Origin of the sequence: Stenotrophomonas rhizophila, from assembly GCF_003751305.1 — a bacterium.
GTDB lineage: Bacteria > Pseudomonadota > Gammaproteobacteria > Xanthomonadales > Xanthomonadaceae > Stenotrophomonas > Stenotrophomonas rhizophila_B.
Window position 1 is genome coordinate 171,194 of the sequence record NZ_RJKV01000002.1, and the last position, 113,517, is coordinate 284,710.

Consider the following 113,517-nt stretch of genomic DNA (forward strand, 5'->3'; position numbering starts at 1 on the left):
TTTACCGTCGGCGATCAGGTCCTCAATGTCGCCGTCATCGCCGGCCCCTTCGCGCAGTCCATGCAGGTGAGCGGGCTGGACAGCACGGAAGAAGCCCACCGGCTGTATAGGGAGATCACAGGCAAGGCACCCTGAGCCCTGCGTCGGGCTGCGGACCGTTCAGCGGAAATTCGCCTCGATCTGCTCCAGCGATTTGCCCTTGGTCTCCGGCAGCCAGAACGCGGCGATCAGGAAGTACAGCAACGTACAGCCGGCCCAGAAGAAGAACATGCTGGCGTAGCCATGATGGCCGACCGTGGGCAGGAAGATCGCGGCGATCACGGTGGAGACGAACTGGTTGATCAGCAGCGCGATGCTCATGCCGTTGGAGCGGATGCGGGTGGGCATCAGCTCGGACAGCGCCAGCCACACGCACACGCCCGGGCCCACCGCGAAGAACGCGACGAACAGCAGAATGCAGCCGGCGACCAGCCAGCCGTGGGTGGGCGAGGGCACCGGGCCGATCACCGCACGCTCGATCACCAGCGGCGCGTTGGCGGCCTGCGCCGGGTCCGGGAACGGGTTGAGGTGGAGCGTGCGGAAGAAGCGGCCGATCACGCTGTCGGCCGAGACCGCGTCCTCGCGGCGGATCTGCAGCGTGGCATCGATCGGGTTGTCGCTGCGCAGTGAGCGCACGTTGCTGAAGCCGCCGTAGGCATACGACACGGTCAGCTGCTGCGGTGCGGTGCCGGCGTTGCCATCCAGCCGCTGCCATTGCGCGGCATCCAGCGGCAGCGACAGGGTGGTGCCGCTCACCTGCTGCTGCAGCGCGGCCTGCACGTCCAGCCGCCCGCGTTCGCTCTGCACGAACAACAGTGCAGCGGCCAGCAGCGACAGCGTGATGCCACCACTGCCCAACATGAGCAGGAACTTGCGCCCCTTGCGGTCCACCAGCACCAGCGCGACCACGGTCATCACCGCGTTGAGCAGCTTGATCGCCACATCGGCGCCGTTGGCCACCGAGCCGGGCAGGCCGGCCTGGTTGAGGATGTTGACTGCGTAGGCCAGCACCGAGTTGATGCCGGTGGCCTGGGTGAAGGCCAGCACCAGGCAGGCCAGCACGAAGGGCCACACATAGCGGCGGCTGAGCAGCGGGTCGCGCTTGCCGTTGCGGCCGATCTGCATCTCTTCGGGGGCCTGCATGCGCTGCAGCGTCGGCTCGACCTCGTCCGCGGCGACGGTACGCTGCAGGGCGTGGCGGGCTTTGTCGATGCGGCCACGGCGCACCAGCCAGCGCGGGGATTCACTGATCAGCAGCACGCCCCCGGTAAACACCAGGCCTGGCAGCAGACAGCTCCAGAAAATGGTGCGCCAGGCATGGTCCTTGACGTCGAACAGCAGGCGCTGCTGCTCCGCACCGGGCAGATGGCGCACCGCGGCGGTCGCGGCATCCACGGCGTGGGCGTGGTACAGCCCGATCACCGCAGCCAGCACCAGACCAATGGTCAGCAGCAGCTGGAACATCGCCGCGCCACGCCCACGTCGTTCCGGGCTGAGCACTTCGGCCAGATACAGCGGCACCACCACGCCGATCAGCCCGCCGCTGATGCCCTGCAGCAGGCGCCCCATCAACAGCGCGCCATAGCCATCGGACAGGGCCATCACCGGAATGCTCGCGGTAAACAGCACGCCGGCCAGCAGCATCGCGCCACGGCGGCCGATCAGGTCGGCGACCATCCCGGCAAACAGCGAAGACAGCACACTGCCCAGCAGCACCGCGGCCACCACGAAGCCCAGCTGCTGGCTGGTCAGGTGCCAACTCGCGGTGGCGGTGGCCTCCAGATAGGGCAGGGCGCCGGCGATGATGCCGATGTCGATGCCGTAGAGCAGCCCCCCCATGCCGCCGATGAACAACAGATAGCGTACCGGCCAGCGTGGCGCGGAGGCGCCTGCGTGCACGGGCATGGCTGCGGAAACGTCGTTCATCGTGCCGGTCCTGTCTGCAAGTGCGTGCGCCATGGCGGCGCGGGGGTCAACGCTCAGTCGAGCGCGATGTCATCGCCTTCCACCACCGCGCCACGCACGCGCAGGTCGTGGTCGAGTACCACCAGGTCCGCCCAGGCACCGGTCGCGATGCGGCCGCGGTCGTCGATGCCGAGGTAGTCGGCCGGATAGCGCGACAGCCGGTGGGAGGCATCGGCGATGTCCAGGCCGAGCGAGACCAGATTGCGCAGCGCCTGGTCCATGGTCAGCGCACTGCCGGCCAGCGAGCCGCTCGACAAGCGCACGCAGCCCAGGCATTTGTGCACGCGCTGTACGCCAAGCGCGTACTCGCCATCGGGCATGCCGGTGGCGGCAGTCGCATCGGTGACGCAGTACAAACGCGGGATCGCGCGCAGGGCGGTGCGGATCGCGCCGGGATGCACGTGCTGCAGATCGGGAATGAGTTCGGCGTACTGCGCATGCGCCAGTGCAGCGGTCGCGATGCCCGGGTGATAGTGATCCACGCCGGTCATGCCATTGAACAGATGGGTGAACCCGGCCGCACCGGCGTTCAATGCGGCCACGCCGTCTTCGTAGCTGCCGGCACTGTGGCCGAGCTGCACGCGGATGCCGAGCGCACTCAGCGCGGGAATCAGCGCCAGGTGATGGCCGATCTCCGGCGCAAGGGTAAGCACCTTGATCGGTGCGATCGCATGCAGGCGCTGCACGTCGGCCAGCGTGGCCTCGACCACCAGCGGTGGCTGCGCGCCCAAGCGCTGCGCACTGATGAAGGGGCCTTCCAGGTGCACGCCCAGCACGCGGGCCATGCCGGGTTCGCGCGTGGCGATCGCAGCGGAAAGGCCCCGGAGCGCGCACGTGATGTCGTCCTCCTGCGCGGTCATGGTGGTGCCCAGCAGCGCGGTGGTGCCGTGCCGGGCATGCGCACGTGCCACCGTCTGCGCGGTCGTGCCGCCCTGCATGATGTCCACCCCGGCGCCGCCATGCACATGCAGGTCGATGAAGCCGGGCAGGATCAGCGGCACCTCATCGTCGACGCGCGGATCGGCGTGCGCGGTATCGATCGCGGTGATGCGTTGATCGAAATGGAGATCGCCGCGGACCCAACCGGTGTCGGTGAGCAGGCGGCCGTGCAGGGAGCGGGACTCGGTCAAGGCGGGGACTCGGCGATGATCACTTCGACGCCCAGCCGCTGGAGCCCTTCCAGGTACTCGGGCTCGATGCTGCCGTCGGTGATGATGGTATGGACCTGGTCCAGCCGTGCGATGCGGTGCAGGCTGACCCGGCCGAACTTGGAGGCGTCGGTCAGCACCACGATGCGGCGCGCGCGCTCGACCATGCGGTGGTTGAGGCTGGCTTCGGCCTCATGGTGGGTGGTCAGGCCGAACTGCAGGTCCAGGCCATCCACGCCCAGGAACAGGGTGTCGAAGCTGTAGGTGTTGAGGCTCGCCTCAGCCTGGCTGCCATGCAGCGAGAGCGACTGCTTGCGCAGCAGCCCGCCGGTGAGCAGCAGCTCCACGCCGGGCGCGTTGGCCAGCTCCCAGGCGATGTTGAGCCCGTTGGTCATCACCGTGACGTCGCGATGCCCGCGCAGGTGCCGCGCCAGGGTCATCGTGGTCGAGCCGGAGTCGATGATGATGTTGTCGCCGGCCTTGACCAGCTTGGCCGCCTCGATGCCGATGCGGTCCTTCATCGGCAGGTTCAGGGCGTCCTTTTCATGGATGTCCTGTTCCTGCGGCGGCGTGCGCACCAGCGTCGCGCCCCCGTGGGTGCGCGTGGCCAGCCCCTGCGATTCGATGTGGGTCAGGTCGGCGCGGATGGTGACCGCCGAGACCGCAAAGCGCGCCACCAGCTCACTGACCTGCACGTTGCCGTGCTCGACCAGGGTCTGGAGGATCTGTTGGCGGCGCTGCCGGGTGTTTCGCATGGGGGCGATTCCGTTCGAAAGGGAAAGCCGAAGCTTACCGTTCCGAAAGCTCCTTGGCCTGCCGGGTTTCGTTATCCGCCCCTGAGCGGTTGCGATTGCAGGCCCGGGCATACTCGGCCAGGCGCAGCGCCACCTTGTGCTGGATCAGCGCCAACGGCGCCGGCCGCAGCTCACCGGCCTCGATCGCCTTGAGCTGTTCGGGCATGAACTGGCTGAGCAGCATCTGCGGCGGCGCGTGCGCGGTGAGATTGGCGACCAGCGTGTCCAGTGCCGCCTGTACCGCCGGCTCGCCCCAGTAATAGCGGCTGCGGTCGCTGAGCGAATACGCGCGCAGCAGGCGCAGTTCGTGCTCGTCACCCTGGTAGTAGCTGCGCCAGCTGCCCGGTGCGTCGACCATGCAGCGGTCCAGTACCTCGATCAGATGCGAGCATTGCGCGGCGGGCAGCAGTTCGCGCTCGATCATCGCCAGCGCGAACACCGCCTCGCGGAAGGCGTAGGTCGCCGCCGGGCCGACTTTCAGGATCGCGAAGTGATCGCGGACCAGCGCGTGCAGACCGGCTTCGGTCTGGTAATCGGTGGAGTGCGCTTCGAACACGATGCCCGGCTGCCGTTCGACGAAGGCCGAGAGGTCGGCGGCGGCGGCCGGATCGTAGTAGTGCACGCTGCTGTGGTCGAAATCCACGCCAGGCTGCACCACCATCGCGATCACGCGCTCCCAGGCCGGCAACAGGTCCGGGGCGGAGAACGCCTCGCGGTGAATTGCCAACGTGGTCGCTGCGGCCGCCGGCGTCGTGACCTGCAGGCCGCCGGCCAGCGAGGCTTCACCGCCGGGAATCGGTACCTCGGTGCCGATCACGTAGACCGGTGGCGGCAGCCCGTGCTCGGCGGCCGTGCGCTCGGCGATGCGCGCCAGCTCGGCCGAGCGCGCCGCGACGATGGCATCCGGCAACGGGGTCGGGTCATCGGCGCAGGACATGCTGCAGTCCAGGTGGATCTTGTGGAAACCGGCGGCGACATAGGCGGCGATCAGTTCGCGCGCGTTTGCCATTGCGGCGTCTGCCGGGCCCTTCTGCCAGGCGTTGGGACCGAGGTGGTCGCCACCGAGCACCAGCCGCTCGGCCGGGAAACCGGCATCGCGCGCCAGCTGCAGCACGTAGTCGCGGTACTGCGGCGGGGTCATGCCGGTGTAACCGCCGAACTGATCGACCTGGTTGGAGGTCGCCTCGATCAGCAGCAGGGTGTCGTAGCGCTGCGCGACCTGCATCGCCGCCAGCAACACCTGCGCGTTGCTGCAGCAGACGCTGTACAGCCCGACGGGGTGGCCCTGGCGGTGGGCGGCGATCAACGATTGGACGGCGGACATGGCAACTCCAGTAACAGCGGTGTTCAGGGGGAAGGGTGGTGCTGGCGCGCGAGCAGGGCGGCGCCCCGCGCACCGCCGGCGTCGCCGAAGGTGGGCGGCAGGATCGGGGGCACCCGCACACCGGCGAACAGGTAGGGCGCGATCGCGGCCGGCAGATCGCGGTACAGCTGCTCCAGCTTGGAGAGCCCACCGCCGAGCACGATCACGTGTGGGTCCAGCGCAAGGATCAGGCTGGCGAAGCTGTAGCCGAGCAGGTCGCGGTGGATGATCAGGGCCTGCTGCGCGATGGCATCACTGGCCTGGGCGCGTGCGACCACCTCGGCGGCATCGAGCGCGTCGCCGCCACGGCGTTCATGGATCATCGCCAGGCCGCTGCCGGACACGTAACGCTCCAGGCAGCCGCGCAGGCCGCAGCCGCAGTCCAGCACGGGCAGATCGTGGCGCTGCTGCAGCGTGGCCGGCAGGCTCCAGTGGCCCCACTCGCCGGCGATGCCGTTGTGACCGGCGATCAGCCGGCCGCCGACACAGAAGCCACCGCCCGCCCCCGTGCCGAGGATCGCTCCGAACATGCTGGGGTAGCCGGCGGCGGCGCCGTCATGGGCTTCGGACAAAGCAAAACACTGCAGGTCATTGCCCAGCTCCAGCGGGCGCTGCAGGCGTGCCTGCAGGTCCGCACCGACCGTCTGCCCGGTCAGGCTGGGCACGTTGGCACTGAGCTGGCGGCCGCTGACGCGATCACGCACGCCGGGCAGGCCGATGCCGACCCCCAGGCCGCGCTGGCCGAGTGCGGCATCGGCCGCGTCGACCAGATCGACGATCGCCTGCAGGAACGCGGCGTAGTCGCGGGTCGGCGTCGCCACGCGTTGGCGGTGGTGCACGCTCAACGTGGCGTCGCACGCGACCAGTTCGATCTTGGTGCCGCCGATGTCGATCCCGTACCAGGTCTGCATGCGTGCTCAGCCGTGGGGGTGGATGGTCACGCCCTGCACCACACGGTTGACCGTGCCGTCGGGGAAGGGATTGTCCGGGGTCATGCCGAGCGCGGCCGAACGCTGCAGCGCATAGCACTGCGGCACCAGCAGCCACAGCGGGGCCAGCCACGGATCGGGCAGCGCGGGCGCATCGAGCACGAAATCGCCGTCGGCGCGGTCCGCGTCGTCCGACCCGATCGACAGCACCCGCCCGGCGATGCCATCGCGGCGCAGTTCGTTCAACAGGTCCTGCTCGTAGCGGCGGGCCAGCGGCTGTGCGCTGCGCAGCATCACCACCAGGGTCTCGCCGTTGAGGGTGGACTTGGGCCCATGGCGGAACCCCAGCGGCGTATTGGCCAGCGCCAGCACGCGGCCGGCGGTGAGTTCGAGCACCTTCAGCGCGGCCTCGCGGGCGACCGCTTCGAGTGGGCCGCTGCCGAGATAGATGACGCGCGAATACGGCGCCTGGGCGAGGGTGACCACCGCGGCATCCCAGGCATCCAGCGCACGCTCGCCATGGCTGGCCAACGTGCGAAGACGCTCCAGCCGCGCTTCCCACGGGGCGCTGTCGAACGCACTCAGCGCGGCCAGCAGCATGCAGCTCAGGCTGCTGGTCATGGCGAAGGCGCGATCACAGCTGGCCGGTGGCATCAGCAGCGACAACGTATCGCTGCGGCCGTGGCCACGCGTGGCGAGTTCGCCCTCGGCATTGCAGGTGATATCCACGAAGCGCGCGTGCTCCACCTGGTCGCGGACCAGATCGACCGCGGCCACGCTCTCCGGGCTGGAGCCGCTGCGCCCGAACGACACCAGCAGGGTCGGGCGGTCGCGGCGCAGGTACAGCGCCGGATGGGTCAGCAGGCTGGTGGTATGCACGGCACGGACCTCGGCAGGCCACTGCGCATTGATCTGGTCGGCCACCATCTCGGCGATGAAGCCCGAGCTGCCGGCGCCGGTGAAGATCACCAACTGGTTGGGATCGTGCAGGGCCTGCCCGAGGAAGCCATCGACGCGCGCCTGCGCGGCCTCCAGCAGGCTGGCCAGCGCAGCCCACACGCGGGGCTGCTGGGCGATTTCTTCGGCGGTATTGGCGCCACCGAGGCGCTGCCACGTGGGCAAATCAGGGAGCAGAGAAGCGTCCATTCGCAATTCCTGTTGGGCGACCGCACCTTGTGCGTTTTCTTTCGAAATGTCAAATAGCGAAAGATAAAGAAAAGGTCGGTGGGTCACAGTTTTTGTCTTTCACCCGAAGGCCGATGCCGGCTCCTCGTTATGAATTCCGCGCTGCACCAAGGTTTCAGACGATCACAAACGCGCATTCAGGTGGCATTTGGAAAGTGCCACGCTGCCGCATCTTTCGTTTATAGCAAAATATCCTTCCTTTTTCTTTGCAATTTGTTGACATCTTTCGAGACCCTGCCCTAGAGTCGGCCGCACTGGTTTCAGTTTCCCGCTGACCGCGGGCTTGGGGGCAAGGTGGACTTCCGGTTTCGACGCACTGGTCTGACGATCGCACTGCTCACCGCAGTGGCTCTGGCTGCCACTGCCAACGCGGCGCCGGTGGGCAACCTGCGTGCGATCACCGCTGCCCCCGCCAAAGACGGCACCGCCGGCTGGACACTCAGCACCGATACCGGCGCCACGCTGCGCGTGGAGTTGCTGCGCGATGACGTGCTGCGTGTGCGCGCCGGCCGCAACGGCACGCTGACCGATGCCGGTGACAAGGCTGCCCCGATCGTGCTGCCGCAGCCGCCCGCGAAGGTCGCCTTCGAGGTGGAAGAAGATGGCAACGAGGTGCGTATCCGTACCGACGCCCTGGTGCTGCGCATCCAGCGCCAGCCACTGCGTCTGTCGCTGGATCGCCGCGAGGGCGAACGTGATGTCGCGTTGTGGCACGAACTGCAGCCGCTGGATCTGGACAAGGACCAGAGCGTGCAGGTGCTCTCCAGCGAAGGCGATGAGCACTTCTACGGCGGCGGCCAGCAGAACGGTCGCTTCGAGTTCAAGGGCCGCGAACTGGAGGTGTCGTACTCCGGTGGCTGGGAAGAAGGCGATCGCCCCAACCCGGCGCCGATGCTGCTGAGCTCGCGGGGCTGGGGCATGCTGCGCAACACGTGGAGCGACGGCACCTATGATCTGCGCCAGGCCGACCAGGCTACGCTGCTTCACCGCGAAGACCGCTTCGATGCGTACTACTTCGTCGGGCCCAGCCTGCACACCCTGCTGGACCGCTACACCACGCTGACCGGCCGCGCCGGACTGCTGCCGCGCTGGGCGTTCTCCTATGGCGACGCTGACTGCTACAACGACGGCGACAACATCAAGAAGCCCGGCAGCGTGCCCGAAGGCTGGAGCGACGGCCCGACCGGCACCACGCCGGATGTCGTCGACAGCGTGGCCCGGCAGTACCGCGACCACGACATGCCCGGCGGCTGGATCCTGCCCAACGATGGCTACGGCTGCGGCTACAAGAACTTGCCCGAGACCGTGCAGGGCCTGGCCAAGTACGGCTTCAAGACCGGCCTGTGGACCGAGAACGGCGTCGACAAGATCGCCTGGGAAGTCGGTACTGCGGGCAGCCGCGTGCAGAAGCTGGACGTGGCCTGGACCGGCAAGGGCTACCAGTTCGCGATGGACGCCAACCAATCCGCCTTCAACGGCATCCTGAACAACTCCGACTCGCGCCCGTTCCTGTGGACGGTGATGGGCTGGGGTGGCATCCAGCGTTACGCGGTGGCCTGGACCGGCGACCAGAGCAGCAGCTGGGATTACATCCGCTGGCACATCCCGACCCTGATCGGCTCGGGCCTGTCCGGCATGGCCTACGCCAGTGGCGATGTGGACGCGATCTTCGGCGGCAGCGCCGAGACCTTCACCCGTGACCTGCAGTGGAAGAGCTTCACCCCTGTGCTGATGGGCATGTCCGGCTGGTCCGGCAATGCGCGCAAGCACCCGTGGTGGTTCGATGAGCCGTACCGCAGCGTCAACCGCGATTACCTCAAGCTGAAAATGCGCATGACCCCGTACATGTACGGGCTGGCGCATGACGCGGCGACCAGCGGTGCCCCGCTGCTGCGCGCGCTGATGTGGGATTACCCGCAGGATCCGCAGGCGTACACCGAAGCACACAAGTACCAGTTCCTGCTCGGCCGCGAGCTGCTGATCGCGCCGGTGTACCGCAGCCAGGCCGCGAGCCGTGGCTGGCGTCGCGACATCCACCTGCCGCAGGGCCGCTGGATCGACTACTGGGATGGCCGCCAGCTGCAGGCCGGCGCCGAGGGGCGTTCGCTGGATCGTCCGGTCGATCTGGCCACGATCCCGGTGTTCGTGCGCGCCGGGGCGATCATCCCGATGTACCCGGCGATGCTCTACGACGGTGAGAAGCCGCTGGATGAAGTGACCTTCGATCTGTACCCGCAGGGCACCTCGCAGTACACGCTGTACGAAGATGATGGCGCCACCCGCCGCTATGAGAAGGGCGAATCCAGCACGCAGGCGATCACGGTGCAGGCCCCGGCACAGGGGACTGGCGCGGTGCAGGTGCGCATCGAGGCGGTGCAGGGCCAGTACGCCGGCCAGCTGCCGCAGCGCCGTTATGCGCTGCGCGTGCTCAGCCGCCAGCGTCCCGCCGCAGTGATGCTGGACGGCCGTGCGCTGCCGATGCTGGCCGACCAGGCAGACTGGAAGGGCGCCAACGAAGGCTGGTACTTCGACGCGACCGAGCGCCGAGGCACCCTGCACGTGCGCACCGCACCGACCGACATCCGCCAGCCGCTCGCACTGCAGCTGGAGCTGCCGATCGCCGCCGCACCGGCCGACGATGCTTTCCCGGCCGCACCGGAACTGGGCCGCGCGCTGCCCTCCGACAGCCTGCTGGTGGTCAACCGCCCGGCCGAGGAGCAGGGCTACGAGATGGAGAAGGCCTTCGACGATGATCCGGCCACGTGGTTCCGCACCGTGCGCAACCAGGCGGTCAAGACCGGTGCGCACGAGTGGGTGCTGGGCTTCGGCGAACGCAAGCTGATCGACGGCATCGAACTGGCGCCGCGCAACGACCAGCACTGGAAGAGTGGGCAGATCCGCGATTACGAAATCTACATGGCCGACAGCAACGGCGAATGGGGTGAGCCGATCAAGCGCGGCCGCCTGACCCTGCAGCAAGGCGTGCAGCAGATCGATTTCCCCGCCCATGCCGGCCGCCTGCTGCGCTTCCGCGTGCTCAGCACGCAGAACCCGGAAGGCGACGGTGCCAGCGGTGCCGACCCGATGGTGACCGCTGCGCAGGGCAGCGTGGCGCGTGCGGTGGATGCGCTGCAGCCGCGCGATGTCGGCCCGATCGTGCTGTCCACCTTCCACGTGCTGGAGCATCCGCAGCCGGAAGGCCCGGCGCAGCAGTTGTATCTCTCCACGCTGCCCATGCCGGCCCCGCTGAAGGCCAGCGTCGCTGCCGACCACGCCTTCGGTGGCCAGACGGAGATGCGCATGAACGGGCTGCATTTCCGCCGCGGCCTGGGCGTCAACGCCAGCAGCCGGATCGATCTGCAGCTGGGCGGCGGCTGGCGCCTGCTGCGCGCCGATCTGGGGATCGATGATCAGTGCCGCACCGCGGGCGGTATGCAGTTCCAGGTGTGGGGTGACGGTCGGCTGCTGTACGACAGCGGCCTGGTCAATGCACCCGGCGTGGTCAAACCGGAGCTGGACGTGCGCGGCCTGCAGCGGCTGAGCCTGCGCACGCTCGGGGCGCAGGGCGATCACCCCGCGCAGGTCTGTGGCAACTGGGCCAATGCCGCCCTGATCGGACAGGAGGGCGATACCGCCAGCATCGTGTCGCCGTAACCGAACCGCCTTTCGAAACACCGCTCTCTCCCGTTTCCCGTCTGCGGCCGTCTGGCCGCGGCACGGGGGACGTTTGCCCGAAAACACCCATCCACCGCCAGCCCCACGCTGCGGATCGAACAAGGAGCCAAAGATGTTGACCGAACGCCATCGCCATCGCCGCATCACCGCCACCCCCTTGTCCATCGCACTCGGCCTGGCCGTCGCGGTGGTCGGCAGTGCCAGCGCCCAGGACGCAACGCCGGATACCAAAGCCACCGAGCTGTCGCGCATCGAGGTGACCGGCTCCAACATCCGCCGCAGTGATGTGGAAACCGCCTCGCCGGTGCAGGTGATCAGCAAGCAGGACATCGAGAACATGGGCGCGCGCACCCTGCTGCAGGTGCTCGACAACCTGCCGGCCGCACGCCCGGGCCAGCAGGACTCGCGCTCACTGTTCACCGGCTCGGACGGCGCCTCGCAGGCCAACCTGCGTGGCCTCGGCGCGCAGGGCACGCTGGTGCTGCTCAATGGCCGCCGCCTGTCCTACTACGGCGCGCCGGCCGGCTTCCAGACCCAGTTCGTCAACATCGATGCGATCCCCGCCGCAGCGATCGAACGCATGGAAGTGCTGACCGACGGCGCCTCGGCGGTGTACGGTACCGATGCGGTGGCCGGCGTGATCAACGTGATCACCAAACGCTCCTACCAGGGCGCGGAGATCAACCTCACCACGGACAAGTCTTCGCGGATCAGCTCCTACGGTGAACACCAGGGCAGCATCACCGCCGGCTTCGGCGATCTGGATGAAGACCGCTACAACGTCTACGCCTCGGTCAATCTGTACCGGCGCGATGCGATCCCGCTGAGCGACTTCTACGACAAGCGGCCCGACCAGTACTACGTCAACAACCCCAACTACCTTCCCAACCTGCGCCTGGGCACCGGCAGCAAGCCGGGCGAGTTCAACCCGGGCAGCTACTTCGCCTTCGATCCGGTCACCGGCCGCCGCGTGCAGGAAGCCGCGCCAGGCTGCAACAACGTGCTCACCAGCGAAGCGGCCGGCCCGCGCTGTATCTGGGAGACGTGGATGAACAACGAGATCGACGCCGGCGCCAAGTCCGAGCGCAACACGGCGTACGTCAACGCCCACTTCCTGATCGGTGACAGCACCGAAGCCTTCGCCGAGGCGACCTACACCGACATCGACCTGACCGCCAACGGCGGTACGCCGCGCGCCTACGGCACCACCACCGGCAACCCGACCAGCTGGTTCTCGCGCAACACCGGCACCACGGTCAACCAGTTCCTGTATCCGTACCTGGGCCCGAACAACGAATACAACAATGCCTCGCCCGAACTGAAGGCACTGATGGGCGGCGTGGTTGGCCTGCAGTACCTGCTGCAGGACGTGGGTGCCAACCACTTCGGCCAGCGCAACACCGATCAGAGCTACCGCGTGGTGGCCGGAATGCGCGGTGACATCGGCGACTGGAACTGGGAAACCGCGTTCGCCACCGCCGGCAGCCACTCGGTCACCTACCAGACCACCAACGTCAACCTGGCCGGCTTCGAGAAGGCCTTCGGCCCGTATTCTGTCGATCCGGGCACCGGCCGCGTGATCATTTCCGATCACCCGGCGTACAAATTCGGTGAGATCAGCGAGGCCAACGCCGCCCTGATCCGTGAAGCATTCCCGACCTTCGACATCCAGTCCTGGACGCGCCTGCATACCCTGGACGGCAAGATCGAAGGTCCGCTGTTCCAGATGCCGGCCGGCGAAGTGCGTGCGGCCTTCGGCTTCAACGCCAGCCGCGAGACCTTCTACACGCCCGGCAACCCGGACGCGGCCAACGGCCTGATCACCCAGCAGGGTGGCTCGTGGTTCGACGGCAAGCGCAATACCTATGCGCTGTTCGCCGAGACGGTGGCGCCGCTCAACGAGAAGCTGGAACTGGACGCCGCACTGCGCGTGGACAAATATCCGGACTTCAGCGCCAACCTGGCCCCGAAGATCGGCCTGAAGTACCAGATGTTCGATCAGCTGATGCTGCGCGGCACTTACTCCACCGGCTTCCGCGCCCCCAGCCTGGCCGAGTCCGGCAACGGCGGCGTGTTCGCCCAGCTGGGCGGCTACCGCGATGAAGTGCGTTGCAACGAGACCAACGCCATCGCCAACCTGCTGTTGCAGTCGCAGCGCGGGGGGGATGTCGACCTCGGCAGTACGCTGCTCAATACCGACTGCAGCCGCACCGTGGCGCGCATGACCCAGCCCAACCCGGATCTGAAGCCGGAGAAGGCCAAGATCACCACGCTCGGCTTCGTCTACGAGCCGACGCAGTGGTTGTCGGTGTCGGCCGATTACTGGTTCATCTACCGCAGCAATGAAATCGTCGCCCCGGATTTCACCCGCGACGAAGACATCATCTCTTCCACCCGTTCGCCGATCACCGAAAGCGACCGCGCCAACCTGGCCGCGCTGGCGGCGATGTGCGCCGACCCGGCCAGCGGCGTCGCCTGTCCCGGCACGCTGCCCGGCTACAGCGTGGGCAACGTGGCCAGCGTGGTGGGCCAGTACAAGAACCGTGGCAAGACCCTGATCGACGGCTTCGACATCGATGCACGCAGCCGCTTCTCGCTGGGCGAGTGGGGCAACCTCAACATCGGCGTGGCCGCCACCATCGCCAACCGCAACCGTTCCTACCTGGATGATGAAAGCGGCTGGTACTACGGCGACCTGGTCGGCTACTACAACAACCCGCGCCTGCGCGCTACGTTGAACGCGGACTGGAGCTACAAGCAGGTCACCACCAGCGTCTTCGTCAATTACGTGGGCGGCACCAAATGGGCGCTGCAGCAGATCGACGAGGAAGACAACAACCCGCAGACCTGCACCGCCGGCTACCTGCCGGTGGAGCAGAGCAAGTGCGATGGCGCCCCGTCGTGGTGGACCGCCAACCTGAGCGTGGCCTGGCGTCCGGATGCCCACTGGAACGTCGGATTCACCATCAAGAACCTGTTCGACCGCCTGCCGTTCTATGACCCGAACAGCTTCCTCGGCGATTCCAGCGATTACGCCACCATCTTCGGTCGCGGCTACAGTCTGACCGTCGGCTACAAATTCTGATGCATCCCTCGCGCCGGTCCTGGCCGGCGCGATCTTCACACGAGGTACTGTCCATGAAACGCAGAGAATTCATCGCCGCCAGCGCGGCCGTCGCCGCCACCAGCCTGCTGCCGAACACGCCTGCCTGGGCGCGCGGTCGCAAGGTACGGCTGGGCCTGATCGGCACTGGCATGCGCGGCCAGGTGTTGCTGAAGGAACTGGTCCGCCGCGATGACGTGGAGGTGGTCGCGCTGTGCGACATCGAGCCGATCATGCTCAAGCGCGGCATGGACATGGTCGCCAAGGCCGGCAAGCCGGCGCCCAAGGCGTACGGCCAGGACGGCGACGTCAACGCCTGGAAGCGGCTGATCGAGCAGCGCGGCCTGGACGGCGTGATCATCGCCACGCCCTGGGAGTACCACGCACCGATGGCGATCGCGGCCATGCAGGCCAAGGTCGCGGTGGGCTGCGAAGTGGTCGCCGGCATCACCCTGCAGGACCATTGGGACGTGCTCAAGACCCAGCTGTCCACCGGCACGCCCTACATGCTGCTGGAGAACGTCTGCTATCGCCGCGATGTGATGGCGGCGCTGCAGATGGTGCGCCAGGGCCTGTTCGGTGAACTGGTGCACCTGCAGGGCGGCTACCAGCACGACCTGCGCGGGGTGAAGTTCAACTCCGGCGACCCCAGCCAGCCGTATGACAGCGGCGTGGAGTTCGGTGCCAAGGGCTGGTCCGAAGCACGCTGGCGCACCGAGCATTCGGTGCAGCGCAACGGTGAGCTGTACCCCAGCCACGGCATCGGCCCGTGTGCGATGTACACCGGCATCAACCGTGGGAACCGCTTCACCCATATCAACGCGTTCGCCAGCAAGGCGCGTGGCCTGCACGAGTACACCGTGGCCAAGAGCGGTGGCACCACCCACCCGAGTACCAAGGTGGCCTTCAAGCTCGGCGACATCGTCACCACCACCCTGGCCTGCGAAAACGGCGAGACCATCCTGCTGCAGCACGATACCTCGCTGCCGCGCCCGTACTCGATGGGGTTCCGCGTGCAGGGCACCAAGGGCCTGTGGATGGATGTGAACCAGTCCATCCACATCGAAGGGCGCAGCCCGCCGCACAAGTGGGAACCGTTCCAGGCCTATCAGGACCAGTACGAGCACCCGCTGTGGAAGCAGCACGCCGCGACCGCCGCCAGCGCTGGCCACGGCGGCATGGACTGGTTCGTCATCCATGCCTTCGTGGAGGCTCTCAAGGCCAAGGCACCGATGCCGATCGACATCTACGATGCAGTCACCTGGAGCGCGATCACGCCGCTGTCGGAGCAGTCCATCGCCAACAGTTTTCAGACGCTGGAATTCCCGGATTTCACCGCCGGCCTGTGGAACCAGCGCAAGCCGATCTTTGCGTTTGATGGGACGTACTGAGCGATATCGCCCGCCATCGTCCTGTTACGCGTGGACTGCACAGTAATCCCCCACCGGACGATCCTTTGTCGCATCGCCTGTGCGGCACCCGAGCCGGTGCCGCGCAGGGGCGCGGCCTTGCAATGGACGGCGAGCAGACTATCGCGTCGACTTGATCGGACTGATTCGACCGCTCGACGCTCGCAAATGCGGAATCTTGAACAGCGAGCCGGCACTGGTGAGCTCCGCGAGCTGCATCATCTTGGGCCACCACTCCAGCAGCCTCGCCGCAAAATCGTAAGGCCCCAGCGTCTGCCAGCCTTTGGCCAGTACGAATACGGTCAGGCCCAGCCGCGCTATCGCTTCCCGTTCTGCAGGACGACGGTGATGATGATCCTGAGTGACGTGTACGGAGATGCCCCGGCGAATGGCTTCGTCGAAAAGCGCCAGGTCCTTTGTTCCTTTGGACACAAACTCGCGAACGTGTACGACTTCATGGCCTTCAACGCGGGCAATGGAATCGATGGATCTGGCCAGAGCCGGCGGAAGGTTCTCGTCAATCTGCGCCTTCAAGGCGCTACCTGCCTTTCGAAGGCAATGGCTTTGCGCACTTCTGCCAGCGAAACATCGTAAAGGCGAGCAACGCGATGTTCATCGCCATCTGCGGCACGCAGCGCTTCGACGATGGCGATGGTCGGCACGCCAGACTGCTCCAAGATGGGTTGGCCGAAACTACGCTCCGGGTCGAAGACCACGACGCGCGAGCCCTTCATCGGGAACCAACGGGCTGCCTTGTCATCGACATTGAGTTCGATGCCCTCACGCAACGAAGGCGCGATGATCTTCTTCATCACGTCTTGGCGCTTGACGACGTCAACCAGTGCAGCATCACCGCTCTCATCGAGCAGCTCCATGAAGATACGGCGCCCGTCAGTTTTGAACGTGGTGCTGGTGAACGGGTACTGTTTGCCGAGCCGCTCGTGCAGTTCGTCTATCGTGCGCCGGACAAGATTCAACGGCACGCCGCATGCGACGAAGGTCCGGACAAAGCGAAGTTCGATCAGATCGCGGAACCCGATCCCGTCAATTCCGCTACCTGCCCATTGTGGTGGCCAGAGTGGGGCGTGCACCGCGCTGTACTCGCCCTGACGACTTGAATAGCCCTTGAGCCAACGGCGCAACTCGCTTGGTTTGCCACCAATGAACCGTGCGGCATCGGCGTACGAGTACAGACCGAGGCCGAACGTCTCCTGCGCTGGCAGAGCGGTTCCCATGGGATGAGTCTACTCAATGTCCGACAGCACGGAGGTGCCTGATTCCCAACGTGGGACGTGCGCATCACAACCGATGCGACGGAATGCTGGCTATGGTGGCCTCGGGAGTGGCAGGTCTGTGACAGGCACGCACAGCCAAAAGCATGGCAAGGATGGTGCGCCCGGAGGGATTCGAACCCCCGACCAATGGCTTCGGAAGCCACTACTCTATCCGGCTGAGCTACGAGCGCGTTGTGTCCTGCGTCCCGCCGGGCCGCCTGATGGGGCCACGGACCGCCAAAGCGGCGCGGGAGGAGCATTCTATCCGTAAACGCCGCGCAGGTCTGCCCCCTGTACCGACGTGCCCGGCGACGGCGCGCCCGACCAGCCCAGGCGGTATCCTTTACCGATGGCTTACGAACGTTTTGAAGCGCCCGAGGCGGCGCCCCCGTCGCGCTGGCGGCACTACTGGAAACTGATGCGCGCCGACCGCCCGATCGGCACCCTGCTGCTGCTCTGGCCCACCTGGTGGGCGCTGTGGCTGGCCTCCGGCGGGCCGCCGCCGCTGTGGACGCTGTTCGTGTTCACCGCCGGCGTCTGGCTGACCCGCTCGGCCGGCTGTGTGATCAACGATTACGCCGACCGCTGGCTGGACCCGCACGTCAAGCGCACCAAGGACCGCCCGCTGGCCAGCGGCGCTGTCTCCGGCCGCGAGGCGCTGGCCCTGTTCGCCGGGCTGATGATCGTCGCCTTCGCCCTGGTGCTGACCCTGAACTGGCTCACCATCGGCATGAGCTTCATCGGCGTGTTCCTGGCCGCCAGCTACCCCTACCTCAAGCGCTACACCCACCTGCCGCAGGTCTATCTCGGCATGGCCTTCGGCTGGGGCATCCCCATGGCCTTCGCCGCGGTGCAGGGCGAGGTGCCGGTCATTGGCTGGCTGCTGTACGGCGCCAACATCCTGTGGTCCACCGCGTATGACACCTGGTATGCCATGGTCGACCGCGATGACGACCTGAAGATGGGCTCGCATTCCACCGCGATCCTCTTCGGGGATCTGGACCTGGTCATCCAAGGCATTCTCTACGCGCTGTTCCTGGCCACGATGGCGCTGGTCGGCCTGCGCGCCGGCCTGGGCGTCTATTACGGCCTCGGCGTGGGCGTGGCCGCCGGCCTGATCGCCTACGAGTTCTGGATCGCCCGCAAGCGCGAGCGCGACCCGTGCTTCAAGGCGTTCCTGCACAACAACTGGGTAGGTGCGGCGCTGTTCGCCGGCATCGCGGTATCGCTGGCGCTGCGCTGAGGTGGCCACCCGACCAACGGTCGGGTGCTACCCGTAACGCGCGCAGTGGTAGTGCCGGCCGTTGGCCGGCTCCCGATCACCTCGCAGAGCCGGGCAGCGCCCGGCACTACGACCATTAGGCGACTGACAGCGCTGTTCCCAACGCCCAGAATCGCTCCCATTGAATGATCGGGGAGGGCGGGGCCATGAATACGTCGACGGTGGTGCAGGACGGCTGGATGGCGCGCGCGGCACTGCGCTCGGCGGCCTGGGCGGAAAAATGGTTCCCTGACGCCTACGTGTTCGCGGTACTCGGCGTGGTCATCGTCGCGGCCGCCGCGATGGGCTTCGGTGCGACCCCGCAGGCCACCGCCACGGCATTCGGTGAAGGCTTCTGGAGCCTGATCCCCTTCACCATGCAGATGGCCTTCGTGGTCATCGGCGGCTATGCGGTGGCGACCGCACCGATCGTGGCGCGCTTCATCGAGCTGCTGGCCCGTGTGCCCAAGACCGGCCGTGGCGCGGTGGTCTATGTCGGCCTGATCAGCATGCTCGCCTCGCTGCTCAGCTGGGGCTTCTCGCTGGTGTTCGGCGGGCTGCTGGTGCGCGCGCTGGCCCGTCGTGAATCACTCAACATGGACTACCGCGCCGCCGGTGCCTCGGCCTACCTCGGCCTCGGCGCGGTCTGGGCGATGGGCCTGAGCTCCTCGGCCGCCCAGCTGCAGGCCAACCCGGCCAGCATGCCGCCCGGCCTGGTGGAAATCACCGGCGTGCTGCCCTTCACCGAGACGATCTTCCTGTGGCAGTCGATCGCGCTGACATCCGCACTGATCCTGGTGTCGCTGCTGATTGCCTGGCTGACCGCACCCGGCGCCGCCACCGCGCGCACCGCCAAGGACTTCGAAGGCGCCGCCCGCGCCGAGGCCGAGCCGCTGCAGCCGCGCACCCGCCCCGGCGAGTGGCTGGAGTACAGCCCGCTGCTGACCGTGCTGCTCTCGCTGCTCGCGTTCGGCTGGCTGTTCGGCGAGTTCGCGAGCAAGCCGGTGGTCACCGCCATCGCCAACCTCAACACCTACAACTTCCTGTTCATCTCGCTCGGCCTGCTGCTGCACTGGCGCCCGCGCAGCTTCCTCAACGCGGTGGCCAAGGCCGTCCCCAGCACCACCGGCGTGCTGATCCAGTTCCCGCTGTACGGCGGCATCGCGATGATCCTCACCCACGCCACCGGCAGTGGCGATGAGACCCTCGCCCATCGCCTCTCCACGTTGTTCGTGCACATCGCCACCACCGACACCTTCGCGCTGGTGATGGGCGTCTACTCGGCGGTGCTCGGCTTCTTCGTGCCCTCCGGCGGCGGCAAGTGGATCATTGAGGCGCCGTACGTGATGCAGGCGGCCAACGAACTCAAGGCCCACCTGGGCTGGGCGGTGCAGGTCTACAACGCGGCCGAGGCGCTGCCGAACCTGATCAACCCGTTCTGGATGCTGCCGCTGCTGGGCGTACTCGGCCTGAAGGCCCGCGACATCGTCGGCTTCACCTTCATACAGCTGCTGGTGCACATCCCGCTGGTGCTTGGCCTGTTGTGGCTGCTCGGCATGACGCTGACCTACGTGCCGCCGGTGATGCCGTGATCGTCATCTGCGCGTCATCTGCACTCTCAGGCTCAACCATGCCCTGTTCAGTGGCGCGTCGAGGGGGTTTGCAAGGCAGTGGAATAAGGGAATTCGAACCGTTCATAAGCAGGGAAACCCCTACTGCTGCATGGGCCCTGACAGTGCGGAAGACGTCGGCGCGGATGCGTTGACGTGTTCGTATGCAAACCCGCACACGTCGTTAACCTGCCGCTGCAGAGGATGGCCCCGACCGCGACATTCCGTTTGCGGCAACCGGAGAATCGAGATGGCTCAGCAGAACCAGCAGAACCCGAATCAGCGCGGTGAACAGCAGGAACGCGGTCGCGACCAGCAGCAGCAACAGCAGCAGGAACAGCAGCAGCGCAACCAGAACCAGCAGCAGGGCGGCCAGCAGGACGAGGAAGAGTGAGCCCAGCCGGCTGTTGTGTGAACTGAAGCCCCGCTACGGCGGGGCTTCGTTCGTTCGGGCCTGCTCAGGCCGAGCGCAGGTGCCAGCCCAGTGCTGCGTCTTCCACAGCCGCCCCAGGCACCACGTCATGCAGCACAACGCGGAGGCGGCGCGCATTCGGCAGCACTTTCTGCTCCGGGAACCAGCGGCGCGTCGCATCGACCACGATCAACAGGCCTTCGTCATCGCCGAGTGGTGCGAAGTGCGGCGTGGGCTGTGACAACGGATTCAACCCGAAGGCCGCCTCGGCCTTCGCCTGCACTTCGCCCACGTGTTCAGCGGGCAGGCCGACCTCGCTGATGCAGGTCATCTCGCTGCCATGGAACTCGCCCTGACGCTCGCCGGCAGGCAAGCGCCGCCGCGCGATCAACTCCAGGATCAGACCGTCCGGGCCGGTGAAATAGATCGACTCCGAATCCCAGCGACCATCGAACGTAAAGTGGTCATGGCCTTTCAGATCGCGCTGCAGGGTGGCGCGCGCTTTGAGCCAGTCGGTAGCCGCCTCGAATCGATTGGCCGGTACGTTGAACGCCAGGTGCACACCGCCGACCGGGTTCGATCCTGCGGGTTGCAGCTGCAGGGTGCTCCAGCCGATGCGCACGGCCGAGCCCTCGACCGGCAGCTGAAGTTCATCGCGGAAGTACGCCACGGTGGCGGCGACATCGGACACGGGAAGATCGATATGGTGGATGCGCATGGTGGTGCAATTCTCCACATGGATACGTCGACATTCTGCCGCAGATGCGTGTGTCTCAGTGATGAACCCGATGCACCACAAGCCGATCGCGGTCACCCATCACCGGGCATTGCTGCCGCATTTGCTACAACGATGTATCGATGCCGGGACGCACCACCGGCGCACCACACACCACTATCAGAGGAGTCGTCCCGCGATGGGCATGCTGGTCGAGGGAACATGGCAGGAAGGCACCGCGGGTGCCGCTGACAAGGACGGTCATTTCAAGCGCGAGGAATCCACCTTCCGCGATTGGTTGAGCGCCGACGGCAGTGCTGGCCCGAATGGCGAGCCTGGTGTCAAAGCGGCGCCTGGGCGGTTCCGCCTGTATGTAAGTCTCGCCTGCCCGTGGGCACATCGCACGTTGATCGTGCGCGCGCTGAAGGGCTTGGAAGATCTGGTGCCGGTGTCGGTGGTCAACTGGCACATGGCCGAGCAGGGTTGGAACTTTGAGCCCGGCCCGCAGGTGACGCCGGAGCCCGAACGCGGTGCACGCTATCTGCATGAACTGTATGCCGCCGCCAAGCCGGGAATGACCGGCAAGGTGACCGTGCCGGTGCTCTGGGATCGCGAGCGCGGGAGGATCGTCAGCAATGAATCGGCGGACATCATCCGGATGTTCAACACTGCCTATGACGGGTTGGGTGCGAAAGCCGGTGACTTCTATCCGGCAGCGCTGCGTGCTGAGATCGACGCGATCAACGAACGCGTCTATGCCACCGTCAACAACGGCGTGTACCAAGCGGGTTTTGCGTCAACGCAGGAGGCGTACGAAGAGGCCATCGGGCCTTTGTTCGATTCACTCAGCTGGTTGGGCGAGCGCCTTCAGCGACGCGAGTGGCTGGTGGGCGATGCCATGACCGAAGCCGATATCCGTCTGTTCACCACCTTGATCCGCTTCGATTCGGTCTACTACGTGCACTTCAAGTGCAACGTGCGGCGCATTGCGGACTTCGCTGGCCTGCATGCGTTCGTGGCGCGGATGATGGCGATTCCCGAGGTGGCGGATACGGTGAACTTCCAGCACATCAAGCATCACTATTACGAGAGCCATGGGCATCTCAATCCGTCGGGGATCGTGCCGGTGGGGCCGGAGCGGGCTTACTGAGGCGGCTGCCAATCCATCACCGAGCGGGCCCTGGGGTCACCACCGGCACGGACGCCAACAGCCGCTCAAACCGTCGGCGCTGCGCTGCGTCCATCTCCCGGAACGGTACCGGCATCGCGCCGCCCTCTACCAGTTCGATGAGATAAGCCGCCTGCAACCGCTGCACGTGCTTCACCTGGTGCCATGTTCGGAAGGCAGTCCTGCCTTTGCTTGTGCGCGATATGCCTGCCGCACTGAAGACGAACGCACAGCGACCGACGCGGAGCATCTTCCAGGCAAAGATCGGCGGCACCACAACGGCCAGGACGGCTCTCTGCACGCTCGGCCAGCTCCAAGGGCTGGCGCGATTCAGATGCTCGTTCCGGGCCACCATGTCCATCGCAATGACTTCAAGCAGCAGCTGCCGATACTCCGCAAGCTGGTACGACACGTCGATCTCGATGCGCGGACCTGTGTGCTCCACATAGCCTCCTTGGATGTGTTTGGACGTCATCGCCATTGCAGCAAGGTGCCACGTTCCGTGTGTCGCTGAGCGCTGCTGAAGACAGTGTTTCACTTCTGGGAACGGTGCTGGGCAATGTGTGCGAAGAGGGTCTTCGTGCCGATGTTCTGGAACGCCTGCGTCGTGGTATAGGCGCTGATGGCATTGTTTCGGGGCCCGGACGCCACTATTCCTCGAGACTCCGCTTCGACGAATGCCGCGCGACGCTCGTCCTCAGTGAAGACCGCATTGGTATTGGCTATCACTCCCATGAGGAGCGTTCCCTCAAGCGGCTTGAACGGGTTGATCCTGGAATTCCCTGATAGGTAGTCGGAGGCCAGCTTCGCGAGCGCTGTGCGCATCTCATCGGTAGGGCTGTTGGCTGCAGAGCGTATGGCGGCATCGGGTGTCTGTGTAAGCGCCGCGCTGAGGTGGGTTCTGGCATCCCCTGCTCGTGGTGGCGGATTGGTCGCAGCCGAATGCCGCGGTGCCGTAGCGCTGGCAGAGGGGCGGGCAGCAACGGCAGACGAAGCGATGCGTCCAAGGCCTGCGGTATTTTTCATGCGTAGCGTCTCTCCATGTGTTTCGTGCTCCCGGCAGGCAACGTTTGTGCTGGAGCGCGAGGGCCTACGTGGATGGCAGATCTGTTGCGTGGCGTGGGATGTGGCGGTCGCTGATGCACTGCTATTGGACCCCCATCCCCCGATCCAACTGCCGATATCCGATCGCCTCCGCCACATGCGCGGTCTTGATCTCCTCCGCGTGCCCCAGATCCGCCAGCGTCCGCGCCACCCGAAGGATGCGATGCATCGAGCGCGCCGACAGCTGCAGGCGCTCCACCGCATCCTCCAGCAGCTGCTGATCCTCTGGCGACAACCGGCAATGCTCGCTCAGCTCGAACGGCAGCAGCTGTGCATTTGCCTTCCCACTGCGTAACAGCTGCACCTCCCGCGCGGCGACAACACGGGCGCGAACACTCGCACTATCCTCGCCAAGCGGCGCGTCATCGCGCAGCTCACGCGGGTCCAGCCGAGGCACTTCGACATGCAGATCGATGCGGTCCATCAACGGCCCGGAGACACGCCCGCGGTAGCGACGGATGACCTCCTCGGTGCAGAGACAGCGCCCGCTCCGGTCGCCTGCCCAGCCACACGGGCACGGATTCATCGCCGCAACAAGCTGAAACCGGGCAGGAAACCGTTCGGTACGTGCAGCGCGGCTGACCACGGCAACACCGGATTCAATCGGCTCGCGCATGACCTCCAGCGCGTGCCGGCTCCACTCGGGCAGCTCGTCCAGAAACAGCACGCCGTTATGCGCCAGCGAAATCTCGCCAGGGCGCGGATGCGACCCACCGCCAATCAGCGCGACGGCGCTGGCCGTATGGTGTGGCGCTCGGTAGGGCCGCTCTCTCCAGCGCCCCGCATCGATGCCCTGGCCGCTGCACGAGGCGATGGTGGCCGCTTCCAGCGCCTCCAGCTCGCTGGCAGCGGGCAGGATGCCGGGCAGGCGCGAGGCCAAGAGGGTCTTGCCGCAGCCGGGCGTGCCGAGCAGCAGCAGGTGATGCCCACCGGCCGCCGCGACCTCCAGCGCCCGCCGGGCCTGCAGCTGGCCGCGCACGTCGCGCAGGTCGGGGATGCTGACCGGCAGTGGGTCAGCCGCCACGGCCGGAGGCAGTGTGCCGCTCTCAAGGGCGCTGCAGACCTCCAGCAGGGTGCGGGCAACGCGAACGTCAGCGTGCTGGGCCAGTGCGGCTTCTTCGCTGTTGGCGGCGGCCACGATGAGGCTGCGGCCGTCCCGCGCGGCAGCGATCGCCGCTGGAAGGACGCCGTCGACACCGCGCAGCTCGCCGGTCAGGGCCAGTTCGCCGAGGAACTCGTACCTGTCCAGGGACTGCGCATCGGTCTGACCACTGGCGGCGAGGATGCCAAGCGCGATGGCCAGATCAAACCGCCCACCCTCCTTGGGCAGATCGGCCGGGGCCAGGTTGATGGTGATGCGCCGCTGCGGAAACTCGAACCGCGCGCAGATCAGGGCGGCTCGCACGCGGTCGCGCGATTCCCGTACGGCGGCGGCCGGCAGCCCCACGATCTGGGTATGCGGCAACCCGCCGGACAGGAATACCTCGATCCTCACGGCCGGCGCTTTGACGCCGGCGCGGGCACGGCTGTGCACCAGCGCAAGGCTCATGCAGTTGTTTCCGGGGTCTGCGGCATGCCGTGCACAGTGGCAGCACACGGAGCACCCGATCCATCAGCACTTGCCGCGCCGTGGGGTAGGCAATCGCCGCCACCGTATCCAGCACTCCCGCTAGACTGGATGCCCCCACGCTCCACGCCGTCGAACACCATGGATATGCACCACCGCTCCGGCGCCATCGAACTGGTCGCCATCGATATGGACGGGACCCTGCTCGATCCGTCCCACACGCTCACGCCCCGGGTGATGCAGGCCATCGCCCGCGCCCGCGCGCAGGGCGTGCAGGTGGTGCTGGCCAGTGGCCGCCCGGTGTCGGGGATGGCACCGTTCCTGCAGCAGTTGGGGATCGCGAGCGAGCAGGACTATTGCATCGCCTGCAATGGCGCGGTGGTGCAGAACATCGGCAGCGGCCAGCGCGTCATCGAGTTTCCGCTGAGCTTCGAGGACTTCGTGTTCTGCGAGCGGATCTCACGCGAACTCGGTATCCACTTCCAGGCGCTCGATGGTCGGCGCATGTACACGCCCAACCAGGACATCAGCCACTACACCGTGGCCGATTCGCACCTGTCGAACGTGCCACTGTCGTATCGCCGGGTGGCGGACATGGACCCGGCGATGCAGTTCATCAAGCTGATGATGATCGATGAGCCGGAGGTGCTGGATGCCGCCATCCAGCGCCTGCCGTCGGAACTGACAGATCGCTTCGCGGTGCTCAAGAGCGCGCCGTTCTTCCTGGAAGTATTCGATCACCGCGCCGGCAAGGGCCCGAGCCTGGAGAAGCTGGCCGCGCACCTCGGCGTGGACCGCGCCAACGTGATGGCGGTGGGCGATCAGGAGAACGACCTGACCATGCTGCAGTTCGCCGGCACCAGTGTCGCCATGGGCAACGCGATTCCGGCAGTGAAGCAGACGGCGCGCTTCGAGACCGCGACCAACGCCGAGGACGGCGTGGCGCTGGCGATCGAGCGGTTCGTGCTGCAGGACGTGTAACGCGCGTTATCCCCTCGCGCGGCTGCGGCGACGCTTCGCGCGCGACCAGGGCAACGCCATCATCAGTGCAAACACCAGCAGGGTCGGCAGGGTGAAGACCCACATTTCGCCACCACCGATCCCCGTACCGATGGCGAGCAGGCCGTACCCGGCCAGCTCCAGCGCGGCAATGGACGTGGTGTTGTGCGCGAGCAATGGGAGGCAGGCGATGAACGGGGCAGGCAGCGCGCCGTGGCCACCGACGACCAGCGTCGGTGCGAGTAGTCCAGCCAGCACGGAGAAGACGACGCGGTAGGCGCTGCGGCCAAACGCGCCGTCGATCCGGATGAAGCGCATCAGGTACATGGCGGCGATCACCGCCGCGAGGCTGGCACCGGCGATAGCCAGCATCTGGGCATCATGTTGACTCATTCAGACGTCCTTATCGCATCGTGGATGGAGGGCAGCCGCTGCCGCCTCCGCAGATCCTGGCGTAGCCTCACTCGCGGGGCGCAGCCGCCCCTCGCGTTTCCAGCTCGGCCACCACTTTCTCCAGCGACTCCAGCTTCTCGCGGGTGCGCAGCAGCACGGCACGCTGCACGTCGAACTCCTCGCGGGTCACCAGGTCCAGCTTGCCCAGCCCGGCCTGCAGCGCGGTCTTGAAGGTGGCCTGCAGTTCTTCGCGCGACTGGCGCAGGCCCGGTGGGACCATGTCGCTCAGGCGGCGGGCGAGGTCATCGAGGTGGTTGAGGTCGATCATGCTGCGGCTCCGCGGGGTATACGCCAAGGATAAGCCGCCACGCTGCCGGCGGCACTAGACCGCGCGCATCGCGTTCACCGGCGGACAGGCGTTATCCTCGCAGCCTGGAACACAGGAGTGCAGACGGATGAAGATGGTCATGGCGGTGGTCAAGCCGTTCAAGCTCGACGACGTGCGCGAAGCGCTGGCCGAGCGCGGCGTCACCGGGATCACGGTCACCGAGGTCAAGGGCTTCGGGCGGCAGAAAGGCCACACCGAGCTCTACCGCGGGGCGGAGTATGTGGTCGATTTCCTGCCCAAGGTGAAGATCGAAGTGGCCGTCGTCGACAATCAGGTCGAAGAGGTGGTGGAGGCCATCGTCAAAGCCGCCGGCACCGGCAAGATCGGTGACGGCAAGGTCTTCGTGTACGACCTGGGCACCGTGGTGCGCATCCGCACCGGTGAGCTGGACGCCGACGCGCTGTAACGCGCGCGGCTTCCCGAGGGCACCCGCGATCAGGCGTGGCCCTTGAACCAGCGGTAGAAGCGCTTCCAGGCCACGCGCACCCCGGCCACCCAGCGCGGGTCGGCCACCCGGGCCGCCTCGGAGGGGCTGGGGCGCTCGCCGGTCAGGCGCTGGCGCATCTTCAGCAGGTTCTTCATGTCGCTGCGGCGCAGCTGGCGTGAGACCGGGTGTACCGGCAGCCAGCGCGGGCTGCGCCAGGCCGAGGTGAAGTCCACCAGCACCGGCACCCCGCCGCTGACCATCACGTTGGTGCCGTGCAGATCGTTGTGGGTGATGCCGGCGGCGTGCAGGCGGGTCAGGGCGTACTGCAGCTGCTCGAACACCTCGATGCCGACCGACTGGGCCGCGCTCAGGGTCTGGCCGGGAATGAACTCCATGCCCAGCGCGAGGCCGCCGATGGTGCCGAGCAGGGCCGGGGCGTGCTTCCAGCCGCTCAGGCGCTGCAGGATGCGCGCTTCGCGGCGGACCAGCAGGCGGGCGATCGGCGACAGCGGGGTGCCGCGATACCGGGTGTAATCCTTGACCACCGCGGGCTGGCCATTGAGGCAGGTGCGGTAGACATCGGGCTCCAGGAGGCGTTCACCGCGCTTGAGCAGCTCGGCGGGGGTGGTGTCATCGACACACGGGGCAACAATTGTGTTCATAGGGGTCTGTGCGACCCGGCGGTCGGCGCAATGCGTCAGGCGTACCGGTGCTGCTTACTGTGGGAACTGAAGATTTCGTTAATTTTAGTACTCGCCAGTACACGAATCCAGACGATGTCGGAGAAATGTCGTCGCCCAGCGTGGAACAGTTCGTCACGCTGAAGCGGACAATCTTGTATCGTTCGGAATAATTTCGTTTTCAATCAGTTGTTTGGGTAGTGGGCGATTGAGCAATGCGGTGAAGGAACGGCAGGAGTGCGTCGCGCAGCTGGTCCAGGCCAGGCGGTTCGATCGGGAAGTGACCGCACGCCTCCAGCAGGACCCGCTGGCGCGGCGCAGCCAGCCGCTCGAAGAAGCGGTCGCTGATCTGCACAGGCGTCCATGCGTCGCACGCGGGATGGACCATGAGCACCGGGCAGCGGGTGAACTGCTCGGGCTCCACGGCCGGCGGGGTGTCGAACAAGGACGCGAGCAGGCCCAGTGGGACCCGGTTGCCACCGCCCAGCGGGTCGCGGCAGACCAGCGCCGACAGCACGGGATCGCGTGACATCCGGTCCATGTGGGTGAACCAGCGCACCGGCACGCGCAGGCCCCGGGTCAGCCGGCTCACCGGGCGCAGGGCAGGCAGCAGCCGCCGCATCCAGGGCTGCCGCACCAGCGCAGCCTGCACGGCGGGATCGCGCGGGTCGGCCAGGGTGGTGGCCACCAGACCACGCACCCAGGGCGATTCGGCGGCGACCAGATAGGCCAGGTAGCCGCCGATGCTGGCACCCAGCAGGACGAAGGGTCGCGCGCGCTGTACGTGCTCGGCCTCGATCAGCGCCAGCAGGCTGCGTTTCCACACTGCGTAATCCACCTGTGACCAGGGCGCAGGGCTGAGCCCGTAGCCCGGCAGATCGGGGGCCAATACTTCATGGCCCGCCACCGCCAGGCGCTGGGCCAGTGGCGCAAACATCCGCCCATAGCCGCCAGCGCCATGCACCAGCACTACACTCAGTGCGGCATCGGCCGGGCCATGGCGGTCCAGCTGCAGCGCGCCGAAGCGACCTTCAATGCGCTCCGCACGTGGCGCCACAGCACCCGCTACCGGCTCAAAAAACCCTTGGTAGGCCTGGCTGAGGACGGGGTAGGGATCGGGGGTGGCAGGACCGTGCATCGGGACAGTCTAGGCGGTCCGTTCAGCCAAGCCGCGCTGAATGCCGCCCAGCCCGTGCTTGACCGCGACGCGGGCGCTGCCGACCATACGCTGTTGCTCGCGACATTGGCGGCCGCCCCACCCCGGCACGTCCCCGCCCATTGCCGCCGTATCGATGCCGGTGCCTGCCGTGCATCGCCCCCACTATTTCGGGTCCGGCCATGCCGGAGGAAGACTGATGATCAAGATCGTGCTGGCAGGGCTGTTCATTGCCTGCGTGCTGTACATCCATTACCGCGGCAAAGTGCGTGCACGCTGGTCGCGCCAGTTGCTGGACCACTCCAGCTTCATGGCCCCGATCAACGTGATCATGTACGCGTTCTCGAAGGTGCCGACCACGCCGTTTCTGGATCCGGGCAAGGAATTTCCGCAGCTGGAGCCGTTGCGCCAGAACTGGCAGATGATCCGCGACGAGGCACTGGCCCTGCGCGATGCCGACAAGATCGCCGCCTCCAGCACCTTCAACGATGCCGGCTTCAACTCGTTCTTCCGCCGCGGCTGGAAGCGCTTCTACCTGAAGTGGTACGGCCCCTCGCACCCGTCGGCCAAGGCGCTGTGCCCGAAGACCACCGCGCTGCTGGAATCGCTGCCGGACGTGCGCGCGGCGATGTTCGCCCAGTTGCCCTCGGGCAGCGAACTGCGCCCGCACCGCGATCCCTTCGCCGGCTCGCTGCGCCTGCACCTGGGCCTGGCCACGCCGAATGATGACGCCTGCTACATCGACGTGGACGGCATCCGGAAGAGCTGGCGCGACGGCGAGTGGATGATGTTCGATGAGACCTACATCCACCACGCGCACAACGAGACGCCGGACGACCGCGTGATCCTGTTCTGCGATATCGCCCGCCCGCTCCGCTTCGGTCTGCCGGGTCTGTTCAACCGTGCGGTTGCCTCCACGCTGCTGGCCGGTGGCGCCTCGCCGAACCTGCCGGGTGACCCGACCGGTGGCGTCAACAAGGCCTTCGGCAGCGTCTACAAGGTGCGCCTGAAGGCCAAGGCCCTGCGCGAGCGCAGCGTGGTCGCCTACCAGGTGATCAAGTGGGGCCTGGTGGTGGCGGTGATCGCCGGCATCTGGGCGATCTGAGCCGGGGGCGTCAGGGTGCCGGCCAGCGGCCGGCACTACCAGACATAAAAAAACCGCGCTGTTGCCAGCGCGGGTTTTTTGTTGCCGCATCCTATACCGGTAGGTGCCGACCGTTGGTCGGCACGCCTTCGATCAGCCCTTCAGGGCTGAAGCCACGAACGGCGGGGTCACCAGCACACCGGTGTGCAGCGCGGCGGTGTAGTACAGCGTATCGAACGACTTGCCAGCCGAATCGGCCTGGCGGAAATCGAAGCTGCTCTCGCCCTTGCGGGCCAGGGTCACGCTCCACCAGCCGGTCGGGTAGCACGGCTGCGGGAACGGCAGGGTCTTGAACGAACCGAAGCCGGCCTTGCCCATCTCGGCGCGCATTTCGTTGATCAGGTCCAGCTGCATCAGCGGCGATTCGGACTGCTGCACCAGGATGCCGTCGTCCTTCAGGGCCTTGAAGCAGCTCTCGTAGAACGCCTTGTTGAACAGGCCTTCGCCCGGACCGACCGGGTCGGTCGAATCCACGATCACCACGTCCACGCTGCCGGCCGGGCAGTTGGCCATGTAGGCCACGCCGTCGTCGAACATCAGCTCGGCGCGCGGGTCATCGTTGGAATCGCACAGTTCCGGGAAGTGCTTGCGGGCCATCACGGTGACCTGCTCATCGATGTCGCACTGGGTCACGCTCTCCACGCCGGCGTGCTTGAGCACTTCGCGCAGGGTGCCGCAGTCGCCGCCGCCGATGATCACCACGCGCTTGGGCGCGGCATGGGTGAACAGCACCGGGTGGCTGATCATCTCGTGATAGAAGAAGTTGTCCTTGCTGGTCAGCATGATGGCGCCATCGATGGTCATCAGGTTGCCCCAATCGGTGGTCGCGAAGATCTCGATCTTCTGGAACGGCGACTGCACTTCATCCAGCTTGCCGGTCAGGCGGTAGCCGATGGCCGAGCCGGTGCGCTCGAAGTGTTCGATGTACCAGTTGTTGTTGTCAGTCATGGAGCAGCAGTCCTGTTCGGAAGGGTGTTGGAGCCGGGCTGGCGGCGGTGCCGCGTGGCGCAAGCCACGTCCGGACGGGTTGGCCCGTTCAGGTTTCAAGCCTGAGCACGGGCGCGGGCGCGCATGATAACGGAGCTGTCGCCACATAGGCGTTATCATGCACCCCCCTTTTTACCAACCAGGCCCACTGAAATGACCGATTGGTCCCTCGACCAAGCCCGCAAGACCTACTCGATTCCGCATTGGGCGGATGGCTACTTCGACGTGGATCAGGCAGGACACATGGTGGTGAGACCGACTGGCCAGGACGGCCCGGTGGTGTCCTTGCCCAGGATCGTGGACGCCGCCCGCGAGGCCGGTGCCAAGCTGCCGCTGCTGGTGCGCTTCCCGGACATTCTGGGCCAGCGCCTGGGCAAGCTTCAGGCCGCGTTCGCGCAGGCGCAGGCCGACTGGGACTATCCGGGCGGCTACACCGCCGTGTACCCGATCAAGGTCAATCAGCACCGTGGCGTGGCCGGCACGCTCGCCAGTCACCACGGCGAGGGCTTCGGCCTGGAAGCGGGCAGCAAGCCCGAGCTGATGGCCGTGCTGGCGCTGTCACGCCCGGGTGGCCTGATCGTCTGCAACGGCTACAAGGACCGCGAGTACATCCGTCTGGCCCTGATCGGCCGCAAGCTGGGCCTGCAGACGTTCATCGTGATCGAGAAGCCCTCCGAGCTGAAGCTGGTGCTGGAGGAATCCAAGGCCCTGGACGTCAAGCCGGGCCTGGGCGTGCGCATGCGCCTGGCCTCGCTGGGCGCGGGCAAGTGGCAGAACAGCGGCGGCGACAAGGCCAAGTTCGGTCTTTCGCCGCGCCAGCTGCTGGACCTGTGGAAGTCGCTGCGCGATACCGAGTACGCCGACTGCCTGAGCCTGCTGCATTTCCACATGGGCTCGCAGATCTCCAACGTGCGCGACATCGCCAACGGCATGCGCGAAGCGACCCGCTACTTCGTGGAGCTCTCGCGCCTGGGCGCGAAGATCACCCACGTGGACGTCGGCGGCGGCTTGGGCGTGGATTACGAAGGCACCCGCTCGCGCAGCTTCTGCTCGATCAATTACGGCCTGAACTCCTACGCCAGCAACATCGTGCAGCCGCTGGCCAATGCCTGCGAAGAGCATGGCCTGACCCCGCCGCGGATCGTCACCGAGTGTGGCCGCGCGATGACCGCGCACCACGCGGTGCTGATCGCCAACGTCTCGGAAGTGGAAGAGGCGCAGGAAGGCCGCGTGCCGGACCAGCATGACGACGAGCCGGCGGCGATCCGCCACCTGCGCGAGATCCACGCCGAGCTCGACGAGCGCCCGGCGGTGGAGCTGTTCCAGGAAGCGCAGCACTTCCATGCCGAAGGCCTGTCCAGCTATGCGCTGGGCCAGATCGACCTGCCGCAGCGCGCCCGCATCGACGACCTGTTCTACGCCATCGCCCATGCCGTGCGTGCACGCCTGAGCTATGACGAAAAGAGCCATCGCCCGGCACTGGACGAGTTGAACGAGCGCCTGGTCGACAAGTACTTCGTCAACTTCAGCGTGTTCGAATCGATTCCGGATGCCTGGGCGATCGACCAGGTGTTCCCGATCGTGCCGATCGAGCGCCTGAACGAGCAGCCCGAGCGCCGCGGCATCATCGCGGACATGACCTGCGATTCGGACGGCATGGTGAAAACCTACGTCGAGAACGAGAGCCTGGACACCTCGCTGCCGTTGCACGCGCTGAAGTCCGGTGAGAGCTACCGCATCGCGTTCTTCATGGTCGGTGCGTACCAGGAAATCCTCGGCGACATCCACAACCTGTTCGGTGATACCGACGCGGTGGAAGTGGTGGCCGACGCCGATGGCTACGCGATCACCCAGCAGCGCCGCGGTGACACCACCGATGTGATGCTGGACTACGTGGGCTACAGCCTGGCCGATCTGCGCGCCAGCTACGCCGAGCGCGTGGCGGCGGCGAAGCTCTCGCCCGAGCGCGCGCAGGAACTGTCCGAGGCACTGGAAGCCGGTCTGACCGGCTACACCTACCTGTCCGACGAGCCCCTCGCGTAAACCGGTGGCGACGGGTGATGGCCTTCGGGCCTCACCCGGCCGTCCGTAGCGTCGGGCACTGCCTGGCCGTCCTTCCACGGCACCTGGAAATCCCATGAGCGCCCGCGCGATCTTTCATCTGTTCCTGCATGCGGCCGTACCGGCTGTGCTGGCGTGGATGTTCTGGCGCAGGCGTTTCATGTCCGCCTGGGTGCTGATGCTGCTGGGCTGGATCATCGATCTGGACCACCTGCTGGCCGACCCGATCTATGCCCCGAACCGCTGCAGCATCGGTTTCCATCCGCTGCACACTGCACCGGCGATCGCGGTGTATGCGGGGCTGTGTATACCGAAGAAGACGCGGCTGTTCGGCATCGGTCTGATCATCCACATCGTGCTGGATGCCATTGACTGCTGGTGGATGCACGCCGGCAGGTGAATCCACGCTACGCGTGGATGTCGTGCAGCCTCCGATCCGCTGCACATGACCGGTAGTGCCGGCCGCTGGCCGGCTCCACGCAGCGTCGGGAGCCGGCCAGCGGCCGGCACTACCCATGGCTCCACGCAGGGTCGGGAGCCGGCCAGCGGCCGGCACTACCAATGGCAAACGCAATGCCGTCTGCGACGGCGCGTTTACCCTGCCGGCAACGTCAACGTCGCCTGCAACCCCGACGCGCCATTGGCCAGCACCAGCGTCCCACCGTAGCTCTCGGCGATGTCCGCCACGATCGACAATCCCAACCCACTCCCGGCCGCGCGCTCATCCAGCCGCACGCCACGTTCCAGCACGCGCTGCAGCTGCTCCACGGGAAGCCCGGGACCGTCATCACTCACCGTGATGTGCAGCTGACTCTCACGTAGTGCCACCTCCACGCGCACCGCGTGACTGGCCCACTTGCCCGCATTGTCGAGCAGGTTGCCCAGCATCTCTTCCAGATCCTCGCGCGCGCCGGCGAACACCGCCGTGGTGTCGCTGTCGCACGTAAAACGTAGCCCGCGCGCGGCATGCACGCGCTGCATCAGCCCGCACAGCGCGCTCACCACCGGCGCCACCGGCGTGCGCTGCTGGCTGTCAGCGCCCAGGCCTGCAGCGAGGTAACGATCAATGCTGGCCTGCATGCGCGCGGTCTCGCTGCGCAGGGTCTGGCGCCAATCGCTGCCATCGCCCTCGGCTTCGGTGGTGAGCACGGTCAGTGGCGTCTTCAGCGCGTGCGCGAGGTCTTCGGCGCTGCGGCGTGCGCGTACCACCATGCGCTGATGATGGTCGAGCAGCGCGTTGAGCTGGACGGCCAGCGGCGCGACTTCCTTGACCAGGCCCTGCTGCGGGAAGCGCACGTTCTCGCCGTTGCGGACCTGCCCGGCAATGCGGCCCAGTTCGGCCAGGGGGCGCAGGCCGTAATGCACCTGGGTCACCAGCACGCCGAACCACACGGCGATCAGTACCGCCAGGGCGAGCGCAGTGCGCTGCCGGAAACTGGCGACCTGGGCATCCAGCTGGCTGCGGTCGGTGGCGACCATGACGATCACCGGCGCGGCGGCGCGGGGCAGGCGGACCTGCTGGGCCAGCACACGCAGGGATTGCTGCAGCGGGCCGGGAGCATCGAAGGCCTTGGCCGGTCCCGGCTGCAGCGCGGTGGGTGCGGCCAGCGCGTCATCCCACAGCGAGCGCGATTGTCCGAGCGCGCGGCCTTGTTGGTCCAGCACCTGCCAGTAGTCGCCGGAGAACACGCGGCGGTAGCGCTCGTCAGCCAGCGTGTCGCGCCACTGCAGCTGGCCGTTGGCATCGCTTTCGGCCAGTGCGAGTACCGCGATCAGATCGTTGCCCAGGCGCTCATCCATCGCGGCCCGCGCTGAACGCTCGAACATCGCGCCCAGCCACCAGGTCGCCAAGGCGGAGACCAGCACCAGGCCCAGGCCACCGGCCACCAGCAGGCGGGTGCGCAGCGAGCCGGTGGTCATGGCGTTGCCGACAGGCGGAAGCCCTGGCCGCGATGCGTGTGGATCAGTTCGCTGCCGAGCTTGCGGCGGATGCGGCCGATCAGTACATCGAGCGTGTTGGAGTCTGGATCGAAGCCGTCCTCGTAGACGTTCTCGCCCAGCCGCGAGCGGCTCAACACGGTATCGGGGTGATGCATGAAGTAGCTGAGGATGCGGTGCTCCTGCGCGCTGAGTGCCAGCGGCGCGCCGTCCAGCTCGAAGCGGCCGGCGTTGACGTCCAGCACCAGTGGGCCGCACTGCAGGCGCGGATGCGCGTGGCCGGCGCTGCGGCGGATCAGCGCGCGCAGGCGCAACAGCAGCTCTTCTGGCTGGAACGGTTTGGTCAGGTAGTCGTCGGCGCCGGCATCGAAGCCGGCCAGTTTGTCGTGCCAGCGGGCGCGGGCGGTCAGCACCAGCACCGGGAAGTCGCGCCCGGCCTGGCGCCAGCGTTCGATCACGCTCAGCCCATCCAGGCCCGGCAGGCCCAGATCGACCACGGCCGCGGCGATGTCCTCGATCTGGCCCTGGTACTCGGCATCCCGCCCCTCCGCACTGTGGATGACCACGTAGCCGGCCTCTTCCAGCAGCGTCTGCAATCGGCTGGCAAGCAGGGCGTCATCTTCGGCGAGCAGCACGCGCATCAGTCTTTTTCCATCTTCAGCAGGCGGCCGGTGGCGGCATCGTAATCCAACTCCATCACCACGCCGTCCGGGCCAAGGATCTCGATCTCGTATTTCCCGTCATCCAGTTCCACCTCGATCAACTTGCCGGGGTAGCGACGCAGCGCGTCGGCGACCACCTGCTCCAGCGGCACGAAGCGACCCTGCCGCACCGCCTGGCGAACGCTGTCCTGCTGACGGCTGCCACCGTCGAGGACCCGCATCGGGTCCTGCGGGGCGAGGGTCAGCAGCAGGGGCAGCATCAGGGACAGGGCAGACATGCGGGCACGCAGGGCAAAGGGCAGGGCACCGGTATACCGGGGCTGTCTAAACAGTATCTAACAGTCGCCCTCATGCTCCGGTTAGGCGCGGTGGCCAGACTGGCGGTGCCGGAATGGACCGGTGCCCCCTCAAGGATTCCCATGAAGACGATGATTGCCGCTACCGCCCTGGCCGCTGCGCTGTTCGCCACCCCGGCCTTTGCCGCCAACCTGTCGGCCGCCCAGGTCCAGGCCAAGCTGAGCGCGGCCGGCTACACCCAGGTGCATGAGCTGGAGCACGACGATGGCGTGTGGGAAGCGGACGTGACCCGCAAGGACGGCACTGTCGATGAAGTGATCATCGATGACACCAAGGGCGAGATCTTCGATCCGCGCGATGGCCGCGCCGTGCTGGACGCCGGGCAGATCCTGGCGCTGGCGGGCAAGGCCGGGTTGACGCAGATCGAGTCGATCGAGCGCGATGGCGCGACCTGGACCCTGGATGCGCGCAACGCCCGCAACCAGCGCGTGGAAGTGCGCATGAGTGGCTACGACGGCCGCGTGCTCGCCAGCAAGCGCGATGGCTGGTGGGATTGATTCCAGCGCGCCACCGCGCGCTGGATGCACGAACGGCCGGGTTTCCCCGGCCGTCCGCATGTCCGCGTGAGGGATGCCGCGCTTACCAGCGCGAGGGGTAATCCCAGTAGCCCGGGCCGCGGCCGTAGCCACCGTAACCGTCGAAGCCGTCATAGCCGTACGCACCATAGGGGCCGTAGAAGCCAGGGCCCTTGCCTTCGCTCACCCGGATGTTGATGTTGACGTTGCGGGTGTTGCCTTCGTCATTGGTGTAGTTCTTGCTCAGGTTGAGTTCGGCGGCGTTGTAGTGGGTATTGCCGAAATTCTCCGAATAGCCGATGCCGGTGGTCAGGCTGCCGTTGACCCGCAACTTGTCGTCGGTCACGTGGGCGATGCCGTTGGCCGCACGATCGGTTGAACGCCGGCCGGTACGATCGCCGTAGAACGTGCCCGGCGGATCGCCGCGCAGGGACTGATCGCTCAAGTACTGCATGGGCGCATCGGGAATGCTCAGATCCAGCCCGGTCGAGGACTGCGGGCCGGTGGCGCCTGCCGCAGACTGGGCCAGCGCCACACCGGGCAGGGACAGGCACAGCAGCAGGGGAAGCAGGCGGATCATGAGAGGCTCCGGAGCAGACAGGCGGGACGGCCGACAGCGCTGACGCTAGCAGGCATAGTTTGAATGATGCCTGTCATGGCGTGGGTTGCAAGGGGAACTCAACGCAACCGGCCGAATCCGAACAGCTCTGTCAGCGGATGCCGGCGCCGCTCGATGCCCGCGCGCAGCAGCCCGGCCCCGATCATGGAGTAGGTGATCCCGTTGCCGCCGTAGGCCATGGCGAACAGCACCCGCGGCCCCCATTGTGGGTGCGGGCCGAAGAACGGCAGGCCATCGTGGGTCTCGGCAAAGGTACCGCCCCAGGAGAAGGCCGGCTGCAGCGGCAGGTGCGGGAACAGTTTGGTGGTCTTCTTGAGCAGCGTGACGGTCTTGCTCTCCACCCGGCGGTCGCGCCGGGCCGGGAGATCGATGGCATCGTCCTCGCCGCCGATCAGCAGCCGGTGGTCACCGGTGCTGCGCAGGTACAGATACGGCCGCGCCGATTCCCAGGCCATGGTCTCGCGCAGGGGGCCGAGCAGGTCCGGATGGATCGGATCGGTGATGAAGGCGTAGCTGCTGCGGTTGCGGGCCACCGAGGGCTTCAACCAGCGCTGCCCGGCATACCCGGTGGCCATCACCACGTGGCGGGCACGGATGCGGGCGCCGCCGAAAGTGGTGGCGGTCACGCCGCGCGGGGTCGGGGTGAGCGTATCGAGCACGGTACGGTCGTAGACCCCGCAGCCGCGCGTGTGCAGCCGCATCAGCAGACGATAGGTGAGCCGGTACGGATCGATGCGTGCGGCCAGCGCGCTGAGGATTGCGCCCGGTGCGCGGATGCCGTACCCGGCCTGGACCGCCTCGCTGTCCAGCCAGCGCACATCGAAGCCGTGCTTGGCACGCAGCGCGCATTCTTCGGCCAGTACGGCCTGGTGCCCGCGCTTGCTCGCGTAGTACAGGCTGGCCATGCGGTGGCAGTCCACATCGCGGAACGACGCGGCCACCTCGCAGATGGCCGGGATCGCCTCGGCACAGGCCTGATAGGCCAGCACCGCCGCGTCCTCGCCGTAGCGTTGGGCCAGGTCGATCAGGTGCGTGTCAATCTCATACTGCAGCAACGCAGTGCTGGCCGCGGTGCTGCCCCAGCCGATGTCGCGCTGTTCGATCAGCGCCACATCATGACCGTGCGCGCACAGCTCGTCCGCAATCAGCGCGCCGCTGATGCCGCCGCCGACCACCAGCACCTCGCAGTTGAGATCCTTCTCCAGCGGTGGGAAGGCATGCATCAGGCCGTTGCGCACGGCCCAGAACGGATACCCGCTCTTCAGATCCATGGCAGCCTCAGGCGGTGGGGTGGCCGGTGTGCGGGGTCTGGATCAGTTCGGTCAGGTCGAAGCCCTGCAGGCGCGCCTGGGCCAGATAGTGCTCCTGCGTGGTGCGGTCCAGCGTGGGCGTGCGCGAGAGCAGCCAGAGGAACTTGCGGTCCGGGCTGCCGACCAGCGAGACGCTGTAATCCGGTGCGATCTGGATCACCCAGTAGTCGCCCTTGGTAAACGGCAGCCAGCGCAGGCCCTTGGGCAGGAAGCTGACCTCCAGCCGCGCGGTGTCGTTGTCCACGGGGCAGGCTTCGCCGTCGGCTTCCTCGATCTCGTTGCCCATGCGGCAGCGGTTGACCACGGCAACGTGGCCGTTGTCCTTGAGGCTGTAATGCGCGGACACATCCGTGCAGCCTTCCGGCTCATGCTTCATCGGCAGGCGGGCGATCTCGTACCAGGTGCCCAGGTAACGCGGCAGCTTGAGGTCGGGAACGGTTTTCAGGTCGGGCTGTGTGGTCATGGGTAAACGCTGGTGGGAGTGCGATCCCACGATGCCGGGGCCGCTGCCACGGCCGGGTGAAGCCGGGGCGAGTGCGGCGTCGAGACAGTCCGTTGTGGTCGCGTCATGTCCCGCTTGCGGTCGCAGCGCTATGCTGGGCCGGAGCGCCATCAGCGCTTCTTTCAACAGCGATGGAGATGCGGATGTACCAGGTGATTCTGCTCAAGAGCGAAACCGGCGTTGCCCGCCAGCAGCGCGAGACCGCCGACGATGTGCTCGACCACGAGGGCGTGACCTACACCCTGCGCGCCGGGCCGCGGCAGCCGTTGCCGACCGATCACGCCTGGGATGAGATCGCGGTCTACGCGCCCGAGGAGATCACCGAGGAAGAGTTCCAGGACTGGTATGCCCGCCTGCAGCCGCAGGTCGAGGAGCTCCGCCTGAAGTACTGAGCGCCCGCATACCTGTTCTGAACGGGGCCCGGTTTATAGTCGCGGGCAGGCGCGGTGGTCCGCGCGAACCGTTGGTGCTGGCGTGTCGCTTCGTCATTCTTCGTTTGTGGTGCGGTCGCTGGGCTGGCTGCTGTTGTTCACCTGTCTCGGCGCCGCGCCGGTCGCCCTCGGGCAGGCCACGGATCCGCCCCCGGACCTGGCCAAACAACTGGTCCAGGCCGAAAAAGCGCTGCGCGCCACCAGTGACGCGCTGGAGGATGCGGGCACCACTGAAACCCTGAAGGCGCTGTCCGACCGCGCCCTGGCCGTCCAGCGCGATGCCGACGGCCTGCAGAGCGCCCTCGACCCGCAGCGTCAGCAGGTGGATGCGCGGCTCGAGCAGCTTGGACAGGTCGCCGAAGGCACCGTCGAGCCGCCGGAAGTGAGCCGGCAGCGCAAGGCGCTGAACCAGCAGAAGGCCGACATCACCGCGCAGATCGCCCGCGCCAAGCTGCTCTCAGTGGATGCCAAACAGCTCGGCGAGCGCATCGAGAAGATGCGGGTCACCCAGTTCAGCGAACAGCTGAGCCGCAAGGTCGCCTCGCCGCTGTCACCTGCGCTGTGGCGCAGCTTCGCCAAGGATGTGCCGGACGATGTGCACCGCCTGGCCATTCTTTACCGCCTTGGCGAAGACGCGGCCCGCAAAGCCATTGCCAAGCATGGCTGGAACGCGCCCTTGATCGGCCTGGCGGTCGCACTGGTGCTGTTCTTCCCGTTGCGTCTGTGGCTGCGTGCGCTGGGGCGCCGCTTTGCCGCCTCCGAGCGTGCACCCGATGGACGTCTGCGCCGCTCTGGCCTGGCGGTGTGGCTGCTGCTGGTCGGCACGCTGTTGCCGGGCCTGGCGGCGGTAGCCCTGGTGGAGTCGCTGGATGCGATCGGCGCGATCCCGCCGCGCCTGCAACAGGTGGCCGAGACGTTCGAGGTGGCCACCTTCGTGGCCGCCTTCATCGCTGCGCTCAGCGCCTGTCTGCTGGTCCCCAAGCGCCCGTCGTGGCGGCTGCTGTCGCTGGATGACAGCGCGGCGTTGCGGCTGCGCAAGTACGCCTGGGGCGCGGCCGGCCTGACCTGGCTGAGCATCATGCTGGTCGCCCTCGACCGTGCAGCCCGCACCAGCGAGGTGACCACGGTGGCCGCCGATGGGTTGATGGCGCTGACCTACCTGGGGCTGATCATCGCGATCCTGACTTCGCTGGCGCGCATGCACAACCGTCAGGCGGCCGAAGCCGCCGAAGCCGAAGCACGGGCCGATCCCCGCGCCGGTGGTGATGGCAAGGTGCGGGGGGCACCTCGCCGCAGTGGCTGGATCGTGCTGGCGCGCCTGATCGGCCACATCGCCGTGGCCGCGGCGGTGATCGCCACACTGCTGGGGTATCTCAACTTCGCGCTGTTCGTGGCCCAGCAGCTGGTCTGGGTCGCGGTGGTGTTCATGGCGGTCTCGCTGCTGCTCAAGTTTGCCGATGACCTGGCCACCTGGGTGCTCGCGCCCAGCAGCCGTGCCGGGCAGACCATCGTGTTGACCACCGGGCTCAGTGAGTCGCGGGTGGAGCAGGCCGGCGTGCTGCTCTCGGCGGTGCTGCGGGTCGGGGTGATAGTGCTGGGCGTGCTGATGCTGGCCGCGCCGTTCGGCAACCTCAACGCTTTCCTGGGCGGGCTGGACTCGTTGTCCGGCGGCCTGAAGATCGGTGAGACCACGCTCCGGCCGAGCAGCGTGCTGTATGCGGTGCTGGTGTTCCTGGTGGTGTGGGCGGTGATGCAGACCTTCCAGCGCTGGCTGAGCGACACCTACCTGCCCAAGACCGAGCTGGATGCCGGTGCGCGCAACTCGATCAGCACCGTCACCCGCTACCTCGGCATCATCGCCGCGGTGCTGTGGGGTGTCACCGCGCTGGGCATCGGCCTGGAAAAGCTGGCACTGGTGGTCAGCGCGCTGTCGGTGGGTATCGGCTTCGGTCTGCAGGCGATCACCCAGAACTTCGTCTCGGGGCTGATCCTGTTGGCCGAGCGGCCGGTCAAGATCGGCGACTGGGTCAAGCTGGGCGACCAGGAAGGCGACATCAAGCGGATCAGCGTGCGCTCGACCGAAATCCAGGTCGGCGACAAATCCACCTTGATCGTGCCCAACTCCGAGCTGATCACCAAGACCATCCGCAACATGACGATGGGCAATGCGCAGGGCCGGATCCAGATCCAGTTCTCGGTGCCGTTGAACACCGACGTGGCCGCGTTGCGGCAGATCCTGCTGGATGCCTACACCGATCACCCGGGCGTGCTGAGCGACCCGGCACCGTCGGTGTTCATCGACTCGATCGCCAATGGGCAGATCGCGATCAACAGCTTCGCCTACGTGTCAGGCCCGCGTGCGGTGTACGGCGCACGCAGCGAGCTGTACTTCACGGTGCTGCAGACGTTTGCCGAGGCCGGGATCGCGCTGTCCTCGCCGACGGATATCCATCTGGTGCGGGATCCGGCGGCGACGCCGGACCCGGACGCGTAAGCGCAACCGATGACGGACGGATGCCGACCGATGGTCGGTACCGTCCCGATGCAGGTAGTGCCGGCCGCTGGCCGGCAGATAGACGATGCAGAGAGAATCGGGAGCCGGCCAGCGGCCGGCACTACCGATATCGACGGCCGACAGCGCCCGGCACCGCCCGGGACGGCCGGATCAGCCGCGGTTGCCGCGGCGCGACGGCACCAGCGCGAAGGTATCCACGGCCAGCTTCTCGGCGTGGTTCAACCAGGCGCGCACTTCCAGGTCATCGACCTCGTGGTCCAGGCCGAAGCTCAGGTTGATGCGCCCCTCGGCATCCGGCTGTACCCACTGCTGGGCGACCACCACCTTGCGCTGAGAGGAGACCGCCTCGATCCAGAAGCCGCGGTCGGGTGACTGCTTGGTCACCAGCTGCACCATGTACTGGCCGGCCCGGGTGCGGCGACCCTTCTGGGTGATCATGTGCGCCTGGCGGATGCTCGGGCGCGGGCCGTTGAACGGATCCAGCGGGCCATCCACCGCCACGCCACCGCGCAGCTGGTCATCGCGGAACAGCTTGATGCCCTTGTCCTGGTTGACCAGCATCGCGCACCAGTCGCCATCGGCCGAGCCGTCCTCGAACGCGGTGCAGCGATCCACGTAGGCCAGCGTATTGGACGGGTCAGCCAGATCGAACTGCTTGGAAGTGTTCTCCAGGTAGACCGATTTCAGGTCCCAGTGCTTGTCGTACTCCAGCAGCACCGGTGGCTGCACATGCTGCAGGCCGATCACCACCTGGTTGTCGTCATCGATGCGCAGCTGGCGGGTCTTGTCGCCCAGCCACAGCGAGCGCGAGAACGCCAGGTAACGCGGGTAGTCCTTGCCGTTGTCGCGGAACACCGCGGCGCTGGCACTGTCCGAACGCTCCGGATGCAGCAGCGAGCGGCCGAAGCCGATCGAATCGATGGCCGGATCGATCAGGCTCAGCAGGGTCGCGCCCGAATCCAGCGTCGAACCGGCCGGTGCGGCCAGCTGGCGCGGGGCGATGTCCTTGCCCAGGAACAGCAGCAGGTTCTCGCGGTCCTGCTTGGCGAGGATATGGCTGAGATCATTCGGCATGGCCAGGTGATCGGAAGCGATCACGATCAACGTGTCCTCGCCGTACGGGCTGGCCTGGATACGGTCGACCAGCTTGGCGATCAGCCCGTCGGTGCACTTGAGCGCATTGAGCATGCCGATGTTGCCGTGCTCGCTCTTGTAGCGGGTGCCTTTGCAGGCCACGGGCAGATGGCCGGCCGGGTGATGGGTGTCCATGGTCAGCGTGGTGAGCATGAACGGCTCGCCCTTGCGCGAGAGCTGCACGAAGCGGTCGTATGCCTTGTCCAGCAGTACATCGTCATGCACGCCCCACGGGGAGAAATGCGCGCGGGTGATCTTCTGCTGCTTGAACCAGGCCAGGTCGTCGACGGTATCGAAGCCATGCGTGGCCAGGAACTGGCCTTTGCCGGCGAACTGGCCGTTGGCCCCGCCCAGGTAGTGATTGGTGTAGCCCTGCTGCTTGAGGTAATCGCCCAGGCAGACCGCTTCGGGCAGGAAGCTGCCCATGCGGCCCATGCTGTTTTCGTCTTCCTTGGCGGTGGTCAGTGGCACACCACACATCGAGGAGACCAGGCCGGCGATGGTCCAGCCACCGCCTTCGGCCGAGACCAGCCCGCGCACGTCCAGCGACTGCGCGGCCAGCCGGTTGATGTTGGGCATCAGGTCCGGGAAGGTTTGTTCATTGAGATAGGTGCGCTCCAGGCTTTCGCCGTAGATCCACACGATGTTGCGCGGCTTGGTCAGCGGCTGGGTCGGCACGCGGTATTCGGCTTTGACCATGCTGTAGTCGACCGGGCGCATCTGCTGGTACAGACGCTGGCCATCGCTGTACAGCGGGCTCACCACGATGGCGACGAACCACATGGCCATGAAGCCGGCAAACACCGCCTTGCCATGCGCGGGGCGGGGCCGACGACGCAGGCGTGCCAGCAGCAAGGGGGTAAGCGAGACCAGGGCCAGCGCGATGAAGCCGGCGATGTAGTGCTTGAAGTCGGCGACACCGGCGCCTTCCATGTCCGCGCCGAGGTGGTACAGCGTGGCTGCATTGAGGCCGTCACCGGACAACTTGTTGATCAACCACCATGCGCTGAGCGTCAGCAGCAGCAATGACATCAGGCTTGCCTTCCACCACACCCACTTGTCAGATGCGAGGAACAGCCAGGTGAGCAGCAACAGTGACAGCAGCAGGATCCAGAGCATAAGCACTTTTGGCAGTGGAGACAGGTGGTGATGGACGTCATGACGACGCAGTTCCCATCCGACCGGCTGTCTCAACCACACATGCATGACAAGCCGATGACTCGATCATGCCTGCACGAACCTGACTGAAATGTTTGTTGAAAACGACATACTTCATCACGCATCGCATTGCTATATGCGACGTAAAACGCGCGTGAAGAAGTGCGCGCGATGCAGCATTGCAACGCACGGTGCGGAAGTGTCTTCGTTGTGTCTGAATGCGTGCCGCGCGTGGAGAACGCGTCAACGGTGCCCGCGTTCTTCCTTCGAACGTGCACGACGATCAAAGATCAACGCACTGAGGATGATGCCCAATCCCAGGAACACACCGATCAACATCAAGGTGAATGCGATCGCCGGATAGCCGAACAGATGCCAGCCGGTATCGACCTTCATCATCATCGCTGCGGCGAGTATCAGGGCGGCGGTGACGATACCGGCGGACACGCGGTTGGCGATCTTCTGCAGGTTTTCCATCAGGCGTGATTCTTCCAGCCCGGTGACTTTCATCTGCAGGCGGTTCTCGGCGAGCAGCGCGAGGATGTCGGTCATCTTGCGCGGCCCATCGCGCAGCAGCTGTTGGATCTCCATCGCTTCGCTGGCCAGATTGGCTTTGGACAGTGATTTCTTCAGGCGTGCGCGCATTACGTGCTGCAGCTGTTTCTCCACGATACGGCGCGTATCCAGGTCGGGCGACAGCAGTCGGCAGACGGTTTCCAGATTGAGCAGTGCTTTGCCGAGCAGGCTCAGCTCCGGCGGCGTGCGCAGGCCACTGGCGGTGGCGATGCGCACCAGGTCCAGCACCACGCGGCCCTCGGAGAAGCTGCTGTTGGCCGCGTAGCGTGCGATGACCTGGCCGGTCTCGCGCAGGTAGCGTTCCTCGTCGAAGTACTCCAGCCGCGTGCTGATGCCGATGATCTCGTCGGCCACTTCCTCGCCACGCCCGTCCACCGCTGCGAACAACAGCTTCAGCAACCGCTCGCGCAGCCGCGGCGGCATGTGCGCGACCATGCCCAGGTCGAAGATCGCCAGACGACCGTCCGGGGTGACGCGCAGGTTGCCCGGGTGCGGATCGGCATGGATCTCGCCGTGCACGAAAATCTGATCGACATAGCCGCGGATCAATGCAGCGGCAAGCGGCGCCATCGGCTGCTCGGTGCGGCGCACGTCGGGGATCATGTCCACGCGCACGCCCTGCGCCAGCTCCATGGTCAACACGCGATGACTGCAGTAGTCCCAGATCGGCTGCGGCATCCACAGCGGTTTGAAGGGCTTGAGGTGCTGACCGAAGCGCTGCAGGTTCTCGGCCTCAGCCTGGTAGTCCAGCTCCTGCATCAACGTCTTGGCGAACTCATTGAGCCAGTCGCGCAGGCGTACGCGACGGCCGACCTGGGTGAGGTGGTCAGCGGCCAACGCGAAGCTGCGCAGCACCTCCAGGTCCGAGCGCAGCTGTGCGGCGACCTCGGGCTTCTGCACCTTGACCGCCACCTGACGCCCGTCATGCAGTTCGGCGCGGTGGACCTGGGCGATCGAGGCGCAGCCCAGCGGGACCGGATCAAAGCTGGCGAACAGCTTGGAGACCGAGGCACCCAGCTCCTGTTCGATGATCGCCGCGACGCGCTCGACCGGGATCGGTGCCACGTTCTCCTGCATGCGCTCCAAGGCCGTGGCGAACTCCACCGGCACCATGTCCGGCCGGGTGGAGAGCATCTGGCCCAGTTTGACGAAGGTCGGCCCCAGCGATTCCAGATCGGTGACGAACTGCTCCGGGTTGCCGTCCGGCGGCACATCATGGACCGCGCGTGCATCCAGGTTCATGCCTGAAAACACGCCGGAATTACGGTAGCGCAACAGCAGGCGCAGGATCTGGCTGCGGCGGTTCATGCCCTTGACCAGCGACGGCGAACCGGGAACGACGGGCGTGGTGTTCAAGCAGGACTCCGGGGCGACGATCACCGGCAGTGTGGCCGGGCGGCAGTGGTGGGCCGGTGAATCCGCGCCTGCTACCGCGACAGGGGGCGGATCGGTCAGAATCGGCGCTTCCGCCTTCTCCTTTGGATCCACCATGGCCGGTGCCAGTCTGTTCGCGTTGCTCGATGATATTGCGTCCCTGCTGGATGACGTGGCGGTGCTGACCAAGGTCGCGGCCAAGAAAACCGCCGGCGTGCTCGGCGACGATCTGGCGCTGAACGCCCAGCAGGTCACCGGGGTCAGCGCGAACCGCGAACTGCCGGTGGTGTGGGCGGTGGCCAAGGGCTCGCTGGTCAACAAGGCGATCCTGGTGCCGGCCGCGCTGGCGATCAGTGCCTGGCTGCCCTGGGCGATCACCCCGCTGATGATGATCGGCGGCGCTTTCCTCTGCTACGAGGGCGTGGAGAAGCTCGCGCACCGCTTCCTGCATTCGCGCGATGAGGACGAGCAGCGCAAGGCCGAGCGGGTCAAGGCATTGGCCGATGAGAAGGTCGACATGGTGGCGTGGGAGAAGGACAAGGTGAAGGGCGCGATCCGCACCGACTTCATTCTGTCGGCGGAGATCATCGTGCTGTCGCTGGGCGTGGTGTCCAGCGCCCCCTTCCTCAACCAGGTCACCGCGCTGGTGGTGATCGCGCTGGCGATGACGGTGTTCGTCTACGGCCTGGTCGCCGGTATCGTCAAACTCGACGATCTGGGCCTGTACCTGTCCAACAAGGGCGCCGCGCTGGCTGCGATCGGCCGGGGCCTGCTGGTGGCTGCGCCGTGGCTGATGAAGTTCCTCTCGGTGGCCGGTACCGCAGCGATGTTCCTGGTCGGTGGCGGGATCCTGGTGCACAGCATCGCGCCGCTGCATCACGCCATTCTGGAGATGGGCGGCGATGGCCGCTGGGGCTGGTTGATCAACGCGCTGGGCAACGTGATCGTCGGCGTGGTGATCGGCGCGGTAGTGCTGGGCGCCGTCAGCGCATTCCAGAAGCTGCGCGGGGCCAAGCCCGCGCACTGAGGCTCGCCCAGCTCAGGCCGATTCCCACCCGCGCAGGGCCTCCAACTCGGCGCGGGCACGGGCCAGGCGGCGCCCGGAGAGCGCGTCGAGCGCGCGCTGCAGCCGCGGCGATGCCGGCGCGCGCTGGGCCCAGCGGCGGGCGAGGACCCATACGGCCAGCATGGCCAGCGTCCCCGCACCCAGCGATACCAGCAGCCACGGTGCGGCGAACGCGCCCAGATCCACCCCCCACGCCTGCCAGGCCACCAGCACCGGCACCGCCAGCCACAGCCAGCACCACGGCAGGCCGAGCAGCAGTTCGGTCAGTGCGGTGTGCCAGCGCAGCGCGGCCAACTGCTGCGATTGCTCCACCACCGTAAGGGTGGGATGCAGCTGTCGTCGGCGCTGCAGGCGGGTGATGCTGACGATGATGGCCGCGATGCAGTACGCGTGCAGGGACAGCGCGCTGAGCATCACCGCCAGCGGCGGTTGCTGCCACCACTGGCTGCCGCAATACACCGCCACGGCCAGCCAGATCGCCAGCTGCAGCCACTGCCACAGGCTGAAGGCCCCCAGCTGATGCTGTACGGCCCGTTGCCGATGGCTGCGCCACGCATCCAGCGCGAAGGCCTCCTGCGCGTCGGTGGGAGCGTTGGCGTGGCTCCACAGCTGCTTGAGCTCATCCGGTTGCATGGCGGTTCCCTCAGTCGGTGGGGTTCAAGCGGGTGCGCAGCTGCTGGCGCACCCGGTGCAGGCGGGTGGAAATATTGGTGATGCTGATGCCCAGCACCTCGGCCATCTGGCGATGGTCGTGATCATCCAGGTGCAGCAGCATCAGCGCGCGGTCCAGTGGGGGCAGCGCGTGGATGGCGACCTCCAGCTGGCGCAGCGCGTGGCGCTGTTCGGGTGGAAGGCCGTCGTCGACCACTGGCAGGTCATCATCCAATGGCGTGTGGTGGTGCCGATGTTGCTGGCGGCGCCATTGCGAGATCGCCACATTGAGCGCCACCCGATACAACCAGGTCGAGAAGCGCGCCCGCGCCGGGTCGAAATCCTCGAATGCCGCCCACGCCTGCACGCTGATCTCCTGGACCAGATCCAGCCGATCCTCGTGCTGATGGCAGTAACCGCGCGCCACCTTGAGCACGATGCCGCGGTGCTGCTCCAGCAACGCGGCGAAGCGCGCGCGTGGATCGTGGGCGGTGCGGGGCAGAGTCATGTGCATACCCGGGTGATTCGCGCCGGGGCGCGGAATATCACAGCCACCGGATCAGCGCGCCGGCTCGGCAGCCTGCACGCGGTTCTTGCCAACCCGCTTGGCCGCATACAGCGCCGTATCGGCGCGCCGCAACAGCGCGTCTGCCGCTTCGCCCGGCTGCCATTGCGCCAGGCCAGCGCTGAAATGCACCGGCACACGCTGCTCGTCCAACGGCAGCGGCCGCTGCGCCAGCGAGCGCTGCAACCGCAGCAGGGTGGACATGCTGTCCGCCGCCGGTGTTTCCGGCAGCAGCAGGACGAACTCATCCCCGCCCAGGCGCGCGATCGCATCGCTGCTGCGCAGATGCAGCTGGCAGACCTCGACCAGATGGCGCAGTACCGCATCGCCGCCGGCATGGCCGTGCAGGGTGTTGGTCTGATGGAAATCGTCGAGGTCGAGCAGGGCCAGCGCCAGCGGATGGCCATGGCGGGCGGCGCGCGCCATTTCGCGCTCAAGCAGTTCATCCAGCCCGCGCCGGTTGAGCGCGCCGGTCAGTGGATCGGTGCGGACCAGCCCGGAGACGTCGCGCAGTTCCTGCTCCAGCTCGGCGATGCGCTGCTCGGCCTGTTCCACCTCGCGGCGTGCGTTGCCCAGGTGGTCGCGCGCCTGCAGTGCCTGCTCCTGCACCCGGCCGGTGTCCACCAGGACGTCCTGCAGCAGCTGGTTGAGATCGGCGATGCTGCGGGCTTCCTTCAGGGCCAGCGCGTAGCTGCTGATGCGGTCGTGGTATTCGCCGGTGCTGACCGCCATGCCATCCAGGCGCTCGATGAAGCCGCCCATGACGCTCTTCATCGCCGCCTTGGATTCCACGATCCCCTGTTTGAGCAGGCCCTGCTTGTAGATCACTTCGCGCAGGTTGGCGCGTGCCTGTTCCACCGAGTCGCGATCGAGCGGACCGCCGATCAGTGACCGCACCGCGTGCACCTGGCCGTGCAGCCAGCTGCTGTCGTCGAGCAGCTCGCCGATGTTGTCCAGCAGCAGATCGAACAGGCTCAGCAACAGCTCCTGCTGTTCCTGCCAGCCATCGCTGCGTACGCCGATCTGGTGGGAGAGCTCGCGCAGCCGGACTTCGATCGGCTGCAGCGGTTGGCCGGGATGCCAGCGATGCACCTCACCGGCGAGGTGCCCGGGCTCTTCGCGCAGTTCAGGCATGTTCTGCAGCAGGCTGGCCACGGTCACCCCGAGGGTGTGCCGCAGCAACTCGCGTAGGCGCAGGCTGTCGGGCTGACCGTCGGGGGTTTCCTGCTCGATGGTGCGGATGTACTTGTCGATCAGCTGGCGCATCGCGCGGCCGTAGCTGACCCAGTCAGCGCTGCGCTGGGCCGATTGCAGCCGCAGGCCCATATCGCCCAGCTCGCCGGGCAGGGTGGACATGCCATTGGCGAACGCGGCCAGCAAGGGCTCGGGGGAATCGATCCCGGCGAACAGCCGCTGCAGCATCGCGCTGCTGCCGCCCTTGAGGGCCGGGGCGGGCCCGGTGGCCGCGTCCACTACGGTGCCCACGCTCTGTCGACGCGACAGCAGCCGGCCTACGGCGGTGCCGGGGCTGGGGGGAGCGTCGTGCGGGTCCGTCATGCGGCAGATCCTTGCAGGGCACGGCCGAGGGGCCGGAGCGGTGGAGAGGTGGGAACAGTATCGGCGCAGTCCGGTCACGCTTGAACCGATCCTGCATGGCAGGATGGTAAGCACGAGCAAGGCAGGAGAATGCGATGAAGGTGATGCTGGTGGGTGCGACCGGGCTGGTCGGTGGTCATGTGCTGCGGCAACTGCTGGACGACCCGCGCTGCGATGCGGTGGTCGCCCCGACCCGCCGCCCGCTGGACACCACCGATGCGGCGCTGCTCACTCCGGTGGTGGACTTCGCGCAGCTGCCGGCCGCGGCCGACTGGTGGGCGGTGGATGCGGTGATCTGTGCGCTCGGTACCACGATCAAACAGGCCGGCAGCAAGGAGGCGTTCGCGCGGGTCGACCATGACGCGCCGCTGGCGGTGGCGCGGCTGGCGCGGGCGCAAGGCGCGCATGCCTTCGCGTTGAACTCGGCAATGGGGGCCGACCCGGGCTCGCGCATCTTCTATAACCAGGTCAAAGGCCAGCTGGAGCAGGACCTGCGGGAACTGGGCTACCCCTCCCTGACCCTGGTCCGCCCCGGGCTGATCGGGGGCGAGCGGGCCGAGCGGCGCACCGGCGAGCATCTGGCCAGCCTGGTGCTGGGCGTACTGGGTCCGGTCCTTCCGCGGGCGTGGCGGATCAATCCGGCCGAGCGCATTGCGGCCGCGCTGGTCGAGGCAGCCCTGGCACCGACGCCGGGCGTCAACGTCGTGCGCTCGGCCGAGTTGGTGGAACGGTAAGCCGCCGGCCGCCAGATGCACGGCCACCGGGCCACTGCGCTACCCTTTCTGCCCCTCAAGCGGTCCCTGCCATGTCCGTCGACAAGAACCAACGCGATCTCGAAGCCGGTATCCACACCGATCTGGAGGGGCGGCTGACCTACGGCGGCTACCTGCGCCTGGATCAGCTGCTGTCGGCCCAGCAGCCGCTGTCCAACCCGCCGCACCATGACGAGATGTTGTTCATCATCCAGCACCAGACCTCCGAGCTGTGGCTGAAGCTGCTGGCGCACGAACTGCGCGCGGCGATCGGGTTCCTGCAGCGCGATGAGGTCTGGCAGTGCCGCAAGGTGCTGGCGCGCAGCAAGCAGGTGCTGCGCCAGCTCACCGAGCAGTGGTCGGTGCTGGAGACGCTGACCCCCTCCGAATACATGGGCTTCCGCGATGTGCTGGGCCCGTCGTCGGGCTTCCAGTCGCTGCAGTACCGCTACATCGAGTTCCTGCTGGGCAACAAGAACGCGCAGATGCTGCAGGTGTTCTCGCATGACCCGGCCGGCCAGGCCCAGCTGCAGGAGGTGCTCGACGCCCCCAGTCTGTATGAGGAGTTCCTGCGCTACCTGGCCCGCTTCGGCCATCCGGTCCCAGCCGGCTATCAGGGGCGCGATTGGCAGCAGCCGCACGTGGCCGACGATGCGCTGCACCCGGTGTTCGAGCGGATCTACCAGAACACCGATCGTTTCTGGCGTGAGTACGCGCTGTGCGAGGACCTGGTCGATCTGGAGACCGCTTTCCAGCTGTGGCGCTTCCGCCACATGCGCACCGTCATGCGGGTGATCGGCTTCAAGCGCGGGACCGGTGGCTCCAGCGGGGTCGGCTTCCTGCGCCAGGCGCTGGAACTGACGTTCTTCCCGGAACTGTTCCAGGTGCGCACCACGATCCGCAACGACGACCCGATGCCGCCGGACGAGTGATCGAGCACGGGCGCCAATAAGCCTATTCATATTTGGCGTATCTATCACCGCTACCGTGCGGCAGGCCCCGCCATTGCTGCGCTGACGGTTTTACCCCTGCAGTTTCAGATGCAAGTTCAGCGACCGTGCTGCCAGCGGTACACATCAGCGTGTATTTGACGTGAACGTGGTTGGTCTGGGATTCTCCCGCGCTGCTTTCGCACATCGGACGTGCATGTCTTCCACCGAACCCAGGAATCCCGCATGAGCGTAGACACCGCCGCGAAATCCGTTCCCGAACCGGCGTTGCCGGAGTTCAAGACCACGCTGGGCCATCCGCGCCCGTTGTGGATGCTGTTCATGACCGAATTCTGGGAGCGCTTCGCGTTCTACGGGATCCGCTGGGCGCTGGTGCTGTACATCGTCGCGCAGTTCTTCGAAGGCGACTCGGCCGGCCAGGCCGCAGCCAGCCGGACCTATGGTGCCTATCTGGCGCTGGTTTATGCGGCGGCGATCTTCGGCGGCTACGTTGCCGACCGGGTACTGGGTTACCAGCGCTCGATCCTGACCGGCGCGGTGATCATGGCTGCGGGCCTGTTCATGGTCGCGATGCCCAACAAGGAAATCTTCGAGCTGGGCCTGGCCACGATCATCATCGGCAACGGCCTGTTCAAGCCCAATATCTCCACCATGGTCGGCAAGCTGTACGGCCTGAAGGATGAGCGCCGCGACTCGGGCTTCACCATCTTCTACATGGGCATCAACATCGGCGCGATGATCGCCCCGGTGCTGACCCAGTACCTGGCCGAGAGCGTGTTCGGCACCAAGGCGATGCCGTCGTACAAGATGGTCTTCATCGCCTCGGGCATCGGCATGCTGATCAGCCTGGCCTGGTTCTACGTCGGCCGTGCCGGCCTCAAGGGCATTGGCGCCCCGCCGGCCGGCGCCGAGGGCTATGGCCGCATCGTGATGGTGTTCATCGGTGCCATCGTGGCGATCCCGGTCGCCTTCTTCCTGCTCTCCACCGGTGCCACCGCGCTGGCCTGGATCCTGGGCGTGATGTTCATCGCGCTGGCAGTGCTGCTGCTGGTGGAGGGCATCCGTGAAGGCAAGGTCCAGCGTGACCGCGTCATCGCGATGCTGATCATCTTCACCTTCAACGTAATGTTCTGGATGTTCTTCGAACAGGCCGGCAGCTCGTTCACCTTCCTGGCCGACAACATCGTCAACCGCAACCTGGGTGGCTGGGAATTCCCGACTGCCTGGTTCCAGTCGGTCAACTCGGTGGCAATCATCACCCTGGCCCCGATCATTGCCTGGATCTGGATCAAGCTGGGTCGCGCCAACCCGTCGATTCCGCGCAAGTTCGGCCTGGGCCTGCTGTTCAACGGTGCGGCCTTCGCGCTGCTGATGGTGGCGCTGTCGAGCATGGTCGTGGACGGCAAGATCCCGTTCTGGACGCTGTTCATGGTCTACGTCATCCAGTCCGTGGGTGAGCTGTGCCTGTCGCCGATCGGCCTGTCGATGGTGACCAAGCTGGCCCCGGTGCGTCTGGTCGGCTTCGGCATGGGCGGTTGGTTCCTGTCCACCGGCATCGGCAACAACATGTCCGGCATCTTCGCCGGCGTGGTCAGCGGCGAAGGCGGCATGACCGTGGAGTCGGCCCTGAAGGGCTACACCTTCGGCTTCTGGGCGTTGATCATTTCCGGCGTGGTGCTGTTCCTGGTCGCCCCGCTGATCAACAAGCTGATGCACGGCGTCAAGTGAGGTCTGCAATGCGCATGAAAGCAGCGGGAATGTCGATGATCGTGGCCGGCCTGCTGGCTGCCTGTTCGCCGTCGTCGACGCCCACCGCTGCGCCTGCGCAGCCGCTGGATACCTCCGAGCAGAAGACCCCGGTCGCCGATCCCGGCGAACCGGTGGCCTCGGGCAACACCCCGGCCGCGGCGGACATCGCCGCGATCGCGGCGCTCAACGCCCAGTTCGATCCCGCCCGCGATCCGGTCGCCGATCTGGCCACGGCCAAGGTCGAGGCCCAGCGCGGTGGCAAGCGGATCATCCTGGATGTGGGCGGTGAGTGGTGCCCGTGGTGCCACCTGATGGACGGCTTCATCGAGGGCGATGCGGAGATCCGCAGCTTCCGCGATGCGAACTATGTCTGGATGAAGGTCAACTACAGCGAAGACAACGAGAACGCGGCGTTCCTGTCGCAGTTCCCGGCAGTGAAGGGCTACCCGCACCTGTTCGTGCTCGATGCCGACGGCACGCTGCTGCATTCGCAGTTCACCGGTGAGCTGGAGGCGGACAAGGGGCAGAAGAAGGGCTACGACCGTGGCCGCTTCTTCGCCTTCATGAAGCAATGGGCGCCACCGAAGGCGTCGTGATCGAAAAAGCCGCGGATTCCGCGGCTTTTTTTTGCGCTCAATTTCCGCGCCACCCTGCCGCTACCTCCAAGGACCTCATGCCGCGCTGTTCGTGGCGGACAACCGACGGAATCGACGCATGCAGCCGGGTACCAGCGACAGCACCACCGAAGTCTCCCTTGATGCACCGGCCGGTGTGAGCCTGCCGCCGGTCGATGTGCTGCTCGATGACCAGACTGCACCCGATGCGCTGGAGGCCGAGGCCGATACCCCGGGGCCCGGCGCGATCCGCTACCGCCTGCCGATGGTGTCCGTGCCGGACAACGTGCTGCTCAAGGCGGCCGTGCAGAAACTGGTCGAGCAGAAAGCGCAGCTGGACGCGCTGGCACGCCAGGGCACGCTGCCCGGCCTGATTCCCACCGAGTGGCAGGGCAGCGGCATCCGGGGTGTGGATCTGCAGGGCTTCGTGCTGAGCGTGGTGCCGTTCCTGCAGAACGCCAGCAAGGACGAGACCGCGCCCGCACGCCTGCCGCTCAAGCACGTGCTCGGCGATGCCGGGCGTTGGGATCAGCACGATGTCGCCGAACCCAAGTCCCTGGCCTTCTTCCTGGCCAGCGATGATCGCGCCAGTGCAGGTGTGAAAGATCCTGCCGAGGCCTACCTGGTCGGCGCACTCGGCCTGGCGTGGGCACACGAAGGGCGCACCCGCCCCGGTTTCCTGCGCGCGATGGGCTACGACAGCATGGCCGCCCGCGTGCATATGCTGCCGTACCCGGCCGCAGCGCAGCTGGCGCTGTACAGCGTTACCGCGCATGGCGTGACCCAGATCTGGTGCGTGATGGACCGCCGCAAGGTGCGTCCGTTGCTGGCGCCCTGGATCAGCGTGCCGCTGCTGACCGCGTACGGCGTCAGTGCTCCCCAGACCTGGCCGACCAGCTTCCCGGCCGTGGATGAAGTGGCGGCGATGCTGGCCAGCGCACGCGGCGGCAAAGGGCCGGTCGAGGCCGACCTGACCAAGGTCGCCGCCAAGGTCGCGCAGGACGCCTCGGCAGAAACCTGGATGCCGGTCAGCCTGCTCCAGGTCGGGACGTGGTCACCGCGCTGGCGCTACTTCATGGCGGTGTTCATCGGCCTGCCGTCGCTGCTGCTGGTAGTGGCGGCACTGGCCCTGCCAGGCGCGATCGAGGCGGCCGCCGTGGCCGCCTCGCTGGGCTTTGCCGCCGGCGCCATCGGCGCACTGGCGGCGCCGTGGGTGCATGCACGGCGCAAGCACCTCAGCTGAGCCGCAACGACCAACGGTCGTTGCCTACTCGTCCATCCGCTGCAGGCCCTCCCCGGCCAGGCGCAGGATCAGCGTTTCCAGCATCTGCTCCTCTTCCTCGCTGAGCACGGACATCAGCTTGCGGGTGATATCGATCACCAGCGGGGCGATGGTCTCGTAGACCTCGAAACCGGCGGCGGACAGCGCCAGCACCGAGCGGCGGCGGTCATCGCCGTGGGTTTCACGCTTGATGAAGCCGCGTTCGAGCAGTCTGGCCACGGCGCGGCTGACCGCGACCTTGTCCATCGCGGTGCGATCGGACACCTCGCTGGCCGACGAGCCCGGATACAGCGCCAGGACCGTGATCACCCGCCACTCGGGGATCGCCAGGCCATAACGGTCCCCGTACAGCTTGGCGATGTTGCCGCTGACGCGGTTGGACAGAACGCTCAGCCGGTACGGCAGGAACTGCTCCAGATCGAGCAGGGCGTGCGAGGCGCGGATGCTGTGACTGCTGGGATCGGGCGGGCTCATGCTGCGGTGCACCTTGATGGTGGTTTCATGTGAAACTATAACCTACGTTCCGGACTCCGCATTCTCGCGGGTCTGCCTTCCTACCGCACCTGGTTTTTTCCGATGCGGACTGCTTTGGAGCCACAGCATGACCAGCCAAACGAGCACCGCGTCCTTCGCACCCGATCCGGGCATGCAGGTCACCACCTTCGAAAACCCGATGGGCATCGATGGTTTCGAGTTCGTCGAGTTCGCCGCCCCGGCCGGCCGTGGCGCGGAACTGCACGACTATTTCCGCAAGATGGGCTTCACTGCGGTGCTGCGCCACAAGCAGCGCGCGATCACGGTCTATCGCCAGGGCGACGTGAACTTCCTGGTCAATGAAGAGCCGGACTCGTTCGCCTCGGACTTCGCCGAAAAGCACGGTCCGTGCGCCTGCGGCTTCGCCATCCGCTTCAAGAAGCCGGGCGATGAGGTCTACCAGATGGCCCTGGGCAACGGCGCCGAAGCGATCGACTTCAAGCCCGACACCAGCGCCGTCGCCGCCCCGATCATCAAGGGCATCGGCGACTGCATGCTGTACCTGGTCGACCGTTACGGCGCCAGCGGCAGCATGTTCGATACCGACTACGCGCCGATCGAAGGGGTGGACCAGCGCCCGAAGGGCTTCGGGCTGACCTTCATCGATCACCTGACCCACAACCTGTACTTCGGCAACATGCAGCAGTGGTCGGATTACTACGAGCGCCTGTTCAACTTCCGCGAGATCCGCTACTTCGACATCAAGGGCCTCAAGACCGGCCTGGTGTCCAAGGCGATGACCGCCCCGGATGGGATCGTGCGCATTCCGCTCAACGAATCCTCCGATCCGAAGAGCCAGATCAACGAGTACCTGGACGCCTACAAGGGCGAGGGCATCCAGCACATCGCCTGCTTCACCGAGAGCATCTACGACACCGTGGAAGCGATGCGCGCCCAGGGCGTGGAGTTCCTGGATACGCCGGACACGTATTTCGATGTGATCGACCTGCGCGTGCCCAACCACGGTGAAGACGTCGCGCGCCTGGCCAAGAACAAGATCCTGATCGATGCCGACCCGGAGACCAAGCAGCGCAAGCTGCTGCAGATCTTCACCACCAACTGCATCGGCCCGATCTTCTTCGAGATCATCCAGCGCAAGGGCAATGAAGGCTTCGGCGAAGGCAACTTCACCGCGCTGTTCGAAAGCATCGAGCGCGATCAGATGAAGCGCGGCGTGCTGTAACGTGACATCGCGGCGCCGGGGCCGACCCGGCCGCCGTACCGCTGGCGTGCCGGGGTGACCCCGGCCGTCAGACTGTAGTGCCAGTAACTTTTCCGTCTCTTTCCAGGCCTTGCCAGGACACGCACAGATGAGCACCTCCCTCACCGCCCGCGGCTACCAGACCGGATTCGGCAACGAGTTCGCCACCGAGGCGGTGCCCGGTGCGCTGCCGGTGGGGCAGAACTCCCCGCAGCGTGTCGCCCATGGCTTGTACGCCGAACAGCTGTCCGGCACCGCGTTCACCGCGCCGCGCGGGAGCAACCGCCGCAGCTGGATGTACCGTATCCGCCCCGCGGTGACCCACGGCGAATTCACCCCCTTCAGCCAGCCGAACCTGCACGGCGACGTCGCGCAGGGCGCGGTCTCGCCCAACCAGTTGCGTTGGGATCCGTTGCCGCTGCCCAGCACGCCCACCGATTTCATCGAGGGGCTGTACACCATGGGCGGCAACGGCTCGCCGGACGCGCACGGTGGCGTGGGGATCCACCTGTATGCCGCCAACCGCGACATGCAGGGCCGCTATTTCTACAACGCCGATGGCGAGCTGTTGATCGTCCCGCAGCTCGGCCGCCTGCGCCTGCTCACCGAAATGGGCGTGATCGAGATCGAGCCGCAGCAGATCGCGGTGATCCCGCGCGGTGTGCGCTTCCGTGTCGAACTGCCCGACGGCGACGCACGTGGCTACGTCTGCGAGAACTTCGGGGCGCTGCTGAAGCTGCCCGACCTGGGCCCGATCGGGTCCAACGGTCTGGCCAATCCGCGCGACTTCGAAACCCCGCATGCAGCGTTCGAGAACATCGACGGCGCGTTCGAACTGATTGCCAAATTCGAGGGCCAGCTGTGGCGTGCGGATATCGATCATTCGCCGCTGGATGTGGTCGCCTGGCACGGCAACTACGCGCCGTACCGCTACGATCTGCGCCGTTTCAACACGATCGGCTCGATCAGCCACGATCATCCCGATCCCTCGATCTTCCTCGTGCTGCATTCGCCCAGCGACACCCCGGGCACCAGCAACATGGACTTCGCGATCTTCCCGCCGCGCTGGCTGGTCGCGCAGAACACGTTCCGCCCGCCGTGGTTCCACCGCAACATCGCCAGCGAATTCATGGGCCTGATCCACGGCGCCTACGATGCGAAGGCCGAAGGTTTCGTACCCGGCGGTGCCTCGCTGCACAACTGCATGAGCGGCCACGGCCCGGACGCGGCGACCTTCGAGAAAGCCTCCGCCGCCGACCTGAGCAAACCGGACGTGATCAAGGACACCATGGCCTTCATGTTCGAAACCCGCGGCGTGATCCGCCCCACCGCACAGGCGATGGACGCGGCGCATCGCCAGCGCGGGTACCAGCAGTGCTGGCAGGGGTTGAAGGCGAATTTCTCGGGGTAAGCGTGCGCCTAGATGCCGTCCGACCCACGGCGGGTCGGCAACACGCGGTCAATGTGAACGTCGTTGCCCGTCAATGCCGTTTGCAATTCGTCACCGAGTCGCGCTTTCAGCGCCGCCATGTGCAGGTGCGCATCGGTGCCGGACAATGCCGGCCGTGAATCCGCGCGCGCTTCGGCCACTGCTTCACGGATGCGTTCCAGATAGGCCGCGTCTTCATGCAACTGCTTCAGGGCGCGTGACCGATCCGGACGTGACCGGCGCGAGGGCTCGGCCCCGGCAATCGCTGTCGCGTCGACGCGATAGCGCGTGATCCCCAACTGGGCCAAGACACGCGCGGCCGCCTCGACGCCGGAGAACAGGCGGGGCACCCCATCGTCCAATTCAAGGCCCTCATCGAAACCCGATTCGGTCAATACGGGCTCAAACCACCGCGATCTGGAACCGCTCGGCATGTTCCTTCGGCAGCACCTCCAGCAACCGCTGCCGGACCCGCTCGGCGTAGCCGGTGGAGGTCAGGCCTGGCAGCGCGTCCAATGCGGCCTGCAGCGCGGCCATGACCGTCTCGTCGCTGCGCGACTGCTGCAGGGTGTGGAACAGCGCCGCCGCGTGCGGATGGCGCTGCAGTTCCAGGATGTCCAGCAGGTAGATGCGGGCGGCCACCAGCGATCGGCGGCGTTCGGTCACCGGCACCGGCACCGCGGTCGGTGTCACCGCAGGTGCGGGCGCGGCGGGCGCGACAACGGCGGCCTCCGCGACCGCACTCGACACCAGATACCCGCTCTGGATCAGCTGGATCACCATCGCCGGGGTTTCCGGGCCCACCAGCTGGCCCAGCTGGACCAGGTCACGCTGGCCGTCGCACAGGATCAACAGCCGGCGCTGGCGCATGTCCAGGGGCGCGCGGTGGGCCTGCAGGGCGGTGCGGGCGAGGTCGGTCTTCTGCGGTTGCATGGGGGCGGGGTCGATGCGGTGCAGGCCGAGCCTGAACGCGGAAGGTGAAACGCGGATGACAGCGACACTGTGCATGCCGCCCACACGGCGCTCGCGCTAGGCTGCGCCGATTCACCGGGAGGATGCAGGCATGAAACAGCTGGGAAGCGTGATGGCAATGGGGATGGTGCTGGCCTTGGCCGCGTGCGAGCGCACGCCGGAGACGCCGTCGGCTGACGCCGAGGCGGCCGTGCCAACACCGGCGGCGGACACCGCGCCGGCAGCGCCCGCCACGGCGGCACCGGGCACGGCGGCACCGGGCACGGCGACGCAGGGACCGGCGCGGCTGGATGGCTACGGTCCCGTGGCGCTGGGCAGCACCTTGGACGAGGTCCGGGCAGCCTGGAGGGAACCCCTGCAGGGCGACGTCGCCGACGATTACTGCCATGCCCTGCGGCCGGAAGGGGCGCAGGCCGAGGACGTGATCTTCATGATCGAAGGCAAGCGACTGGTGCGCTATGACGTGCGCAACGACCGCATCGTCGCCCCCGGTGGCGGCAAGGTCGGCATGTCGCTCGGCCAGCTGCAGACGCTGTACCCGGATCGCGGCGATCTGACCCCGCACAAGTACGACGAGCAGGGCCACAACCTGCGGGTGCGCCCGGCGACCGAAGGCGGCGCGCTGGTCAACTTCGAGATCAACGGCGATGGCAACGTGACCGCGTGGCGGGTCGGCAAGACCCCGCAGGTCGACTACGTGGAAGGCTGCTCCTGAGCCACCGGCACCGCTCCGGCCGCAGCGCCGGAGCGGGCCTTCACTGTTTGGCGTGGGCTGGCCCTAGAATCGGCTCACATCTGTCACCGGGGAGCACCAGATGATCGCTGCCACTGTTTGGTTCGTGCTGGGCCTGGTGCTGTTGGCACTGGGCGGTGACTCCATCGTGCGGGCGGCCTCCGGCCTGGCCCAGCGCTTCGGGGCATCGCCGTTCGTTGCCGGGTTGCTGCTGGTGGCCTTCGGCACCTCGCTGCCGGAGCTGGTGGTCAACGCCCGTGCCTTCGTGGTCGGGGCGGAAGAACTCGCGCTGGGCAATGCGGTGGGCAGCAATATCGTCAACGTCGGCCTGACCCTGGGCCTGGCGGCGCTCGCTGCGCCCCTGCTGGTCCGTGCGCGCCTGCTGTCACCGCTGCTGGTCTGTCTGGCCGCAGCCAGCGCGCTACTGATCCTGTTCGGCCTGGATGGCGTGATCGCACGCTGGGAAGGGGCCGTGCTGCTGCTCGCCTTCGTCGTCCTGCTGGTGGCCCTGCTGCGCCGGGCGAAGCTGGAATCCGAACCGGTGCGCGAGGCCATCGCCGGCTATGCGATGACCCGCACCGGGCTGTTCCTCAATACCCTGCGGCTGCTGTTCGCGGCGGTATGCCTGTACATCGGCGCGCGCTGGATCGTGCAGGCCGCCCCGGTGTTCGGCGCCGGGCTGGGCTGGTCGCCGCTGCTGGTCGGCCTGTTGCCCGTCGCGATCGGCACCGCATTGCCCGAAGTGGCGGCCGCCATTGCCGCCGCCCGGCGTGGCCAGGGCGACATGGTCCTGGGCCACGTGATCGGCTCGAGCCTGTTCAACCTGCTGGTGGTGGTCGGTGGGATGGCCGCACTGCGGCCGCTGGCGCTGCCCGGATCGTTCGTGAAACTGGAGCTGCCGGCGGCGATCGCCTTCGTGCTGGTGCTCTATCCGATGCTACGCGGCGATCTGACGATCAGCCGACGCGAAGGCGCGGTGCTGGTGGTGGCCTTCCTCGGCTGGATCGCGCTGGAGCTGGCGTTGATCCGGGGCGGCTGAACGTCGCACTACGTAGAGCCGACCGTGGGTCGGCTGCCTTCCGGCACGATGCAGGCAGCCGACCCACGGTCGGCGCTACTGGCTGTCCCGGGAAACCGGCGCCTCTGCACCCTCGGTGTCGCCCGGATGGCGCGGCTCCGGCGGCGGCAATTGTTCTTCCTTGGCGGTCTTGTGGCCCGGCAGGTCCGGTCGGGTTTCCATCAGCAGCGACAGCGCCGCCTTGGCCATCATGTGCGCGCTGATCGGCGCGGTGATGAACAGGAACACGGTGATCAGCAGCTCGCGCGGCTGCGGGTCTTCGCCGAGAAAGATGTGATAACAGACCGAGCCGACCAGCACGCAGCCCACGCCCAGGGTGCTGGCCTTGGTCGGTGCGTGCAGACGCTTGAAGAAGGTGGAGAGCTTCACCAGGCCGAGCGCGCCGACCAGGATGAAGAAGCAGCCGAACAGCAGCAGGATCGACAGCACGATCTGGATGAAGGTGATCATTCGACGATGTCCCGGCGCAGCACGAACTTGCTCAGCACCACCGTGCTGCCGAAGCCGAGCATGGCGATGATCAGCGCCGCTTCGAAGTACACCGCCGAGTTGAGGTACATGCCGAACAACATGAGTTCAGCGATGGCCGTCACCGACAAGGTGTCCAGCGCAAGGATGCGATCGGGCACGGTGGGGCCGCGCAGCAGGCGCCAGGTGGCCAGCAGCATGGCCAGGCCGACCACGTGCATGCACACCACCATCGTGGTCTGGATGAACATATGTCCGGTCATGGGAAAATCTCCATCAGCGGGGCTTCGTAGCGGGATTTGATCTGCCGGATCAGTTCGTCCGGATCATCCAGATGCAGCACGTGCACCAGCAGATAGCGGCGGTCATCGGACAACGCGGCCGAGACGGTACCCGGGGTCAGCGTGATCATGCTGGTCAGCGCGGCGATGCCGTGGATGTTGGCGATATCCAGCGGCAGCCAGATGAAGCCGGGGTGGATGCGGCGCTCCGGCCCCAGCACCTGGATCGCGACCCGGATGTTGGAGATCAGGATGTCCCACAGGGTCACGAACAGCAGTTTGGGGAGGGGCTTGAGCGAGCCGATCCGCGCGAACTCGCGGTCCAGCCTGGCGGCGAACAACGGCACCACCACGCCCAGGATCATGCCGAGCACGAACTGGCCCAGGGTGAAGCTGTCGGACATCAACAGCCAGAACGCCACCACCATCACGCTCAGCGAGGGCGAAGGCAGGATGCGCTTGTACAGGGAAGGCTTGCGCGTCATGGCTGGCGGATCTCCGGCGTGGTGGCGCGCAGTTCACCCACATAGTCCTGGGGCTGCAGCAGCTGGGTGGCCATCGCATCGGTGTGCTGCATCAGCGGGCCGGCGAACACGCTCATCGCGATGCCATAACTGAGCAGCAGCGCGGCGGCGAACAATTCCACGGTGCGCGTCGGTGCTTTGCGCGGCTTGGGTGCGCCTTCCTCAACCACTGGTACGCGCCAGAACAGGCGGATGCCGCCACGGGTCAGGCCGACGATCACCATCAGGCTGCTGCCCAGCACGGCGGCCCACACCGCCCAGGTGTACTGCGCCGGCATGCCGGCCAGCAGCGCGGCCTTGGCCAGGAAGCCGGACAGCGGCGGCAGGCCCGCGACCGAGACCGCACCGATCAGGAACAGCACCGCAGGCGTTTCCTTGCCCGGCATCGGTGCGATGACTTCCTTGCGATCGCTGGCACCGCCGCGACGGCGGCGGATCAGGTCGGCAATGAGGAACAGCGCGGCGGCTACGAAGGTACTGTGCGGCAGGTAGTACAGGCCGGCCGAGAGCACTTCGGGTGTGCGCACCGAGAAGGCGATGAACAGCGTCGCCGCCGAGACCACCACCAGGTAGGAGATCAGCACGCGCAGGCGCGCCGCAGCGAGCACGCCCAGGCCGCCCAGCACGAGGGTGGCCACACCGGCCCAGAGCAGCCACTGGCTGCCGTAGCCGGCCATCGGGCCGGCACCCTCGCCGAACCACAGGGTGCTGACCCGTAGTACCGCGTACAGGCCGACCTTGGTCATGATCGCGAACAGCGCGGCCACCGCGGCCGGCGCACGCGCATAGGCTTCGGGCAACCACAGATACAGCGGCATCAGCGCAGCCTTGCTGCAGAACACCAGCAGCAACAGCCCCATCGTCGCCTTGACCAGGGTCAGATGCGAGGCCGGCACTTCAGCGATGCGCTGCGACAGTTCGGCCATGTTGAGCGAGCCCAGCGAGGCGTACAGCAGGCCGAGTGCGATCAGGAACAGGGTCGAGGCGGTAACGTTGAACACCACGTAGTGCAGGCCGATGCGCATGCGCAGGCCGCGCCCGCCGCTGAGCAGCAGGCCATAGGAGGCGATCAGCATCACCTCGAAGAACACGAACAGATTGAAGATATCGCCGGTCAGGAACGCGCCGTTGAGGCCGACCAGCTGGAACTGGAACAACGCATGGAAGTGCGGCGCGCGGCGGTCCCAGCCCGAACAGGCGTGCAGCAGGCAGGGGATGGCCAGCAGCAGTGTGGTCACCAGCATCCATGCCGAGAGGCGGTCGGCCACCAGCGCGATGCCCAGGCGCGAGGGCCAGTCACCCAGCAGGTACACCGCGATGCTGCCGTCGGCGGTCTGCGCGAACAGCAGCGCGACGGCCGCGGCGAGCGCGGTCAGCGTGGTCCACGCCACCGTGCGCTGCACCTTCGGCCCGTAGCGGCGATGCTCGACGAACAGCGAGCAGGCCGCGCCGAACAGCGGAATCAGGATGGGCAGGATCACCGCATGGTTCATGCGCCGCCCTCCCGGCCCGGCGCGGTATCGGCAGGAAGCTCTTCTTCTTCGTGCGCGTCCACGTGGTCGCTGTGGTTGTCGCTGCGGCTGCGCATCGCCAGCACGATGCTGACCGCGGTCATCGCAAAGGCGATCACGATGGCGGTCAGCACCAGCGCCTGCGGCAGCGGATCGGTGTAGTTGCCCAGATCGCTGTCGATGCCCTCACGCAGCACCGGTGCCTTGCCCTGCACCAGCCGGCCGCCGGCGAAGATCAGCAGGTTGGTGGCATACGACAGGAAGGTCATGCCGAGGATCACATCGAAGCTGCGCGCGCGCAGCAGCAGGTAGATGCCGATCGCGCTCAGTACGCCGATGGCGCTTGCCAGAGCCAGTTCCATCAGTGCATCTCCCCGGTTTTTGCCGAACGGCGGTTGGGATCGATCTCGCCTTTGCGGGCATTGCGGGTGCGCGAGGGCTTGATCGTGCCCATCATCGAGAGCATCAGCATCACGCCGCCGAACACCACCAGGTACACGCCGGTATCGAAGCCGATCGCGCTGGCCAGCGGTACCTCGCCGATCAGCGGCAGGTGCAGGTCCAGATGGCCGCTGGTCAGGAACGGCACGCCGAACAGCATCGACGCGCAGCCACTGAGGATGGCGATCAGCAGACCCGCACCGATGCAGCGGATGTAATCGAAGCCGAAGCGCGATTCCACCGAGGTGGTGCCCTGGATGACGTACTGGATCAGCAGCGGCACGGCCAGCACCAAGCCGGCGATGAAGCCGCCGCCGGGTGCGTTGTGGCCGCGCAGGAACAGGAAGATCGAGACTGTCAGGGTGAGCGGGAACATGATCTGGGCCAGATCGGCCGGCACCGGCAGCTTGATCGGCGGGCCGGGCATGATCTGTTCCGGCGCCATCCGGGAGCGGCGCAGCATGGCGTGCACCACCAGCGCGGCGATGCCGAACACGGTGATCTCACCGAAGGTATCAAAGCCACGGAAGTCGACCAGGATCACGTTGACCACGTTCTGCCCATACGCCTCCGGCAGCGCACGCGCCAGCAGCTCGCCGGCCATGGTGTTCGGCGGCAACGTCATGGCGGTGTAGGCCATCGCGGCCAGCCCGCCACCGGCGACGATCGCGATCACCGCATCGCGCCGCTTGCGCCAGACCGACTTCTCCGGTGGCGACTGGATCGGCAGGTAGTTCATGCCCAGCAGCATCAGCACCAGGGTGACCATCTCCACCAGCAGCTGGGTCAGCGCCAGATCGGGCGCCGAGAGGAACACGAAGGTCAGCGAAACCATCAGGCCGACGCCGCCGACCACCAGCACCGCCAGCAGGCGCTGCCGGTAGACGAACAGTGCGCCCAGCGCGCAGGCCATCATCACCAGCCACAGCGCCCAGCCCAGCAGCGGGATCGGCTGCGGCGAGGGCCAGTTGGGCGAGGCCGGGTTGGCCACGAACGGCGCGGCGGCGACGACGATCGCCACCAGCACCAGCGCCATCAGCATGCGCTGCAGGCTGCCGTTGGCCAGGCCCTGGGTGAGGCGGTGGGCGAAGCCGAACACCAGGTCCAGCTGCTTGTGGAAAATATTGCGGCCGATGCTGCGACTGACCACCGCATGCAGGTTGATCAGGCGACGCAGGCCGAAGTACAGCGCGATACCGCCGATCACGCCGGCGATGCTCATCATCAACGGGGTGTTGAAACCGTGCCAGACCGAGAGGCTGTAGGCCGGCATTGCCGCGCCCAGGATCGAGGAGGCGGCCGCGTGCAGCACCGGGGCGATGGTGATCGCCGGGGCGACGCCGACGGCCACGCAGACCACGACCAGGATCTCGACGGGGACCTTCATGAAGCGCGGCGGCTCATGCGGGACGCGGTCCAGATCGTGCGGGCCTTTGCCGAAGAAGGTGTCGTGCACGAAGCGCAGGCTGTAGGCCACGCCGAACACGCCGGCCAGCAGCGCGGCGATCGACATCACCACGCGCATGGTCTCCGGGCCGCCCGCGGTCAGCGCTTCGGCGAACAGCATTTCCTTGGACAGGAAGCCGTTGAGCAGCGGAATGCCGGCCATCGCCAGTGAGGCGATGATCGCCAGCGCGCTGGTGATCGGCATCAGCCGGCGCAGGCCGCCCAGCTTGCGCATGTCACGGGTGCCGGTCTCGTGGTCGATGATGCCCGCGGCCATGAACAGCGAGGCCTTGAAGGTGGCGTGGTTGAGGATATGGAACACGCCGGCCACCACCGCCATCGGCGTGGACAGGCCGAACAGCATGGTGATCAGGCCCAGATGCGAAATCGTCGAATAGGCCAGCAGGCCTTTGAGGTCATGCTGGAAGATCGCGTTCCATGCGCCGATCAGCAGGGTGATCGCGCCGATGCCGCTGACCGTATAGAAGAACAGATCGGTGCCGGCCAGCGCCGGATGCAGGCGTGCCAGCAGGAACACGCCGGCTTTGACCATCGTCGCCGAATGCAGGTAGGCCGAGACCGGCGTCGGCGCAGCCATCGCGTGCGGCAGCCAGAAATGGAACGGGAACTGGGCGCTCTTGGTGAAGATGCCGGCCAGGACCAGGAACAGGGCATACGGGTACAGCGAACTGGCGCGGATCAGATCGCCGGCGGCGAGCACCGCATCCAGTTCGAAGCTGCCCACGATGCGGCCGATCAGCAGCACGCCGCCGAGCAGCGCCAGCCCGCCGCCGCCGGTGACCACCAGGGCCATCCGGGCGCCCTCGCGGGCATCCTGGCGGTGCGACCAGAAGCCGATCAGCAGGAACGAGCTGATGCTGGTCATTTCCCAGAACACCATCAACAGCAACAGGTTGCCCGAGAGCACCATGCCCAGCATGGCCCCCATGAACAGCAGCAGGTAGCAGTAGAAGCGGTGGGCGCTGTCGCGGGCACTGAGGTAGTAGTGGGCGTACATCACCACCAGCGCACCGATCGCCAGCACCATCCCGGCGAACATCCAGGCCAGGCCATCCAGGCGCAACGAGAAGGCCAGGCCGATCTGCGGTATCCACTCCCCGTAACTGCGGACGATTCCGCCGTCCATGATGGCCGGGGTCATCGTCGCCAACAGCGCCAGTCCTCCCAGCGGAGCGGCCGCGGCTACCCAGGCGGCCGTGGAGCGGGAGGTGCGGCGGAATGAAGCGACGGCCACTGCCATCAGGAAGGGCAGGGCGAGCAGCAGGAGCAGACTAGGATTCATGCAGGGAATGCGGGATTCACGAGCAGGTCGTTCAGTCTAACAGGCAGGCAATTGCTGCCGATACACCCGAATACGCCCTCAATTGCATGTAACGTGCACTGATTCATTTTTTCCGGGCAGCGCATGGCCCCATTCGGGTCCGTCGACGGCCGTATGGAGGCCCGCTGGCGACTTTGCCGACTGTGGCCTCCCGGCACCGGTCGAAACGGGTCCGGAACCAGTGGTCGCAGGGCCTGCGGGACCGCGGAGATGTGCACGAAGATGAACGGTGACCGTCGCTCGAAAGGCCACTGCGGACGATGCTGGACGGTGTGGCGTGGACTGCTGGTGAGCGTCCTCGCTCGTTCAGGAAAAACCGGTCAGTAGCGCCAACCCATCCGGCGGTAGAGCTTGGCCAGCACCCACAGCGGGCCGATCAGCAGGTAGACCAGATCGGTCAGGAAGCTCGGCTTGCGGCCTTCATGCTTGTGGCCGATGAACTGCGCGACCCAGGCCACGGCGAAGACGCCCAGCGCCAGCCAGAACAGGTTCACCAGGCCTATCTCGGCTTCCAGCAGACGGCAGACGCAGCCGCTGACGAAGAAGAACGCCAGCATGCCGTAGCCGAGCGTGCGCGACAGGCGGTTGTAGAAGCACCAGGCGGCGAACATCGCCAGGCCGGCCCAGATCCCGTTCTGGAACCAGGTGATCAGCGGCGGCAGGCACCACAGCAGGGCAATCACCGACCATGCGATCGCCGGGACGGCCACGACGTGGATGCGCTGGTTCAGCGCATTGCGGTGGTCGTTGGAATAACTGGCGAAATAGCGGTCGATCGGGCGTGCGACGGTGGTGGTGGCCATGTTCCCTCCCAGGATCTGCAGAGCATACCGCCGGTAGAGCCGACCGTTGGTCGGCTGCCTTCCATCGTCTGCCCGACATGGCCCGGCATCGGAAACCGCGCTCCCCGGCCCACGCCCGGGGAACGCGTGCCGGTCAGTCGACCGAGATACCGGCCAGGCGCTGCAGCGCCTCAGCGTACTTGGCGCGGGTGCGCTCGATGATCTCGGCCGGGATGCTCGGGCCCGGGGCGGTCTTGCCCCAGTCCAGCGTCTCCAGGTAGTCGCGCACGAACTGCTTGTCGTAGCTCGGCGGGCTGGTGCCCACCTCGTACTCGTCGGCCGGCCAGTAGCGCGAGGAATCCGGAGTCAGCATCTCGTCCATGATGTACAGACGGCCATCGGCATCGGTACCGAACTCGAACTTGGTGTCGGCCAGAATGATGCCGCGCTCGCGGGCGTAATCAGCGGCGAAGGCATAGATGCGCAGGGTGGCATCGCGCACGCGCTCGGCCAGGTCCGCGCCGACCGCCTTCACCATCGCATCGAAATCGATGTTCTCGTCATGGTCGCCGACGGCGGCCTTGGTCGAGGGAGTGAAGATCGGTTCGGGCAGCTGTTCGGCCTGGCGCAGGCCGTCGGGCAGCTCGATGCCGCTGATCTTGCCGGTGCGCTGGTAGTCCTTCCAGCCGCTGCCGATCAGGTAGCCACGGGCGATCGCCTCGACCGGAACCGGCTTGAGCTTGCGGGTGACCACCGCGCGCTTGGCGTACAGGGCCGGATCGACACCCTCGGGCAGCACGCTGGCGACATCGATGCCGGTCAGGTGGTTGGGCATCAGGTGCGCGGTCTTGGCGAACCAGAAGTTCGAGACCTGGCAGAGCATCTCGCCCTTGCCGGGGATCGGATCGGGCAGCACCACGTCGAAGGCTGACAGACGGTCGGTTGCGACCATCAGCAGGTAGTCCCCCGGCGGAGTGCCGGCGGGGAGCCGGTCGCGCGGAATGTCGAAAACATCACGCACCTTGCCGCGATGGCGCAAGGGCAGGCCGGGGAGATCGGATTGCAACAACGTGGTCGGCACGGGCACTCCTGAGGCTTCGTCATGACAGCTGTCCAGGGGACCCGGAGGGCCCGCACAGACAGCGGGCGGCCTAGTGTAAAGCGGGTTGGGCCCGCTGTGACGTAAAATGAAGATCCTTTGTCGCCTTGGCTGCCCAGACCACCATGCGCTGGTACGGAAAACTGCTCGGATTCATCGCTGGCGCCCTGTTGTTCAGGCCCAATCCGCTGTTCGGGGCCGTGGTCGGGCTGTTGCTGGGACATGCCTTCGATGCCGACTGGTTCCGGCTGAACAGGGAAAACCCCTACCGGGAGCTGGGGCTGACCTCCGAGGCGACCGATGCCGAGATCGACCTGGCCTACCGCCGGCTGATGTCCCAGTACCACCCGGACAAGGTGGTCGGCGCGGCGCCGGAGCTGCGCCAGCAGGCCGAGCGCAAGTCGCGCCAGCTCAATGCCGCCTATGACCGCATCAAGACCCTGCGCAAGCGCTGATTCCGCGCGGCGCCCCCTTTCAACCTCCTGAAGGCCCCGGCCATGTCCAACTGCATCATTGCTCCCTCCATTCTGTCCGCCGATTTCGCCCGCCTGGGCGAGGAAGTGGACAACGTGCTCGCGGCCGGCGCCGACTGGGTGCATTTCGATGTGATGGACAACCATTACGTGCCGAATCTGACCATCGGCCCGTTGGTCTGCCAGGCCCTTCGCAAGCACGGCGTGACCGCACCGATCGACGTGCATCTGATGGTGGAGCCGGTGGACCGGATCATTCCGGATTTCGCCGAGGCCGGCGCGACGTACATCAGCTTCCATCCGGAGGCGAGCCGCCACGTGCACCGCACGATCCAGCTGATCCGTTCGCTGGGCTGCAAGCCGGGCGTGGTGCTCAATCCGGCCACGCCGGTGGACATCCTGGACTGGGTGCTCGATGACCTGGACCTGGTGCTGGTGATGTCGGTCAATCCGGGTTTCGGCGGCCAGGCGTTCATTCCCTCGGCGCTGGACAAGGTGCGCGCAATCCGCAAGAAGATCGATGCCAGTGGCAAGGACATCCGCCTGGAGATCGACGGTGGCGTGAAGGCCGACAACATCGGCGCCATCGCGGCGGCCGGTGCGGATGCGTTCGTGGCCGGCTCGGCGATCTTCAATGCGAAGACCAGCTACCAGGACATCATCGCGCAGATGCGCGGCAACGTCGCCGCGGCGCGGGGCTGAGCCATGGGACCGGTGGCTGCCGTGACCATCCGCGTGGCCACCGCCGGGGATGCGGGGCTGATCCTGCGCTTCATCCGCGAGTTGGCGATCTACGAGAAGGCCGCGTCGTCGGTGCAGACCGACGAAGCGGGCATCCGTGCGAGTCTGTTCGGGCCGGCGGCAAAGGCGCATGCGCTGATCTGCGAAGCCGATGGTGTGGCGATCGGGTATGCGGTGTATTTCTACAACTACTCGACGTGGCTGGGCCGTAACGGGATCTATCTGGAAGATCTGTACGTCAGCCCGGAGAGCCGCGGCAGCGGTGCCGGCAAGGCGCTGCTGCAGCACATCGCACGGATCGCGGTGGCCGAAGGCTGCGGGCGGTTCGAGTGGTCGGTGCTGGACTGGAATGAACCGGCGATCCAGTTCTATGAAGCGGCCGGGGCGACGCCGCAGAGCGAGTGGACGGTGTACCGGATGGAAGGCGAGGCGCTGCGGACCTTCGCCGAAGGCTGAGCTGTCTTAAAAAAAGACCGCACCATTGCTGATGCGGCCCTGGGAATAGCGGGAGGCTGATCCTGCCTCCATCCATCTTCCTTGCTATGGCCTTCCATTCTCCGGGCCATGGGTGACGCTTTGATGACGTTCACCGGCGGCCACGCCGTCCGCTGCTAGCCTTCGCTTCCCCACTCCCTGGAAGTACCGCATGAGCCGTCCCCATTGGCGTTTGATCCTCAACGGCAAGTCCACCGGCAATGAGGATGTGCGCGAGGCGGTGGCCGCGCTGCGTGAGCGCGGGGTGCAACTGGAGGTACGGGTGACCTGGGAATCGGGCGACGCCGAACGCTATGTGGCCGAGGCGATCGCCCACGGGGTGGATACGATCATCGCGGCCGGCGGTGATGGCACGCTCAGTGAGGTGGCCGAGACGCTGGCGCATCGCGAGGAGTCGGCCGACGCGCTGCCGTCGCTGGGGTTGTTGCCGTTGGGCACGGCCAATGATTTCGCCACCGCGGCGGAGATTCCCGATGAACCGCTGGCGGCGCTGGAGCTGATCGCGCAGGCGCCCGCGCGCCCGGTCGATCTGCTGCGCATCGATGCCGATGGCAAGGTGTGGTGGTGCGCGAACGTCGCCAGTGGCGGCTTCGGCACCGAGGTCACGGTGGAGACCGATGAGGGCTTGAAGAAAGTGCTCGGCGGGCTGGCCTATCTGGTCACCGGGATATCGCGGCTGGGGCGGATCGATCCGATCCAGGCACGGGTCCGCGCGCCGGGGTTCGAATGGGCCGGTGGTTTCATCGCACTCGGCGTGGGCAACGGCCGCCAGGCCGGCGGTGGGCAGGTGCTGTGTCCGGAGGCCCTGATCGATGATGGTCTGCTGGATATCACGGTGATCCCTGAGCTGAGCGGGGAGGTCGCCTCCACCTTTGCCGCGCTGGTCAAGGGTGGCAAGCGCGGCGCGCTGGAGCAGGTGGCCGAACGTGTACAGGCGCCGTGGGTGGAGATCGAGGCCGAGGTGCCGCTGACCCTCAATCTGGATGGCGAACCGGTCCAGGCCCGGCACTTCCGCATCGACTGCGTGCCGAGGCGGGTCAACCTGCATGTGGCACTGGACAGCCCGCTGCTGTCGCGGGGCTGATGCCAGGGGCGTCGCCGGGTTCCATCCGGTGCCGTCAATGCGGTACAGTCGCCGCGTGTCCATTCTGACGACCCCGCATACCCTTTCTTCCGCTCGCCGTTGGTGGCGATGGTGGCCTGTTGCCGTCGTCCGTCCCGCCACCGCCGTTTCCCGGAAGGAAAGTCGTCTTGATTACGCTCGAGCAGTTCCAGCAGCAGGCCGCTGAAGGCCACACCCGCATTCCCGTCGTCCGTGAAGTGCTGTCCGACCTGGACACGCCGCTTTCGGTCTATCTGAAGCTCGCCGACGGCACGCATACCTATCTGTTTGAATCGGTCGAGGGCGGCGAACGCTTCGGGCGCTATTCCATCATCGGCCTGCCGGCGCGCCGGGTGTATGCCTTCCACGGCCATACCCTGACCATCAGCGAGTCCGGCACCGTGGTGGAAACCCGCGAGGTCGCCGACCCCTTCGCCGAGGTCGAAGCGCTGCGCAGCGCCCACTCGGTGCCCAAGCTGGCCGGTCTGCCCGGCTTCACCGGTGGCCTGGTCGGCTGGTTCGGCTTCGAGTGCATCGGTTACATCGAACCGCGCCTGGCACCGCCGCGTGGCCGCGATGAGCTGGGTACGCCGGACATCCTGCTGCTGCACTCCGAAGAGCTGGCGGTGTTCGACAACCTCAAGGGCCGTCTGTACCTGATCGTGCATGCCGACCCGGGTCAGCCCGGTGCATGGGAGGATGCCCAGGCCAAGCTGGATGCGCTGGTCGCCAAGCTGCGTGCGCCCGGTGCCGGCTACCCCGCGCCGATCACCCGCGATGTGCTGGACGAGAACGATTTCGTCTCCGGCTTCACCCGCGAAGGCTTCATTGCCGCGGTCGACAAATCCAAGGAATACATCCGCGCCGGCGACATCTTCCAGGTGGTGCTGAGCCAGCGCCTGAGCGTGCCGTTCAAGGCGCGCCCGGTGGATGTGTACCGCGCGCTGCGCGCGCTCAATCCCTCGCCGTACATGTACTTCCTCGACACCGGCGACGTGCAGGTGGTCGGCTCCTCGCCGGAAATCCTGGTGCGGCTGCAGGACGGGGAAGTCACCGTGCGCCCGATCGCCGGCACCCGCCCGCGTGGCGCGACGGTGGAAGAAGACAACGCACTGGAAGTCGAACTGCTGGCCGATCCCAAGGAACGTGCCGAGCATCTGATGCTGATCGATCTCGGCCGCAACGATGCCGGTCGCGTGTCCAAGGCGGGCACGGTGGAAGTGGGCGAGCAGTTCGTGATCGAACGCTACAGCCACGTCATGCACATCGTCAGCGAAGTCACCGGGCAGCTGCAGCCGGGCCTGAGCTACGCCGACGTGCTGCGTGCAACCTTCCCGGCCGGCACCGTCAGCGGCGCACCCAAGATCCGCGCGCTGGAAGTGATCCGCGAGCTGGAGCCGATCAAGCGCAACGTCTACGCCGGCAGCATCGGCTACATCGGCTGGCATGGCGATGCCGATACCGCGATCGCGATCCGCACCGCCGTGATCAAGGACGGCCGCCTGCACGTGCAGGCTGGCGCCGGCATCGTCTACGACTCCGATCCCGGTAAGGAATGGGACGAGACGATGAACAAGGGCCGCGCGCTGTTCCGTGCGGTCGCGCAGGCGGCCAAGGGCCTGTAAGGCACTGCCGCCGAACTGTCTGACACGTGCGCCGTTGCGTGCACGCCACTTCCCCATTCAAGACGGACCCTGACCATGTTGTTGATGCTCGACAACTACGACAGCTTCACCTACAACCTCGTGCAGTACCTGCAGACGCTGGGCGCCGAGGTCAAGGTGGTGCGCAACGACGCGTTGAGCGTCGATGAAATCGCCGCGCTCGCGCCCGAGCGCATCGTGATTTCGCCCGGCCCGTGCACGCCCAACGAAGCGGGCGTGTCGCTGGAGCTGATCCGCCGGCTCGGCCCGACCACGCCGATCCTCGGGGTGTGCCTGGGCCACCAGAGCATCGGCCAGGTCTACGGCGGCGATGTGATCCGCGCCGGTACGATCATGCACGGCAAGACCTCGCCGATCCGCCATGAAGGCAAGGGCGTGTTCGCCGGCCTGCCGGACCGTTACCAGGCCACGCGCTACCACTCGCTGGTGGTGGACAAGACCACGCTGCCGGCATGCCTGGAAATGACCGCCTGGACCGAGAACGCGGATGGCTCGATCGAAGAGATCATGGGACTGCGCCATCGCGAGTATCCGGTCGAGGGCGTGCAGTTCCATCCCGAGTCGATCCTCACCGAGCATGGCCACGCCCTGCTGAAGAATTTCCTGCAGCGCTGAGAGCGCCGCATCTGCATCACAAAGGACCCCGCATGACCTTCTCCGCCCAGGAAGCCCTGCAGCGCACCATCGAGCACCGCGAAATCTTCTTCGACGAAATGGTCGACCTGATGCGGCAGATCATGCGCGGTGAAGTGTCGCCGGTGATGACCGCCGCGATCCTGACCGGCCTGCGCGTCAAGAAGGAAACCATCGGCGAAATCGCCGGTGCCGCCACCGTGATGCGCGAGCTCGCCCTCGCGGTACCGGTGGAGGACAAGACGCATCTGGTGGATATCGTCGGCACCGGTGGGGATGGTTCGCACACCTTCAACATTTCCACCTGCGCGATGTTCGTGGTGTCTGCGGCCGGGGCCAAGGTGGCCAAGCATGGCAACCGCAGTGTTTCCTCCAAGTCCGGCAGTGCCGATGCAGTCGAGGCGCTGGGCGCGATCATCGATCTGCAGCCGGACGAGGTCGCGCGCGCGATCACCGAAACCGGCATCGGCTTCATGTTCGCACCGATGCACCACCCGGCGATGAAGGTCGTCGCGCCGGTGCGCCGCGAAATGGGCGTGCGTACGATCTTCAACATCCTCGGCCCGCTGACCAATCCGGTGGGTGCGACCAACGTGCTGATGGGCGTGTTCCACTCGGATCTGGTCGGCATCCAGGCGCGCGTGCTGCGCGAACTCGGCGCCGAGCGCGCGCTGGTGGTGTGGGGCCGCGACAACATGGATGAGATCTCGCTCGGCGCCGGTACGCTGGTCGGCGAGCTGCGCGACGGCAAGGTGCGCGAGTACGAGATCCATCCGGAAGACTTCGGCATCGCGATGTCGGCCAGCCGCAATCTCAAGGTGGACAGCCCGGAGGAATCCATCGCGATGCTGCGGGGTGTGCTCGACAACCAGCCCGGCCCGGCGCTCGACATCGTCGCGCTCAATGCCGGCGCCGCGCTGTACGTGGCCGGTGTCGCCGACAGCATCGCCGATGGTCTGGCCCGTGCCCGTGCGGTGCTGGCCGATGGCAGTGCGCGCTCGCGGATGGAGCAGTACGTCGCCGCCACCCGCCGCATCCGCGGGGCCGTCTGAGCCTGCGTTTTCCGAATTCAGCGGGGCTGGTCGATAATGGCCGGCCTCCAGGACCCCAATGACATGAGCGACATCCTCGATACCATCCTGGCCCGCAAGGCCGAAGAAGTCGCCGCACGCCGGGCCCAGGTGCCGCTTGAAGCACTGATTGCGCGCGTGGAGCAGGCTCCGCCCGTGCGCGGCTTCGCGGATGCGCTGCGCGCCTCGATCACCGCTGGCAACCCCGCCGTGATCGCCGAAATCAAGAAGGCCAGCCCGTCCAAGGGCGTGATCCGCCCGGACTTCCATCCGGCCGACATCGCGGTGAGCTACGAATTCGGTGGGGCCAGCTGCCTGTCGGTGCTGACCGACGTGGATTTCTTCCAGGGCAGCGACGCCTACCTGCAGCAGGCGCGTGAAGCGTGCACGCTGCCGGTGCTGCGCAAGGACTTCGTGATCGATGCCTATCAGGTGTATGAAGCGCGCGTGCTCGGTGCGGACTGCATCCTGCTGATCGTGGCCGCCCTCGACGATCGCCAGCTGGCCGAGTTGTCCGACCTGGCCATGCAGCTGGGCATGGACGTGCTGGTGGAAGTGCACGACATCGACGAGCTCGAGCGCGCCATCCAGGTGCCGGTGCCGCTGATCGGCATCAACAACCGCAACCTGCGCACCTTCGAGGTGTCGCTGCAGACCACGCTGGACATGCGCCAGGCCGTGCCGCGCGACCGCCTGCTGGTCACCGAAAGCGGCATCCTCGGCCCGGCCGATGTCAGCGTGATGCGCGAAGCCGGGGTCAACGCGTTCCTGGTCGGTGAGGCCTTCATGCGCGTGGAAGAGCCCGGCGAGGGCCTGCGTCAGCTATTCTTCAGCGCATGACAGCGATCTATCCAACGCCGCGCGACGACGCCCCGCTGGTGGTCTTTGATTTCGATCACACCCTGTATGACGGCGATTCCGGCAGCCATCTGTTCGCCTGGCTGATCAAGCGCAACCCGCTGCGGCTGCTGGCCGCCCTGGTCGCCACGCCGCTGCTCGGTCCGCTGGTGGCCTTCCTGCCCACCCGCCGCCGCGGCATTTCCGGCTATGTCTGGATCGCCACGTTCGGCCTGCACCGGGCGCGCGAGTTCAACAAGGTGATCGACCGCTACGTCCTCAAGCACGAGGCCGATATCCGCCGCCGCCTGCTGCCCGTGGCGCTGGAGGTGTTCGCGCGTCACCGTGCCGCCGGCGACCGCGTCGTGGTCGCTACCGGCGCACCGCCGGAACTGGCCCGCGCAATCCTGGCCTTCGTGGCGCACCAGGGCGTGCCGGTGATCGGCAGCGAGGTCGGCCCGTTCCTGGGCGCGGTCATCGCCACCCGCCACTGCCACAACGAAGAAAAGATGCGGATGCTGCGCGAGCGCGGTTATGGCGAGATCGCCACGGCCTACTCCGACAGCAGCGCCGACCTGCCGCTGTTGCTGGCCGCGGCGGCGCCGGTGGTGGTCAATCCGAAGGCGTCACGGGTGGACTATTTCCGCCAGGTGCTGCCGCCGGGCACCCCCGTGCTCAACTGGGGCTGCGTGGATCGGGCCGGTGACAAGGTCTGATGCGACGTTGAAATAGCCTGAAAGGGGCTGGAAAGGTGTCGCGTCCGGCTCAGCCTGCGCGCCACTGCACGATCGCATGCCCGATCTGGAACAGGCTGATGCCCAGCACCAGCACGCCGACGGCGATCAGCACCCAGCGCTCCTTGACCTTTTTGACCAGGATCGCGGCCACCGGTGCAGCCATCATGCCGCCGATCAGCAGGCCGGCCACGATGTTCAGGTACTGCACGCCCATGGTCAGCAGGAAGGTGATCGACACGGCGAGGGTCACCACGAACTCGGCGGCGTTGACCGTGCCGATGGTGGTGCGGGCCTGGCCGCCGCGGGCGAGCAGGGTGGACGTCGCCACCGGACCCCAGCCGCCGCCACCGCTGGCATCCAGCAGGCCGGCCACGAATCCCAGCAGGGGCACCCGCTTCACTTCCTGGGCCGGCAGCATCCGTCCGGCCGCGCGCAGCAGGATGAAGATGGCCAGCACCAGCAGATACATATAGATGAAGGGGCGGATCACGTCACCGGGAAGCTGGGTCAGCACGTAGGCGCCGACCACGCCGCCGACCGCGCCGGGCAGCGCCAGGCGCAGGAACAGCCGGCGGTCCACGTTGCCGGCGACCAGGTGCGAGACCCCGGAGGCCCCCGTGGTGAAGACTTCGGCGGTGTGGATGCTGGCGCTGACCGCTGCTGGCGGCAGGCCCATGCTGAGCAGCACGGAGGAGGAGATCAACCCGAAGGCCATGCCCAGCGCGCCATCGACCAGCTGCGCGCCGAGGCCGATCAGGATGAACCAATAGAATTCACTGCCAAGTTCCATGCGAACAGCCTAGCGGCAAATGGGCAGGTAGTGCCGGTCGCTGGCCGGCAACCCCGTCCATGTCGACGGGCATGGGTGTGGATCTGCGTGGTTGCCGGCCAGCGGCCGGCACTACGCGGGCAGGATCAGCGGGTGCCGTACAGGACGACGGTCTTGCCGCGGGCATGCAGCAGCCCGTCGGTCTGGAGTTTCTTGAGCACGCGGCCGGCCATTTCACGCGAGCAGCCGACCAGGCGGGCCAGTTCCTGGCGCGACACGCGCAGCTGGGTGCCCTGCGGGTGGCTCATCGCCTCCGGCTCGCGGGAGAGATCGTGCAGGGTCCGCACGATGCGGTCGGTGACGTCCAGGAAGGCCAGGCGGCTGGCTTTCCTGCTGGTGTCGAGCAGGCGCTTGGAGAGCTGCTGGCCGATCGAGTAGAGCAGCCGCGGGGCATCGGCCGAGAGCGGCCCCAGGAACAGCTGATGCAGGCGCTCGTAGCTGATCTCGGCCAGTTCGCACGGGGTGCGGGTGCGCAGGATCACCTCGCGGCGGTCCGATTCGACGAACAGGCCCATCTCACCGACGAACTCACCGGAGCCGAAGTAGCCCAGCACCAGCTCACGATCGTCATCTTCCTCAGCCATTATTGAGACGGAGCCACTGATCACGTAGTACAGGGTGCCGGCCGGATCGCCCGGGCGGAAAACATCGGTACGGGCGGGGTAGCGTCGGCGGTGGCTGTGTGCCAGGAAGCGATCGATTGTTGCGATATCCAGGGCTAATGGACTTGCGGCAAGGCGCACAGTTGACACGTTGAGGCGCTCCGATTGCTCATGAAGAATTCACGGCTATGTGCCGCGAGCTTAACGATCCCAATTGTGAAGGGCAAACCGAACACACCTACTCGTTTCAATGCAAGTTTCGCGTCCGATCACTTTGCCCCATACTTGCTTCTTTCCCACCACACACAGGATCGACCGCCGTGGTCAAGCCGTTGCCTCGCCTGAGGTTGCAGGGTTTCAACAACCTCACCAAGGCGCTGAGCTTCAACATCTATGACGTCTGTTACGCCCGCACCGAAGAGGAGCGTCAGCGTTACATCGAATATATTGATGAAGAGTACAACGCCGATAGGCTGACTCAGATCCTGACCGACGTTGCCGAGATCATCGGCGCGAACATCCTGAACGTGGCCCGCCAGGACTACGACCCCCAGGGTGCCTCGGTGACGATCCTGATCTCGGAAGAGCCGGTGATCGACAAGAAGCAGGCCGGCAAGGAGCTGATCTCCGATGCCGTGGTCGCGCACATGGACAAGAGCCACATCACTGTCCATACGTACCCGGAAACCCATCCGCAGGAGGGCATCGCCACGTTCCGCGCGGACATCGATGTGGCTACCTGTGGTGTGATTTCCCCGCTGAAGGCGCTGAACTACCTGATCGAGAGTCTGGAATCGGACATCGTGATCATGGATTACCGCGTGCGTGGCTTCACCCGCGATGTGAAGGGCAAGAAGCACTACATCGATCACAAGATCAACTCGATCCAGAACTTCCTGGCCAAGAACATCAAGTCCCGTTACGAGATGTTCGACGTCAACGTCTATCAGGAAAACATCTTCCACACGAAGATGCACCTGAAGGACTTCGACCTGGACCAGTACCTGTTCGAAGAGAAGGCCAAGAACCTGTCGTTCAAGGAACGCATGAAGATCGAGGCGCTGCTGCGCCGTGAGATCGAAGAGCTGTTCCATGGGCGCAATCTGGCCGAGTAAGGCACTTCGCGATGTCGCCCGGGCCTGGCCCGGGCGGCCTCGTTCAGGCGGGACGGCCCGCCCTGTGGAACCGGTGTTTGCGCAAAACCCGGTTCCACGGCAGCTACCGACGACGGTCCGGTGTGAAAACACCGGGCCGTTTTGCTTTTGTTAACCCAAGGAATCCCCATGCCCTGGATCTATCTTCTCGTTGCCGGTCTGTTCGAGATCGGCTTTGCCATCGGAATGAAGTACTCCGAAGGCTTCAGCAAGCCGCTTCCCACCCTGGCCACCGTTGGCGCGGCGCTGGTCAGCCTGTACCTGATGAGCCAGGCGATGAAATCCATTCCGGTCGGCACGGCGTACGCGATCTGGACCGGTATCGGCGCGCTGGGCGTGGCGATGCTGGGCATCTTCCTGTTCGGCGACAGCGCCTCGCCGTCGCGGCTGGCCTGCATCGCGTTGATCGTGGCCGGTGTGATCGGCCTGAAGCTGGTCTCGGGGTAACGCCCTCGCATTCGCGCTGGCGCTCCCACGGTTCGCTGTGCGAACCGTGGGCCCCCCGGCTCACTGAACACCCATACCCTCGACGCTTCGCGGCGCCCCGCTGACTCAGGGGGGCTTTTCACCCGATGCACGCGGCGCGGTGGAGGCTTAAAGGCGGTACGCGATGGTCTTCATGACCTTGGAGGCCAGCGCCATCACCGACGGGATCGGTGCGGGCAGCTTCCGGGCGCCGGCATGCTCGGCGTGGTCGGCGTGGCGGGCCTCGTCGATCTTCATCACCTTGATCACCTCACGGCTGCGCAGATCGGCCGGGGGCAGGGTGTCCAGGTGTTCGTCCAGATGCGCTTCGACCTGGCGTTCGGTCTCGACCACGAAGCCCAGGTTCCAGCCATCCCCGCGCAGGCCGGCCAGGGTGCCGATGGTGTAGCTGCCGGCATACCAGATCGGGTTGAACAGGCTGGGGCGGCTGTCCAGCTCGCGCAGGCGCTGGGCGCACCAGGCCAGGTGGTCGGTCTCTTCCTGGGCGGCGTCGAGCAGGTGCGCGCGGGTTTCCGGCTCGCGGGCCACGGCGGCCTGGCCGAAGTACAGGCCTTGGGCGCAGACCTCGCCGACATGATTGATGCGCATCAGCCCGGCCGCGTGGCGGCGCTCGGGAGCGGCCATCTGCACGTCCGGGGTGGCCTCGGCCGGGTAGGGGCGGCTGGCCGGCGGATTGCCGAACACGGTATCCAGGGCTCGCTGGGCTTCGGTCAGCAGGTGGTCGAGCGGCGTGATCTGGCGGAGCGCGGTCATGGCAGGAAGTGTCGCGGCGGGGGACTGTCGATTCTCGCCCCCGCGGACCGGCGTGCCAAGCCGGAATCCGGTCAACTTGCATGTGGCGGACATGGCCAGTACAATCCCGCCTCTTCACAACGCGTGGCAGAGTTCCGGCCGTACTGCGCCGTAATGAGCCCGACCTACTAGAGTTCTTTCATGAGCACTTTCACTGCAAAGTCCGAGACCGTCCAGCGCGACTGGTATCTCGTCGACGCATCCGGCAAGACGCTGGGCCGTCTGTCCACCGAGCTGGCCCGCCGTCTGCGCGGCAAGCACAAGCCGGTTTACACCCCTCACGTTGATACCGGTGATTACCTGGTTGTCATCAATGCAGAAAAGATTGCCGTCACCGGCAACAAGCTGCAGGACAAGCTGTATCACCGTTTCACTGGCTACATCGGCAACCTGAAGACCGAAACTCTGGCCCAGGCGCTTGAGCGCCACCCGGAGCGTGTCATCGAGACCGCCGTCAAGGGCATGCTGCCGAAGGGCCCGCTGGGCCGCGCCATGTACCGCAAGCTCAAGGTGTACTCGGGTTCCGAGCACCCGCACGCCGCTCAGCAGCCTCAGGTTCTGGATATCTAATCATGGCTATCACGCAAAACTACGGCACCGGCCGCCGCAAGTCCTCCACCGCCCGCGTGTTCCTGCGCAAGGGCGCCGGCAACATCACCGTCAATGGCCGTCCGCTGGACGAGTTCTTTGGCCGTGAGACTGCACGCATGATCGTGCGTCAGCCGCTGGAACTGACCAAGAACACCGAAAGCTTCGACATCATGGTCACCGCCGCTGGCGGTGGTACCACCGGTCAGGCCGGTGCGATCCGTCTGGGCATCGCCCGTGCACTGGTCGAGTACGACGAAACCCTGAAGTCCGAGCTGCGCAAGGCTGGCTTCATGACCCGTGACGCCCGTGAAGTCGAGCGTAAGAAGGTCGGCCTGCACAAGGCACGTCGCGCCACCCAGTTCTCCAAGCGCTGATCCATCGCGCCTGGCGTGGGATCCTTCGGGATCCCCCTGGGAGGTACGCAAAAGCCCGGCTTCGGCCGGGCTTTTGTCGTTTCCGGGGGTGGGTGTCCGCCGCGCAGATCAGCTGGCTGTCAGACGGATGCAGCAAGGGCTGGCGACGCCTCCGGCGTCACCGGTGCGCTCGCCGCTGTTTCATGTGGGGTAGCGCCGTTGGTAGTGCCGACCGCTGGTCGGCTGCTTTCGCGGCCCGGCATGGGCCCGGTGTCGGCCGTGCACCCTCTCTCTGGTGAAGCAGCCCCCTTGGCGTCCAAGGGGGCGCGCCGCCAGGCGCGGGGATGTGGAGGCAAAGAAGGCTGGCCCCAACCTTGCTCCGCAAGGTTGGGGCACTGGGCGCTGTGCGCCCAGTCAGCCGCCCAAACAAAACAAAAGGCCTGATCTTTCGATCAGGCCTTTTGTTTTGTTTGGCTGCCCCGGATGGATTCGAACCACCGAATGCCTGAGTCAGAGTCAGGTGCCTTACCGCTTGGCGACGGGGCAAAATGTGCGTGCAATTATTGCACTTTCTCCCTGAAAAACCAAGCGGACTTGGTGGCTATGGGTGGACTCGAACCACCGACCCCAGCATTATGAGTGCTGTGCTCTAACCGGCTGAGCTACATAGCCTCAGGGAGCCGGCAATTCTGGAGATGTATTCGGAATCTGTCAATACTTTTTCACCGCGCTTGTGAGTGGGCAGCGGGCGTGGCACAGTCCCGATCAGTAGATTTTTCTAGGAGTCCGCATCGTGATCGATCCGGACGGCTATCGACCGAACGTCGGTATTGTGCTGATGCGGCAGGATGGGCAGGTTTTCTGGGCACGACGTGTGCGCCGGGATGGCTGGCAGTTCCCGCAGGGCGGCATGAACACCGACGAGACGCCTGTCGAAGCCATGTATCGTGAGTTGCAGGAAGAAACCGGGTTGTTGCCGGAGCACGTTGAAGTGCTCGGGGCGACGCCGGGTTGGCTTCGCTATCGGCTGCCGGCACGGGCCATCCGCCGCAATGAACGGCAGGTCTGTATCGGCCAGAAGCAGGTGTGGTTCCTGCTCCGGCTGGCGGGAGACGAATCCCACGTCACCTTGGACCATACGGACAGCCCCGAGTTCGACCAGTGGCGTTGGGTCGATTTCTGGTACCCGGTCGAACATGTGGTGATGTTCAAGCGGGGCGTCTATGCGCGTGCCCTGCGCCATCTGGCGCCGCTGGCACGGGGGGTGGCAGGGACGGGGGTGGAAACAATGCCCAAGTCCGCCCAGGAAGCCTGGATGCCGGGCAACGCCGCCGGTCACGACCGGCCGCGCAAGCGCACCACGCCCAAGCGGGGTGGCGGCTACTGGCCGCGCAGCAAGGCCAAGGGCGAGCCGGGCGCCGTCTGAGCGATTTACGGCGGCTCTGAACCGTATCGAGAATGATTCAGGTTCGAAATTGACAACCATTCGCGTTTCCATTGGAATAGCAGCAGGCCAATCCGGGCCTGTCTGCCGAGTCCGCACGTGTACGTCTGCATCTGCAACGGGGTTACCGACCATCAGATCCGCGAAGCCGCGCAAAGCGGTGTCGTGAGCGTGTCCGAGTTGACGATGCGCACCGGCTGCGGCGCGACCTGCGGTTCCTGCCTGGACATGGCGGCGGACCTGCTGGCCAAGTTCAGCGCCACCCACGACCTGCCGCTGCCGGTTCTCGGCCTGCAAGCCGCCTGAGCTGGGCCCGCTCCGTTGCGGGCCGCAACTGAGCACGATTCGCGTTCCTTCATGCCTGCGCGCGACGCGCTACAGTGCCCGCGATTCCACGCAGCAGGAGCACGCTCATGAAGGGCGACGCCAAAGTCATCGAATTCCTCAACAAGGTCCTCTACAACGAGCTGACCGCGATCAACCAGTACTTCCTGCACGCCAAGATGCTGAAGAACTGGGGCCTGAAGGAACTCGCCGATCACGAGTACAAGGAATCGATCGAAGAGATGAAGCATGCGGACATCCTGTCCGACCGCATCCTCTTCCTCGAAGGCCTGCCGAACTTCCAGGCGCTGGGCAAGCTGCGCATCGGCGAGAACCCGGCCGAGATCCTGCAGTGCGACCTCAGCCTGGAACGCGATGGCGTGGTCACGCTGCGCGAGGCTGTGGCGTATGCCGATTCGATCGGGGATTACGTCAGCCGCCAGCTGTTCGTGAAGATCCTCGAGTCCGAGGAAGAGCATATCGACTGGCTGGAAACCCAGCTGGACCTGATCGAGCGCATCGGTGAGCCGAATTACCTGCTGACCAAGATCGAAGACTGAGTCAGCCCTGCAGCGGGACGCGCAGGCGGGCGTGATAGCCGGCCAGCGCGATCCGTGCACGCGCGAACTCGGCGATCAACAGCGCCACCGCCACGGCGGGGCGCTCCAGCGTGCCGGCGCGGGCATCGTGCTCGATCCGCCAGGCCGCGGCCGACAGGGCCATCGCACCCACGTTCGCACTGGCCGATTTGAGACTGTGCGCCAGCGCCCGCAGCTGGTCCAGATCCGCGGCGACCGAGGCATCCTGCAACTGCCGGATCAACGGCGGGGTGTCATCGAGGAACACCCCGATGATGCGCGCCGTGTCCGCGCCGATCACGTCCAGCAGTTCATCGAGCACGTCCTGGTCGAGTACCGCAGCGGGCGTTTCGTCGCGTGCGGGGGGCGACGGTGCCGGGGTCAGCGCCGATGGCGTGGCCAGTGGCGGCGTCGAGGCGGTGTCATTGGCCATCACGCTGCTCCACCGTGCCAACACGACCTGCAGCGTTTCGCGGTTGATCGGTTTGGACAGGTAATCGTCCATGCCCGCCTGCAGGCAGCGCTCACGGTCGCCGGCCATCGCATTGGCGGTCATCGCCACGATCGGCAACCGCGCCGCAGCCTGTGCAGACTCATGGGCGCGCCAACGGCGGGTGGCGTCGTAGCCATCCAGCACAGGCATCTGGCAATCCATCAACACCAGATCGAACGTCTGCGTACGCAGCGCCTCCAGTGCCTGTTCGCCCTGGGTGGCAGTGACCACCTCGCAGCCGAGCACCTGCAGCAGCCGTTGAGCGACCAGCAGATTGACGCTGTTGTCTTCCACCAGCAGCAGACGCAGTGGGAACTGCGGCAGCGCCGTGGGCGAGCCGGCATATTCCACCTCGGCCAGCAGCGCGGCCGGGCGCGCACTGGGCACCACCGGGCGCAACACCGCATGCAGCTCGCTATCGGCGGCCAGCCGCGACAGGGCCGGCCCGGGGCCAAGCGCCTCGGGCACGGGCGCCTCATCGCCATACAGCCACAGCAGCTGCGCCTCCGGGTGCCGCTCATTGCCGGCCACCGCGTTCTGCAGGGCCTGGGCGCCAAGGCGCAGGCCATCGGTGTCTGCAATCACCCAGGCCAGCACTGGATCGATGCCACGGCGCTGCGGCGCGCGCAGGGCATCGATCGCCTCGGCACTGGTCTCCACCGTGTGCAGGCGCAGGTCATGGTGCTGGGTCACCCGCTCGATGCGCTGGGCCAGCAACGGGTCGCGCGTGACCAGCAGGGCACGGCGCGCACTCAGCGCGGCAGGCAGATCGCCGATCACCTTGAGCAGCGGAATCTCGAACCAGAACGTGGCGCCGTGCCCGGGCGTGGAGTGCACGCCGATGCGGCCGTGCATCAGGTCGATGATGCGCTTGCAGATCGCCAGGCCGAGCCCGGTGCCGCCGTACAGGCGCGTGGTCGAGGCGTCGGCCTGGCTGAAGGACTGGAACAGGCGCGCCTGCAGCGCCTCGTCGATGCCGATACCGCTGTCGACGATCTCGAACCGCAGCTGGTGCTGCGCGTTGGTCTCGCCCTGGCGCTGCACGCGCAGCCGGATGTGCCCACGCTCGGTGAACTTGATTGCGTTGACCAGCAGGTTGCTCAGCACCTGGCGCAGGCGCACCGGGTCACCCCGGACGGACAGGCGCACCGCGGGATCCAGCTCGAGCGACAGCTGCAGGCCCTTGGGATCGGCGGCGCGCTGCATCAACTGCACCAGACCTTCGAGCAGTTCGCGCAGATTGAACGTGGTGATCTCCAGGTTCAGGCCCTTGGCCTCGAGCCGCGAGTAATCGAGGATGTCATCGACGATGCGCAGCAGTTGCTGCGAACTGGTGGCGGCGGTCTGCAGCATCTGCCGCTGGTCGCTGCCGAGCTGGCCGCGCGCGATCAGATCGAGCATCGGCAGGATGCCATTGAGCGGCGTGCGGATCTCGTGGCTCATCGTCGCCAGGAATTCACCCTTGGCCAATGCGGCGGCTTCGGCGGCCTGCTTGGCGCCGAGCAGTTCCTGTTCCAGCTGGTTCTGCTGCTGACGGCGCTGCTGCAGCTGATCGCGCTCGAGCACCAGTGCCTCATTGCGCCGCTGCAGCGTCTCCAGCTGGTCCTGCGCGTCACGCCAGCGGCGTACCGCCTGGATGCCGGCAATCAGTGCCAGCAGGCCGGTGCCGGCGGCGATGTCGATCCACGGCCCATTGGCACCGATCCGCGCCATCACGCCAGCGGTGGCGCAGACTGCGGCCGCCGCAGCGCTGATCCACAGCGAGGCCGGGGTGGAGGAGGGGGCTGGCCGTCCGTGGCGTCCCATGCTCAGAGCACCGAGTTCTGGAAGTCGAAGTTCAGTTCGCTGCCGGCGGACTGGACCATGTTGCCCTGGATGAAATCGACCCCGCCGATCCACATCGCGGCCGCTGCCTGCGGGTCTTCGATCTGTTGGCCGATGATGCGCAGCCCGGCGCGGTGCGCCAGATCGATCGCCGCACGCAGTTCGTCACGCGTCTGCTGGTTGGTGTGGCTGTTGGAAAAGCGCGCCGCCATGCGCACAAAGGCCAACGGCAGCTGCGACATCAGCGCATTGGCTTCATCGCCCGGCTCGAACTGGCTCAGGCAGAAGCGCACGCCCGCTGCATGCATGCGGGTGCAGAACTGCTGCAGGGTGACGGTGTGGATCAGCGCATCGGGCAGGCGCACGTCGATGACCAGCGCGCTGCCGTCAATCTGCCGGCTCGCCAGCGATTCCAGCAGCCAGTCGCCGAAGGCATCGCGGGCCAGGGTGCGCAGTGACTGCGAGACGAACAGGTGCAGCGGCTGCGCGGCGTGGCGGTACAGATCCAGCAGACCCAGCGCATGGTCGAGCACCTGCTGGTCCAGATCGGCGATGCGCCCGGCCGCTTCGGCGGCCGGAATCACCTGCCCGGCCGCCAGCACGCTGCCATCGGCCTGGCGCAGCCGCAGCAGCACCTGGTACTGCGCGGTGTTGCCACCGGCCACGGCGACGATCGGCTGGTAGGCCAGTTCCAGCTGCCCTTCAAGCAACGCCAGGTGTTCCTGCGCGGCCACATCTTCGCGGCGCACGTAGGCGGCCACGCCCGCGGTCAGCAGGCGGGCCTGCAGGGTGGTGCGCTCGACCGCTTCCAGTGCACTGCCCGCATCGGGGAAGCCCGGCGAAAGCTGGGCATGCCCGACCACGCCGCGCAGGTGGACCGATTCGTCATCGCGGATCACGAAGGCGCGCGTGGACAGCTGCTCGCGCAGTGCATGCGCCATCGCATCCAGGGTGTCCTCGTCGGCATTGCGGGCGAGCACCAGGAAGCTGTTGTCGTTCAGGCGTGCCAGCAGGTGGGGCTGGGCGGCATCGGCCAAGCGCTGACCGGCCTGGGTCATCAGCCGCTCGAAGGCCGCGTAGCCATAGCGTTCGCGCAGGCCGAGCGCGCTGGCGATCTCGATGAAGAACACGCCGCCGCGATCGCGATGGGCAAGCGAGGCGCCGAGCTGCTGCATCACGTGATGGCGCGTGGGCAGGCCGGTCTCGGGGTTGTTCATCGCCGGCGCGCCGGCGTTGCCCGCCTGCGAGGCGGCCTGGGCACGTGCGCGGCGGATCCGGTTGGACACGGCCGCGATCAGATGGCGCGGGCGGATCGGCTTGCTGAGGAAATCATCGGCGCCGCTGTCGAGCACCTCGAACTGGCGCTCCGGATCCGGGTCGCCGCTGAGGAAGACGATCGGCAGCAGCTGCTGGCCCGGTTGCTGGCGGATCAGCGCGGTCAGGCGCATCCCATCCAGCCCGGGTAGATGCAGGTCCATCAGGATCAGATCGGGGCGGTGCTCGGCGATGGCCTGCTGCACGCCCTCGGCATCGCTGTGCACCAGCGCCTGCATGCCGGCACCGTGCAGCACGCTCTGCGCGAACAGGGCCTGCGAGCGGTCGTCCTCGACGATCAGGACGCGGTACGGCGAGTCGATACCGGGTGGGATCATCTGGCTGGCATCGGTGGGCAGCGGCGGCAGCAGGGGCGGCGGGCTGGCCGGTGCGGCATTGAGCGGGATGACATTGCTGTTGGCCACGGGCGCCGGCGCACCTGGGCGCTGCCAGCGCTGCCAGTGGTCGGCCGGCGGCGTTTCAGCGCGCACGGCGCGAGGGGGTGCAACAACGTTGTCGTGAACGGCCATCAGTACTCCCAGTCTGCGCCGCAATTATGCGACGAACGCCCGAGGGCAGGGCGCGCATTACCGTGGCAGGGTTCCCGGTTTGACCTGCGTCTGGCCACTGTCGGCCTGGCGCATCAGCCAGCGCACGCCTTTCCACAACGTCCGCCAGATCATCCACACGATCAAGGCGCCGATCAGGCTGCACGCCACCACCAGGATCAGCGCCAGCCATGGGTGGGCAAGGGCGAGCGCCAGTCCGCCGACCACCACGGTGTCTTCGGCGGCCGAGGCGACCCAGTTGCTGGCCGGTTCGGGCGAGGTGTTGAGCAGGGCGCGGGTACCGGATTTGAGCCCGTGGCTGGCCAGCGCGACGCCGGCGCCGGCCACCAGTGCGGTGCCGCTGAGCTCGCCGCTGGGCGAGAGCGTGGCGGCGGCCAGGAACGCACCGGCCGGCACCCTGGCCAGCGTCTGGACCAGATCCCAGGCCGAATCGACCCCGGGAATCTTGTCGGCGAAGAATTCTGCGATGGCCAGCGCGGCCGAGGTGCCCAGCACCCACCAGGACTCCGTGGCCTGCAGCGCGGGTGGCAGATCGACCCAGCCCAGCAGCCCGGCCAGGCCGACGCCGAACACGGTGAGGTACACGCGGATACCGGCCAGCCAGGCCAGCAGGATACCGATCACGAACAGGTGGGCTTCGGTCATGGCACGCGCTCCGGCTGCAGAATGTGCACAGGCGCACACTATCGTGGATGACGTCCATGAACGCCACTGCCCCGATCCCGGTCCTGCGCGGACAAGGTCTTTCCCCTGACTTACACTAGCCCGTCGTTCCAGACAGGGGCCGTTGCGACAGCGCCGGCAGGCGCAGTCGCCCAGGACTGCCATGAATAAACCCACACCTTCCCGCATCCAGATCCGCCGGCCGGGCGCGCCGCCCGTGCAGGACCGCAAGCGCCTGCTGGTGCTGGGCGGGGCCTGGCTGCTGTCGCTGGTCCTGGCCGCGCTGCTTGGCGCCTGGTTGGGCTCGCCCGGCGGTGACGTCGGCACCCAGCTCAAGGCCGCCGAAACCCGCAATGAGCGCCTCCAGCAGCAGCTCATCGAGCTGCAGCAGCATCAGGCGACCCTGCAGGCGTCCGACCGCATCAGCCGCGCCGCCAACACCGAGGTCCAGGCCTCGCTGGGCGAGCGCGACGAAGAAATCGCCGGCCTGCGTGCCGACGTGGCCTTCTACGAGCGTCTGGTCGGTGCGACCAGCCAGCGCAAGGGCCTGAACACCCATTCGGTGGAGTTCGCGCCGGAGACCGGCGGCACCTGGCAGTACGCCGTGGTGCTGACCCAGAACCTGAACCGCGGGGCGATCAGCCAAGGGCAGATGCGCTTCACGGTGGAAGGCGTCAAGGACGGCAAGCTGACCTCGGTCAGCTGGGACGAGCTGCACCAGCGCACCAAGGTGCCGGGCCAGGACTATTCCTTCCGGTACTTCCAGCAGCTCACCGGCAGCGTGATGCTGCCGCAAGGCTTCACCCCGCAACGTGTGCGGGTCACGCTGGGATCAGGCGCGGGGGGCGCCACCCAGGTATTCGATTGGAAGCAGGCCGGCGCACCGGCGGCATCGGCAAAAGAAGGGGAATAAGCCCATGTTTGGCAGCAACAAATCCAACCGCGACGGACATCTTGTCGTGGACGCGCTGATCGGCGCGCAGGTGGTGATCCGCGGGGACGTGGAATTCAGCGGTGGTCTGTACGTGGAAGGCACCATCCTGGGCAAAGTGATCGCCCAGGACGGCGCCAGCAACGCCACCCTGACGGTGGCCGAGCATGGCGCCATCGAGGGTGAGATCCGCGCCCAGGTGGTGGTCATCAGCGGCCGCCTGGACGGGGATGTGCACGCCACCGAGCGGGTCGAACTGACCCCGAGCGCCCGGGTGACCGGCAACATCCATTACCAGGTGGTGGAAATGCACGCCGGCGCCCAGCTGACCGGCCGCCTGATCCACACCTCGGCGCAGATGGCCCTGCCGCCGCCGTCCGGGGATGCGGACGAGGGCAAGGGCAAGGACACCGCGGCCCGCAAGAAGCTGGCCGAGGCGATGGCCTGAGCTTGAAACCGTGCTCATGCACCCCCATGCTGGGGGCATGAGCACGCTTGTTTCCCTGCCCGGCGCTCCCGCCGCCGCGCCGAACTACCAGTCCCTGGACCGTCCGCTGAACTTCACCGAGGCCGCTGCGGCCAAGGTCAAGGAGCTGATCCAGGATGAGGGCAATGCTGCCCTCGCCCTGCGCGTCTACATCGAAGGCGGCGGTTGTTCCGGCTTCCAGTACGGGTTCGAGTTCGACGAGAACCGCGCCGAAGACGATCTGGCCGTGGATACCGCCGGCGTCACGCTGCTGGTCGATCCGCTGAGCCTGCAGTACCTGATGGGCGCCGAGGTGGATTACACCGAAAGCCTGACCGGCGCGCAGTTCGTGATCCGCAATCCGAACGCGAAGACCACCTGCGGCTGCGGCAGCAGTTTCAGCATGTGATGTGCGCGCAACCGGCCAAACGGTCGGTTGCCGCTTGCCAGCCCCGCCGAATGTGGGCAGGCTCTTGCGATGTCCACATTTACTCCGCAGCTTTCCGGTTTCGCCTTCGTCAGCGAGCCGTTGGAGCGCGCCGATACCCTGCGCGATGACGCCGATGCGTTGTTGCGCCTGTGGCCGGACGCGCGCGTATTGGTACTCGATCCCGATGGCACGGCCCTGGCCGGCGATGACGGTCAGCCACTGGCATTGACCGGCGCCGATCTCGGCGGCGGGCCCGGCACCGCGATCTTCCTCGGCCTGCGCGGCGAGCAGGCGTGGTTCTCGCTGGAGGCCGCCGCCGTGACGGTGGCCGCGCCGCAGCGCGTGGATCTGCGCCAGTCTGCCGCCACCTGGTCCATCGCCGATTCCACCGCCTTCTGTTACGCCCGGGGCATGTCCTACTGGCAGTCGCGCACCCGCTTCTGCGGGGTGTGCGGTGGCGCGGTGACCTTCAGCCGCGGCGGCTTCGTCGGCCGGTGTGGCCAGTGCGCCACCGAACACTACCCGCGCGTGGATCCGGCGGTGATCGTGGCCGTGGAAAACCAGGGCCGGCTGCTGCTGGGCCGCCAGGCCAACTGGGCCCCGCGCCGTTACTCGGTGCTGGCCGGCTTCGTGGAGCCCGGCGAATCGCTGGAGCAGACCGTGGTCCGCGAGGTCTTCGAAGAAAGCCGCGTACGTGTGCGTGAGTGCCGCTACCTGGGCACCCAGCCGTGGCCGTTCCCGGGCGCACTGATGCTCGGCTTCGCCGCCACGGCCGAAGACGACGTGCCGACCGTGAACGGCGAACTGGAAGATGCGCGCTGGTTCACTGCCGAGGACGTGGGCGCGGCGCTGGCCCGGGATGTCGAGGATGACGGCGACGGCATCCGTCTGTCCCCGCCCATCTCGATCTCGCGCAGCCTGATCGAACACTGGTACCGCCAACAGGTCGCCTGAGGGGCGCCTGCCGTTGCCGCCGGCTGAACACGCGGCGCGGTACATTACCAACGGCCCGGGGAATTGCCGGGCCGCAAGGCATAGTAGCGGCGCGTTCCACGTCCCGAGCCGGAGGCTTACATGTTCACCACCCTGGTCGCCGTGCTGGTTGCCTTGGCCCTGGGCCATGTCGCGCCGGGCGTGGCCGTCGCGCTGCGGCGTTTCGGCCTGTACCGGCGCTGGCTGCAGTGGCTGGACCGGCACGCCGCCGAAGACGGCTTCTGGCGCGGCCGCAAGGGCGCCTGGCTGGCCGTGCTGCCGTTCGTGGCGGTGCTGGGCCTGCTGCAGTGGCTGTTCGATGACCGCGTCTACGGCCTGCCGTCGCTGCTGCTGGGCGTGCTGGTACTGGTGATGTGCTGGGGTCCGCGCGATCTGGACCGCGACGTCGAGACGGTGATCGACGCCGATGACGCCCACGCCCGCCACCTGGCGATCGCACAGTTGCAGTCCGCCGGTGGCAGCCTGCAGGAAGACGTCCCCTCGCTCGTCGAAGCAACGGTGCTCAACGCGCTGCGGCGCTGGTTCGCAGTGCTGTTCTGGTTCCTGCTGCTGGGCCCGGTCGGTGCGCTGCTGTATCGCCTGCTGGCCTTGCTGGCGGTTGGCCCGATGCGCTCGCTGGCCAGCGTGGAAGCGGTCGCCGGTGCGCGCGTGGTGCTGGCCTGGCTGGAGTGGCCGGTCGCGCAGTTGATGTCACTGTCGATGGCGCTGGTCGGCAATTTCGATACCGCGTTCAAGGCGTGGCGCGAGGCGCACGGCAATCAGTGGTCGGCCTCGACACACTTCCTCGGTGCGGTCGCGCGGGCAAGCGTGAGCGCCGAGCTTCGCGAGGATGCGCATGATTACAGTGATGCGGGGATGGTGCCGGTGTGGCGTCGTCTGCCGGAACTGCGCGATGCGATGAGCCTGGTGTGGCGCATGCTGCTGCTGTGGATGGCGGTGCTGGCGCTGCTGGTGATCGCCGGTTGGGTCACCTGATGGTCCGGGTCAGCCCGGCGCCAACCAGGTAAACGGCACCCACGGCAGGTTGCGTGCGATCCAGTATGCGGGCAGCAGGATCAGCCAGAAAGCGGGCTTCATCAGCAGCGTGATCAACGGCTGCAGCGCGCGTGGTCGCCAGCCCAGTGCCCAACCGAGTACCAGCGGGGCGATGGCCAGCATCAGCATGGCCAGGGGATTCATCGAAAAGGCGGTGACCACATCGCCATGAGCCAGCGCGTGCAGTGCACGCGTCAGCCCGCAGCCGATGCAGTAATACCCGGTGACCGCCAGAAAGCTGCACGGCGGGAACGGACTGCTGGCGCTGTTGGGGTCGTAGTGCCGCAGCACCCAGATCCCCGCACCGGCCGCCAAGGCGGCCGGTGGCAACATCGCCAGCAACCAGCGCTTGCCGTGCAGCGCGATCATCAGCTGTTGCTTTCGATCTGCTGCTGGAACTGCTGCATCTGTTCCATGTAACCGTCCACGCCCATGAAGGCCAGCGAGATCACGAACAGCACGACGCCGGCGATCAGGAAGCCGGTGGTGACCCAGGCCCAGATCTTGGCGTTCTTGGAGGCACGACGTGCGCCTTCAAGGTCGCCCTGGTTGAGCAGTCCGTTGACCTTGCTGGCGAATACGATCGCGACGACGCCGGTGACGATGCCCGGGAAGCTCAGGCACGACAGGCAGCACACGAAGAACGCCAGGATGGTGACGACGATCGACCAGATCAGGTGGTTCGGAATGCTGCCCGGGGCGGGCGGCAGGGGGGCAGTGGCATTCATCAGCGAAACTCCATTTGCTTGGGTGGGTGGGTGCGTACGAGGTGTCCCGGGCGGTAATCTAACCGATGTGCCTGCCTCTATGTATACGGTTACATGCAGGCAGCGCGGGGCTCACGCCTGATCGCCACGTAGCTGCCGCACCTGGGTTTCCAGCATCGGCGCGGTGGCGACCTCGCCTGCGATCGGCGCAGATGCGACGACCTCGACATGCGCGCGGAAACGGCGTGGCACACGCATGCGGCCCAGGCGCGTGTCGCGGCGGCTCCACATGCTCGACCACATCCCGCGCAGCGCCATCGGCACTACCGGTACCGGGCGACGTTCGAGAATCTTCTCCACGCCCGATTTGAACGCGCCCATCTGCCCATCGCGCGTCAACGCGCCCTCCGGGAAGATGCAGACCAGCTCGCCCTCGGCCAGCGCCTTGTCCACCTCATCGAAGGCGGCCTGCATCAGCGCGGGATCTTCGCGTGCGCCGGCGATCGGGATGGCCTTTGCGGTGCGGAAGATCCAGCGCATCACCGGGATGTTGAAGATCTTGTAGTACATGACGAAGCGCACCGGGCGCGGCAGGGTCGCCGACAGGATCAGCGCGTCCATGTAGCTGACGTGGTTGCATACGATCAGTGCCGCCCCTTCGTCCGGTACGTTGGCTTCGATGCCATGCGGACGCAGCCGGTACAGCGCGCGCACCATCACCCAGCTGAGGAAGCGCATCAGGAACTCGGGCACGATCGTGAAGATGTAGATCGACACCACGGCATTGGCGATCGCCAGCGCCAGGAACAGCTGCGGGATGGTCCAGTCGAGTACGCGCTGGGTGAGCAGGCCCAGCCCCGCCGCCAGCACGATGAAGCCGGAGTTCTGGATGTTGAGCGCGGCGAACACGCGCGACATTTCCGATTTGGCCGTGCGGCTCTGGATCAGGGCGAACAGCGGTACCACGAAGAAGCCGGTGAACAGGCCGATGCCGATCAGATCGATGATGATGCGCGCGCTGCCCGGGGCCTGCACGAACTGCCAGATCGACAGCCCGGCCGTCGCCGCTTCGCCGACGCGGGCGAAGTACAGGTCGAGCATGAAGGCGGTCATGCCGAACGCGCCCAGCGGCACCAGCCCGATTTCCACGGTGCGCCCGGACAGCTTCTCGCACAGCAGCGAACCGGTGCCGGTGCCCAGCGAGAACAGGGCCAGCGCGAAGATGTAGAGCAGGGAGCCGCCGCCGAGGTTGACCTCGGCATAGGTCGGCAGCTGGGAGGTCAGCATCGTGCCGACGAACCAGAACCAGGACACGCCCAGGATCGCGTTGCGCACGGCCTTCTGCTTCTTGGCCATGCGCAGCACCGCGAGCGACTCGGGCAGCGGGTTCCAGTGGATCTTCAGGTCCGGCGCGCCGGCATCGACCTTGGGGATCATGCGTGCGGTCAGGTTGCCGGCCACGGCGAGCACGATCACGGCGGTGGCGGCCACGATCGGACCATGGCTGCCGGACAGGGCGAAGATCAGGCCGCCGGCGATCATCCCGGTCAGGATCGACAGCGAGGTGCCCATCTCGACCAGGCCGTTGCCGCCGGTCAGCTCTTCAGGCTTGAGGATCGAGGGCAGCACCGAGTACTTCACCGGTCCGAACAGGGTGGACTGCATGCCGGTGCAGAACAGCGCGACCAGCAGTACCGGCATGCTCTCGGTCAGGAAACCAAGCGCGGCCAGCGACATGATCGCGATTTCCATGGTCGTGGTGATCACGATCAGCCGCGATTTCTCCAGCTTCTCCGCGATCTGGCCGGCCAGCGCCGAGAACAGGAAGTACGGCAGGATGAAGATCGCCGGCGCCAGGTTGGTATACAGCGAGCGCTCTTCGATCGGCGTGCCGAGGAAGAACAGCAGCGCGATGATGGCCTGGCGGTAGACGTTGTCGTTGAACGCGCCCAGCGACTGGACGATGAAAAACGGCAGGAAACGGCGCTGCTTGAGCAGGGCGAACTGACTATGGCCGGACATGGAGACTCCTTGCGAACCGGCGCAGCCTAGCATTCTCCCTGTTGGCGCAGCATGGCAACGGCGCGCGTCGCCCCGGGGCGGTAGCTCACGACCGTTGGCCGTGACACGTTCAACATCCGTATCGACCAACGGTCGATACCTACCTCAACGTGCGCGCGGCCTCGTTGGCAGCGCCCCGCAGCTTGGGCAGCAGGCGCAGCATCAGCCCCATCTGGGTGCGGATCAGCTGCAGCTTGGGCGGCATGTCGTCCGGGATCTGCTCCAGCTGCTCGGCCAGGGCCCGATCGCCCTCGTTGGCGTCTTCGGCCACCGGCTCGCGCTGCTGCAGCGCACTGGCGATCTGCTGCATCGCCTGCTGCACCCGTTCACCGCCAGACAGCGCCAGCGGATCCTGGCCGTAGCTGTCCAGCTGGGTGCGGTGGGCGCCCAGTGCGGAGAGATGGCCAAGCAGAGTGTTGGACAGCGCCAGGAAGCGGAAGCCGGCATCCAGGTTGCGGCGCACGTGGCCGGGCTCGCGCAGCATGTTCGACAACGCGGTGGACAGCGCCGCATCGGCGTTGTGCATGTCACGCCGTGCGATGCGGTACGCCAGATCGTCCTGCATGCCGCTGCCGTATTGGCCGAGCACGGCGTGCAGGTACTTGGCGCAGTTGTCGAGCACGCGCGCCATCACCAGGTTCAGGCGCCGGCCCTGCCAGTCGGGCAGGATCAGGAACGCGGCCGCCGCGGCGATCGCGCAGCCCAGCAGCGTATCCACCAGGCGCGGCCAGATGAGCAGGAAGCCATCGCCGATCAGGTTGAAGCAGGTCAGTGCCATCACCGTGATCGCCGCAGACGCCACCAGGTAGCGATCGCTGCGGGTGAAGAAGAACAGCAGCGCCGAGAGCAGGGCGATCAGCAGTTCGATGCGCAGGTCCTGGAACAGCTGCATCAGCGCCCAGGTGAGCACCAGGCCGATCAGCGTGCCGGCGATCCGTTGCGCCAGCCGCTGGCGGGTCGCACCGAAGTGCGGGCGGCACACGAACACGATGGTGAGCAGTACCCACGAGCCGTTCTGGGCGTTGAACAGCCGGATCGCGGCAAAACCGACGATCAGCGCCAGCGCCATGCGCAGGCCATGCCGGAACAGCACCGAGCCGGGCGTGAGCTGCTGGCGGATGCGCACGCCCATCTCGTGCAGGGTATGCGGGTTGGTATCGCGCAGGCGGGTATCGACGTTGTCCAGGGTGGACTCGGATTTCTCGGCCTCGGACAGGCGACGTTCGATGCTCTGCAGGTTGTGGCCCAGCAGTTCCAGCGAGGCCAGCAGACGCTGCCACTGCTGGTTGTGCTGGGCGCGCAGCCAGGTCAGCGAATCGGTGAGATCGGCAGTGGCCTGCTTGGTGCGCTCGCCGTACTGGAACGGTTGGCGCAGGCGGATCGCCTGGCCCAGGTTGGCGCAGGCCTCACCCTGCAGCGCGAGCAGGCGCTGGCAGCGGTACAGCACGTCGCTGTGGAAGAACGCCTCGGTGAGCGCGCCGTAGGGGTAGTGCGAGGAGCTGGCGCGCTCGTGGAAGTCCTGGGCCATGTAATACAGGCGCAGGTACAGGCCGGATTGCACGCCGGGCCGGCCGGAGCGTCCGAAGCGCGCCAGGATCGCGGTCTTGGCGATGTTCAGCGCTTCGACCACGCGCCGGTTCTGCTCGGCCAGGGCCAGCTGGCGCTTCTGCACGTCGGCATCGCGCACCGGTTCGAACAGATCGGCCTTGAGCTGCAGGTAGCGGCCCAGTTCCAGGTACAGGCGCGCGACCCGCTCGCGTACGGGCCGGTTGGCGAACAGGGCGGTCCACAGGATGGAGAGCAGCGCGTACCAGACCGCACCGGCCAGCAGGTGGCTGACCGCGTTGATCGCCTGGGGCAGATCGGTCGCGCCGTGCTGCTCCAGCCCGATCATCGTGTAGATGGCCAGCGTTACCGTGGCCTGCGCGATGGAGGCGTAGCGCTCGCCGAGCGCGCCGAGCAGGGTCAGCCCGAACGTCGCGGCGGCCAGCGCGGTGATGAACCACCACGGATGCGGGAACAGCACCACGACCGCGGCGGCGGCGGCCACGAAGCACACCAGTGACAGGGCCACCGATTTGATCCGGCCCCACCAGTTGTCGTCGGTCTCGGCGATCGCGCTGGCGATGATGCCCAGGAACACGCCAGGCAGCGCAGGCAGCTGGTCCAGGTACCAGCACAGCCCCATCGCCGCGGACAACGCAATGAACACCCGCAGGCCATAGCTGGCCTTCTCATGCGCCCACAGGCGGCTGACGCGGGTTTCGAACGAAGGCATGGCGACTCGGCGGAAGGCAGGCCGCCATTATTGCCGGAGCGGGGTGAAGGGGACACCTCTGTCTGCGGGGCTGGGTCGGCGTGGGTGGGTTGCCGGGACACGCAGCAAGTACGTCCTTGTAAGCTCGATTCGCGCCATCCATGGCGCGAAACGGTCCCGTCCACCCACCCACGCCGACCCTCCGACAGTGGGTCGGTGCGCATCGAAAAGCGGGACCGGTGCAATTTACATATCGAACCGCACACTTACCGCGAAGGTGCGCGGCAGGCCCACGCCTGCGTTGGACCAGTACTTCTTGTTGGCCAGGTTCTCCACGCCGGCGCGCCAGGTGACCGGATGGCCGGCGGCCTGCATGCGGTAGCCGACGCCGGCGTTGACCAGGGTGTAGTCGGGCAGCTTGAGGGTGTTGTCGGCGTCGTAGTAGACGTCACCGTAGTAGCGGGCCAATGCATACACGCTCAGACCGTCAATCTGCGGGATGCTGTAGTCGGCGTGCAGCACGCCCTGCCAGCGGGCGGCGCCGGCGGTGCGGTTGCCTTGCTGGGCGACGCTGTCGGGGGAGAGCTTGTCGTAGGTCGGGTCCAGCCAGGTCACGCCGCCACCGAGGGTGACGGCATCGGTCAGGCGCACATCGCCACTGACTTCCACGCCTTCGTACAGGGTGATGCCGTCCTGCACCAGCAGCTTGCCGGCGGACGTAATCAGGTCGATGTTCGCGCCACGCTCCAATCGGAAGGCGGCAGCATTGGCGCTCCAGCGCGGGTACTCGATCTTGGCGCCGATCTCGTACTGCTTGCTGATGGTGGGGTCGAGCACGTCGCCGGCATTGATGTAATCGCTGCCCACGCGGCTGCCGGCTTCCAGCGATTCGACGTAGCTGGCATACAGCGTCACGGCATCGGCCGGCTTGTACATCAGGGCGTAGGTCGGGGTGACCGGATAGGTGTGGTACGCGCCCTTGTTTTCGAAGTCGTTGTAGCGCGCGCCGGCCAGCACCGACCAGCCGTCGGCGAAGCTGACGGTGTCGCTCACGAACACCGCCTGCTGCACGGTCTCGCTGCCGCGGCTGAGCACGCGCGAGCCGACCGCATCATGGCGCAGCGTAGGTCGCTGATAGATGTTGCCGCGGCCGAGGGTGTTCCACTCGTACGGGCGGTCCCAGCCCAGGCCAGTCTGGTGGGAGACGCCGGCAACGACCTGGTGCGACAGCGGGCCGGTCTGGAAGCGGCCCTGCACGATGGCCTGGGCCAGCTTCCACTCGCTCTTGCCGCCGAGCTCGTAGGTGTTGACGTCGTAGTCGCCGTTGACGTCATCGATGTAGGCGAAGATCTTGTTGACGTCGTTCCACGAGGTGGTCACGCCATAGCTCAGGCTGGCCTTCCAGTCGCTGTTGATCTGCCAGTTCAAGGCGGTGGAGAGCAGGCTGGAACGGGTGTCGTAGTAGCTGCCATCGATGCTGTTGTCGATGTCGCCGGCCAGCGGGCGCGGCAGCTCGGTCAGGCCGATGAAGTAGTACTGCGGGGATTCGTTGCTGAGCTCGCGCGACTGGAACACGCCATCGAAGGTCCAGGTGAGGCGGTCGCTCAGACGCGCGTCCAGCGACAGCGCGCCGACCTTGCGGTTCACGTCGCCGCCGTTGAACGTCTCGCCCTTCTCCTGGTACGCATTGAAGCGGTAGCCGAACATCTCTTCGTCGCCGAAGCGCCCGCCCACATCGACCTGGCCGCTGACGATGCCCGCCTCGCGCCAGCCAAGCTGCGCCGACAGCGTGGTGACCTCGGTCGGCTTCTTGGTCACGTAGTTGACGATGCCGCCGGGCTGGCCGAAGCCATACATGAAGCCACCGGGACCCTTCAGCAGTTCCACCTGCTCCATCACTTCCAGCGGCCACTCGGTGCCCCACGAAGAGACCTGCAGGCCGTTGACGCGGTAGCTGTCGTAGCTCAGATCGATGCCGCGGTTGCGGATCGGCGAGCTCCAGCCGCTGGCGTAGGCGCTGACCTGGGTGACCACGGACGGATCGGTGAGGAAGGCCTCGCCAAGCGAGACCACCTGGCGCTTCTCGATGTCCTCGCGGCCCACCACTGAGATCGCGAAGGGGGTATCGCGCACGGCACGGTCGCCCAGGGCGCCGGTGTCGGTATGGGTGCGTTCGGCGGTGACCTTGATCGCATCCAGATCGGTGGCCGAGCGCGCCCGGGCGCCGCCATCCGGGGCGGACTGGGCGTGGGCGGTGCAGGCCGCGGCAAGGGAAAGGGCGAGCAGGGCCGGGCGCAGGGCACGGCGGCCCGGCACCACGGCCGGGAGCGAAGACACAGACTGGCGCATGTTGTGGGGGTCCTCCGCGGACAGCAGCACACCGTCCGCGATCAGAAGAAGGCGGAAAAGAGGGGGTGGCTGAGTCGTCAGGCGTGCCGCGTCAGCGGCAGCGGGGCATCGCGGGGGGCAGTGCAGGACCGTGGCTGATGCGAATTGTTCTCTTTTGGGTCGATTGCGTCAATCCGGCGGCGGGCCGACCCACGGTCGGCACCTGCCTGCATGAACCACGTTCCGTGCAGGCATGCCGCCATCACCGCGCGGCGGCGGCCCGCTTCAACGCACGCTTCTCGCGGCGCCGCGCCCGGCGAGCCACCCAGCGCTCGCGCAGGCACGAGAAGATCACGTACAGCGCCGGAGTGCTGAGCAGGGTCAGGCTCTGCGAGAACAGCAGGCCGCCGATCATCGCGATGCCCAGCGGGCGGCGCAGCTCGGAGCCTTCGCCCAGGCCGATCGCCAGCGGCACTGCGGCCAGGATCGCCACCATGCTGGTCATCATGATCGGGCGGAAGCGCACGATGCTGGCCTCACGTGCGGCTTCCAACGGCGTCTTGCCGTGCTCGCGCTGCGCCACCACGGCGAAGTCGATCATCATGATCGCGTTTTTCTTGACGATGCCGATCAGCAGCACCAGCGCGATCATCGATATCACCGACAGCTCGGTATTGGTGCCATACAGCGCCAATAGCGCACCCACGCCCGCCGCCGGCAGCGTGGACAGGATGGTGACCGGGTGGATCAGGCTTTCATACAGCATGCCCAGCACCAGGTAGACGGTGATGATCGCCGCCATCACCAGGATCAGCATCGCCATCGGGTCCGAATCGAAGCCGAAGCCTGCGTCCTCGGCCAGACGGATGTCACCGGGCATGCGCATGCCGTTGACCGTGCTGTCGATGATCGCCTTGGCCTCGCCCATGCTGGTGCCGGGGGCGAGGTTGTAGCTCAGTTCCATCGTGGTGTACTGGTTTTCATGGGTGATCTGCGATGGCGCCAGCCCCGGCACCTGCTCGGCCACCGCCGTGATCGGCACCATCTCGCCATTGCCGGCCCGCACGTAGATCTGGTCCAGCGCTCCGGGCGTTGCGGTCTGCTCGGGCAGGGCGTTGACCACCACACTGTACTGGTTGATGTCCGAGTAGATCGTGGAGATCTGGCGCTGGCCGAAGGCGCCGTACAGCGCGCCGTCGATGGCACCGACCGAGACGCCCAGGCGTGCGGCCTTGGCCCGGTCGATCACGATGTTCTGGCGCAGGCCGGCGGCGTCCACGTCGGTGCCGACGTCGGCCAGCTTCGGGTTCTTCTTCAGCGCGGCCTGCAGTTTCGGCAGCCACTCCTGCAGCTGGGCCAAATCGTTGCCCTGCAGCGAGACGCGGTACTGCGCGCCTTGGCTGGCCCCTCCGCCGTCATTGCTGGGCAGATCCTGGATCGCACGCAGGCGCAGCTGCAGGTCGGGATAGCGGTCGGCCTTGGCACTCAGCCGCGCAAGGGCCTGGGCGGTGGTTTCGCGACGGCCATCCTTGCGTGACTTGAGTTCGACGTTGAACTGCGCGCTGGAACCCTGGCGGCCACTGCCCAGGCGCACGCCCACGGTCTTCACCGCCGGATCGGCCATCAGCATGTCGGTGATGCGGCGCTGGCGGTTGACCATATCGTCGAAGGAGACCGTGGCGCTGGAGTTCGCGCGGCCCCAGATCAGGCCGGTGTCCTGGGCCGGGAACGCGCCCTTCTTGACCGCACCGAACAGGAAGATGGTCGCGCCGATCAGCAGCAGCGGGGTCAGCGACAACAGCAGGGCATGACGCAGCGAGAAGTCGAGCAGCTTCACGTAGATCCGCAGCATGCGGTCGTGGCCGGCATCGAGCAGGCGGCCGAAGCGGCTGGGTGCGCCGGCATCGGCATGTGCGCTCAGGAAGCGGCTGCACAGCGCCGGGGTCAGGGTCAGGGAGATGATCATCGAGACCACGATGGCCGCGACCAGGGTGACGGTGAACTCGCGGAAGAACGCACCCATCATGCCTTCGGCGAACAGCAGCGGAATGAACACCGCCACCAGTGAGGCGGTGATCGAGACGATGGTGAAGCCGATCTCGCGCGCACCGGTGAGGGCGGCCTGCATGCGCGGCATGCCCTCGTCGAGGTGGCGCATGATGTTCTCGATCACCACGATCGCATCGTCGACCACGAAGCCGATCGCGATCACCAGCGCCAGCAGGCTCAGGTTGTTCAAGGTGAAGCCCAGCACGTACATCACCAGTGCCGCGCCGGCCAGCGACAGCGGCACGGTCACCGCGGCGATCAGGGTCGGGGCGAGCCGGCGCAGGAACAGCGCCATGGTCAGCACCACCATCGCCAGCGCGATCAGCAGGGTGATCTGCACTTCATGCAGCGACGAGCGGATGGTCGGGGTACGGTCGAAATACGGGGTGAGCGTGGTGCCCGGTTCCAGGTAGTCGCGCAGGGTCGGGATCTGCGCCTTCACCCGGTCCACGGTCTCCACGATGTTGGCGCCGGCGCGGGTGAACACGTACATCACCACCGCCGGTTTGTGGTTGAACCACGCGGCCTGGTAGGCGTCCTGCTGCCCGTCGTAGACGTTGGCGATGTCCTGCAGGCGGATCACGCGGCCGTTGTCGGCGGTCTTGATCACCAGCTGGGCGAAGTCGGCCGCGCGCGCCACCGAGTCGTTGGCGATGATCGCGGTGGTGGTGTTGCCATCGGTGAGGAAGCCGGTCGGCGAGGTCACGTTGGCCGCGCGCACCGCGTTGCGCAGATCGTCGGCGGTCAGGCCGAGGGCGTTCATCAGGCGCAGGTTGACGTCCACGCGCACCGCCGGCGTGGAGGCACCGGCGATATCCACCGAGGACACGCCGGTGATCTGGCGGATGCGCTGGGCCAGCAGCGAGTCGGCCACGTTGTAGAGATCGTCGGCCGACTGCGTTTCCGAGGTCAGCGCGATCGCGATGACCGGGTCATCGTTCGGGTTCGCCTTCTGGAACATCGGCGTGCCCAGCCCCGCAGGCAGGTCGGACTGCGCCGAGTTGATCGCGGTCTGCACGTCCAGCGCGGCCGAATCGATGTCGCGGTCGCTCTGGAAGATCATGAAGACCAGCGAGCTGCCTTCGGAGCTGGACGAGCGCATGCGGTCGATGCCCGGCAGCTGGCCGAGGTGGCGTTCCAGCGGCGCGGTCACCGTGGACGCCATCGTCGTGGCGTCCGCGCCGGCCTGGTTGGCGTGCACGAAGATCACCGGGATCTGGATGTTCGGCAGCGCCGACACGCCCAGCTGCAGGTAGCAGATCACGCCGACCACGAACAGGCCGATGGCCAGCAGGGCGGTGCCGATCGGGCGGCGGATGAACGGACCGGAGATGTTCATCGACCGCCTCCGCAACGGCCTGCGGTGCTCATCATCACGCCTGCGGCTCCTGCACCGGGCCATGGCCATGACGCAGCGCACGCTGTTCGCGGCGCTGGCGCAGGCGCTCGGAGAAGCGCTCCATGTACAGGTAGATCACCGGCGTGGTGTACAGCGTCACCAGCTGGGATAGCAGCAGGCCGCCGACAATGGCGATGCCCAGCGGGCGGCGCAGTTCCGAGCCGATGCCGGTGCCCAGCGCCAGCGGCAATGCACCCAGCATCGCGGCAGCGGTGGTCATCATGATCGGGCGGAAGCGCAGCAGGCACGCGCGACGGATCGCCTCATGCGCGTTGGCACCGGTGCGGCGTGCTTCGATCGCGAAGTCGACCATCATGATGCCGTTCTTCTTCACGATGCCGATCAGCAGCACGATGCCGACGATGCCGTCCACCGACAACGGCAGCCCGCACACCATCAGCGCGAGCAGCGCGCCCACGCCGGCCGGGGGCAGGGTGGAGATGATGGTGAAGGGGTGGATGTAGCTCTCATACAGCACGCCCAGCACGATGTAGATCAGCACCAGCGAGGCCAGCAGCAGCCACACCACATCGGTCTGACTGCCGGTGAACTCGGCGGCCTTGCCGATGAACTGTGCGTGCACCTGCGAGGGCATCTCCAGGCCCGCCTTGGTCTCCTCGATCGCCTTGACCGCATCGGACAAGGAATAGCCCGGTGCGATGTTGAACGACACCGTGACCGCCGGCAGCTGCTGCTGATGGCTGACCACCAGCGGGGTGCTGGTGACCTTGCTCTCGGCCAAGGCGGCCAGCGGGATGATGTTGCCGGCGCCGACCGGAATGCCGGTGTTCTGCGCGCCGATGCCGGTGGCGGTGGACGAGTTGGACGAGGTGACCTGGCCGAAGTTGGTGGCGTTGCTGCCGGTCAGCGCACCGGCGCCATTGGAGGCCACCGCCAGCTGGTTCATCAGCGCGGTGCTGGTGCGGAACTCAGGGGCCACTTCCAGCACCACGCGGTACTGGTTGAGCTCGGTGAAGATGGTGGAGATCTGGCGCTGGCCGAAGGCGTCGTACAGCGTGTCGTCGATGGTCTGCATCGGCACGCCGAGCACGCTGGCCTTGTCACGGTCGATGGTCAGCTCGAGTGCGCGGCCCTGGTTGGACAGGTTGTTGTCCACGTCGGCCAGCTCCGGACGCTGGCGCAGCGCCTCGGTCAGGCGCGTGGCCTGCAGCGCGACCTGCGCGCTGTCCACGTCCGACAGCGAGTACTGGTACTCGGTCGCGGCCACGCGGGTATCCAGGGTGACGTCCTGCACCGGCTTGAGGTACAGCGCCACCCCGGGAATGCCGGCCACGGCCTTCTGCAGGCGCGGCAGAATCTCATCGAGCCCATCGCGGTCGCCGCGCTCCTTGAGCACGATCGACAGCTGGCCCTGGTTGAGCGTGGGGTTCATGGTGCCGGCGCCGATGAAGGCCGAGACACCGGTCACTGCCGGGTCGCTGCGCAGCGCTTCGGCCACGGCCTTGGTGCGCTGCTCCATCTGCGGGAAGGCGATGTTCTGGTCGGCCTGCACCACGCCGGTGATCAGGCCGGTGTCCTGCTCGGGCAGCAGGCCTTTGGGAATCACCAGGTACAGCACCACGGTCAGCACCAGCGCGCCGGCAGCGACGGCAAGGGTCAGCGGCTGGTGGTCGAGCACCCAGTCCAGGCTGCGTTCGTACAGGCCGACGGTGCGCGACCACACGGTGGTCTTGCCTGCGGCGGCCGCCCGCTCGTGCGCGTCTTCGCCCTCGGGCAGCGCATCGGGCTTGAGCAGGTAGGCGCACATCATCGGGGTGAGCGTCAGCGAGATCAGCATCGACAGGGTCACCGCGATGCTCAGCACCCAGGCGAACTCATGGAACAGGCGGCCGGTGACGCCGGGCATCAGCAGCAGCGGCAGGAACACCGCCACCAGCGAGATGGTCAGCGAGAGCACGGTGAAGCCGATCTGCTGCGCGCCGATCTCGGCCGCTTCCGGCCCGCTCTTGCCCTGTTCGATGTAACGCACGATGTTCTCGATCATCACGATCGCATCGTCGACCACGAAGCCGGTGGCCACCACCAGCGCCATCAGCGAGAGGTTGTCCAGCGACATGCCGGCGAACGCCATCACACCGAAGGTGCCGGCCAGTGACAGCGGCACCGCTACCGAGGGAATGATGGTCGCCCACAAGCGGCGCAGGAACACGAAGATCACCGCGACCACCAGGCCGATGGTGAGGATCAGGGTGAACTGCACTTCATGCACCGAAGCACGGATGGTCTCGGTACGGTCGTTGAAGATGTCCAGATGCACGTCGGCCGGCAGCACGTTCTGCAGCTGCGGCAGCAACGCGCGGATGCGCTCGACGGTCTGCACGATGTTCGCGCCCGGCTGGCGCCGCACTTCCAGCAGCACCGCCGGCTTGCCATCGGCCCACGCGGCCAGCTGGTCATTCTCCACGCCGTCGATCACGTTGGCCACATCGGACAGGCGCACCGGGCGGCCGTTCTTGTAGCTGATGATGGTGTCGCGGTACTCGGCGGCACTGGTCAGCTGGTCGTTGGTGCCGATCGAGTAGGACTGGGTCTTGCCGTTGAGCGAGCCCTTGGGCGCGTTGACGTTGGCCTGGGTCAGCGCGCTGCGCAGCTCTTCCAGGGTCAAGCCCATGTTGGACAGCTGCGCCGGGTTGACCTGGATGCGCACGGCCGGGCGCACGTTGCCGGCGATGGAGACCAGGCCTACGCCCTGCACCTGCGACAGGCGCTGGGCGAGGATGGAGTCGGCGTAGTTGTTGACGTCGCGCAGCGGGCGCGTGTCGGAGGTGAGCTTGAGGGTGACGATCGCCGCGTCGGCCGGGTTCACCCGGTTGTAGACCGGCTGGTAGGGCAGCGAGGAGGGCAGGGTGGCCTGGCGGATCGCGGCCTGCACATCCTGCGCGGCGATGTCGATGTCGCGGTCCATCGAGAACTGCAGGATGATCGTGGACAGCCCCGCCGACGAATCGGAGGTCATGATCTCCAGCCCGGAGATCTGCCCGAACTGGCGCTCCAGCGGCGTGGTCACCAGCGAGGCCATGGTGACCGCGTTGGCACCGGGGTACTGGGTGGTCACCACCAGGCTGGGCGCATCGATCTCGGGCAGCGCCGACACCGGCAGCTGGCGGTAGCCGAGGATGCCGAGCAGCAGCAGGCCCGCCATCAGCAGCGAGGTGGCGATCGGGCGGCGGATGAAAATCGTCGAAAAGCCCACGGGCGGGTCCTTGCTGGTGCGTCGTGCTGCGTTGGATCAGGCGAACGCCGGCCCTGGGGCCGGCGTCAGGTACGTAGGGCGGGCGCGATCAGCGCGGACCGCCACCGCGGCGTCCACCGCCACCCTGCTGCTGGGCGGCCTTGAGCTCGGCTTCGGTCGGTGCGGCCGGGGTTTCGCCCGGCTTGAGCGCGGTCACCTTGGCGCCCGGCTTGAGCCGGAACTGCCCCTCGCTCACCACGCGCTCGCCGCCTTTCAGGCCCTCGGTGATCTGCACCTGGCTGTCGCCGACTTCCACGCCGCTCTTCACCGTCTGCATGGCCACGGTGCTGTCCGGGGTGACGATGTAGACGTACTCGCCGTCCGGCCCGCGCATCACGGCCTGGGTCGGGATCACCACGCCGCCGGCGATGGTGCGCAGCTGCATGCGGACGTTGACGAACTGGCCCGGCCACAGCGAATTGTCGGCGTTGTCGAACAGGGCACGCGCGCGGAAGGTGCCGCTGTCGCTGCTGATCTGGTTGTCGACCACGTCCAGCTTTCCGCCGTCGGTAAGGACATGCGCGTCGTTGCGGTCCAGCGCGGCGATATCCACCGCACCGGCGGCCTGGGCCTCGCGCACGGCCGGCAGCTGGCGCTCGGGCAGGTTGAACACGACATGGATCGGATGGATCTGGGTCAGCGTCACCAGCGCGGTGCCGGCGCTGACGATATTGCCGGCGTCGACCGCACGGATACCGGCGATGCCGGAGATCGGGGCGGTCACCCGGGTGTACTGCAGCTGCACCTGGGCGGCGCGCATGCTGGCCTCGTTGGCGGCCACGGCACTTTCGAACTGGGCCACCTGATTGCGTTGGGTGTCCAGGTCGGTCTTGGCCACGTACTGGCGGTATTCGGCCGAATTGGAGCGCTGGTAGTTGGAGCGGGCGGTGGCGAGCTGGGCCTGGTTCTGGCGCTTGGCCGCCGCGGCCTCGTCGTAGCTGGCCTGCAGGGTGCGCGGATCGATCTGCGCGAGCAGGTCACCCTTCTTCACTTCCTGGCCTTCCTTGAAGTTCAGGCTGATCAGCTGGCCGCCGACCTGCGGGCTCACGGTGACGGTGTTCATCGCCGCCACCGTGCCCAGCGCGCTGGCGTAGACCGGTACGTCCTGGCGGACCGCATCGATCACCGTGACCGGCACCGGGCCGGCATTGGCCGGATCACCGCCCTGGCGCCCTTCGGCTGCCGGGCCGCCTGCATCCCCCTTCTTGCCGCCCATCAGGCGCATACCCACAACGGCAATCACCAGCACTGCGACCACCAGCAGCACGATCTTCCAGAAACGCGACATTCAATAACTCCCGAGGGCTGGCGAAGGGCGGGGGCCCGGTTGGCTAGGCGCAAAGCATACTCGTCGCCCGTGGCCTTTCATGCATGACGGATGGGACGGGCGATCAGACCGGATGTGACGGGTGAGGTTCCATCCATGAACGTTTGCCGGGGCAGAAAGTTACAGCGCGACCGGCGCCGATGCCCTACATTCAGGTTCGACCGCTGTTCTGACCCGTGGAGACCTTCAATGCCCCGTCTGTCGCTGTTGATGTCCGCCCTGCTGCTGGCCGCCCCCGGCCTGGCCGCCGCCGCCCCCGCCGAACGCCCGGAAGTGGCCGCCGCTGCGACCCGCCTCAAGGCCCAGGTGATCGACTGGCGCCGTGACTTCCACCAGCACCCGGAGCTGTCCAACCGCGAAGAACGCACCTCGGCCAAGGTGGCCGAGCGCCTGCGCGCGATGGGCCTGAAGCCGCAGACCGGCATCGCCCACCACGGCGTGGTGGCCATCATCAAGGGCGGCAAGCCCGGCCCGCGGATCGCCCTGCGCGCGGACATGGACGCACTGCCGGTGACCGAACAGACCGGCCTGCCGTTCGCCTCCAAGGCCACCAGCACCTACCGCGGCGAGACCGTCGGGGTGATGCACGCCTGCGGTCACGACGCCCACACCGCCACCCTGCTGGGCGTGGCCGATGCGCTGGTGAAGATGCGCGCGAACCTGCCCGGCGAAGTCATGCTGATCTTCCAGCCCGCCGAGGAAGGCGCGCCGCCGCCGGAAGAGGGCGGGGCGGCGCTGATGCTCAAGGAAGGGCTGTTCAAGGGCTTCAAGCCCGAGGCCGTGTTCGGCCTGCATGTGTTCTCCAGCGTGCCGGCCGGCCAGATCGCGGTGCGTGGCGGCCCGCTGATGGCAGCGTCGGATCGGTTCGGGATCAAGGTGATCGGCCGCCAGACCCACGGCTCGGCGCCGTGGAACGGGGTGGACCCGATCGTGGCCACCGCCGACCTGGTCGGCACCGCGCAGACCATCGTCAGCCGCCGCGCCAACCTCTCCAAGCAGCCGGCGGTGGTGACCTTCGGCGCGATCAAGGGCGGCATCCGTTACAACATCATTCCCGATGAAGTGGAGATGGTCGGCACCATCCGCACCTTCGACGAGGGCATGCGCCAGCAGATCTTCGCCGACCTGCGCAACGTGGCCGAGCACACCGCGGCCGCGCACGGGGCCAAGGCCGAAACCGAGATCTATGAGTCCGAGGGCAACCCGGCCACGGTCAACGATCCGGCACTGACCGCGCGGATGCTGCCGAGCCTGCAGGCCGTGGTGGGCGAGGGCAATGTGTACGAGCCGCCGCTGCAGATGGGGGCCGAGGACTTTTCGCTGTACGCCCAGCAGGTGCCGGGCATGTTCTTCTTCGTCGGCTCCACCAGCGAGGGGATCGATCCGGCCACGGCGCCGGCCAATCATTCGCCGAAGTTCCTGCTTGATGAGAAGGCGCTGGATGTGGGCCTGCGCGCGCTGCTGCAGGTGAGCCTGGATTACCTCAACGGGACGGCGGCTGCGGCGCCTGGCGCAGGCTGACGTCAAACGACGGCTGGTAGACGGTAGGCCCCCGGCCGCTGGCCGGGGCCTTTCGTTTTCGCCGCCGGACGCCGCGCGCCTACCGGCGTAAAATGGCGGCATGAATACCCCCCAGGACTCCAGCCTCGGTCGCGAGGTTGCTTACCCGTCGCAGTACGATCCCGGCCTGCTCTTCCCCATCCCGCGCCGTGGCGCCCGCGAGGAGATCGGCCTGGACGAGGCGGCGCTGCCGTTTGTCGGCCATGACCGTTGGCAGGCCTATGAATTGAGCTGGCTGGACGGTCGCGGCAAACCGCGCGTGGCGGTGGCCACGGTCAGCGTGCCGTGCACCTCGCCGAACCTGATCGAATCCAAGTCGTTCAAGCTGTATCTCAACTCGCTCAACAGCACGCGTTTCGATGATGACGCGGCCGCGCGGCTGTGCATCACCCGCGATCTGTCGGCGTGTGCCGGGGCGGTGGTGACGGTGGTGCTCGGGGTGCCGCCGCTGGTGGAAGAGCCCGAGGGCGAGTCGCTGGACGAGCGCGAGGTCACCATTGAGCGCTACGGCCCGCCGGCCCCGGAGTTCCTGTTCGCCGATGCCGATGAGGTGGTCACCGAAACATTGAGTTCGGCCCTGCTCAAGTCCAACTGCCCGGTCACCGGCCAGCCGGACTGGGCCAGCGTCAGCGTGCGTTACCGCGGCCCGAAGATCGACCGCGACGGCCTGCTCAAGTACCTGATCAGCTACCGCGAACACGCCGAGTTCCACGAGCAGTGCGTGGAGCGGATCTTCAGCGAGATCACCCAGCGCTGCCAGCCGCAGTGGCTGGAAGTGGAAGCGCGCTACACCCGCCGCGGTGGGCTGGACATCAATCCGTGGCGGGCCAGCCCGGGCATCGGCGCCCCGGCGCGCACCGTCCGCGACCTGCGCCAGTAGGCGTTCCGCGCGTCTTCACATCCACGCCATGCCCCATTAACAAGGGCTGTGACACCGTGCCTCCCATGTCGTCAATCAAGACGGGAGTGTATGGATGAGTACCGATAAGAAAGTCGACTTTTCCGGTGTCAGCGCCAGCGTTGATACCACCGCGCAGAAAGTCGATCAGGTCGATTTCTCGGGCGTGACCGCCTCGGTGGATACCACCGCGGAGAAGGTCGGAGGCACCTACACGGTGCAGAAGGGCGATTCGCTCTCGAAGATCGCCAAGCAGGAACTGGGCGATGCCAATGCGTGGAAGCGCATCTTCGAGGCCAACCGCGACGTACTGGACGACCCGGACAAGATCCAACCGGGCCAGACGCTCAAACTGCCGCCCAAAGCCTGATCCGCTGCACTGCCCACCATCCAACAGGGAGCAATCTCCATGAAGAAGTCGTCCATCAGTACTGCCGTTCTCGCCGCGCTTCTGGCCACCGTGGCCGTGGCCGGCTGCAAGAAGAAAGAAGACACCGCTGACAACAACGCGCAGCCGGCCGCGACCACACCGGCCGCACCGGCGCCGATGACCGAAGCCGCCCCGCAGCCGATGACCGCTGCGGCCGGGGTGAACGTCTCCAACGTGACTGTCGGCAAGACCGCCGCGGCGGACAAGACGGTTACTTCGGCTGCGTTGTTCGCGCCGAAGGACGACATCATTGTCTCGATTCGTACCGACGGCAGCGCCAACAATGCCAACGTGGCGGCCAAGCTGACCTTCCAGAACGGTCAGGTCGCCGGTGAGCAGAACCAGGTGGTCAATACCACCGGTGCCGAGACCACCAACATCTCCTTCAAGAATGCCAATGGCTGGCCGGCGGGCAAGTACCGCGCGGAAGTCACGGTAGATGGTAAGGCGGCTGGATCGCCGCAGGAGTTTGAGGTCAAGTAAGCCTAGACGCCGACTCTCTCCCGGCAACAGGCTCACGATGGACGCAGCCGCGAGGCTGCGTCTTTTTTATGCGCGCCCTTCCGAAGCGCGCTGCGCCAGGACGGTTGCAACCGATACCATCGCCGCCCCGTTGGGGTGCCAGCGCTGCATCCCAATACCGACCGGCCGGGTCACAGCGTTCCAGTACGTTTGCGTATGGGATGGCTTTGCTCCGGGGGGCTGAAAACGCGACAATGCTGGGGTTTCCCGCCGTGCGCGCCGTTGGTTGGCGCGGTCCCCGGGGAAAGTGCGGGCCAGGCTGTGCGAGGCCCTGCACGCGACACGGTTGCACGCGGCCCGGCATTGCCGTCGGCCATCATTCACGAGATCTGCAAGAGAGCCCTGATCCCCCATGTCGAACACGCCCAAGATTCTCTACACGCTCACCGATGAAGCCCCGTTCCTGGCCACGCAGTCGCTGCTGCCGATCGTCGAGGCCTACACCGCCACCGCCGGCATCGCCGTGGAAACCCGCGATATCTCGCTGTCCGGCCGCATCCTGGCCCTGTTCCCGGATTATCTGAAAGACGACCAGAAAGAAGCCGATCACCTGGCCGAACTGGGTCAGCTGGCGACCACCCCGGATGCGAACATCATCAAGCTGCCCAACATCAGCGCCTCGGTGCCGCAGCTGAAGGCCGCGATCAAGGAACTGCAGGACCAGGGCTTCGCACTGCCGAACTACCCGGACGTGCCGACCGACGACGTCTCGCGCGACATCAAGGCGCGCTACGACAAGGTCAAGGGCAGCGCGGTGAACCCGGTGCTGCGCGAAGGCAACTCGGATCGCCGCGCGCCGCTGTCGGTCAAGAACTATGCCCGCAAGCACCCGCATCGCATGGGCAAGTGGTCCAAGGACTGCAAATCGCATGTCGCGCACATGGATGGCGGTGACTTCTACGGCAGCGAAAAGTCGGCCACGCTGGCCACTGCCGGCAGCCTGAAGATCGAACTGTTCAAAGCCGACGGCAGCAGCGTCGTGCTCAAGGAAAAGACTGCGGTCAAGGCCGGTGAGATCGTCGACGCCGCGGTGATGAGCCGCAATGCGCTGGCCTCGTTCGTGCAGGCGCAGATCGCCGATGCGAAGGCCAAGGGCGTGCTGTTCTCGCTGCACCTGAAGGCCACCATGATGAAGGTCTCCGACCCGATCATGTTCGGTGTGGTCGTCGAAGAGTTCTACAAAGACGTGCTGGCCAAGCATGCCGAGGTGCTCAAGCAGGCCGGGTTCGATCCGAACAACGGTATCGGCGATCTGTTCGCGCGCCTGCCGCAGCTGCCCGAAGCGACCCAGGAAGCGATCAAGGCCGATCTGGCCGCCGAGTACGGCAAGCGCCCGGGCCTGGCCATGGTCAATTCGGACAAGGGCATCACCAACCTGCACGTGCCGAGCGACGTGATCGTCGATGCCTCGATGCCGGCGATGATCCGCGACTCCGGCGGCATGTGGAATGCCGATGGCAAGCTGCAGGACACCAAGGCCGTCATCCCCGACCGTTGCTATGCCGGTGTGTACCAGGCCGTGATCGACGACTGCCGCACCCACGGTGCGTTTGACCCGGCCACCATGGGCTCGGTGCCCAACGTCGGCCTGATGGCACAGAAGGCCGAGGAATACGGCTCGCACGACAAGACCTTCCAGATCCCGGCCGACGGCACCGTGCGCGTCTCCGATGAGGCGGGCGCCGTGGTGTTCGAGCACACCGTGCAGACCGGTGACATCTGGCGCATGTGCCAGACCAAGGACGCCCCGATCCAGGATTGGGTGAAGCTGGCCGTGAACCGCGCTCGCCTGAGCGGCACCCCGGCGGTGTTCTGGCTGGATGCCGCCCGCGCGCACGATGCGCAGGTGATCGCCAAGGTCGAGACCTACCTGAAGGACCACGACACCACCGGCCTGGATATCCGCATCCTGGCCCCGGTGGAAGCGACCGCCTTCTCGCTGGACCGCATCCGCAAGGGCGAGGACACCATCTCGGTGACCGGCAATGTC

At 66.7% G+C, this 113,517-nt stretch carries 104 protein-coding genes, 3 tRNA genes and 1 pseudogene (2 of these 108 only partly in view); 52 read left to right on the forward strand and 56 right to left on the reverse strand.

The window, feature by feature from the left end; all coding sequences use genetic code 11:
* A protein-coding gene (locus EDF74_RS09390) for a SecDF P1 head subdomain-containing protein (protein ID WP_123729902.1) crosses the window boundary here: on the forward strand, positions 1-135 show its 3' portion. It extends 366 nt beyond the left edge of the window; 135 of the gene's 501 nt are visible here — the last part of the coding sequence; its start codon lies off the left edge, out of view; it ends in the stop codon at positions 133-135.
* Between the two features lie 24 nt (positions 136-159).
* Here EDF74_RS09390 and EDF74_RS09395 read toward each other — a convergent pair whose 3' ends face one another.
* The 6 genes from EDF74_RS09395 to EDF74_RS09420 are packed head-to-tail and all read right to left on the reverse strand — an operon-like array spanning position 160 to position 7,384.
* The gene (locus tag EDF74_RS09395; protein ID WP_123729903.1) at positions 160-1,965 is read right to left on the reverse strand and encodes an MFS transporter; all 1,806 of its coding nucleotides are present in this window, start codon (positions 1,963-1,965) and stop codon (positions 160-162) included.
* 53 nt (positions 1,966-2,018) lie between these two features.
* Positions 2,019-3,134 (reverse strand): N-acetylglucosamine-6-phosphate deacetylase, encoded by a 1,116-nt coding sequence (gene nagA / locus EDF74_RS09400; protein ID WP_123729904.1) that lies wholly within the window; start codon positions 3,132-3,134, stop codon positions 2,019-2,021.
* Positions 3,131-3,907 carry a DeoR family transcriptional regulator gene (locus EDF74_RS09405; RefSeq protein ID WP_123729905.1) on the reverse strand — a complete coding sequence of 259 codons (777 nt, stop codon included), beginning with the start codon at positions 3,905-3,907 and terminating at the stop codon, positions 3,131-3,133. Before EDF74_RS09405 ends, nagA begins: the two co-directional genes overlap by 4 nt.
* A 34-nt stretch (positions 3,908-3,941) precedes the next feature.
* On the reverse strand, positions 3,942-5,270 hold the full coding sequence (locus EDF74_RS09410; protein WP_123729906.1) for a D-tagatose-bisphosphate aldolase, class II, non-catalytic subunit: 1,329 nt from the start codon (positions 5,268-5,270) through the stop codon (positions 3,942-3,944).
* A gap of 23 nt (positions 5,271-5,293) precedes the next feature.
* Positions 5,294-6,220, reverse strand: coding sequence for an ROK family protein (locus tag EDF74_RS09415; RefSeq protein ID WP_123729907.1), 927 nt, complete (start codon positions 6,218-6,220; stop codon positions 5,294-5,296).
* Positions 6,221-6,226: 6 nt separating this feature from the next.
* Complete coding sequence (locus EDF74_RS09420; protein ID WP_123729908.1) at positions 6,227-7,384, reverse strand: SIS domain-containing protein; 1,158 nt, start codon at positions 7,382-7,384, stop codon at positions 6,227-6,229.
* 333 nt (positions 7,385-7,717) lie between these two features.
* Here EDF74_RS09420 and EDF74_RS09425 point away from each other — a divergent pair, with 333 nt between their 5' ends.
* The 3 genes from EDF74_RS09425 to EDF74_RS09435 all read left to right on the forward strand — a co-directional run bounded on the left by EDF74_RS09425 (position 7,718) and on the right by EDF74_RS09435 (position 15,592).
* Entirely contained in the window at positions 7,718-11,077 is a 3,360-nt protein-coding gene (locus tag EDF74_RS09425; RefSeq protein WP_123729909.1) for a TIM-barrel domain-containing protein, read from the forward strand.
* Between the two features lie 133 nt (positions 11,078-11,210).
* Positions 11,211-14,183, forward strand: a complete 2,973-nt coding sequence (locus EDF74_RS09430) for a TonB-dependent receptor plug domain-containing protein (RefSeq protein ID WP_123729910.1) — start codon at positions 11,211-11,213, stop codon at positions 14,181-14,183.
* Between the two features lie 53 nt (positions 14,184-14,236).
* Positions 14,237-15,592 carry a Gfo/Idh/MocA family protein gene (locus tag EDF74_RS09435; RefSeq protein WP_123729911.1) on the forward strand — a complete coding sequence of 452 codons (1,356 nt, stop codon included), beginning with the start codon at positions 14,237-14,239 and terminating at the stop codon, positions 15,590-15,592.
* Positions 15,593-15,730: 138 nt separating this feature from the next.
* Here EDF74_RS09435 and EDF74_RS09440 read toward each other — a convergent pair whose 3' ends face one another.
* The 3 genes from EDF74_RS09440 to EDF74_RS09450 all read right to left on the reverse strand — a co-directional run bounded on the left by EDF74_RS09440 (position 15,731) and on the right by EDF74_RS09450 (position 17,075).
* Positions 15,731-16,144, reverse strand: a complete 414-nt coding sequence (locus EDF74_RS09440; RefSeq protein ID WP_123729912.1) for a DUF5615 family PIN-like protein — start codon at positions 16,142-16,144, stop codon at positions 15,731-15,733.
* Positions 16,141-16,845, reverse strand: a complete 705-nt coding sequence (locus tag EDF74_RS09445) for a DUF433 domain-containing protein (RefSeq protein WP_123729913.1) — start codon at positions 16,843-16,845, stop codon at positions 16,141-16,143. The genes EDF74_RS09440 and EDF74_RS09445 overlap by 4 nt, the downstream gene beginning before the upstream one ends.
* Before the next feature lie 153 nt (positions 16,846-16,998).
* Positions 16,999-17,075, reverse strand: a tRNA-Arg gene (locus EDF74_RS09450).
* A gap of 158 nt (positions 17,076-17,233) precedes the next feature.
* Here EDF74_RS09450 and ubiA point away from each other — a divergent pair.
* From ubiA to EDF74_RS18225, 3 genes are all read left to right on the forward strand, one after another.
* Positions 17,234-18,127, forward strand: coding sequence for a 4-hydroxybenzoate octaprenyltransferase (ubiA, locus tag EDF74_RS09455; RefSeq protein WP_123729914.1), 894 nt, complete (start codon positions 17,234-17,236; stop codon positions 18,125-18,127).
* Between the two features lie 218 nt (positions 18,128-18,345).
* Entirely contained in the window at positions 18,346-19,737 is a 1,392-nt protein-coding gene (locus EDF74_RS09460; RefSeq protein WP_428999169.1) for a short-chain fatty acid transporter, read from the forward strand.
* 268 nt (positions 19,738-20,005) lie between these two features.
* A complete protein-coding gene (locus EDF74_RS18225; RefSeq protein WP_179459806.1) occupies positions 20,006-20,149 on the forward strand; it encodes a hypothetical protein in 144 nt (47 codons plus the stop codon).
* Between the two features lie 64 nt (positions 20,150-20,213).
* Here EDF74_RS18225 and EDF74_RS09465 read toward each other — a convergent pair whose 3' ends face one another.
* Positions 20,214-20,885 carry a VOC family protein gene (locus tag EDF74_RS09465; RefSeq protein WP_123729916.1) on the reverse strand — a complete coding sequence of 224 codons (672 nt, stop codon included), beginning with the start codon at positions 20,883-20,885 and terminating at the stop codon, positions 20,214-20,216.
* 196 nt (positions 20,886-21,081) lie between these two features.
* Here EDF74_RS09465 and EDF74_RS09470 point away from each other — a divergent pair, with 196 nt between their 5' ends.
* On the forward strand, positions 21,082-22,032 hold the full coding sequence (locus EDF74_RS09470) for a glutathione S-transferase family protein (RefSeq protein ID WP_123729917.1): 951 nt from the start codon (positions 21,082-21,084) through the stop codon (positions 22,030-22,032).
* Between the two features lie 16 nt (positions 22,033-22,048).
* On the opposite strand, the gene EDF74_RS09475 is transcribed toward EDF74_RS09470, so the two are convergent.
* From EDF74_RS09475 to EDF74_RS09485, 3 genes are all read right to left on the reverse strand, one after another.
* Positions 22,049-22,525: a YcxB family protein gene (locus tag EDF74_RS09475; RefSeq protein ID WP_148045935.1), complete on the reverse strand. Its 477-nt coding sequence runs from the start codon at positions 22,523-22,525 to the stop codon at positions 22,049-22,051.
* A gap of 59 nt (positions 22,526-22,584) precedes the next feature.
* Positions 22,585-23,076 (reverse strand): hypothetical protein, encoded by a 492-nt coding sequence (locus tag EDF74_RS18105; RefSeq protein ID WP_148045936.1) that lies wholly within the window; start codon positions 23,074-23,076, stop codon positions 22,585-22,587.
* 121 nt (positions 23,077-23,197) lie between these two features.
* A complete protein-coding gene (locus tag EDF74_RS09485; RefSeq protein WP_123729920.1) occupies positions 23,198-24,703 on the reverse strand; it encodes a YifB family Mg chelatase-like AAA ATPase in 1,506 nt (501 codons plus the stop codon).
* Between the two features lie 159 nt (positions 24,704-24,862).
* Here EDF74_RS09485 and yidA point away from each other — a divergent pair, with 159 nt between their 5' ends.
* The gene (gene yidA, locus EDF74_RS09490; protein WP_123729921.1) at positions 24,863-25,702 is read left to right on the forward strand and encodes a sugar-phosphatase; all 840 of its coding nucleotides are present in this window, start codon (positions 24,863-24,865) and stop codon (positions 25,700-25,702) included.
* 6 nt (positions 25,703-25,708) lie between these two features.
* Here the strand turns inward: yidA and EDF74_RS09495 are convergent, their stop codons facing one another.
* Positions 25,709-26,113, reverse strand: a complete 405-nt coding sequence (locus EDF74_RS09495; protein WP_123729922.1) for a hypothetical protein — start codon at positions 26,111-26,113, stop codon at positions 25,709-25,711.
* 67 nt (positions 26,114-26,180) lie between these two features.
* Positions 26,181-26,441, reverse strand: coding sequence for a ubiquinone biosynthesis accessory factor UbiK (gene ubiK, locus EDF74_RS09500; protein WP_123729923.1), 261 nt, complete (start codon positions 26,439-26,441; stop codon positions 26,181-26,183).
* Between the two features lie 127 nt (positions 26,442-26,568).
* On the opposite strand from ubiK, the gene EDF74_RS09505 reads away from it, so the two are divergent.
* Positions 26,569-26,907, forward strand: coding sequence for a P-II family nitrogen regulator (locus EDF74_RS09505; protein ID WP_123729924.1), 339 nt, complete (start codon positions 26,569-26,571; stop codon positions 26,905-26,907).
* 29 nt (positions 26,908-26,936) lie between these two features.
* Here EDF74_RS09505 and EDF74_RS09510 read toward each other — a convergent pair whose 3' ends face one another.
* The gene (locus tag EDF74_RS09510; protein ID WP_123729925.1) at positions 26,937-27,590 is read right to left on the reverse strand and encodes an RIO1 family regulatory kinase/ATPase; all 654 of its coding nucleotides are present in this window, start codon (positions 27,588-27,590) and stop codon (positions 26,937-26,939) included.
* Between the two features lie 199 nt (positions 27,591-27,789).
* Positions 27,790-28,665: an alpha/beta hydrolase gene (locus tag EDF74_RS09515; RefSeq protein ID WP_184997176.1), complete on the reverse strand. Its 876-nt coding sequence runs from the start codon at positions 28,663-28,665 to the stop codon at positions 27,790-27,792.
* A gap of 298 nt (positions 28,666-28,963) precedes the next feature.
* On the opposite strand from EDF74_RS09515, the gene EDF74_RS09520 reads away from it, so the two are divergent.
* On the forward strand, positions 28,964-29,869 hold the full coding sequence (locus tag EDF74_RS09520; protein ID WP_184997178.1) for an aspartyl/asparaginyl beta-hydroxylase domain-containing protein: 906 nt from the start codon (positions 28,964-28,966) through the stop codon (positions 29,867-29,869).
* A 132-nt stretch (positions 29,870-30,001) separates the two neighbouring features.
* Here EDF74_RS09520 and speE read toward each other — a convergent pair whose 3' ends face one another.
* On the reverse strand, positions 30,002-30,856 hold the full coding sequence (gene speE, locus EDF74_RS09525) for a polyamine aminopropyltransferase (protein WP_123729927.1): 855 nt from the start codon (positions 30,854-30,856) through the stop codon (positions 30,002-30,004).
* A 192-nt stretch (positions 30,857-31,048) separates the two neighbouring features.
* On the opposite strand from speE, the gene speA reads away from it, so the two are divergent.
* Together speA and EDF74_RS09535 are read left to right on the forward strand one after the other, a co-directional pair.
* Positions 31,049-32,938 (forward strand): arginine decarboxylase, encoded by a 1,890-nt coding sequence (gene speA / locus EDF74_RS09530; protein ID WP_123729928.1) that lies wholly within the window; start codon positions 31,049-31,051, stop codon positions 32,936-32,938.
* 94 nt (positions 32,939-33,032) lie between these two features.
* The gene (locus EDF74_RS09535; RefSeq protein WP_123729929.1) at positions 33,033-33,356 is read left to right on the forward strand and encodes a DUF6122 family protein; all 324 of its coding nucleotides are present in this window, start codon (positions 33,033-33,035) and stop codon (positions 33,354-33,356) included.
* Between the two features lie 194 nt (positions 33,357-33,550).
* On the opposite strand, the gene EDF74_RS09540 is transcribed toward EDF74_RS09535, so the two are convergent.
* From EDF74_RS09540 to EDF74_RS09550, 3 genes are read right to left on the reverse strand one after another with little or no spacing between them, the layout of a single operon-like run.
* A complete protein-coding gene (locus tag EDF74_RS09540) occupies positions 33,551-34,876 on the reverse strand; it encodes a sensor histidine kinase (RefSeq protein WP_123729930.1) in 1,326 nt (441 codons plus the stop codon).
* Positions 34,873-35,535: a response regulator transcription factor gene (locus EDF74_RS09545; RefSeq protein WP_123729931.1), complete on the reverse strand. Its 663-nt coding sequence runs from the start codon at positions 35,533-35,535 to the stop codon at positions 34,873-34,875. The genes EDF74_RS09540 and EDF74_RS09545 overlap by 4 nt, the downstream gene beginning before the upstream one ends.
* Positions 35,535-35,834 carry a PepSY domain-containing protein gene (locus tag EDF74_RS09550; protein WP_123729932.1) on the reverse strand — a complete coding sequence of 100 codons (300 nt, stop codon included), beginning with the start codon at positions 35,832-35,834 and terminating at the stop codon, positions 35,535-35,537. Before EDF74_RS09550 ends, EDF74_RS09545 begins: the two co-directional genes overlap by 1 nt.
* Before the next feature lie 141 nt (positions 35,835-35,975).
* Between EDF74_RS09550 and EDF74_RS09555 the strand changes: the two genes are divergently transcribed.
* Positions 35,976-36,410 (forward strand): PepSY domain-containing protein, encoded by a 435-nt coding sequence (locus tag EDF74_RS09555; protein ID WP_123729933.1) that lies wholly within the window; start codon positions 35,976-35,978, stop codon positions 36,408-36,410.
* An 82-nt stretch (positions 36,411-36,492) separates the two neighbouring features.
* Here the strand turns inward: EDF74_RS09555 and EDF74_RS09560 are convergent, their stop codons facing one another.
* The 3 genes from EDF74_RS09560 to EDF74_RS09570 all read right to left on the reverse strand — a co-directional run bounded on the left by EDF74_RS09560 (position 36,493) and on the right by EDF74_RS09570 (position 38,820).
* The gene (locus EDF74_RS09560) at positions 36,493-37,008 is read right to left on the reverse strand and encodes a hypothetical protein (RefSeq protein WP_123729934.1); all 516 of its coding nucleotides are present in this window, start codon (positions 37,006-37,008) and stop codon (positions 36,493-36,495) included.
* 98 nt (positions 37,009-37,106) lie between these two features.
* On the reverse strand, positions 37,107-38,318 hold the full coding sequence (locus EDF74_RS09565) for an NAD(P)/FAD-dependent oxidoreductase (protein ID WP_123729935.1): 1,212 nt from the start codon (positions 38,316-38,318) through the stop codon (positions 37,107-37,109).
* Positions 38,319-38,325: 7 nt separating this feature from the next.
* A complete protein-coding gene (locus EDF74_RS09570) occupies positions 38,326-38,820 on the reverse strand; it encodes a lipocalin family protein (protein WP_123729936.1) in 495 nt (164 codons plus the stop codon).
* A 182-nt stretch (positions 38,821-39,002) separates the two neighbouring features.
* On the opposite strand from EDF74_RS09570, the gene EDF74_RS09575 reads away from it, so the two are divergent.
* Positions 39,003-39,251, forward strand: coding sequence for a hypothetical protein (locus EDF74_RS09575; RefSeq protein ID WP_121040674.1), 249 nt, complete (start codon positions 39,003-39,005; stop codon positions 39,249-39,251).
* An 82-nt stretch (positions 39,252-39,333) separates the two neighbouring features.
* Positions 39,334-41,784 (forward strand): DUF3772 domain-containing protein, encoded by a 2,451-nt coding sequence (locus EDF74_RS09580; protein WP_184997180.1) that lies wholly within the window; start codon positions 39,334-39,336, stop codon positions 41,782-41,784.
* A 171-nt stretch (positions 41,785-41,955) separates the two neighbouring features.
* On the opposite strand, the gene EDF74_RS09585 is transcribed toward EDF74_RS09580, so the two are convergent.
* Both EDF74_RS09585 and EDF74_RS09590 read right to left on the reverse strand, forming a co-directional pair.
* Entirely contained in the window at positions 41,956-44,058 is a 2,103-nt protein-coding gene (locus tag EDF74_RS09585) for a phosphoglycerol transferase I (RefSeq protein WP_123729938.1), read from the reverse strand.
* 282 nt (positions 44,059-44,340) lie between these two features.
* Positions 44,341-45,984: pseudogene (locus tag EDF74_RS09590) on the reverse strand (ABC1 kinase family protein); the annotation flags it as partial.
* Positions 45,985-46,162: 178 nt separating this feature from the next.
* Between EDF74_RS09590 and EDF74_RS09595 the strand changes: the two are divergent.
* Complete coding sequence (locus EDF74_RS09595; RefSeq protein WP_123729939.1) at positions 46,163-47,074, forward strand: DUF808 domain-containing protein; 912 nt, start codon at positions 46,163-46,165, stop codon at positions 47,072-47,074.
* 12 nt (positions 47,075-47,086) lie between these two features.
* On the opposite strand, the gene EDF74_RS09600 is transcribed toward EDF74_RS09595, so the two are convergent.
* Genes EDF74_RS09600 through EDF74_RS09610 form a run of 3 tightly spaced genes read right to left on the reverse strand, consistent with a single transcriptional unit; the run spans position 47,087 to position 49,886 of the window.
* Positions 47,087-47,746 carry a hypothetical protein gene (locus tag EDF74_RS09600; RefSeq protein WP_123729940.1) on the reverse strand — a complete coding sequence of 220 codons (660 nt, stop codon included), beginning with the start codon at positions 47,744-47,746 and terminating at the stop codon, positions 47,087-47,089.
* A gap of 10 nt (positions 47,747-47,756) precedes the next feature.
* The gene (locus EDF74_RS09605) at positions 47,757-48,272 is read right to left on the reverse strand and encodes an RNA polymerase sigma factor (RefSeq protein WP_428999150.1); all 516 of its coding nucleotides are present in this window, start codon (positions 48,270-48,272) and stop codon (positions 47,757-47,759) included.
* Positions 48,273-48,323: 51 nt separating this feature from the next.
* The gene (locus EDF74_RS09610) at positions 48,324-49,886 is read right to left on the reverse strand and encodes a GGDEF domain-containing protein (RefSeq protein WP_123729942.1); all 1,563 of its coding nucleotides are present in this window, start codon (positions 49,884-49,886) and stop codon (positions 48,324-48,326) included.
* A gap of 134 nt (positions 49,887-50,020) precedes the next feature.
* On the opposite strand from EDF74_RS09610, the gene EDF74_RS09615 reads away from it, so the two are divergent.
* The 5 genes from EDF74_RS09615 (at position 50,021) to EDF74_RS09635 (ending at position 55,233) form a co-directional block, all read left to right on the forward strand.
* Positions 50,021-50,659, forward strand: coding sequence for an NAD(P)H-binding protein (locus tag EDF74_RS09615; RefSeq protein WP_123729943.1), 639 nt, complete (start codon positions 50,021-50,023; stop codon positions 50,657-50,659).
* 71 nt (positions 50,660-50,730) lie between these two features.
* Positions 50,731-51,609 (forward strand): tryptophan 2,3-dioxygenase, encoded by an 879-nt coding sequence (locus EDF74_RS09620; protein WP_123729944.1) that lies wholly within the window; start codon positions 50,731-50,733, stop codon positions 51,607-51,609.
* 243 nt (positions 51,610-51,852) lie between these two features.
* Complete coding sequence (locus tag EDF74_RS09625) at positions 51,853-53,355, forward strand: peptide MFS transporter (RefSeq protein ID WP_123729945.1); 1,503 nt, start codon at positions 51,853-51,855, stop codon at positions 53,353-53,355.
* Between the two features lie 8 nt (positions 53,356-53,363).
* A complete protein-coding gene (locus EDF74_RS09630; protein WP_123729946.1) occupies positions 53,364-53,972 on the forward strand; it encodes a thioredoxin family protein in 609 nt (202 codons plus the stop codon).
* A 118-nt stretch (positions 53,973-54,090) separates the two neighbouring features.
* Entirely contained in the window at positions 54,091-55,233 is a 1,143-nt protein-coding gene (locus EDF74_RS09635; protein ID WP_123729947.1) for a hypothetical protein, read from the forward strand.
* A 24-nt stretch (positions 55,234-55,257) separates the two neighbouring features.
* Here the strand turns inward: EDF74_RS09635 and EDF74_RS09640 are convergent, their stop codons facing one another.
* Complete coding sequence (locus EDF74_RS09640) at positions 55,258-55,746, reverse strand: MarR family winged helix-turn-helix transcriptional regulator (RefSeq protein ID WP_026070113.1); 489 nt, start codon at positions 55,744-55,746, stop codon at positions 55,258-55,260.
* Positions 55,747-55,918: 172 nt separating this feature from the next.
* On the opposite strand from EDF74_RS09640, the gene hppD reads away from it, so the two are divergent.
* Both hppD and hmgA read left to right on the forward strand, forming a co-directional pair.
* Positions 55,919-56,989 carry a 4-hydroxyphenylpyruvate dioxygenase gene (gene hppD, locus EDF74_RS09645; protein ID WP_123730836.1) on the forward strand — a complete coding sequence of 357 codons (1,071 nt, stop codon included), beginning with the start codon at positions 55,919-55,921 and terminating at the stop codon, positions 56,987-56,989.
* A 127-nt stretch (positions 56,990-57,116) separates the two neighbouring features.
* Positions 57,117-58,418 carry a homogentisate 1,2-dioxygenase gene (gene hmgA, locus EDF74_RS09650; protein WP_123729948.1) on the forward strand — a complete coding sequence of 434 codons (1,302 nt, stop codon included), beginning with the start codon at positions 57,117-57,119 and terminating at the stop codon, positions 58,416-58,418.
* A gap of 8 nt (positions 58,419-58,426) precedes the next feature.
* Here hmgA and EDF74_RS09655 read toward each other — a convergent pair whose 3' ends face one another.
* Together EDF74_RS09655 and EDF74_RS09660 are read right to left on the reverse strand one after the other, a co-directional pair.
* Entirely contained in the window at positions 58,427-58,831 is a 405-nt protein-coding gene (locus EDF74_RS09655; protein WP_123729949.1) for a hypothetical protein, read from the reverse strand.
* 7 nt (positions 58,832-58,838) lie between these two features.
* Positions 58,839-59,369, reverse strand: coding sequence for a hypothetical protein (locus EDF74_RS09660; protein WP_123729950.1), 531 nt, complete (start codon positions 59,367-59,369; stop codon positions 58,839-58,841).
* Between the two features lie 157 nt (positions 59,370-59,526).
* Between EDF74_RS09660 and EDF74_RS09665 the strand changes: the two genes are divergently transcribed.
* Together EDF74_RS09665 and EDF74_RS09670 are read left to right on the forward strand one after the other, a co-directional pair.
* A complete protein-coding gene (locus tag EDF74_RS09665; protein WP_184997281.1) occupies positions 59,527-60,123 on the forward strand; it encodes a hypothetical protein in 597 nt (198 codons plus the stop codon).
* A gap of 100 nt (positions 60,124-60,223) precedes the next feature.
* Positions 60,224-61,180, forward strand: coding sequence for a sodium:calcium antiporter (locus EDF74_RS09670; RefSeq protein WP_123729952.1), 957 nt, complete (start codon positions 60,224-60,226; stop codon positions 61,178-61,180).
* A 75-nt stretch (positions 61,181-61,255) separates the two neighbouring features.
* Here EDF74_RS09670 and EDF74_RS09675 read toward each other — a convergent pair whose 3' ends face one another.
* From EDF74_RS09675 to EDF74_RS09710, 8 genes are all read right to left on the reverse strand, one after another.
* A complete protein-coding gene (locus tag EDF74_RS09675) occupies positions 61,256-61,669 on the reverse strand; it encodes a Na+/H+ antiporter subunit G (RefSeq protein ID WP_123729953.1) in 414 nt (137 codons plus the stop codon).
* On the reverse strand, positions 61,666-61,950 hold the full coding sequence (locus EDF74_RS09680; RefSeq protein WP_019185292.1) for a K+/H+ antiporter subunit F: 285 nt from the start codon (positions 61,948-61,950) through the stop codon (positions 61,666-61,668). Before EDF74_RS09680 ends, EDF74_RS09675 begins: the two co-directional genes overlap by 4 nt.
* Complete coding sequence (locus EDF74_RS09685; RefSeq protein WP_123729954.1) at positions 61,947-62,453, reverse strand: Na+/H+ antiporter subunit E; 507 nt, start codon at positions 62,451-62,453, stop codon at positions 61,947-61,949. The genes EDF74_RS09680 and EDF74_RS09685 overlap by 4 nt, the downstream gene beginning before the upstream one ends.
* Entirely contained in the window at positions 62,450-63,985 is a 1,536-nt protein-coding gene (locus tag EDF74_RS09690; RefSeq protein ID WP_123729955.1) for a monovalent cation/H+ antiporter subunit D, read from the reverse strand. The genes EDF74_RS09685 and EDF74_RS09690 overlap by 4 nt, the downstream gene beginning before the upstream one ends.
* Positions 63,982-64,365 carry a Na+/H+ antiporter subunit C gene (locus EDF74_RS09695; RefSeq protein WP_019185295.1) on the reverse strand — a complete coding sequence of 128 codons (384 nt, stop codon included), beginning with the start codon at positions 64,363-64,365 and terminating at the stop codon, positions 63,982-63,984. Before EDF74_RS09695 ends, EDF74_RS09690 begins: the two co-directional genes overlap by 4 nt.
* Complete coding sequence (locus EDF74_RS09700) at positions 64,365-67,193, reverse strand: monovalent cation/H+ antiporter subunit A (RefSeq protein WP_123729956.1); 2,829 nt, start codon at positions 67,191-67,193, stop codon at positions 64,365-64,367. Before EDF74_RS09700 ends, EDF74_RS09695 begins: the two co-directional genes overlap by 1 nt.
* A 359-nt stretch (positions 67,194-67,552) precedes the next feature.
* On the reverse strand, positions 67,553-68,035 hold the full coding sequence (locus EDF74_RS09705; RefSeq protein ID WP_123729957.1) for a DUF962 domain-containing protein: 483 nt from the start codon (positions 68,033-68,035) through the stop codon (positions 67,553-67,555).
* Between the two features lie 133 nt (positions 68,036-68,168).
* Positions 68,169-69,095 (reverse strand): phosphoribosylaminoimidazolesuccinocarboxamide synthase, encoded by a 927-nt coding sequence (locus EDF74_RS09710; protein WP_019185298.1) that lies wholly within the window; start codon positions 69,093-69,095, stop codon positions 68,169-68,171.
* Between the two features lie 143 nt (positions 69,096-69,238).
* Here EDF74_RS09710 and EDF74_RS09715 point away from each other — a divergent pair, with 143 nt between their 5' ends.
* The 9 genes from EDF74_RS09715 to EDF74_RS09755 all read left to right on the forward strand — a co-directional run bounded on the left by EDF74_RS09715 (position 69,239) and on the right by EDF74_RS09755 (position 76,844).
* Complete coding sequence (locus EDF74_RS09715; protein ID WP_123730837.1) at positions 69,239-69,568, forward strand: J domain-containing protein; 330 nt, start codon at positions 69,239-69,241, stop codon at positions 69,566-69,568.
* 42 nt (positions 69,569-69,610) lie between these two features.
* Positions 69,611-70,288 carry a ribulose-phosphate 3-epimerase gene (gene rpe, locus EDF74_RS09720; RefSeq protein ID WP_070426117.1) on the forward strand — a complete coding sequence of 226 codons (678 nt, stop codon included), beginning with the start codon at positions 69,611-69,613 and terminating at the stop codon, positions 70,286-70,288.
* 12 nt (positions 70,289-70,300) lie between these two features.
* Positions 70,301-70,783: a GNAT family N-acetyltransferase gene (locus EDF74_RS09725; RefSeq protein WP_123730838.1), complete on the forward strand. Its 483-nt coding sequence runs from the start codon at positions 70,301-70,303 to the stop codon at positions 70,781-70,783.
* 190 nt (positions 70,784-70,973) lie between these two features.
* Positions 70,974-71,906 (forward strand): lipid kinase YegS, encoded by a 933-nt coding sequence (gene yegS, locus EDF74_RS09730; protein WP_123729958.1) that lies wholly within the window; start codon positions 70,974-70,976, stop codon positions 71,904-71,906.
* A gap of 167 nt (positions 71,907-72,073) precedes the next feature.
* Positions 72,074-73,549, forward strand: coding sequence for an anthranilate synthase component I (gene trpE, locus EDF74_RS09735; protein WP_123729959.1), 1,476 nt, complete (start codon positions 72,074-72,076; stop codon positions 73,547-73,549).
* A gap of 75 nt (positions 73,550-73,624) precedes the next feature.
* Positions 73,625-74,203, forward strand: coding sequence for an anthranilate synthase component II (locus tag EDF74_RS09740; protein ID WP_123729960.1), 579 nt, complete (start codon positions 73,625-73,627; stop codon positions 74,201-74,203).
* A 32-nt stretch (positions 74,204-74,235) separates the two neighbouring features.
* Entirely contained in the window at positions 74,236-75,273 is a 1,038-nt protein-coding gene (gene trpD, locus EDF74_RS09745) for an anthranilate phosphoribosyltransferase (RefSeq protein ID WP_123729961.1), read from the forward strand.
* Positions 75,274-75,336: 63 nt separating this feature from the next.
* Positions 75,337-76,131, forward strand: coding sequence for an indole-3-glycerol phosphate synthase TrpC (gene trpC / locus EDF74_RS09750; RefSeq protein WP_019185311.1), 795 nt, complete (start codon positions 75,337-75,339; stop codon positions 76,129-76,131).
* Positions 76,128-76,844, forward strand: a complete 717-nt coding sequence (locus EDF74_RS09755; protein WP_123729962.1) for a haloacid dehalogenase-like hydrolase — start codon at positions 76,128-76,130, stop codon at positions 76,842-76,844. The genes trpC and EDF74_RS09755 overlap by 4 nt, the downstream gene beginning before the upstream one ends.
* 49 nt (positions 76,845-76,893) lie before the next feature.
* Here EDF74_RS09755 and EDF74_RS09760 read toward each other — a convergent pair whose 3' ends face one another.
* Positions 76,894-77,655, reverse strand: a complete 762-nt coding sequence (locus EDF74_RS09760; protein ID WP_123729963.1) for a sulfite exporter TauE/SafE family protein — start codon at positions 77,653-77,655, stop codon at positions 76,894-76,896.
* 125 nt (positions 77,656-77,780) lie between these two features.
* Complete coding sequence (gene crp / locus EDF74_RS09765; RefSeq protein ID WP_123729964.1) at positions 77,781-78,446, reverse strand: cAMP-activated global transcriptional regulator CRP; 666 nt, start codon at positions 78,444-78,446, stop codon at positions 77,781-77,783.
* Between the two features lie 170 nt (positions 78,447-78,616).
* Here crp and speD point away from each other — a divergent pair, with 170 nt between their 5' ends.
* On the forward strand, positions 78,617-79,411 hold the full coding sequence (gene speD / locus EDF74_RS09770; RefSeq protein WP_019185315.1) for an adenosylmethionine decarboxylase: 795 nt from the start codon (positions 78,617-78,619) through the stop codon (positions 79,409-79,411).
* A 168-nt stretch (positions 79,412-79,579) separates the two neighbouring features.
* Positions 79,580-79,897 (forward strand): quaternary ammonium compound efflux SMR transporter SugE, encoded by a 318-nt coding sequence (gene sugE, locus EDF74_RS09775; RefSeq protein ID WP_123729965.1) that lies wholly within the window; start codon positions 79,580-79,582, stop codon positions 79,895-79,897.
* A 147-nt stretch (positions 79,898-80,044) separates the two neighbouring features.
* On the opposite strand, the gene coq7 is transcribed toward sugE, so the two are convergent.
* On the reverse strand, positions 80,045-80,689 hold the full coding sequence (gene coq7, locus EDF74_RS09780) for a 2-polyprenyl-3-methyl-6-methoxy-1,4-benzoquinone monooxygenase (protein WP_123729966.1): 645 nt from the start codon (positions 80,687-80,689) through the stop codon (positions 80,045-80,047).
* A 180-nt stretch (positions 80,690-80,869) separates the two neighbouring features.
* On the opposite strand from coq7, the gene rplM reads away from it, so the two are divergent.
* Both rplM and rpsI read left to right on the forward strand, forming a co-directional pair.
* A complete protein-coding gene (rplM, locus tag EDF74_RS09785; RefSeq protein ID WP_017354548.1) occupies positions 80,870-81,298 on the forward strand; it encodes a 50S ribosomal protein L13 in 429 nt (142 codons plus the stop codon).
* Positions 81,299-81,300: 2 nt separating this feature from the next.
* Positions 81,301-81,693 carry a 30S ribosomal protein S9 gene (gene rpsI / locus EDF74_RS09790; protein ID WP_017354549.1) on the forward strand — a complete coding sequence of 131 codons (393 nt, stop codon included), beginning with the start codon at positions 81,301-81,303 and terminating at the stop codon, positions 81,691-81,693.
* A gap of 450 nt (positions 81,694-82,143) precedes the next feature.
* Here rpsI and EDF74_RS09795 read toward each other — a convergent pair.
* Together EDF74_RS09795 and EDF74_RS09800 are read right to left on the reverse strand one after the other, a co-directional pair.
* Positions 82,144-82,218 (reverse strand) — tRNA-Gln (locus EDF74_RS09795).
* Positions 82,219-82,267: 49 nt separating this feature from the next.
* Positions 82,268-82,344: transfer RNA gene (locus EDF74_RS09800), tRNA-Met, on the reverse strand.
* A gap of 121 nt (positions 82,345-82,465) precedes the next feature.
* Between EDF74_RS09800 and EDF74_RS09805 the strand changes: the two genes are divergently transcribed.
* From EDF74_RS09805 to bfr, 3 genes are all read left to right on the forward strand, one after another.
* Complete coding sequence (locus EDF74_RS09805; RefSeq protein WP_121040607.1) at positions 82,466-83,098, forward strand: RNA pyrophosphohydrolase; 633 nt, start codon at positions 82,466-82,468, stop codon at positions 83,096-83,098.
* Between the two features lie 117 nt (positions 83,099-83,215).
* Positions 83,216-83,422 (forward strand): (2Fe-2S)-binding protein, encoded by a 207-nt coding sequence (locus tag EDF74_RS09810; protein WP_088433582.1) that lies wholly within the window; start codon positions 83,216-83,218, stop codon positions 83,420-83,422.
* A gap of 107 nt (positions 83,423-83,529) precedes the next feature.
* Positions 83,530-84,000, forward strand: coding sequence for a bacterioferritin (bfr, locus tag EDF74_RS09815; protein WP_019185321.1), 471 nt, complete (start codon positions 83,530-83,532; stop codon positions 83,998-84,000).
* Between the two features lies 1 nt (position 84,001).
* Here the strand turns inward: bfr and EDF74_RS09820 are convergent, their stop codons facing one another.
* Genes EDF74_RS09820 through EDF74_RS09830 form a run of 3 tightly spaced genes read right to left on the reverse strand, consistent with a single transcriptional unit; the run spans position 84,002 to position 88,863 of the window.
* A complete protein-coding gene (locus EDF74_RS09820) occupies positions 84,002-86,317 on the reverse strand; it encodes an ATP-binding protein (protein ID WP_123729967.1) in 2,316 nt (771 codons plus the stop codon).
* Positions 86,318-86,319: 2 nt separating this feature from the next.
* Positions 86,320-88,179: an EAL domain-containing protein gene (locus EDF74_RS09825; RefSeq protein WP_123729968.1), complete on the reverse strand. Its 1,860-nt coding sequence runs from the start codon at positions 88,177-88,179 to the stop codon at positions 86,320-86,322.
* Between the two features lie 57 nt (positions 88,180-88,236).
* Positions 88,237-88,863, reverse strand: coding sequence for a DUF4126 domain-containing protein (locus EDF74_RS09830; protein WP_123729969.1), 627 nt, complete (start codon positions 88,861-88,863; stop codon positions 88,237-88,239).
* A gap of 181 nt (positions 88,864-89,044) precedes the next feature.
* Between EDF74_RS09830 and EDF74_RS09835 the strand changes: the two genes are divergently transcribed.
* From EDF74_RS09835 to ampE, 5 genes are all read left to right on the forward strand, one after another.
* On the forward strand, positions 89,045-89,794 hold the full coding sequence (locus EDF74_RS09835; RefSeq protein ID WP_123729970.1) for a DUF6776 family protein: 750 nt from the start codon (positions 89,045-89,047) through the stop codon (positions 89,792-89,794).
* A gap of 4 nt (positions 89,795-89,798) precedes the next feature.
* Positions 89,799-90,260 carry a bactofilin family protein gene (locus EDF74_RS09840; protein WP_046273056.1) on the forward strand — a complete coding sequence of 154 codons (462 nt, stop codon included), beginning with the start codon at positions 89,799-89,801 and terminating at the stop codon, positions 90,258-90,260.
* A gap of 37 nt (positions 90,261-90,297) precedes the next feature.
* Positions 90,298-90,687, forward strand: coding sequence for an iron-sulfur cluster insertion protein ErpA (gene erpA / locus EDF74_RS09845; protein WP_019185327.1), 390 nt, complete (start codon positions 90,298-90,300; stop codon positions 90,685-90,687).
* A 69-nt stretch (positions 90,688-90,756) separates the two neighbouring features.
* Positions 90,757-91,662, forward strand: coding sequence for an NAD(+) diphosphatase (nudC, locus tag EDF74_RS09850; protein WP_123729971.1), 906 nt, complete (start codon positions 90,757-90,759; stop codon positions 91,660-91,662).
* A gap of 120 nt (positions 91,663-91,782) precedes the next feature.
* On the forward strand, positions 91,783-92,676 hold the full coding sequence (ampE, locus tag EDF74_RS09855; RefSeq protein ID WP_123729972.1) for a regulatory signaling modulator protein AmpE: 894 nt from the start codon (positions 91,783-91,785) through the stop codon (positions 92,674-92,676).
* 9 nt (positions 92,677-92,685) lie between these two features.
* Here ampE and EDF74_RS09860 read toward each other — a convergent pair whose 3' ends face one another.
* The 8 genes from EDF74_RS09860 to EDF74_RS09895 all read right to left on the reverse strand — a co-directional run bounded on the left by EDF74_RS09860 (position 92,686) and on the right by EDF74_RS09895 (position 108,078).
* Entirely contained in the window at positions 92,686-93,105 is a 420-nt protein-coding gene (locus EDF74_RS09860) for a DUF2752 domain-containing protein (RefSeq protein ID WP_123729973.1), read from the reverse strand.
* The gene (locus EDF74_RS09865) at positions 93,105-93,464 is read right to left on the reverse strand and encodes a CD225/dispanin family protein (RefSeq protein WP_123729974.1); all 360 of its coding nucleotides are present in this window, start codon (positions 93,462-93,464) and stop codon (positions 93,105-93,107) included. Before EDF74_RS09865 ends, EDF74_RS09860 begins: the two co-directional genes overlap by 1 nt.
* Positions 93,465-93,575: 111 nt before the next feature.
* A complete protein-coding gene (locus EDF74_RS09870) occupies positions 93,576-95,465 on the reverse strand; it encodes an MFS transporter (RefSeq protein WP_123729975.1) in 1,890 nt (629 codons plus the stop codon).
* 139 nt (positions 95,466-95,604) lie between these two features.
* Positions 95,605-97,782 carry a YccS family putative transporter gene (gene yccS, locus EDF74_RS09875; RefSeq protein WP_123729976.1) on the reverse strand — a complete coding sequence of 726 codons (2,178 nt, stop codon included), beginning with the start codon at positions 97,780-97,782 and terminating at the stop codon, positions 95,605-95,607.
* Positions 97,783-98,007: 225 nt separating this feature from the next.
* Entirely contained in the window at positions 98,008-100,110 is a 2,103-nt protein-coding gene (locus EDF74_RS09880) for a TonB-dependent siderophore receptor (RefSeq protein WP_260232238.1), read from the reverse strand.
* Positions 100,111-100,351: 241 nt separating this feature from the next.
* Positions 100,352-103,477 carry an efflux RND transporter permease subunit gene (locus EDF74_RS09885; protein ID WP_123729977.1) on the reverse strand — a complete coding sequence of 1,042 codons (3,126 nt, stop codon included), beginning with the start codon at positions 103,475-103,477 and terminating at the stop codon, positions 100,352-100,354.
* Between the two features lie 34 nt (positions 103,478-103,511).
* The gene (locus EDF74_RS09890) at positions 103,512-106,751 is read right to left on the reverse strand and encodes an efflux RND transporter permease subunit (RefSeq protein ID WP_123729978.1); all 3,240 of its coding nucleotides are present in this window, start codon (positions 106,749-106,751) and stop codon (positions 103,512-103,514) included.
* A gap of 88 nt (positions 106,752-106,839) precedes the next feature.
* Positions 106,840-108,078: an efflux RND transporter periplasmic adaptor subunit gene (locus tag EDF74_RS09895; protein WP_123729979.1), complete on the reverse strand. Its 1,239-nt coding sequence runs from the start codon at positions 108,076-108,078 to the stop codon at positions 106,840-106,842.
* Between the two features lie 228 nt (positions 108,079-108,306).
* Here EDF74_RS09895 and EDF74_RS09900 point away from each other — a divergent pair, with 228 nt between their 5' ends.
* The 5 genes from EDF74_RS09900 to EDF74_RS09920 all read left to right on the forward strand — a co-directional run.
* Positions 108,307-109,638: a M20 family metallopeptidase gene (locus tag EDF74_RS09900; protein ID WP_123729980.1), complete on the forward strand. Its 1,332-nt coding sequence runs from the start codon at positions 108,307-108,309 to the stop codon at positions 109,636-109,638.
* Between the two features lie 100 nt (positions 109,639-109,738).
* Positions 109,739-110,557, forward strand: coding sequence for an NADPH-dependent 7-cyano-7-deazaguanine reductase QueF (gene queF / locus EDF74_RS09905; RefSeq protein WP_123729981.1), 819 nt, complete (start codon positions 109,739-109,741; stop codon positions 110,555-110,557).
* Positions 110,558-110,651: 94 nt separating this feature from the next.
* Positions 110,652-110,945: a LysM peptidoglycan-binding domain-containing protein gene (locus EDF74_RS09910; RefSeq protein ID WP_070426094.1), complete on the forward strand. Its 294-nt coding sequence runs from the start codon at positions 110,652-110,654 to the stop codon at positions 110,943-110,945.
* A gap of 39 nt (positions 110,946-110,984) precedes the next feature.
* Positions 110,985-111,488, forward strand: coding sequence for a hypothetical protein (locus tag EDF74_RS09915; RefSeq protein ID WP_123729982.1), 504 nt, complete (start codon positions 110,985-110,987; stop codon positions 111,486-111,488).
* Positions 111,489-111,879: 391 nt separating this feature from the next.
* On the forward strand, positions 111,880-113,517 hold the 5' portion of the coding sequence (locus tag EDF74_RS09920; protein WP_123729983.1) for an NADP-dependent isocitrate dehydrogenase. Its footprint extends 588 nt past the window's final position; the window shows 1,638 of its 2,226 coding nt (coding positions 1-1,638); its start codon is at positions 111,880-111,882; its stop codon lies beyond the right edge, outside the window.

Bases quoted from the DNA above. Each gene is read 5' to 3' on its own strand.
- EDF74_RS09395 (WP_123729903.1), bottom strand. From the start codon at position 1,965: ATGAACGACGTTTCCGCAGCCATGCCCGTGCACGCAGGCGCCTCCGCG.
- EDF74_RS09405 (WP_123729905.1), bottom strand. From the start codon at position 3,907: ATGCGAAACACCCGGCAGCGCCGCCAACAGATCCTCCAGACCCTGGTC.
- EDF74_RS09410 (WP_123729906.1), bottom strand. From the start codon at position 5,270: ATGTCCGCCGTCCAATCGTTGATCGCCGCCCACCGCCAGGGCCACCCC.
- EDF74_RS09415 (WP_123729907.1), bottom strand. From the start codon at position 6,220: ATGCAGACCTGGTACGGGATCGACATCGGCGGCACCAAGATCGAACTG.
- EDF74_RS09420 (WP_123729908.1), bottom strand. From the start codon at position 7,384: ATGGACGCTTCTCTGCTCCCTGATTTGCCCACGTGGCAGCGCCTCGGT.
- EDF74_RS09430 (WP_123729910.1), top strand. From the start codon at position 11,211: ATGTTGACCGAACGCCATCGCCATCGCCGCATCACCGCCACCCCCTTG.
- EDF74_RS09435 (WP_123729911.1), top strand. From the start codon at position 14,237: ATGAAACGCAGAGAATTCATCGCCGCCAGCGCGGCCGTCGCCGCCACC.
- EDF74_RS09445 (WP_123729913.1), bottom strand. From the start codon at position 16,845: ATGGGAACCGCTCTGCCAGCGCAGGAGACGTTCGGCCTCGGTCTGTAC.
- ubiA (WP_123729914.1), top strand. From the start codon at position 17,234: ATGGCTTACGAACGTTTTGAAGCGCCCGAGGCGGCGCCCCCGTCGCGC.
- EDF74_RS09460 (WP_428999169.1), top strand. From the start codon at position 18,346: ATGGCGCGCGCGGCACTGCGCTCGGCGGCCTGGGCGGAAAAATGGTTC.
- EDF74_RS18225 (WP_179459806.1), top strand. From the start codon at position 20,006: ATGGCTCAGCAGAACCAGCAGAACCCGAATCAGCGCGGTGAACAGCAG.
- EDF74_RS09465 (WP_123729916.1), bottom strand. From the start codon at position 20,885: ATGCGCATCCACCATATCGATCTTCCCGTGTCCGATGTCGCCGCCACC.
- EDF74_RS09470 (WP_123729917.1), top strand. From the start codon at position 21,082: ATGGGCATGCTGGTCGAGGGAACATGGCAGGAAGGCACCGCGGGTGCC.
- EDF74_RS09475 (WP_148045935.1), bottom strand. From the start codon at position 22,525: ATGACGTCCAAACACATCCAAGGAGGCTATGTGGAGCACACAGGTCCG.
- EDF74_RS18105 (WP_148045936.1), bottom strand. From the start codon at position 23,076: ATGAAAAATACCGCAGGCCTTGGACGCATCGCTTCGTCTGCCGTTGCT.
- EDF74_RS09485 (WP_123729920.1), bottom strand. From the start codon at position 24,703: ATGAGCCTTGCGCTGGTGCACAGCCGTGCCCGCGCCGGCGTCAAAGCG.
- yidA (WP_123729921.1), top strand. From the start codon at position 24,863: ATGGATATGCACCACCGCTCCGGCGCCATCGAACTGGTCGCCATCGAT.
- EDF74_RS09495 (WP_123729922.1), bottom strand. From the start codon at position 26,113: ATGAGTCAACATGATGCCCAGATGCTGGCTATCGCCGGTGCCAGCCTC.
- ubiK (WP_123729923.1), bottom strand. From the start codon at position 26,441: ATGATCGACCTCAACCACCTCGATGACCTCGCCCGCCGCCTGAGCGAC.
- EDF74_RS09505 (WP_123729924.1), top strand. From the start codon at position 26,569: ATGAAGATGGTCATGGCGGTGGTCAAGCCGTTCAAGCTCGACGACGTG.
- EDF74_RS09510 (WP_123729925.1), bottom strand. From the start codon at position 27,590: ATGAACACAATTGTTGCCCCGTGTGTCGATGACACCACCCCCGCCGAG.
- EDF74_RS09520 (WP_184997178.1), top strand. From the start codon at position 28,964: ATGATCAAGATCGTGCTGGCAGGGCTGTTCATTGCCTGCGTGCTGTAC.
- speE (WP_123729927.1), bottom strand. From the start codon at position 30,856: ATGACTGACAACAACAACTGGTACATCGAACACTTCGAGCGCACCGGC.
- speA (WP_123729928.1), top strand. From the start codon at position 31,049: ATGACCGATTGGTCCCTCGACCAAGCCCGCAAGACCTACTCGATTCCG.
- EDF74_RS09535 (WP_123729929.1), top strand. From the start codon at position 33,033: ATGAGCGCCCGCGCGATCTTTCATCTGTTCCTGCATGCGGCCGTACCG.
- EDF74_RS09540 (WP_123729930.1), bottom strand. From the start codon at position 34,876: ATGACCACCGGCTCGCTGCGCACCCGCCTGCTGGTGGCCGGTGGCCTG.
- EDF74_RS09545 (WP_123729931.1), bottom strand. From the start codon at position 35,535: ATGCGCGTGCTGCTCGCCGAAGATGACGCCCTGCTTGCCAGCCGATTG.
- EDF74_RS09550 (WP_123729932.1), bottom strand. From the start codon at position 35,834: ATGTCTGCCCTGTCCCTGATGCTGCCCCTGCTGCTGACCCTCGCCCCG.
- EDF74_RS09555 (WP_123729933.1), top strand. From the start codon at position 35,976: ATGAAGACGATGATTGCCGCTACCGCCCTGGCCGCTGCGCTGTTCGCC.
- EDF74_RS09560 (WP_123729934.1), bottom strand. From the start codon at position 37,008: ATGATCCGCCTGCTTCCCCTGCTGCTGTGCCTGTCCCTGCCCGGTGTG.
- EDF74_RS09565 (WP_123729935.1), bottom strand. From the start codon at position 38,318: ATGGATCTGAAGAGCGGGTATCCGTTCTGGGCCGTGCGCAACGGCCTG.
- EDF74_RS09570 (WP_123729936.1), bottom strand. From the start codon at position 38,820: ATGACCACACAGCCCGACCTGAAAACCGTTCCCGACCTCAAGCTGCCG.
- EDF74_RS09575 (WP_121040674.1), top strand. From the start codon at position 39,003: ATGTACCAGGTGATTCTGCTCAAGAGCGAAACCGGCGTTGCCCGCCAG.
- EDF74_RS09585 (WP_123729938.1), bottom strand. From the start codon at position 44,058: ATGCTCTGGATCCTGCTGCTGTCACTGTTGCTGCTCACCTGGCTGTTC.
- EDF74_RS09595 (WP_123729939.1), top strand. From the start codon at position 46,163: ATGGCCGGTGCCAGTCTGTTCGCGTTGCTCGATGATATTGCGTCCCTG.
- EDF74_RS09600 (WP_123729940.1), bottom strand. From the start codon at position 47,746: ATGCAACCGGATGAGCTCAAGCAGCTGTGGAGCCACGCCAACGCTCCC.
- EDF74_RS09605 (WP_428999150.1), bottom strand. From the start codon at position 48,272: ATGACTCTGCCCCGCACCGCCCACGATCCACGCGCGCGCTTCGCCGCG.
- EDF74_RS09610 (WP_123729942.1), bottom strand. From the start codon at position 49,886: ATGACGGACCCGCACGACGCTCCCCCCAGCCCCGGCACCGCCGTAGGC.
- EDF74_RS09615 (WP_123729943.1), top strand. From the start codon at position 50,021: ATGAAGGTGATGCTGGTGGGTGCGACCGGGCTGGTCGGTGGTCATGTG.
- EDF74_RS09620 (WP_123729944.1), top strand. From the start codon at position 50,731: ATGTCCGTCGACAAGAACCAACGCGATCTCGAAGCCGGTATCCACACC.
- EDF74_RS09625 (WP_123729945.1), top strand. From the start codon at position 51,853: ATGAGCGTAGACACCGCCGCGAAATCCGTTCCCGAACCGGCGTTGCCG.
- EDF74_RS09630 (WP_123729946.1), top strand. From the start codon at position 53,364: ATGCGCATGAAAGCAGCGGGAATGTCGATGATCGTGGCCGGCCTGCTG.
- EDF74_RS09635 (WP_123729947.1), top strand. From the start codon at position 54,091: ATGCAGCCGGGTACCAGCGACAGCACCACCGAAGTCTCCCTTGATGCA.
- EDF74_RS09640 (WP_026070113.1), bottom strand. From the start codon at position 55,746: ATGAGCCCGCCCGATCCCAGCAGTCACAGCATCCGCGCCTCGCACGCC.
- hppD (WP_123730836.1), top strand. From the start codon at position 55,919: ATGCAGGTCACCACCTTCGAAAACCCGATGGGCATCGATGGTTTCGAG.
- hmgA (WP_123729948.1), top strand. From the start codon at position 57,117: ATGAGCACCTCCCTCACCGCCCGCGGCTACCAGACCGGATTCGGCAAC.
- EDF74_RS09660 (WP_123729950.1), bottom strand. From the start codon at position 59,369: ATGCAACCGCAGAAGACCGACCTCGCCCGCACCGCCCTGCAGGCCCAC.
- EDF74_RS09665 (WP_184997281.1), top strand. From the start codon at position 59,527: ATGGGGATGGTGCTGGCCTTGGCCGCGTGCGAGCGCACGCCGGAGACG.
- EDF74_RS09670 (WP_123729952.1), top strand. From the start codon at position 60,224: ATGATCGCTGCCACTGTTTGGTTCGTGCTGGGCCTGGTGCTGTTGGCA.
- EDF74_RS09675 (WP_123729953.1), bottom strand. From the start codon at position 61,669: ATGATCACCTTCATCCAGATCGTGCTGTCGATCCTGCTGCTGTTCGGC.
- EDF74_RS09680 (WP_019185292.1), bottom strand. From the start codon at position 61,950: ATGACCGGACATATGTTCATCCAGACCACGATGGTGGTGTGCATGCAC.
- EDF74_RS09685 (WP_123729954.1), bottom strand. From the start codon at position 62,453: ATGACGCGCAAGCCTTCCCTGTACAAGCGCATCCTGCCTTCGCCCTCG.
- EDF74_RS09690 (WP_123729955.1), bottom strand. From the start codon at position 63,985: ATGAACCATGCGGTGATCCTGCCCATCCTGATTCCGCTGTTCGGCGCG.
- EDF74_RS09695 (WP_019185295.1), bottom strand. From the start codon at position 64,365: ATGGAACTGGCTCTGGCAAGCGCCATCGGCGTACTGAGCGCGATCGGC.
- EDF74_RS09700 (WP_123729956.1), bottom strand. From the start codon at position 67,193: ATGAATCCTAGTCTGCTCCTGCTGCTCGCCCTGCCCTTCCTGATGGCA.
- EDF74_RS09705 (WP_123729957.1), bottom strand. From the start codon at position 68,035: ATGGCCACCACCACCGTCGCACGCCCGATCGACCGCTATTTCGCCAGT.
- EDF74_RS09715 (WP_123730837.1), top strand. From the start codon at position 69,239: ATGCGCTGGTACGGAAAACTGCTCGGATTCATCGCTGGCGCCCTGTTG.
- rpe (WP_070426117.1), top strand. From the start codon at position 69,611: ATGTCCAACTGCATCATTGCTCCCTCCATTCTGTCCGCCGATTTCGCC.
- yegS (WP_123729958.1), top strand. From the start codon at position 70,974: ATGAGCCGTCCCCATTGGCGTTTGATCCTCAACGGCAAGTCCACCGGC.
- EDF74_RS09740 (WP_123729960.1), top strand. From the start codon at position 73,625: ATGTTGTTGATGCTCGACAACTACGACAGCTTCACCTACAACCTCGTG.
- trpD (WP_123729961.1), top strand. From the start codon at position 74,236: ATGACCTTCTCCGCCCAGGAAGCCCTGCAGCGCACCATCGAGCACCGC.
- trpC (WP_019185311.1), top strand. From the start codon at position 75,337: ATGAGCGACATCCTCGATACCATCCTGGCCCGCAAGGCCGAAGAAGTC.
- EDF74_RS09755 (WP_123729962.1), top strand. From the start codon at position 76,128: ATGACAGCGATCTATCCAACGCCGCGCGACGACGCCCCGCTGGTGGTC.
- EDF74_RS09760 (WP_123729963.1), bottom strand. From the start codon at position 77,655: ATGGAACTTGGCAGTGAATTCTATTGGTTCATCCTGATCGGCCTCGGC.
- sugE (WP_123729965.1), top strand. From the start codon at position 79,580: ATGCCCTGGATCTATCTTCTCGTTGCCGGTCTGTTCGAGATCGGCTTT.
- coq7 (WP_123729966.1), bottom strand. From the start codon at position 80,689: ATGACCGCGCTCCGCCAGATCACGCCGCTCGACCACCTGCTGACCGAA.
- rplM (WP_017354548.1), top strand. From the start codon at position 80,870: ATGAGCACTTTCACTGCAAAGTCCGAGACCGTCCAGCGCGACTGGTAT.
- rpsI (WP_017354549.1), top strand. From the start codon at position 81,301: ATGGCTATCACGCAAAACTACGGCACCGGCCGCCGCAAGTCCTCCACC.
- bfr (WP_019185321.1), top strand. From the start codon at position 83,530: ATGAAGGGCGACGCCAAAGTCATCGAATTCCTCAACAAGGTCCTCTAC.
- EDF74_RS09820 (WP_123729967.1), bottom strand. From the start codon at position 86,317: ATGGGACGCCACGGACGGCCAGCCCCCTCCTCCACCCCGGCCTCGCTG.
- EDF74_RS09825 (WP_123729968.1), bottom strand. From the start codon at position 88,179: ATGGCCGTTCACGACAACGTTGTTGCACCCCCTCGCGCCGTGCGCGCT.
- EDF74_RS09830 (WP_123729969.1), bottom strand. From the start codon at position 88,863: ATGACCGAAGCCCACCTGTTCGTGATCGGTATCCTGCTGGCCTGGCTG.
- EDF74_RS09835 (WP_123729970.1), top strand. From the start codon at position 89,045: ATGAATAAACCCACACCTTCCCGCATCCAGATCCGCCGGCCGGGCGCG.
- EDF74_RS09840 (WP_046273056.1), top strand. From the start codon at position 89,799: ATGTTTGGCAGCAACAAATCCAACCGCGACGGACATCTTGTCGTGGAC.
- erpA (WP_019185327.1), top strand. From the start codon at position 90,298: ATGAGCACGCTTGTTTCCCTGCCCGGCGCTCCCGCCGCCGCGCCGAAC.
- nudC (WP_123729971.1), top strand. From the start codon at position 90,757: ATGTCCACATTTACTCCGCAGCTTTCCGGTTTCGCCTTCGTCAGCGAG.
- ampE (WP_123729972.1), top strand. From the start codon at position 91,783: ATGTTCACCACCCTGGTCGCCGTGCTGGTTGCCTTGGCCCTGGGCCAT.
- EDF74_RS09860 (WP_123729973.1), bottom strand. From the start codon at position 93,105: ATGATCGCGCTGCACGGCAAGCGCTGGTTGCTGGCGATGTTGCCACCG.
- EDF74_RS09865 (WP_123729974.1), bottom strand. From the start codon at position 93,464: ATGAATGCCACTGCCCCCCTGCCGCCCGCCCCGGGCAGCATTCCGAAC.
- EDF74_RS09870 (WP_123729975.1), bottom strand. From the start codon at position 95,465: ATGTCCGGCCATAGTCAGTTCGCCCTGCTCAAGCAGCGCCGTTTCCTG.
- yccS (WP_123729976.1), bottom strand. From the start codon at position 97,782: ATGCCTTCGTTCGAAACCCGCGTCAGCCGCCTGTGGGCGCATGAGAAG.
- EDF74_RS09880 (WP_260232238.1), bottom strand. From the start codon at position 100,110: ATGCGCCAGTCTGTGTCTTCGCTCCCGGCCGTGGTGCCGGGCCGCCGT.
- EDF74_RS09885 (WP_123729977.1), bottom strand. From the start codon at position 103,477: ATGAACATCTCCGGTCCGTTCATCCGCCGCCCGATCGGCACCGCCCTG.
- EDF74_RS09895 (WP_123729979.1), bottom strand. From the start codon at position 108,078: ATGTCGCGTTTCTGGAAGATCGTGCTGCTGGTGGTCGCAGTGCTGGTG.
- EDF74_RS09900 (WP_123729980.1), top strand. From the start codon at position 108,307: ATGCCCCGTCTGTCGCTGTTGATGTCCGCCCTGCTGCTGGCCGCCCCC.
- queF (WP_123729981.1), top strand. From the start codon at position 109,739: ATGAATACCCCCCAGGACTCCAGCCTCGGTCGCGAGGTTGCTTACCCG.
- EDF74_RS09910 (WP_070426094.1), top strand. From the start codon at position 110,652: ATGAGTACCGATAAGAAAGTCGACTTTTCCGGTGTCAGCGCCAGCGTT.
- EDF74_RS09915 (WP_123729982.1), top strand. From the start codon at position 110,985: ATGAAGAAGTCGTCCATCAGTACTGCCGTTCTCGCCGCGCTTCTGGCC.